We start from the raw sequence: 113,373 nt of genomic DNA, 5'->3' as shown, positions 1-113,373 counted from the left end.
TTGCGGGATATCGGAGTAAGTGCGGCCATGTCGATTATCCCAGCTTCACGTTATCAATGCCGACAATCTTGTCGTAGCACCAGTAGAGCAGCAGTACGACGCCCAGAAGGATCGTTCCCAATGCCGCGGCCAGCCCCCAGTTCAGCGAGGACGAGATGTGATAGGCAATCCGGTTCGAAATAAAGACACCCTTGGTGCCGCCAACGATTTCAGGCGTGATGTAGTAGCCGATCGCCAGAATGAACACGAGGATTGAGCCCGCGCCAATGCCAGGAATGGATTGCGGGAAGTAGATGCGCCAGAATGTCGTCCAGTTGGTCGCGCCCATGGATTTTGCGGCGCGGGTGTACGAGGGCGGTATGGTCTGCATCACCGAATACATTGGCAGGATCATGAACGGCAGCAGGATATGCGTCATAGCTATGATCGTGCCGATCTGGTTGTTGATGATCACCAGCCTGGCGTCGTCGGCGACCAGTCCCAGCCAGACCAATGTTTCATTGATCACGCCCTGTTGCTGCAACATCACCTTCCACGCCGAGGTTCGCACCAACAATGACGTCCAGAAGGGCAACAACACGAGGATCATCAGCAGGTTCGACACCCGCATCGGAAGTGTCGCCAGCAAATAACTGACCGGATAGGCCAGCAGGATACAGGACGCGGTGATCACCAGCGACATGAACAAAGTGCGCCCGAACAGCTTGATCAGGATCTGCTTGTCCTCGGGCTGCGCCTGCGCGCCCTCGGGCGTGCGGCGCATGTCCACAGCGTTCAGAAAATAGCCATTGGTGACAGCGGGCGAATGCGTCTTGATAACCGCCCAAGTCTGCGGTTCACCCCAGCCGTCGTGAATCTCGATGACCTGGTCTTTGAACGGCCCATCGGTTTCGGGGTCCAGCTTACCCATTTTCCGACCCGAGCGGCGGAACATCGAAGACATGCCTGTCTCTTCGTAGTTCAGACGCGAACCCAGCCGGGTGTGTGTCTTGTTATCGACGGCCACGACCATATCGCGGACAAAGGCGTCATAAACGGCTTCGTCGGGCAACTCGCCGCTGGTTTCATCCCAGCTTTGCAATGCTTCAACCGTCAGGGGCAGTGTCTCTTGTACGATGCTGTTTTCCACAGATCGGAACAGCATCGCCGCAATAGGCACGATGAACGAGAACATAACGAACAGCAGCAGTGGGGCGACCAGCATCAGGGCCCGCAGCTTTTGCCGTCGCAGAGACCGGGCCAGCGATTGCTTGAGTGGCGTGCCGTCCGCGGCCAGCATGGGACCAGTATTTTGGGTGGCGTCAGTCATCGGTACCCCTTGGGTATTTTTGGGGTCGGGGGCGATAGGCCGCCCCCGACAATCTCAGGAAATCAGACGCTTATTGCGCCAGCCAAGCCTGGAATTTGGCGTCGATATCGTCGCGGTAATCCGCCCAGAACTCGTAGTTATACAGGAACGTGTTCTTGGCGTTTTCCGGATCGGTCGGCATGTGTGGTGCCATGTCGATGCCCAGATCGGCGTGCTGACCCACCAGCGGTGCAGAGGAGGCACGAGCCGGGCCGTACGAGATGTACTTGGCCTGATCTGCCAGACGCTGCGTGTCAGTTGCGAACATGATGTAGTCCAGCGCGCGCTGTTGACGCTCTTCGCTCAGGCCAGCCGGAATGATCCAGCCATCAAGATCGAATACCTGAGCATCCCATAGCATCGCTACCGGCTGCTTTTGCTCTTCGATCACGCTGAACAGGCGACCGTTATAGGTCGAACCCATGACAACTTCACCATCAGCCAGCAATTGTGGCGTGTCGGCACCGGCAGACCACCAGACGACACTGTCCTTGATGGTATCCAGTTTGGCCAGTGCCTGGTCTTGACCTTCAGCAGTGGCCAGAACGTCGTAGACGTCGTCTTTTGCAACGCCGTCACACAGCAACGCCCATTCCATGTTGTTGATCGGGCGCTTTTCCAGCGAGCGCTTGCCGGGATAGGCTTCAAGATCGAATACTGCGCAGATGTCGGTTGGCGGAGTATCACCGACCAGATCTGTGCGATAACCGAAAGTGGTTGAATAGACGATCTGCGGGATAAAGCAGTCGCTGACCAGAAGGTCACCGAAATCTTCGGAGGCAGGCGTGCCATCGGGGGCAGGGGCCAGTTGAGTGTCGAAATCGATCTCAAGTGCCAGACCTTCGTCGCAGAGGCGGATCGCGTCCGCCGCAACCACATCAACCACGTCCCATGTGATGTTGCCCGCTTCGTTCATCGCGCGCAGTTTGGCGACGGCCTCGTTCGAGCTGTCATCATTCAGGATGGTGACGCCGGTCTTCTCCGAATAGGGCTCGTGATAAGCCTTGAGCTGCGATTTGGAATAGGCGCCGCCCCACGAGACGATGGTCATCTCTTCGGCGGAAACGCCGCCAGCCGCTGTCGCAATAGCAGCTGCTGTCAGCAGTGTTTTGGTAGTTTTCATGTGTTACTCCCAGTACTTCCCGTTTGTTGTTTGGTCAGCTGACGCACGGGTTTTCGCCAGCTGGTCCCTCGGTAAGCCACGTTTGTACCGCGCGGCTTGGTCTATGCGTCGAGCGCACGACAATCCTTTGCAAGCCAGCCGATCTCGATTTCCTGTCCGGGATTAAGACGGATGGCGTCGGGGGCATTCCGTGTTTTGACGATGAACTCGTCATTGCCCGCCACCGACATGCGGAAGCGGAACACGTCGCCCATATAGATGAATTCCTTGACCGTTGCTTTCAGCGTATGTGCATCGGCATGCAGTCGGTCTTTATTGAATTCTACGCGCTCGGGCCGGATCGAGACCTTGGTACGTTCGCCCGGATTGTGCACGTTGATCGGCACCGCATCGATTTCCGAGCCGTCATCCAATTGCACAAGGCAGGTATCTCCATCGATGGATTTAACAACACCTTCCAGGGTATTGTTTTCACCGATGAATTGCGCCACGAAACTGTTGTCGGGTTCTTCATACAGCTGATCCGGCGGGGCCAGTTGCTGAATGCGGCCATCGTCAAACACCGCAACACGGTCGGACATGGTCAATGCCTCGGTCTGGTCGTGGGTCACGTAGACGGTGGTAATGCCCAGTTCATGCGCCAGACGGGTGATTTCGAACTGCATATGCTCGCGTAGTTGTTTGTCCAACGCACCCAGCGGTTCGTCCATCAACACCAGTTCGGGCTCGAAAACCAGCGCACGTGCCAGTGCGATCCGTTGCTGCTGACCACCCGACAACTGCGCGGGGCGACGATTGCCGAAGGCACCCATTTGCACCATGTCCAGCGCGCGTTTGACTTTCTCCTCGCGCTCGGACTTGCCCAGCTTGCGGACTTCCAGCGGGAATGAAAGATTCTCGGCCACAGTCATATGCGGGAACAGAGCGTAGTTCTGGAACACCATCCCGATGCCACGTTTGTGCGGAGGGATATTATTGATGGGTTTTCCATCCAGAAGAATCTCGCCATGTGTGGCGGTTTCGAATCCGGCAAGCATCATCAGGCAGGTCGTCTTACCTGATCCGGACGGCCCGAGCATGGTCAGGAATTCGCCCTTTGGCATTGCCAGGTTGAGATCTTTGACGACGAGGTTCTCGCCATCATAAGACTTTTGAACGCGTTGAAATTCAACAAACGCGGCGTCGCTATTTGTGTCGGTCACAAGACCCCCTGTTGCGTCAAATGATTACCCGGTTGGTCCGGGCCTCATTGATCTTCTCGTGCATTGATGACGAGGCTAACAAATGGTCGCAAGCCCGTAAAGCAATTGGAGTCGCGTAAACGCCGCATTTGCCTAATTTTGCGACACGTTCAGTTGTTTCATATGCCAGGCCAAACTCTGGTTGCTTGACAGGACAGGCTTACCGATCTGCGCTTCGATCCTTGGGATAGCCGTCAGTGTCCGAAGGTTGGTACAACTAAGGAATACGGCGTCGACTGTTGAATCTCTTCCCAGTCGCACGGCGGCATTGACCACGGAATCGGTCGAGATGCGCACAACTTTGGCTTCTTCGGATTCGCCGAAAGTGCCAAACACATCCATCGCGATGCCTTGTTCTGCAAACGCGCGTCGCAACGGAGTGTTTACTTCTTCGATGTAGGGCGACAGCAGTGCAAATTTTGAGACGCCCAAATGTCTCGCGCAGGCGGAGGCTGCCCGCAACGGGTTGGTGACGGTCGCTGTATTACAGGTCTGCATGACCATCTGCTCAACCCGATCCGATCCGATTACCGAACTGGCTGATGTGCATCCATAGCCAACAACTCGATAGGGCCGCGCCTTTGGCAGCAGATCAGCCGCTGCAGGCAAGTCGGTCTCCATCTGCGCCAGCGTGTCAGTGTTGACCTCGGCCCCGCTGGGAATGCGGCTGACATAAAGCGGGCTTTTGTCATCGATAAAAAGGCTACGAAACTCAGGTTCGATTGTCTCGTCGGTCTGTAAAACGATCAGCCCCATTGGTACGGCCGAGGGATCGTCAGGATCCAGTGTGTACGGCAACGTGCTCATATCTCGGCAATCTCCGGTCCTATCCGGGGGCTGAGGAACTCGGGCGCGCCTTCGGTTATCAGGATGTTTTCTTCGTGCACGAGAATTTTGCCATCGACCGCAATACCCGGTTCAAGCGTCAAAACCATTCCCGGTTGCAGTTCAGTATGATCATCGGGAATAAGCGAAGGCCATTCGGTCAACGACATTCCTAACCCGTGGCCCAGTCTCCCGGCATCGGTACCCGCGCTGCCATCGGTAAGTATTGTGTTCATCGTATGAAAAAGCTGAGAAGCCGTCACGCCTGGGCGGGCTTGATCAAACGCTGCATCCGAAGCCTCGACCAATCTGGCATGTGCTTCGCGTACCGCCTTGCTCGCTGGGCCGACGGACCAATTGCGATCATAGTCGCAAAAATAGCCATCGTGGACGAGGCCGGTGTCGAGCATCAGCACATCGCCTATACGAAGCGGGGTCTGTGTCGCGGGTGAGATTACATCCGAGTACCCGCCTTGCTCGGCCCCTCCGGCCAGATAGGGCACCCAGTCGGCACCCTCTTCAAGGCAGAGTCTCTGAAAGTTTCGAAATATCTGATCCAGCGGTGTCCCTGCTGAGGCAATCTCGGGCACTCGTGCAAAGGCGTGGGCACCAATCTGACAGGCAGTTCGAATCTTTGCGATCTCGGCGTCAGATTTCACCATCCGCAGCGCCCGCAGGATGCCATGGTCACCCGTAATTTGGCGCGCTCCAATTGCGGATTCGAGATGCCTTAGATCGGCCAGTGGCATCCTTACATGGGTCTCATGCCCGTCGGGGCAGCCGATTGAGGCGTTTTCAGGCGTCAACCCTCTCAGTGTATCGGCCAGCAGGGATACCCCATCATCTTCAAGGTCGGGTGCACTCCAGGTTCGAATGTCGTCGATCCATGTCTGTGCCATCAATGCAGCACCGATGGATGGGATTACTGCAACCGGCTTGCCAGAAATCGGAACGATCAGAAACCAAGGCCGCGTTGGGCTTTCCCAGAAACGGGTCAGATAACCTGTGAAATAGCGAAGCTGGGGCTCATTCGTAAGCAACAGGGCCGATAGACCGGTTTCTTGCATCCGATGCTGGGCGCGCGCAACGCGGGTCGCGAATTCCTCTGGTGCGAAACCTCTCATGCAGGTTGCTCGCTCAAGATGCAGAGCACTTTGGAATTCGGTCCAATACCCAGTTCACTACGGATCGCGTCGTTCAGAACGGCCGCAATGCCTGCACCGCCCGAGGCGCTGGTTTCCAACCCGGCCTTCGCCATGGCCGGAAGCTGTGCTTCGACAGTGTCATCCTCGATTGTCACAAACAGATCGGCATCTCGGGCCAAGCCGTTCAAGGCGATCAGCGAGGGCTCTTTGCAATCCAGTCGCCCCATGATGCTGTCGGGCCCGTCAGCAAACACACAATGCCCCGCTTCGATACTGGCCTGCAGCGCCGGGGCAGAGGTTGGCTCGACAACAATGATCTGCGGAGCATCTCCCCAAACGACCCGCGCATAGGCAGCGACGGCTCCGGCCATGCCGCCAACGCCGGCTTGCAGAAGAACGTGCGTTGGTGCCTCAGTACATTGCTCGGCGGCTTCGACCGCCATTTGCAGATACCCTTCCATCAGCAAGTACGGTAGTTCAGTATACCCCTCCCAGGAACTGTCCGAGAGCAAAGTCCAGCCATTGTCCTGCGCCGCCTGACTGGCTGCTTCCATGCTGGCGGCGTAATCCGCACCCGCCCGGACCACTTGTGCGTTTTGAGCGCGCAGGCGATCTGCAAAGCTTTCTGGAACTGTTTCTGCGATGTAGACAACTGCATCAGCTCCGAAAGTGCGCGCGCCCGCGGCCATGCTCATCCCGTGATTGCCCGCGCTTGCTGTAACATAGGTGCGCCCTTTGAGCGTGTTACCATCTGGCGTGATCGAGATGTCATTCGCTTCGCAGGCGATCACATAAGCCGCACCCAGCGCTTTGAACGATCCCAGGCCCATACGGCTTCGCTCATCTTTAACCCAGAGATTCGCGACGGGTGCCAGCGCCGATGCATTCACAAGGGGCGTTTCGACAAAGTCAGGGCAGAAGAATCGATGCCGGCCCAACCCATCTGTCTCTACGGAGGGATAAGGGGCCTGATCCGAAAGCTTAGAACCACCTCGAAACGGGTTACTGACTAGTTTCATCGCTCGCTCCCTGATCTTGTGTTGCGCCGACGTGAACGAATTGGCCGAAGGCTGTCAAGCTCGGCCTCGATTCAGCAGGATTGTGTTCGTGTTCTGCCTGCATCCCTGGATCTGATGAATGAGTATCTTTTCAATCGTTTTGGTTGGTTGTAAGTGTCTGCACACGACATCGGCGCGGTGAGACAAAACTTCGACGATGATGTGCGGGCGTGATGGAATGGTAGACATATCGGACTTAAAATCCGAAGGCCTTAGTGCCGTGTGGGTTCGAGTCCCACCGCCCGCACCAGTACCATCTCAGACAGGGAAACCCATTTGGGTGATCAATTTCCAGATATCCCTGTTGGCATTCGAGAGCTGAGTGACAACATCCTCGATTTCTTTCATTGCTTTGTCGTCGACTGTGTCTTCACGACCAAGTTTGATGTCAGTCTTGCGATCAGCAATGCGCATCAGGATGGTCTTTGGATTTCCGCTTTCCTGATCGAAAGAATAGATGCAGTGATTGTACTTGTTTCGAATAGAGGACAGGCGCGACAACCGCTGGGTGTGTTCGAGAATCGGATCGCGGATTTCAGGGGGGCGACCCTCCATCTTGGCGAGACGTTCGACCAGATCGATACGGGCACGTGTGGTGTTAAGCGTCAGGAATATGATGACCGCAACATCTTTATTGGCCCCGGTCAGACCTGCGATCAGGTGGATCAGCAGGCTTTCCGTGTTCGTCCACATATAGTTGAGCCGACCCACCAACAGAATGAGCCGGTCGAACCGGGTTTCGAATGCCTCATCCAACGGGCGCGTTGCGCGCTTCGTTCGGCGCAACCTCAAAGTAAAAATGCGCAGCTTCAGTCCGGTTGCTCACATCGATCTTGCCCGAGACATTGTGCATATGCAGTTTGACGGTGTGTTCGGTGATGCCCAGATTCGACGCAATGGTCTTGTTGCTCTTGCCTTGCGATACCAGCCTCAGGACTTGCTTTTCGCGGCGCGTCAGCTTTGAGTATCGCAACAGTTTGTCGGGCGACCGGGTTCTGGTTGCAGGCTGTTTTTCGATAGGTGTGCCTGGCGCACTTTGTGTTGCGGTCATGCTGTCGGCCAGAAAGCAGGGCAGGTGCAGCTCTTCGTGCATCAGAAGGCGCAATATTGCGCGCCAAACATCCGGCGCCACGTTCATTGGCAAATACCCGACACTGCCGAAACGGGTACGATCCCAGCGTTCGAACAGAACCCGGGCCGGACTTTTCTTGCGATAGGCGAAGGCCAGACATCCTGTCTCGGCGAGCCGGGAGTAATCAGCGGGCCGCGCCAACAGATCTTCGAGCATCATCTGATCCACGACAATGATGCGCTCGGAGGGAACAGAGTTCCCACTCTCAGCCAGCAGGTCGTCAAGGCTTTCATATCTTGATGCACGAACGCCGAATTCGCTTTGAACACTTCTCAGGGTTTGGTTCGAGTAGAACAATTCCTTGCCGATAAAAATGATCGACAGCTCTTCGGGATATTCAATCTGATCACGGGCGTCTTCTTGCAATGAAATATTCATTGACTTTCCCCCCACTAATACAAACGCCGCCCTCTGAAACTTTAAATCGGGTACAGAGCTGGGTGGCGCGAACCATTAACTTTGAACTCAAATAGTACCTTATCATAGCTGAAAGTACGTATTTCAGCAACCAAAGGCGGGTTCTGCAATACCGCTTACTAGAACCTTTGATCAGGTTCTTCGCATCTGATTATAGCGTAACTCCATGAAATATCAGGGTTAATAATCCTATATGTTTGCGCATGATTGTTTCTGGGTAAAATCTGGCGCGAAATAAGCCGAATTTCAAAAAAATATATATTAAACAGTGATTTGCAGAAAATAATGCTTTCGGCCAGCTATGCATACCCCTTTATCGCTGCGACCATTCCTAGGCTTCTATTTGTGAAGTGAACTTGAACCTGACGTGTCTGCGGTCCGCGTATTTCAGCGAATTTCCCGTGGTCATGGAATCGGCTTAACCGAGAAAGGGGGGCAAACCAAACAGAAGACTTTCTCTGCCGCGCGAGTGTCCAGTTTGACACCTTGTGCGCGAACTCTGTTTTCAACCGCGCCTGTAGCCGCTTTGTAGATGAATGGCGGTCCGGTGCTTCAGTAAAAGTGGAAAATTTTATGAGACGCCAACCCAACCAAACAACAACCGTGACCACAATTGATGACGTCCAAATCGATAATCTGGACGCCGATTTCGAAACAGATATAGCGGTAGACGAAGCCTATATCGAAGCTGACATCAACGCTCAGAAGCAAAAGCAAGATCAGGACGTTGAAAACTCTGCGAACAACTCTGATTCACAAGGACAAGATCAGTCACAGCGTTCTAAAAATGATAACGACAATGACAACGCGCAAGATCAGGATCAAAATCAGAAGCAGCAGCAGCAAAACACCAATGGTGGTGAAGACAATAATGATAATGACAACTCTAACAATAATGCGGTCAACATTGACTTCGGTGGCGGCGAATGGATTCCCCGCGATGACGATCAGGTAGACTTGGATCTGGGCGACAACGCCAGCGTTGGTGATGTAATCACCGCCGGTCGCGACCTGAATTATGATCCCGGTGATGATCTGAACCTTGATATTTCGCTGGATGGTCCTGGCAACGATATGTCGTCGATCAACAATCAGCTGGCAAGCTTGGAAGACAACGATCAGTTGGATAATGCCGAAGTTGGTAACTACGGAGAATTCAAGCAAAACGGTGATGCCAATGGTGGCGAAGCCAACGCTGCGGAAGGTATTAGTTCCAATGCAAATGGTGCAGCTTCCGGAAAAGGCGGAACCAGTTATGGCGGTGAAGCTGTAGGCGGCAAGACCATTGGTAGCGACGCTTACGGTGAAGGCGGAGACACTGGTGACGCTGATGCCCATGCCAAAGGTGGTAGCGGTGGCGATTCAGGTAATGCTGACAATGCAAGCACCGGCAAAGCCAAATCCAATTCGAACGCTGATGGTGAGAGCATTGGCGGGTACGGTGGTGACAGCACCAGCGACTCGAATGCTGACAACAACACCGACAGCGATAACACGACTGATGGCGAAGGCGGAGATGGCGGCTATGCCGATTCCGAAGGTGTAGGCAAAGGCTATGGTAAGGCGTACAGCGAGTCCGATGCCGATGCTGACGGTGGTGATGCTGACTCAGAGTCCAGCGCCAAAGGCAAGGGTGTAGCGGATAACGACGCAGATGCATCTGGTGCAGATGGTGGCGACGGCGACTCGAATGCGGATGGCAACGCTGATAACGACAGCGACAACAACACCGACGCCAACGACAATGACGGCGGTGACAACACAGCTGACGGAACAGGAACTGGTACTACCGATAGCGACGCTTCAGGCGACGGCGGCGATGGCTCGGGTGGATTCTCGCGCCTAGTCGAAGAAGCAATCGCGCGTCTCCAGCAGGAAATCTCTGAAAGCGGCCGTGGTGATGCAGATGCCGACACCGGTAATTCCAGAGCTGATTCTGGCAGTGGTTCATCCACCGGTGGAGACGGAGACGGTGGAGACAACAACGGAAGTTCAGCAGCTGATGCCGATGTTCAAGGTTTAGGTGATCAAGACGCTGAAGGCCCAAGTGTCGATCAGACATCTGGTGATGTTGACGGTTCGGCTGCCAACGCAAGTGATGCGGACGCTGATGGTGGCGATGGTGGTTCGAACGCTGCCAACGGTTCCGGTGATGGCACGGGCACAGGTACTTCAACGGCTGATGGTGATGGTGGTGCAGGTGGAACTGGTTCTGCTGCATCGGATTCAAACGCCAGTGCTGCTGGATCTGGTGCTTCCGAGGCCACAGGTGGTCTGGGTGGTGCATCAGATGTATTCTCAGAGACCGACACGGATGGTTCTGCTGATAGCCTCGCTGAGGCGATTGCCGGATACGGCGGTGCATCTGCATCGGACAATGACTCGGATTCGTCCGCAACGGGCAATGCCACTGGTACCGCATACAGCGGTGATGGCGGTGCAGGTGCTGCTGGTACTGCAGCAGGTGGAACTAGCGGCGCGTCAATGGTTGACGTCATGTCTGGTGACACAATGGGCGGCAACACGACAGGCGGAAGCGCAGCCGGTGCCTATTCGGGTGACGGCGGTGCCGGAGGCCATGGCGGTGATTGGGGTTCGAATAACGGTGGCGATGGCATCGTGACCGGTGAATCCTACGCCTCGGCCGCTGCCGTAGTCGATACGAACGCCTTCAACCAATCGATCGTACAGGGTGCCAATGTGCTAGGTAACTCAGTCGATACGACCATGGTTGGTGGTTCGATGACCTCGTCCTACGCAAGCGACGACACTGACGTCTAAGACAAAAAATCGGGGGCCGCATTATCGGCCCCCGTTCAATGAAATCGCCGGGGCCACGCAATGTGGCCTCGGCCCAGAAAATCCCAAACCGGAAATTTTAGCTGGCAAGGGGGTAAGGGATCATCGAAATGTTATTCGATAGTGTTACCGAAAAGATTGCACACTTTATTGGATCTTTTGATCTTACGATTGAAAAAGCCCGGTTGAGGGATCAGTACGAAGAGTTCACCGCCATGCGGCGCAAGGCGGAACTGGACGAACTGGAAGAACCCGCAAAGATCCGGATCAAGGCAGATCTTGAATTGGACCCAGGCAAATATGGTCCGCTTTCCTATCGGTTTGACACCCCCCCCGCCACTCCTGAACTTCCACCCCCAACCGACGGCCCTGAATTTGAAACGGTCGTTGTACTTGAACCACCACTCTCAGACGGTCCGCCGTTACCCGAAGCGACAACCGGCCTAGGTGCAAAGTTTGTGTTCGAGCAGCAACTGGAGATTGTGACAGAGCTTATCGGGTCTGCTGTGACCTACACGTTCCAGACGATTTTCCTGCGTGACAATGACGTTGTCGGCGAGGGAGATTTCCGCGATGTCGATCAGTTGATCGCATTGGCCGAGGCGGCTGCGCAGGTCGCAGCATCGATGCACGCGTTTGCCGTGCCCTCGTTCTCGATCTCGGACTACTTGTCGGTTGAATACGTCGAGTCTTTGGCCGAAGCGATGTTGGCCCCGATCAATGTCGAAGTTGAAGGCGCAGTTGTTTATCAGTTCCACGGCGAAGACGCGATGGGCGTGATCGTCAATGGTGAGTATGTGGACGAAGCCCCGGAATGGGAAGATCTTCTGCCTGCGCATCATAGACCGGACGAGGAAGAAGAAGACGAAACGCCCGATATGATGCCCGCCGAATGGGATCAGGACGAGGAAGACGAATTTGCCGAAGGTCACACGGTGATCGCAGGCGGCAACCTTGCGATCAACGAGATGAACGCAACTGTGGCTTGGGTCGATGCGCCTTATATTGCGGTCGGTGGAAAAGCAATCGAACTGGCCATGGTGAGCCAGGTCGCCGTTGTATCTGACACCGACAAGGGCACGAATGGCGGCTCGGGCACCAATGTGGTGCACTCGTCGACGATCGAGGTCGAAGGCAACTCAGCCCCTTGGCTTAAGAAAGGCTCAAGTGGAGACGATGCCCCGGCATATGTGCATGTTGATTGGATTACGACCGATCTGATCGTAGCAAATTTTGTCAAGCAGGACATCGATGCAACGGATATCGATCATATTGATGCCGAGATTAGCGCGACGACCACGCTGTATGCGTTGGGTGACAACGAGTTGATTGATGTCACCAATATTCTTCAACTTGGCAGTTATTATGACCTGATCATGATCGAAGGCGACATGATATCGGTCGATGCGTTTGTCCAGACGCACGTATTATTGGATGACGATGTGGTGATGGGCGGATTGCCCGGACCCATCGATGGATCGGACGAAAACCTGGTTATGAACGAGGTTTCTCTCAAGAAAGAAGGCGAAGATACGTATCAGGCGATGCACGACTCCATGGCCGACGCCATGACCATGGGCGAGGACGACATGGCAGCGCTGGAAGAGGCGCTAATGAACGATCCGATGTTTGCTGGCATGGAGCAGATGCGGGTCCTCAAGATCGATGGATCGCTGGTTCAGGTCAACGTAGCCGAGCAATCGACGATGCTTGCCGATCAGGATGACGTATATCTGAATGGTCCCCACGCGGACGAGACCGAGGTTCTGGCAGGCAGCAATGCGATGCTGAACGCCGCCAATGTAACCAAGGCCGGCGTGGATTCGGTTGTTATGGCTCAGGATGGGGCATTTTCTGACCTGCTATTGCATCAGGCAAGCCTGCTTGACATGCCCACGAATGAGGACATCGCCGAGATGACCAACGAGGCAATCGCCGCCATCATGGAAGAGGCGGGTATGCCAGGTCACGACAATGGCATTGGACCTAACGGTAACGATCTCACGCCAAGCGAAATGGCGAATTCCTCTGATGGCCTGCAGACCATGCTGGCCTAATATTTCCTGATTTACGAGTGACCGGAAGGTTAGTTTATGTCGATCGTTTTTTCGTCGCGCCGCACCCGTTTTGCAAGTCCATTGGACCGGCACGGAGGCGGAGGCCCATTGACCCTGGAACCCCGAAATCGGGTAGCAAAACCAAATGAAAGTAAACTTGCAAAAACAGCGTCCCGCCTGCGTTTGACAAGTGATATGCAACTGGCGGAACCCGAAACCAAACCAGAGACCCCGGAAGCAAGTGACACCCCGGTTGCCGGGCCCGCGAAACGATCGCGGCAATTAGAAGCGCCTCAGGCGACGACACAACCGGATGATCCGGGGCAGACCCAGGCAGAGCAGTTGGATCAAACATCACAACCGCGCGCTGGTTCTCCCCTTCGGCGCGCGTCGTCGCGGCCCGCGCAAGATAAGGATCCTGCGGGTGGCGACACTGGGGTGGCCGATACCGAAGCCCCCGATTGTGAAACCGCCGACCAATCGACTGCACGCATGACCCCCTCTGCGCCGTCGGATGGTAAAGACCGCATGGGCACCACGATCGAGGCCAAGGCCAACCAACCCTTGCTGCGCCCGGGGACGGGTGGTGGCGATGGCAAGGGGCCACCCCAAACATTCCACAAACGCACGCCGCCTGAGGATTTCCAGAAGACGCTGCGTACCTCACTGCGCGCCATCTGGCGCAATCTGGCTTTTGTGCTGGTACTGACCTGCGCGACCAACGTCCTGATCCTAGCGATCCCGATCTACCTGTTTCAGATCAGTGACCGGGTTCTGACTAGTCGCTCGCTGGATACGTTGATCATGCTGACGGCAATCGTTGCCGGAGCAGTCATTTTTCAAGCCGCATTTGATGCCGTTCGTCGGTTCATGCTGATGCGTACAGCGGTCGAGGTCGCCGCCCGTCTTGGGGCGCCGGTTCTTAGCGCTGCGGCCCATGCCTCGCTGCACGGCAACGGACGCGAATATCAGACACTTGGGGATCTGCAACAGGTGCGGGGCTTTCTGGTCTCGGGCACTCTGATCTCATTTCTGGATGTACCATTTGCACCGCTGTTCATCCTGATGATCTTTCTGGTGCATCCGCAACTTGGGATGATTGTGGTGACGACCGCTGTGATCCTGATGATTATCGCGCTGATCAACCAGAAAATGACTGCCAAGCCCTTCGCCAAGGCCAACCAGGCGCAATCCCTGGCGAACCAGCATCTGGATTCAATGTCGCGCAACAGTCAGATCATCAACGCTTTGGCGATGATCCCCGAGGCAGTGCGCATCTGGGGGCGTGACACCGCACAATCGCTGACATGGCAGGTCAAGGCGCAGGATCGCAACGTGATCTTCGCGGCCATTTCGCGTGCCGTCCGTCTTTTGACGCAGATCGGCATTCTGGGCTGGGGCGCTTTTCTGGCCCTTCAAGGTGAAATTACCGGCGGTATGGTCATCGCCGCCTCGATCATCGCGGGGCGGGCTTTCGCGCCGATCGAAGGCTCGATTGAGGGTTGGAATACCTTCCTGCTGACGCGCGGCGCTTTTGGGCGGATCAAGGCTCTGCTGTCGAACTCGGCCCTGCAATATGAAAAACTGCGCCTACCACGGCCTGAGGGGCGGTTGGATGTCGAACGCCTGCTATATGTCCCAGGCGGCACCAAGCGGGTGGTTCTGAACGGAATCACCTTTGCGCTGAACCCGGGTGAAACTCTGGCGATCATCGGGAATTCAGGCGCAGGCAAAACGACACTTGGTAAAACGCTGGTGGGTTCGATCCTGCCGACCTCAGGCAGTGTGCGGCTGGACCTGATGGATATCCGTAATTGGGATCCCCGCCAGTTTGGCGAAAATATTGGCTATCTGCCGCAAGACGTACAGCTGTTCCCCGGCAGCATCAAAGACAATATTGGCCGGATGCGTGCCGATGCCACGGATGAGCAGATCCACGATGCCGCCGTTTTGGCCGACGTGCACAACATGATCGCAACGCTGCCGCAGGGGTATGAGACGGTTGTGGCCGCCGACGGCTCACCTCTCTCAGGTGGTCAGAAGCAGCGTATTGCTTTGGCGCGTGCCTTCTTCGGCAACCCACGTTTGGTTGTTCTGGATGAGCCGAACTCGAACCTCGACGTGGCGGGTGACAAGGCGCTTGCGCGCGCAATTCAGCAAGCAAAGGAAAGCAAGATCACCGTTGTGGTGATTACGCAAAAGCCGACTCTGTTGAATGTTGTCGACAAGATCATGCTGCTGACCGATGGGCGCGTGGCGCTGTTCGGGCAGCGCGAACAGGTGCTGGAACAGCTCAACGGGCCGCGCCAGCAACCGCCCGAAATACAGGGCAAGGGGGATTAAGCGATGAACGACGTGGCACGCACCGATGAAGGCGGTCTTTGGTACTCTGAGGTTCCGCGCTCGATCACCAAATTCATCGTGATTGGCTTTATCATGCTTATTGTCTGTTTTGGCGGCTTTGGCGTCTGGTCCTTCCGTGCACCTCTGGCCGCTGCAGTCATCGCGCAAGGCAGCTTTGTCGCGACCGGCCGCAACAAGATCGTGCAGCATTTGGAAGGCGGTATCATCGAGAACATTCTGGTCTCGGAAGGTGAATCTGTTCAAGCCGGACAGATCATGATGACTTTGGATCAGACCTCGGCCGAGGCGAGTGAACGCGAATTGTTCATTCGCAAACTTCGCCTTCAGGCCATGACCGAACGGTTGCTGGCTGAGCATAGCGAACAGGAAACCCTCGTGTTTTCGCCCGGATTGATCGAAGCATCGGACGACGTCGAGGTCATGACGATCCTCGACAATCAGAAACTCAGCTTTGATGTGTCGCGCAAGACACTGCTGAACGATATTGCTTTGCTGCAGCGCAACATGGAGGCGTTGAAAATTCGTGCGTCAGGATTTGAAGCACAATTGGTCAGCATGGAAAGGCGATCAGAGATTCTCGAGGAAGAATACGAGACCAAATATTCGTTGTTTGAAAAAGGATTAGTGCGCAAAGGTGATCTGAATACGATCCGCCGGGTGCAGGCCGAAGCCGAAGGTCAACTGGCGCGTCTGCGCGCAGAAACGGCTGAGGTAAACCAGATGCTGCTGAAGTATGAAGAGCAGATTCTGCGCACCCGCTCAGCCTACCGTGAGGCCGCGCTGGACGAGTTAGGCGTGATTGAAGCCGACCTTGAAAGTGTGCGTGAAAAAGCCCGCCAGGCCCGTAGCGTTCTGGCCCGTGCGGTTGTGCGTGCCCCGGTGACCGGCACAGTGGTGCGACTTCATCACCACACGCCGGGCGGGGTGATCGAAACTGGCGAACAGATTGCTGAGATTCTGCCCGCCGATGCTCCGCTAATCATCGAGGCGCAGATCCCGCGTACCGAGATCGACAGCGTGGTCACCGGGCAGATCGCGACGGTGCGCCTAGTCGCGCTCAATCAACGGACAACCCCAGTGCTTGAGGGCGAGGTCTATTACGTCTCGGCTGACTCGCTTGTCGAGGATTCTGCCGGTATGCCGCAAGAGGTCTATCTGGCGCGCATTTCTCTGACCACGGAAGAGATGGGTCGCGTGCGGGGCTTCGTGCCGACACCCGGAATGCCCGCCGAGATCATGATCCAGACCGAGGAACGCACCTTTGCGGCCTATATCGCCAAGCCGGTGGTTGACAGTATGTCGCGTGCTTTCCGCGAACATTAAGCGCCTGAATGTCTACACCTTCAATTTTCTGCATGTTAGCCTTTCACGGATTCATTTCCTGGAGGGGCGCAAATGCCATTGACGGTCAAAGACATGATGCAAGCTGCAAACGCGGTGGTTGAACGTATCGAAGCCAGCCGGGCGAAAGAACTGATCGGGCAGGGTGCCTTGTTGTTGGATATTCGCGATGCGCCTGAACTGGAAAGGACAGGGCGCGCGGTCGGCTCGCATCATATCCCGCGCGGGATGTTGGAGTTTCGGGCCGATCCCGAGCTGCCTTCCCATGACGCGGAACTGCGCAAGGACCGGGTGATCATCCTGCATTGTGCATCTGGTGGCAGGGCGGCGCTGGCTGGAAAACTGCTCAAGGATATGGGGTATTTACACGTCTATAATCTGGGCGGGTTTGCGGATTGGGTGAATGGCGGCGGCGAGGCGACCGGGCCCATGGATCGCGGGATGTAGCTACATATCTGACCCAAATCAAAGTCACACATATTCCGTTGCTGTAATGTAAAGGCCAGAAGCTTAAACACAGGATACTGGCCATGATACGCCTAGCAGCCACGCTTTATTCTTTGATCGCCACAGCCATCGCGGGTTCTGCCGTGATTGCGGTCCTAGCGGTTGGAATGGTGACCTGGATGGCCATCGTTTCCGCCGCAGCAGCAGGGGCGGTTGTTGCCGCGCCGGTGTCGTGGCTGGTGGCAAAACGCCTGTATCAAGGCGCTTGATTAAGCGTTCAAGAAGGTCCTGACTGCAGCTTCGAATTCGCGGGGTTTCTCGGCGTGCAGCCAGTGCCCCGCACCGGGAATTTTGGCGAAGCGAGCTGAAGGAAACAGGGTGCGAATTTGCTCTCGGTATTCGGGCTGAACATAATCTGATGCTGCGCCGGACAGGAACAGAGCGGGGCCGTCCCAATGGGTCGAAATCTCGGGGAAGCCCATGATCTTTGGCATTTCGCTGGCCAGTACATCTAGGTTCAGCCGCCACCGGCCTCCCTCAACATCCAAAGACTGCGTAAAAAAGCTCTGCAGCGCCTTTTCGACGCCCAGATCGGCCAGCTGTGCTTCGGCATCTGAACGACGCTGAACGCGGGACATATCGACCGCCCGCATTGCCTCGATGAATTGAATCTGGCTGTGGCTGTATGCCACTGGTGCGATGTCGGCGACGATCAGCTTGCGCACCAGATTGCCATATTCCAGCGCCAGCACCATCGAAGCTTTTCCACCCATGGAATGCCCGACGATATCGGCGATGCCGCCAACGCTGTCGATGACCTTGGCCAGATCATGCGCCAAATCTGTGTAGCCATGCTGAGCATCCCAAAAGCTGTAGGCGTGATTGCGCATATCGACGGCGATCACCTGTCTTTCGTTCGACAGTCGCCGTGCAATGACTCCCCAGTTGCGCGCCGAACCATAGAGGCCATGCGCTATCAGCAGGGGCGGATGATCGGTCGGGTCGCCATGGATGATCGTATTCAGCATGCTTCTGTGATACGCGTCACCGCGCGGAACAACCAGCCCCATTGTCGCCGGTGTGACGCGCGGCTAAATTGTCCCGTCAGGAGGCGCCAATGACGCAGGAAATCGATATCCAGACCCGGATCGCAGAGACCATTCGGTTGCTGCGTAAAAAGCTTGGCGTGAAAGACAAGACCCTGATTGCCTCGGTCCGGCGCGCAAAGCGGCGTTTGCCGCGCAAGGTCTATAAACAGGCCTTGGTTCTGGCAGAGGCCGAGCAGATGGCCGAGCATCCCAAACTGCGGATGGTTTTGGATATGCCTCGGCTCGAAAAAGCGTCGGACGAGGTGCAAGGCCACCTAAACGCGATCAATCTGGCAGATCGACGTTGGGGATGGTTCCTGAGCTTTCTTGGTTCGCTTGCGTTGGGCCTGATCGTGTTGGCGGCGTTGGCTGTGTTCGTACTACGATGGCGCGGGTATATCTGACCGCTGCACGCCTCAAAGAAAAACGGCGCCGATCAGGGCGCCGTTTTCTGTTCTAAGATCCGTATTGGATCAGAGATTCGGATAAAGCGGGTAGCGCGCGCAAAGTTCGGCGACTTCGGCTTTGACTTTGGCTTCGACCGCACCGTTTCCGTCTTCGCCATTTGCGGCCAGACCGTCGACCACTTCGATGATCCAGTCTGCGATTTGGCGGAACTCGGCCTCACCAAAACCGCGGGTGGTTCCGGCAGGCGAGCCCAGACGGATACCGCTGGTGATCGTCGGCTTTTCGGGGTCGAACGGCACACCGTTCTTGTTGCAGGTGATATGTGCCCGGCCCAAAGCTTTCTCGGTTGCGTTGCCTTTAACGCCTTTGGGGCGCAGGTCGACAAGAACCACATGGGTATCGGTGCCGTGGGTCACAGTGTCCAGGCCACCCTTGATAAGCTGATCTGAAAGGGCCTGCGCATTCACAACGACCTGCTTGATATAGTCCTTGAACTCAGGACGCAGTGCCTCGCCAAAGGCAACGGCCTTGCCAGCAATCACATGCATCAGCGGACCACCCTGAATGCCCGGGAAGATCGCCGAGTTTACCTTTTTGGCAATCGCTTCATCATTGGTCAGGATCATGCCGCCGCGCGGGCCGCGCAGGGTTTTATGCGTGGTGGTGGTGGCCACATGCGCATGCGGGAAGGGCGAAGGGTGCGCGCCTGCGGCAACCAGACCGGCGATATGGGCCATATCCACATGCAGATAGGCGCCGACCATATCGGCGATTTCACGCATGCGGGCAAAATCGATGACGCGCGGGATGGCCGAGCCTCCGGCGATGATCAGCTTGGGGTTATGTTCCTTTGCCAGCGCTTCGATCTGATCATAGTCGATCAGGTTGTCCTGCTTGCGCACGCCATAATGTACCGCGTTGAACCACTTGCCCGACTGGTTCGGCGCCGCACCATGGGTCAGGTGACCCCCTGCATCCAGCGACATTCCCAGAATGGTGTCACCGGGCTTGATCAGCGCCTGAAATACACCTTGGTTCGCCTGCGATCCCGAATTCGGTTGGACGTTGGCAAACTCACACCCAAACAACTGCTTGGCACGGTCGATAGCCAGGTTCTCGGCAATGTCGACGAACTGACAACCGCCATAGTACCGGCGGCCCGGATAACCTTCGGCATATTTGTTGGTCATGACCGAGCCCTGCGCCTCCATCACGGCGGCAGAGACGATGTTCTCCGAGGCGATCAGTTCGATCTCGTCGCGCTGGCGGCCCAATTCAGATGTGATCGAGCCGAACAGCTCGGGGTCACGATCCGCGAGGGACTGGGTGAAAAATCCGTTGTCACGAAGATTGGCGTTCATGTGCGCTCCGCATGGCTGGGGTGTATCTGGCGGATTTCCTATCGGAAACGACGTGTGTCAGAAAGGTTGTAAAGCGACGAAATGGCCCTCTATGGCGTCAACTCTGGCCTATTGCGGAAAGGTATGTTTGTTTCGGAACCAAATGTGCAGCACTGGAAACTATAAAACATGACAAAGAGAATCGCCTTTCTGGCCAGCGATGCCAAGGTTGCGCAGACCGCCCGGGATGCGCTTGTCGCGCGCTACGGAAATGCAGCGCCGAGAGACGCAGATGTTGTGGTGGCGCTGGGTGGTGATGGCTTCATGCTTCAGACGTTGCAGGGCGTCCAGCACTTGGACAAGCCGGTTTACGGAATGAATCGCGGTACCATCGGGTTTCTGATGAACGAATATGCCGAAGTTGATCTGATGGCCCGGCTAGCAGAAGCAGAGGAAGAAGTCATCAATCCACTGGCGATGACTGCAATGGACCAGGCGGGCCAAAAGCACCAAGCACTTGCAATCAACGAGATTTCGCTGCTTCGCGCAGGGCCGCAGGCAGCGCGGCTGCGGATCAGCGTGGATGGGCGGGTACGTATGGCCGAACTCGTGTGTGATGGTGCATTGCTTGCCACGCCGGCGGGTTCAACCGCATATAACTATTCCGCTCACGGACCCATTGTACCCATTGGCGCGGACGTTCTGGCATTGACGCCAATCGCCGCGTTTCGCCCCCGGCGGTGGCGTGGCGCCTTGCTGCCGAAAGTTGCGAAAGTCAGATTCGATGTGATCGAGGCTGACAAACGCCCGGTTATCGTTGCGGCCGATTCCATATCGTTTCCGGATATCGATTGGGTCGAGATCAGGTCTGAGATTGCGATCCAGCATCGTATTCTATTTGACCCTGGCCACGGCCTGGAAGAACGATTGATCTCCGAACAATTTACTTAAATCTCAGCGTGTTGATCATTTTTCCACCGCTTGTGTGAACCAGTTCACATGCAACGCGATAAGGGTTTGTTAACTTCAAGTTGCCCGGAGAACACGCCGAGGTGGAAGTGAGTGGCCATCTAAAGGTGTTTTCGAATGGTTGCGCAGTTTTCGCGCTGGCGAGGGTGGGTGGTGCTACGCTCGTCATCTTAATCCGGGCATATTTTAGTATGCGGACCCCGGGACAAAATCCCGGGGTCTATTTCATTTGTGAGGCCTGAGTGAAGATGTCTCAGGTTTGCGTGCTCATTCGATCCCACAGAATCGGAGCCATCTGCCCCACACGCGCTTCGATCGCGACCGCTGCATCCACCGCCATATCCTCACGCCAGCGTCGAGCAGCAATCTGAACATTGATCGGTTGCGGCCCATTCGGCAATTCGGCCAAGCGTGCGGGAACGCTGGCGGCGGGCAGCCCGAGGAAATTCATCGCATAAGAATAGACCGCGCATCCTAACACCTCATGAACGCCTTCGGCACCCTCGGTATCACGATCGGGTCTGAAGAACGGTTGCGGCAGGAAAGGAGATAGGACCAAAGGATATTCCTGCATGAATAGCGACCATTGGCGCGCATAATGGCTGCGTTGCGCCAACGCCTGAATCAGTTCGTCGCCTACGATCGGAGGAAACTCCTGAAAATAAACCTCGAAAATATCACGGATGGTTTGAGACCCGGCTGCCTCGATATCGTTTTTCATCAACGTCAGCACTTCACCCATCAGCGCGCGATAGCCGATGCGCCCGCATTCGAACACATCCGGCGGATCAATGTCTTCAACTATATATCCGGTATCTACCAGCGCCTCCCGAGCGGTACTTAGCGCTTTGTCCACTTCGGGGTGCAAAGCGTATTCGAACATATTTTTGGTGAACGCAACTTTGATTGGGACATCCGGCCCCGCGCCGCGCCAAGGCATTGGCACATGGAAGGGGTCGCGGGCGTCCGGGGCGATCAGGCTGGGCATCGAAAGGTGCAGGTCCTTTGCGCTTCTTGTGATCAAGCCCTGTACCGACATCGATTGTGCCAGCATCCCGCGTTCTGCATTCTGGCTGGGGTTCCAGGCCGGTACGCGGCCCAGCCCCGGTTTCACTGTAACCGCACCATTGGCTGCAGCAGGGAACCGCAAGCTACCTCCGATATCGTTGCCATGAGCCAGTGCGCCGATTCCCGCCATGACCGCAGCCCCCGCGCCCCCGGACGACCCACCGGGCGAGATATGGCGGCCCCAAGGATTGTGCGTGCGTCCATGAAGTGGATTATCCGTGTCAGCGCGGAACGAGAATTCGGGCGTATTGGTCCGCCCGATGACAATGGCCCCCGCCTTATGCAAGTTTGAAACCACCGGTGCGTCATCAGGGGCAATGACATCCTTCAAGGCAACCACACCATTTGTGGTGGCATGGTTCTTCTGGTCGACATTCACTTTGATGGTCACGGGTACCCCGTGCAGCGGTCCAACCGAGGCACCATTGCGGCGCGCCTGATCAAGCGCAGATGCACGTTCTAACGCTTCTGTGCCCAGATCGTCCACGACAGCATTCAGCGAGGGATTTACCTGATGCATCCGCTCCAATGCATCACTGATCACCTCTTCTGCGCTCAACTCGCCAGCTTGGGTTAGCGCAGCCAATTCTGTTGTATCAAAACGCCAGATATCGCCCTGTGTCATGCTCGTCCTCCTCACCTCAAACTGAGGTGAGGAGGACCCAATGACAAGCCCCGCAATCGCAAAACGGATCCAACCTTCATCTGGCCAAAAATATCTCGCAGCGCGAGGCAGAGCCTCGCACACGCGCGACAGCGCAAATCGATTGCGCCGTAAGGCGCTCCGCTTGATCGTACCGTGAAATTACTGCGCGTAGCCGATAGTTTGCAGGGCCACCGTGATCTCGTCCAGAATTGCTGGGTCATCGATTGTGGCAGGCATTTTATACGCCTTCCCATCCGCGATCGACACCATCGTACCACGCAGGATCTTGCCCGAGCGTGTCTTGGGCAGACGATCCACCACCACTGCTTTCTTGAACGCAGCGACTGGGCCGATTTTGTCACGAACCATCTGGACCACATCGGTTACCACCTCCGCGTGATTCCGGTCGGAACCGGCATTCAGGCACAGGAAACCGACAGGCATCTGACCCTTCAGTTGATCAGAAACCCCAATCACGGCGCATTCTGCCACATCGGGGTGAGCGGCCAACACCTCTTCCATCCCGCCCGTCGAAAGTCGGTGCCCGGCGACGTTGATCACGTCATCGGTACGGGCCATGATATAGAGATACCCATCTTCGTCGATCATGCCCGCATCACCGGTTTCGTAATAGCCGGGAAAATGCTCGAGATAGGATTTTCTGAAGCGCGCCTCGGCATTCCACAGGTTTGGCAATGTGCCTGGCGGAAGCGGGAGCTTGACTGCGATCGCGCCCAACTCGCCCGGTTTCATAGGATGGCCGCCTTCGTCCAGAATCTGAACGTCATAGCCCGGCATAGGCTTGGCAGGTGATCCCAGCTTGACCGGAAGCTCTTCGATTCCGAGCGGATTGCCAGCGATGGTCCAGCCAGTTTCGGTTTGCCACCAATGATCGATGACCGGAACTTTCAGCGCATCCTGCGCCCAGATGATCGTATCTGGATCAGCCCTCTCTCCTGCAAGATACAGAGCCTTAAGGCAGGATAGATCGTAATTCGCCATCAATTCTGCGTTTGGGTCTTCGCGTTTTACGGCACGAATGGCGGTTGGGGCGGTGAAGAAGCTTTTGACCTTGTGTTCGGATATCACGCGCCAGAAAGTTCCGGCGTCAGGTGTTCCGACGGGCTTGCCTTCAAAAACAATCGTCGTGTTGCCGTGGATCAGCGGGGCATAACAGATATAGGAATGGCCAACGACCCAGCCGACATCCGAAGCCGCCCAGAACACATCTCCCGGATCGACATTGTAGATGTTTTTCATCGTCCAGTTCAGCGCGACCAAATGGCCGGCAGTCGGGCGCACGACGCCTTTGGGCGCACCAGTGGTGCCGGATGTATAGAGGATATAGGCTGGATCATTGCCGCTGACTGGTACACATTCTGCGGGCTCCGTACCGTATTGGAAACCGTGCCAGTTGACGTCGCGCCCCTCGATTAGTTGTGCGACTTCCTGCTCGCGCTGGAATATTACGCAAAACTCGGGTTTGTGGGTGGCCAGATCGATCGCGCCATCCAGCAGAGGTTTGTAGTGCACAACGCGTCCCGGCTCCATCCCGCATGAGGCAGCGATGATCGCCTTGGGTTTCGCATCGTCGATACGTACGGCCAGTTCGTTGCTGGCAAAGCCGCCGAATACCACTGAATGCACTGCTCCTAGCCGGGCGCAAGCCAGCATTGCCTCCAGCGCTTCGGGGATCATAGGCATGTAGATGATGACGCGGTCACCTTTCTCAATACCTTTTGCACGGAGCGCGCCAGCCAGATTAGCAACCCGATTGCGTAACTCGACGTATGAGATTTCGCGTTTGGTATGAGTAATGGGGCTGTCATAGATGATCGCGGTTTGCTCACCACGACCATTTTCCACATGGCGATCAACTGCGTTCCAGCACGTATTTACCTTGGCATCACTGAACCATTCGTAAAGAGGCGCATTGTCGTCAAACAGAGCTTTGCTGGGCGCTTGAACCCAATCGATCCCCTTGGCTGCATCCATCCAGAATGCTTCGGGGTCGTTCTTCCAGCTCTCGTAGACGTCCTGATATGCCATGATGGCCTCCTCCCAAATTCCTTGAGCTATGTGTTAGGCATCGTGGATGTTTCGAGCAAGCGATGCGCATAACGGCGCGTCAGTTTATCGCAAAATCTTTGCAGAACCTTGCAGATTGGCTTGCAAATTTTTGCAAATCTTCTGATCTGAGCAGACTTCTGAGTGTCATATGTAAGGATTTGCAAATCTGCAAATTTATTACTGCAAATGTGCTGGCGCTAACAGAATCAAACCGGGCACCTAATCTGGTGCCCGGTCATGTATTCGTAATGATATAGGCGCTGGGCTTATCCGTAGTGCGCGACTGGCGTACCTGCGATGGCCGCCATGTTCAGCAGTCCCCTGGCCGTAATCGAGGGCGTTACGATATGCGCCTTGTTTCCCATTCCCATGAGGATTGGACCTACCTCAAGCCCGTCCGCTTTCATCTTCAGGATATTGCGCACACCGCTTGCCGCATCCGCATGGGCGAAGATCAGGACATTTGCAGAGCCTTCCAAACGCGAGTTCGGGAAGATACGTGCACGCAATTCAGGATCCAAAGCCAGATCAAGGTTCATCTCGCCTTCATAGCTGAAGTCGCGTGGCTCGGAATCGAGAATCTCAAGCGCAGCCCGCAGCCGCTTGCCTGATCCCTCGGCCTGATTGCCGAATTGCGATTGCGAACAAAATGCGATCTTGGGTTCCAACCCGAACCGCCGCACGTGACGAGCAGCTCCAATGGTGGATTCGGCAAGTTCTTCTGGTGTCGGCAATTGTCTTACATGCGTGTCTGCAATGAACAGAGGGCCATCTTCCAGAATCATCAGCGAAAGCGCGCCATGCGGGCGCAAATCGCCATCATCCAGAACCTGTTCGACATAGTTAAGATGCCAGCGATACTCACCAAAAGTGCCACAGATCATGCTGTCCGCCTCGCCGCGATGCACCATGATTGCTGCAATGGCGGTGTTGTTGGTGCGCATGATGGCCTTGGCCAGATCCGGAGTGACCCCCCGACGCTGCATTATTTGATGGTACGAATTCCAATAATCGTAGTAACGGGGATCGTCCTGAGGGTTCACGATTTGAAAATCCTGCCCCGGTCGTACTGTCAGGCCTAGCCTTTCGCACCGTGCGCTGATCACGTCCGGTCGCCCGATCAGGATCGGGGTTTCCGTGGTTTCTTCCAATATCGCTTGCGCAGCCCTTAAAACACGTTCGTCTTCGCCTTCTGCGAAGACAATTCTACGCGATGCAACGGCTGCGGCTTCGAACACTGGCCGCATCAGCAGCGCAGATTTGAACACGGTCTGGTTCAGGCGTTCTTTATAGGCTTCGAGGTCATCAATGGGTCGTTTTGCGACCCCGCTCTTCATAGCCGCCTGTGCTACCGATGAGGAAACGACCCCAACGAGGCGCGGGTCGAAGGGTTTTGGGATCAGGTAATCTGGACCAAAAGTCAGCTGCTCACCCTTATAGGCCGCCGCGGCTTCGGCGCTGGTCGTCGCGCGGGCCATGTCGGCGATGCCGTCGACGCAGGCGATCTGCATCTCGTCGTTGATTTCAGTCGCGCCCACGTCCAGGGCACCTCGGAAGATAAACGGGAAGCACAACACGTTGTTCACTTGGTTCGGAAAGTCGCTGCGACCGGTCGCAATGATCGCGTCAGGGGCAACTTCGCGCGCCGCCTGTGGCAGGATTTCCGGAGTTGGGTTGGCCAGCGCAAAGATGATCGGGGTCTTGGCCATCTTCTCGACCATCTCAGGCTTGAGCACATTTGGTCCGCTCAGCCCCAGAAACAGATCGGCACCTCCGATCACATCATCCAGAGTGCGCAGATCGGTTTTCTGCGCAAATTGATCCTTGTGCGGGTTCATATCCTCGGCGCGACCTTCATAGACCAACCCGTGAATGTCACAGAGCCAGATATTCTCGCGTTTGACGCCGAGCTTCACCAACATGCTGAGGCAGGCGATCCCGGCAGCACCGCCGCCGGTCGAAACTACTTTGATATCCTCGAAGCTCTTTCCTGCCACATACAGGGCGTTCTTAGCTGCGGCACCAACAACGATTGCCGTGCCGTGCTGATCGTCATGAAACACCGGGATGTTCATCCGTTCCCGGCACAGTTTTTCGACAATAAAACAATCCGGTGCCTTGATATCTTCAAGGTTGATCGCGCCAAAGGTAGGTTCCAGGGCGCAGACGATATCTGCCAGCTTTTCTGGGTCAGGCTGATCCACCTCGATATCAAAGCAATCGATGCCTGCGAACTTTTTGAACAGGACGGCCTTGCCTTCCATCACCGGTTTCGAGGCCAATGCGCCTATATTCCCAAGGCCCAGAACTGCGGTGCCGTTTGACACAACTGCAACAAGATTGCCGCGGGCCGTGTATCTCTCAGCATTGGCGGCGTTGTCCTTTATCTCAAGACTGGCTTCGGCGACGCCTGGCGAATATGCCCGCGCAAGGTCCCGACCATTTGCCATTGGTTTGGTTGCCTTGATCTCAAGCTTTCCGGGCTTTGGATGCGCATGATAGTCAAGCGCGGCCTGTCTCAGGTTCGGTGTGTCAGACATCGGTAATACAACTCCGTTCCAATATTCGTTTGATGGTTAAACTATTTCTCAGCGCTTGGCTATGTCGCCTCGGACCGCAGTCAGAGACAGGCCTCACGGATACGTTAACGAAACATTGGTTGAGAGTTGCTGCATCGTTTTTATGTACAGCCAATTCCGGGGAACCTGACGGACACCAGAAGCGGCGGACCTTATCATGCGTCATGAAGACAAAGCTTGTGCTAATGCGCAATTTGCCAACCCTTCAATCAGGATTGGTGCCAATCGGAATGTCTTCTTTGTTGTGCTTGTTTCGGCGGTTTCACTTCTTTGCGTAGTTGTGACTTGGCACCAACCGGCAGCAACTTTCATCCAAGAAGGCGGGTTGATTGAGACGATATCGGCCTCTGCGTTACTGGCTGCCGGTTTGGTCGCGTTGGTACGCTTCCGAGGCGTCTCGCGGCTTTACATCGCGGTGGTCTGCCTGCTGTTAGCCGAGCGCGAATTGGAGGCGGAGGTGTACACAGAAGGCAGCGCGCCTTTCGTGGTGCTAAACTGGGTTGATTTATTGCTTGATGTGACTGCAGTAAGGATCGTTTTGGCTGCGATCGTCATTGGTGGTTTGCTCTGGCATGGGATACCGAACGGAATTAAGGCACTGAAGATCCGCGCGCCTTTTTTGATGATTTTTTTCCTGGCCGGAAGTGTTGCGGTGCTGGCTCAGCTTCTTGAGGAAATCAGCGGATTGTTCGACGAATACCTTTCGGTTGCGATGGCTACACGTTTGTTCGTGATGGAAGAAACGCTGGAGATGTACTTTTCGATTGGCATTTTGGCTGCTGTTCTGATCGGATGGCCAAAACCAAAATCCGAAGAGAAACAGAATGACCAGCAATACCGGCGACTCCCACACGCGCGCTGAAATCCGACTGCCGACGCAGGAACTGCGCAACGATATCCCGTTTTATACCAAGGTACTGGGGATGCGGATGGATATGATCTATCCGGCAGATGACCCTCGGGTTGCCGTGTTCTCTGGTCACGGTCTGCGCTTGCGGATCGAGAAAGATGCAGCTGAAGCGGCGGGAACGTTGCGCATTCTGACATCCGATCCAGATGGTTTTGCAGACGGTCAACGAAGTCTTGTAGCCCCAAACGGCACCCGGATCGAGATTGACGAGTTGAACCCGCCGCTGGTCATGCCGGATACCGTCCACTCTTTTGTTGTTCGTAGGCTCAAGGATCAGGCGCCGTGGATCATTGGACGGGCAGGGATGCACTATCGCGATCTCGTGCCGGACCGGCTTGGCGGATCGATTATCGCCAGCCATATACGTATCCCAGATGGTGGTCCTGTGCCCGACATGGTGCATTTCCACAAAGTCGGATTTCAGCTGATCTTCTGCATCCACGGCTGGGTCGATGTGGTCTACGAAGATCAGGGCGACAAGATGCGCCTGACGGCAGGCGATTGCTTTATTCAGCCGCCTGAAATCCGCCACCGCGTGCTGGAAGCGTCAGACAACGTTCAGGTGATCGAGATTGGTGTCCCAGCCGAGCATGTCACGGAGATTGATCATGAGATGGAACTGCCCACCCCGCATTTCCGTCCGGATCGGGAATGGGATGGGCAGCGGTTCGTTTACAATCAAGCCAATGATGCCGACTGGGTGCCATTCCGCTTGCCCGGTTACATCTGCCGTGACACGACGATTGCCGAGAATACCAAAGGCGTGGCGGGCGTTCAGGTCGTGCGCCGGGGCGAGGGTAACCCTCAATGGGCCAGCCACGACACCGACATACACTTTACCTTCGTGATGACCGGCGAGGTGACTCTTGAGGGTGAAGGGCGCGAGCCCTATCGGTTGGAACAGGGCGATGCCTTCGTCATCCCGCCGGGAATGCGAACACGGCTGTCAGACCCCTCGCAGGATGTGGAACTGCTTGAGGTGACTTTGCCGGGGACCTTCAACACGACGTTGGGTTAGGGCCAAGAAGAAGTGGATAATGGCGTCAAGGGGGCTTCAATTCCCCCGTCGCTTTCCAGTAGGGTATGATATTCTGACCAGATGATCAAAAATTGGGATTCGCCATGTCTTTGAAAGATGCAGCTTTGGCCGTTCGGGAAAATGCCCACGCGCCTTATTCGAATTTCAAGGTCGGGGCGGCGATCCGGTCCAGTTCAGGTGTGATCTATTTTGGCTGCAATGTCGAAAATATTGCTTACCCCGAAGGTACGTGCGCCGAGGCCGGGGCAATCGCGGCAATGGTCGCCGCTGGTGAAAAAGAACTGACCGAGGTCTACGTGGTCGCCAGCAGCCCGCAGCCGGTGCCCCCATGTGGTGGATGCCGTCAGAAACTGGCCGAATTCGGAAACGGGGATGTGGTCGTTACGATGGCGACGGTTGATGGTCTGGAAACCAAAACCACGATTGCCGATCTATTGCCCGGTGCGTTCGACGCGTCGCATATGGAGGATGTCTGACTTCATGGATGCGCGCTCGATCATCGCCAAACTTCGCCGTCAGGAGGTGCCAACTCGTGACGAACTAATGTGGTTCGCGCAAGGCCTGGCCGATGGTGGCGTCAGTGACGCGCAGGCCGGGGCCTTTGCGATGGCTGTCTGTATGGGCGGTCTGGGGGCCAATGGGCGGGCTGATCTGACTGTTGCCATGCGCGACAGCGGCGAGGTGCTGACGTGGGATTTGGACGGGCCGGTGGTCGATAAGCATTCGACCGGTGGGGTCGGCGATTGCGTCAGCCTGCTGCTTGCCCCGGCTTTGGCGGAATGCGGGGCGTATGTGCCGATGATCTCGGGGCGTGGTCTGGGCCATACCGGGGGCACTCTGGACAAGCTCGAGGCCATACCGGGAGTGACCACTCAGATCGGGCAGGCGCGACTGACGCAAGTGCTGAAAGACACCGGGGCAGCCATCGTGGGGGCAACGGGCCAGATCGCCCCTGCGGACAAGCGGCTGTATGCGGTGCGCGATGTGACGGCGACGGTGGAGAGCCTTGACCTGATTACGGCATCAATCCTGTCCAAGAAGCTGGCGGCTAGCCCGGATGCGTTGGTTCTGGACGTTAAGGTGGGCAGCGGCGCGTTCATGAAGACGCTGGATGAGGCACGCAATTTGGCACAGGCCTTGACCGAAACGGCTAATGCCGCTGGTTGCCGGACTTCCGCCGTGATCACCGACATGAGTCAGCCCCTTGCGTCCGCGCTGGGCAACGCGCTGGAGGTGGCTGAGGTGATGAAGGCGCTAACCAGCGGGCAGGGATCGCCTTTGGCGGAAATCTCGGCCGAGTTGGGGGGCGTTCTCATGGCGGATGCCGGTATGTGCGCTACGGCAGAGGAAGGAAACGCCAGTATAGCCCAAGTGATCCGCGATGGTCGTGCAGCCGAACGGTTCGGACGCATGATGGCTGCCGTGGGTGGACCGGTGCATTTCGTTGACACATGGGATCGGTTTTTGCCGGAGGCCAATGTGATCCGGGAAGTTCATGCTCCGCATGGCGGATATGTCTCGTCTATTGATGGCGAGGCGCTGGGCCTCGCAGTCGTGGCCCTAGGCGGTGGGCGCCAGATCGAGAGCGATGAGATTGATCCGGCGGTTGGCTTGTCGGGCATTCTGAGGGTCGGAGATAAGGTGACCAAAGGCGCTCCGTTGGCGGTTGTTCATGCGGGGCGAGAAGATGCAGCGCAACGGGCTGCCGCGGTGGTGCTAGATGCCATCACGCTGAGTGACGAACCGGTAGCACAGCCGCCTCAAATCCATGAAAGGATCAGCGCATGAGCCGCGCTTTCCTTGTGGTAATGGACTCGGTTGGTATCGGCGGCGCGCCGGATGCCGATCAGTTTTACAACGGCACCAAACCCGATACAGGCGCGAATACAGTGGCCCACATAGCACAAGCTTGTGCCGAGGGGCGTGCGGAAGAAGGGCGGAGCGGACCGTTGCAACTGCCCAACCTGGATGCCATGGGGCTGGGGGCGGCGACCCGTCTGGCCTCGGGCGCACCGACGCCGGGCCTTGAGGCCGCGCCGACGGGCTTGTGGGGTTGCGCACGTGAATATTCTCCGGGAAAGGATACGCCATCAGGGCATTGGGAACTGGCGGGTTTACCTGTGCCATGGGACTGGCGTTATTTCCCGGATCGCCAGCCAGCGTTTCCCGAAACGCTAAGCAAGGCTGCCGCCGAGGCAGCGGGGACCGACGGAATATTAGGCGACTGCCATGCCTCGGGGACGACGATTATCTCGGAACTGGGGGCCGAGCATATACGTACCGGCTGGCCGATCTGCTACACGTCTGCCGATAGCGTATTCCAGATTGCCGCGCATGAAGACAGCTTTGGGCTCGACCGACTGCTGGATATGTGCCGCTCACTGGCGCCTCGATTGCACGAAATGAAAGTGGGCCGCGTTATCGCCCGACCGTTTGTCGGAACGCCCGAAAAGGGGTTCACCCGGACAACCAACCGCAAGGATTTTGCCATCGTTCCACCAGAACCCGTTCTGACGAATTGGGCACAGGATGCCGGTCGCCGTGTGCATGCGGTGGGCAAGATTGGCGATATATTTTCAATGCAGGGGATCGACACGCTGCGAAAGGGTTCGGACGCAGAGTTGATGCACCACCTTTCGGACCTCGTTGATGAGGCGGAAGAGGGTAGTCTGACATTTGCAAACTTTGTCGAGTTCGACAGTCTGTATGGCCATCGGCGTGATATCAGCGGCTATGCCCGCGCGCTGGAATGGTTCGATCGTGAAATCGGAGTGATTGCGCAAAAACTGCGCCCCGGTGATCTGATGCTATTGACCGCAGACCACGGCAACGACCCCAGTTGGAGTGGCACTGACCACACGCGTGAACAAGTGCCCGTGCTGATCGCAGGGCAGGGCACGGGCGAGATCGGTCCCGTGAACTTTGCCGATATCGCCGCCAGTATCGCGCACCACCTGAACATACCGGCGCAAGGGCCGGGAAGGACTTTTATATGACAGTCGCTGACCTGCCTAAGATCGAATTACATTTGCACCATGAAGGCGCCGCTCCGCCTAGCTTCATACGCCAACTGGCCCATGAGAAACGAGTGGACCTGAGCGGGATATTCAAACCCGACGGCTCTTATGATTTCCGCGACTTTGCCCATTTCCTTAGCGTTTATGAGGCTGCGTGCGAGGTGCTGAAAACACCTGAAGATTTCCGCCGCCTGACGCTGGCCATTCTGGAAGAGAGCGCCGCGAATGGTGTGGTGTATTCCGAAACATTCCTTAGCCCGGATTTCTGCGGCGGTGGCGATTTGCATGCATGGAAGGATTACCTGACTGCGATTCAGGACGCCGCAGACGAGGCCGAGCGCAAATTCGGGATCACCCTGCGTGGTGTCATCACTTGCGTGCGCCATTTCGGACCCGAGCAAGCCAAGGCCAGCGCCCATTGTGCGGCTGAAACTGCAGGTGACTGGATTACCGGATTTGGTATGGGCGGCAACGAATCCGTCGGTACGCAGGGCGATTTCAAATGGGCCTTTGATTGCGCGCGCGAGGCTGGGTTGCGATTGACGACCCATGCCGGTGAATTTGGCGGTCCAGAGAGTGTTCGGGATGCTGTCCGTGATTTGGGGGTCGAGCGCATAGGCCATGGCGTTCGCGCCATCGAAGACCCGGATCTTGTGTACGAGTTAGTTGACCGGGGCATAACGCTTGAGGTCTGCCCGGGTTCAAACGTGGTACTGGGCCTGTTTCCTGATTTTGCCGCCCATCCCATCGCGAAATTGCGTGATGCAGGCGTCAACGTCACGGTATCCACTGACGATCCGCCGTTTTTTCATACCACGATGCGGCGCGAGTATGAGATGCTGAATGCAGCGTTCGGCTGGCAAGCCGAAGATTTTGCTGCCCTGAATGAAACAGCCCTGAACGCGGCCTTTTGCGATGAAGAGACCCGCGCGCGGGTCAAGAAAAGACTGGAGACATCATGAGCGATCACCTGACCGTCGTCGACCACCCACTGGTGCAGCACAAATTGACGCTCATGCGGGACAAAGGCACCTCAACCGCTGTGTTCCGGCAGTTGCTGCGCGAGATCACGCTTTTGCTGGCTTATGAGGTCACCCGCGAGATGCCGCTGACCACCCGCCATATCGAAACCCCGATGGAAGAAATGGACGCACCCATTCTGGCGGGCAAGAAACTGGCGCTGGTATCGATCCTGCGGGCCGGAAACGGGATGCTGGACGGCGTGCTGGAGCTTATCCCCTCTGCCCGAGTGGGGTTCGTGGGGCTTTATCGGGATGAAGAGACGCTGAAGCCGGTCCAATACTATTTCAAAGCTCCCGAGGGTTTGACGGACCGTTTGGTCATTGCTGTTGATCCGATGCTGGCAACCGGCAACAGCTCGGCTGCGGCCATTGATTTGCTGAAAGAGCAGGGGGCGAAAGATATCCGCTTTCTATGCCTGCTGGCTGCCCCCGAGGGCGTCGCGCGCATGAAAGAGGCGCACCCGGATGTCAAAATCGTCACGGCCGCGCTGGATCGTGAGCTGAACTCAAAGGGTTACATTATGCCTGGACTAGGTGACGCTGGCGACCGGATGTTCGGGACCAAATAGGTGCTATTGCCCGCAGATATTCTGTAGCCGGACCCAATCGCGGTCGGGCAGTACCTGTTCCAAAGTACGACCCGCCATCGGATCGGCTTCTATCAATCCAAGAACGGACTCGCCTGTGATATCAAGCGCATAGGCGTATGGGGTCGAGGGCAGGGCGGTCTGTGCAAAAACCGCGAGCAGCACGTCATCGCTTAGCTGCGGCTGTGGACCAGATAGAACCTGCTCGGTGTAGGTGTCCACGATCTCGGGCGTCAATTCGCCGGTGGTCAGCAACCGAAATGCGGCACTCGGGCCTGTACGGTCCAACAGATCGTCCAGCGGTTCCTGCTGAGTTGCCCGCGCGCGCGCGGCTATGATGTATCCGGCGGCAACGGCTGGGTCTTCGTGATCTTCGACCAGTGCCCGGTTTAGCAGCACGGTTCCACCCGGCAGGCTCAGGCTGTCAGGCAGACCTGCTGGAAGGATCACGATTTGGCGGACACCGGTGCGGCGCGCCAGCTGATCCAGCGACGCTTGCGCATCAGGCGAAGAGCAAGCCTTGCCTGACACCCTTTCGATCCGCTGCAGGATTGCATCGCCGATTTCTTGTTGCTTGACCTCTGGCACTACCGAAACAACATGGCGCTGCAGTGCTCTGGGTAGCCAAAACAAAAGCACTGCCAAGACCGCCAGAACAACCCCTGCAACGCTGAGCCAACGCAGCCGTCCGGGATGTGGTCTGGCACGGTCGATGGCGCGCTGCAGCCGGTCAATTGCTTCGATCATTGTGGTTTCAGATTCTGCAAGCTCCAGTGTTTCGCCGGGATCGCCGTCGGGATTGAATATTGCAGGGTAGGTTCCGGGGTTTTGTCGCTCTAGCGCCGCCAGCGACCAATGGGTCAGCGCGCTGTCATTGAAGTCAGAAATCGTCAGAGTGGCTTCACCAATCGATACGACTACTTCGCGCCGTTGCTCATCGGGCGAGGGACGCCACAGACCGGTGGCTTCGATCCGCTGGTACTGTTTGAGTGCGGTCATCGGGTAATGCTGCTCGAATATTATTTTGCGCCAAGCTTAGCATGGCGAAAACCAGCGGCGCAAACCTGTTGCGCAGTGTTTGTGAAATGTGCTGAGTGTGCCGGGTAAGTTTCGGCCAGAACGGGCTGATTAAGGGCAGAGGCGCGGATGCAGTCACAACAACAAACCCATTCAATCATGGCGTCGTTGCTGATGGTTGCGGCCATGTCCATTATCGGCGTGATCGACAATTTCGTGATCCGCGTGGCCGATAGCGTGGGGCTTTGGCAGTTTCACCTAAGTCGCGCCTTACTGATGCTGCCGCTGATCGCGGTGTTGTCGATATTGGGTTTGGGCACCTTGAGGCCCCGGCGGATTGGTGTCGTCGCGGTGCGCAGCGTGTTGATCACGCTGGCGATGCTCTTCTATTTCAGCGCGCTGGCATTGATGCCCATCGCTCAGGCGCTTGCCGGGTTATTCACATCGCCGATATTCGTGCTGTTGATTTCGGCCCTTTTGTTGAAACAGCGCATAGGTCCCTGGCGGATCGTGGCTGTTTTATCGGGGTTTTCGGGAATTCTGTGCGTATTGCAACCGGACCCGACATCGTTTGATGTAAAGACGCTGCTGCCAGTCGCTGGTGGCTTCTTTTACGCACTCAGCGCTGTTGTAACGCGCACCCACTGTTCCGATGAAAGCACTGTTGCGCTGCTGGCGGCGATGGTTGTCACACTGGGGCTTGCGGGGGCGATCGGACTGATCTGGCTTGCCCTGTTTCCGGTTGGCGTGCCAGTCGGGCCGGATGGCTTCGCGATGCGCGGTTGGGTTTGGCCGATGCAAGACGCGTTGCCTTGGGTTGTGGTTCAGGCCGTGGGCTCAACAATTGCCGTTTTTATGCTGATCAAAGCCTATCAACTGGGTGAGCCATCATATGTCGCAGTCTTTGAATACTCGGTCATGATATTTGGCCCGCTCTTTGCCTGGGTGGCGTTTGGGCAGTCCGTCGGGCAGATGCAAATCATCGGCATTGGCATGATCGCCTCTGCCGGAGTGCTGCTTGGGTGGCGGGAGCGGCGGTTATCCTCGCTACAGCATGCGGCGCAGTAAGAACGGAATAGAATCGGCTTGTATCCCTCTTAGCATCGTTTCGAAATGCATATCAAAGCTCGCTCGGAATACTGATTTGTTTATTCAAAACCAGTAAATTGCGGCGAAACTGACCTAATTTGGCCTCAAATGTGGCAAAACTAAGTCCAATTGAGGCACAACTCTAAGACCTTCTGAGTTGTGTGAAGGTGCCAACAGGGGGACGGCACGTGTTAGAGTTAGTGAGTGTTTCGGGGTATTCGAAACGTGAAGTTAAAGGCCGACAGGCCTTTGTGGGACAGGCCGCATCAGCGCGTCGTGGAGGATTGCTGCACGGAACCAAAGTGTCCACAACAGGGGGCTGGAAACGGGTCGAAAGACTAGTTGCAGGCGATCTGGTGCGGACCCGGGACCATGGGTTCAAAGAACTGAGGCGCGTTTGCGTCGACCGGATCGTGGTGCCGGGAGACGAACGCAGGCCCGAGCATCTGCCGATCCTTGTGCCATCCCGAGTAGCTTATAATGGGCGCCCAGTCTGGCTGATGCCGGAACAAGGTATGGCGTTGGATCAAGGCAAGCTTGGCGTCGGAATCGAGGGGGTCTCGATCATTCCAGCTCGAACGCTCAGCGGGGTGGGGCGTATTGAGTCCAGCACGCCTGCGCAGTCATTCGATGTCACGTCATTATTCTTTGACGAGGATGAGCTGGTTTTTATCGAGGGCGGATTTCAGGCTTATTGCCCGTCCGGTCGCATGAATACCGGTTCAAGTCGAAACCCGGAGTTTTATGAAGTCGCAGATGCGGAACACGCCGATCTTCTGATCGAGGCTGTGACCGACAAAGGGGATATTTCGGCTTTGACCAACCCGTTGGCCGCGTTACCTGCACCCATTCCGCAAGAACCGATTTTCCCGATCCGGCCCGCTTTGGGAGTACGTCGACCCGGGCGACCGGGGCGGCCCAATATGCCTGCGCTGTTCCTGCGGCCTGAATGGCAGCTGCAATAGGGCGTGTATAAGAATAAAGCAGGCGCATGGGCTCATGCGCCTGCTGTCTTTGTTCAGGCAGCCTGTGCTTCTGGGTCGAAGCGGCCATAGAAGCTCTGACCTTTTTCCGCCATCTCGCGCAGCAACGGCGGGCAGGCAAAGCGCTCACCATAGGCTTCGGTAAGTTGATCGCAGCGTTCGGCGGCGTAGGGCGTACCAATGATGTCCAACCAGCTGAGCGGGCCACCGGACCACGGCGCAAAGCCCCAGCCAAGTATCGCACCCACGTCGCCCTCGCGGATGTCCTCCAGAACACCCTCTTCTAGCGCACGGACGGCTTCCAGAACCTGTGCGAACATCAGACGTTCCTGCACTTCGATCAGGTCGGGCTGGTTTGCGGCATGTGGGTATTTGTCCTGCAGGCCCTTCCAATACTCGACGCGTTTGCCCTTGTCGTCATAGTCGAAGAATCCTGCATTGGCCTTGCGACCCAGACGACCTTGTTCTTCCATCCAAAAGATCAGATCATCGCCCGGATTTTCCGGGTAAGCGTTGCCCATAGCTGCCTTAGTAGCGCGGGCGATCTTGGCCCCCAGGTCAATCGAGGTTTCGTCGTTCAGCTGAATGGGTCCTACGGGGAAGCCCAACTGACGCGCCGCATTGTCGATCAGAACAGGGCTGACGCCTTCGGTGATCATCCGCAGACCTTCGTTGATGTACGGAATAATGCAGCGGTTGGCGTAGAAGAAGCGCGCGTCATTGACCACGATCGGTGTCTTGCGGATTTGGCGCACATAGTCCAGCGCCTTGGCGACAGCACGATCACCGGTTTCCTTGCCTTTGATGATCTCGACCAGGAACATCTTCTCGACCGGTGAGAAGAAGTGGATGCCAATGAATTGCTCGGGCCGGACGCTGGCCCTGGCCAGATCTGTGATCGGTAGGGTCGAGGTGTTCGACGCAAAGATGCAATCCTCGGGGATGATCGCCTCGACCTTCTTGGTCATTTCAGCCTTGACGCCGGGGTCTTCGAACACGGCTTCGATGATCAGGTCGCAGCCTTTCAGGTGCTCCAGATCGGGCGTGGCGGTAATGCGGTCCAACAGGGCTTCTTTCTTCTCAGCCGTCGCTTTGCCGCGTTTGATGCCCTTATCCATATAGCTTGCGCTATAGGCTTTGCCCTTGTCGGCAGCCGCCTGATCGCGGTCGATCAGAACGACCTCCATCCCGGCCTGTGCCGAGACTAGCGCGATACCAGCCCCCATCATGCCGGCACCCAGAACGCCGATCTTCTTGACCCGCTGATCGGGCACGTCCTTGGGCCGCACTGCGCCTTTCTCCAGCGCCTCCTTGTTCAGAAACAGCGACCGGATCATCGCCGACGAGGACGGGTTCATGAGCACATTGGTGAACCAGCGCGCCTCAATCTTCAAGGCGGTGTCGAAGTCAACCAGCGCGCCTTCATATATCGAACTCAGTAGAGCCTTGGCTGCCGGGAAGGCACCTTGGGTCTTGCCGTTCACCATGGCGCTTGCGCCCACGAAGGTCATGAAACCGGCGGGGTGGTAGGGAGCGCCGCCGGGCATCTTGTAGCCCTTGGCATCCCACGGCTTTACCAGATTGGCTTCCTTGGCGTTCAGTACCCATTCCTTGGCTGCCGCAACCGGATCATCCGCCACCGCGTCGATCAATTGCGCGCCTTTGGCCTTCTTCGGGTCCATCATCTTGGCCTCAAGCAAGACGGGTGCCGCCGCCATTGCGCCGACCATACGGCTGTAGCGCATGGTGCCGCCTCCACCGGGGAAGATACCCAGCAGAATCTCAGGCAGGCCGATCTTGGATTTCGGATTGCTGGTCATCACACGGTGATGACAGGCCAATGCGATCTCGGTCCCGATCCCTGCGCAGGTGCCGTTGATGGCACAGGCGACCGGCTTGCCGCCTTTTTTGGACTTGGGGTCCATGCCTGCCAGTTCCAGCCGACGTAGGATGTTATGGCCACTCATGACGAAATCGAACAGTGCCTGCGCGGGTTCGTCGCCGGCCTCCTGTCGGATCGTGGCGAGCGTGCTCAAGTCCATGCCGCCTGCAAACGACCCTTCTTTTCCACTGGTGATAACGATGCCCTTGATCTCATCATCCGCCAGCGCCTGATCGATCAGATCACCGACCAGAGTGAAGGCCTCGCGCGACAAGACGTTCATGGATTTGCCGGGAACGTCCCAGGTGATGAAGGCGACGCCATCGGCGTCTTTGCTGAGGGTGAAATCAGTCATTGTCATCTCCAATCTGGTCAGCCGTCAGCGGGCTGCCATCCTTGCGAGTGAAAGAGAATCCGTTCTCATCATCTTTCACCATCATGTCTATATCGCTGTAATAGCCGGTCTCGGTCGGGGTCCGGGTGCCCACCACCAGAAAGGTTGCGGGCGCGTCGGTTTTGTTCACAAGGTGATGGCCATTGGTCTCACCTGCAGGCCAAGCGGCGCAGTCACCGGGCAGCATCTCATGCTCGCCATCATCATCGATCAGCATGCATTCGCCGCTGAGCATGATGGCAAATTCGTCCTGCTCCATGTGGTAATGGCGCAGCGAGGATAGCCCCGAGGGCTCCAAACGTACGATGTTGACCCCGTATTGGGTCAGCCCGCCTGCATCTCCGACGCGCTGGACAAAACGACCCGCGGTGGCCTCGGCTAGCTTACCGGGGTAAGATGAACCGCCTTTGAACGGTATCTGAGAAAGATCCAGTTTGGGCATCAGACGCGCTCGATAATTGTTGCCGCACCCATACCGGATGCGATGCAGAGTGTGGCCAGACCGGTTTCCTTGTCCTGACGCTCCAACTCGTCCAGCAGCGTACCGATAATCATCGCGCCGGTTGCACCCAGCGGGTGACCCATCGCGATCGAGCCGCCGTTGACGTTAACCAGCGCCGGATCAACATCGAACGCCTGCTGGAAGCGCAGCACGACCGAGGCGAAGGCTTCGTTCACTTCGAAAAGGTCAAGATCGCCGATTTTCATTCCGTTGTCGGCCAGAATTTTCTCAGTCACCGGAACCGGACCGGTCAGCATTATGGTCGGATCAGTGCCGATCTTGGCAGTTGCTTTGATGCGCGCGCGCGGCTTCAGGCCGTATTTCTCGCCGAACTCCTTATTACCGATCAGCACAGCGGCCGCACCGTCCACGATGCCCGAGCTGTTGCCCGCGTGGTGTATGTGGTTGATCCGCTCAAGATGCGGGTATTTGATCATCGCTACCTTGTCGAAGCCCGGCATCTGCTCACCCATCATTGCGAAAGACGGGTTCAGCGCGCCAAGCGACTGCATGTCTGTGCCGGGACGCATGTACTCGTCGCGGTCCAGAATGGTCAGACCGTTCTGATCTTTGATGGTGATCACCGACTTTTCAAACCGGTTGTCTTCCCAAGCCGCTGCTGCGCGTTTTTGGGATTCAACGGCCAGAGCATCGGCATCATCGCGGCTGAACCCATATTCGGTTGCGATGATGTCGGCCGAGATACCTTGCGGCACAAAATAGGTTTCCATCGCCAACGACGGGTCAACGGCAATCGCCGCACCATCGCTGCCCATGGCCACCCGGCCCATCATCTCGACACCGCCTGCGATATAGGCTTCACCCGCGCCGCCTTTGACCTGGTTTGCCGCCAAGTTCACAGCTTCCATGCCCGAGGCGCAGAAACGGTTGATCGCCAGACCGGGGATCGATTCATCTAGATCCGAAGCCAGAACTGCCGAGCGCGCCAGACAGCCACCTTGCTCCATCACCTGCGTGACGTTGCCCCAGATCACATCCTCGACGGCGTGACCTTCCAGATTATTGCGCTCTTTCATTGCGTTCAGGGTCAGGGCGGACAGGCGCACCGAGGTTACCTCGTGCAGGCTGCCATCCTTGCGGCCCTTGCCGCGCGGCGTGCGCAGGGCATCATAGATATAAGCTTCGGTCATGGGTCTTCTCCTTAAGCTCGATCCGACGGGTTGCCGGGCATCAGGTCGTAGGGGTGTTTCCAACCGGGCTGTTCGCTAAGGCGCGTCAACCAGGCATCGATGTTGGGCCAGTCGGCGCGATCAAAGCCAAATGGTTCGGGATAATAGAGGTAGCCGCAGCAACTGATATCAGCATTGGTCACGCCGCCACCAACGATCCAGTCGCGGCCTTCAAGATGGGCGTTCAGTGTCTGATAAGCAGCCTTGAGGCGACCCTGATTGAACGCGATAACATCCGGATTGCGGTGCTTTTCGGGCAGGAAGTTGATCAGAAAACGAGTCAGTCCGGCCATCGAGCTAAGCTTGTGGTTGTCCCAAAGAACCCATCTGAAAATCTCGTAATTTTCGTCACGATCCTTGCCGCCGAATTTTCCGGATTTCTCGGTGACATAGGCCTGAATTGCTCCGGACTGGCTGGTGCGAAAATCGCCATCTACCAGTACGGGTGCTTCGCCCATTTCGTTCACTTCGGCCCGGAATTCAGGGGTGCGCGTTGCGCCGTTGAAAAAGTCGACAAAGACCGTCTCCCACTCCAGACCCGACATCTCAAGCGCCAGAGCGGCTTTGTAGCTGTTTCCGCTTTCACCGAAGCAATGCAGTTTGATGGTCATTTGGGCGCCCCTCCCAAGGCGTATTGCGCGTTCAGCGCTTTCTTGCGTCCAGCTCGGAGTTGAAGATGCGCAATCTGTGCGTCAGGTTCTCGTGATCAATCACGCTATTGAAATTCTCAAACAGGAACGACAAAGCCTCACCTTCATCCAATCCCGCCTCTCGCGCGAAAAAGCGGAGTTTGCGATAGCCATCCTCGGTCATGGCGACGGGAAAGCGGCGGGTCAGGCGGAAGCGTTTTGGCATCTTGTCTCCTCCAAGGGTGGGTTCGGGCTACGACGCCCAAGCCCACACTGAGATCAGAAGTTCGCTGCGTCCAGCGCCATTACCGTGTCCGCTCCGGTTTGGATGCGCGCCAAATGCATGGCTGTCGCGGGCAGGCGACGGGCCATGTAGAAGCGACCGGTATTGATCTTGGTCTCGTAGAACTCTTTGTCCGAGGCGCCACCATCCAGCGCTTCGCGAGCGGCTTTCGCCATCTGAGCCCACATCAGGCCCAGGCAAACATGACCAAACATGTGCATGAAGTCATACGAACCGGACAGCGCGTTGTTAGGGTTCTTCATGCCTTCCTGCATGAAATACATGCCAGCGGCTTGCAGGTCCTTGGACGCGGCCTTCAGCGGTTCGATGAACGCTTTGTCATAAGCTTCATCCTTGCCGGCATTTTCCTTGCAGAAGGTTTTAACCATCTCAAAGAACGCCATGACATGCTTGCCGCCATCCTGCGCCAGCTTCCGGCCAACAAGATCCAACGCCTGAACGCCGTTTGCCCCTTCGTAGATCATCGCGATGCGGGCGTCGCGGGTGTATTGCGACATGCCCCATTCTTCGATGTAGCCATGGCCGCCATAGACCTGCTGCGCCTGAACGGTCATGTCGTAGCCTTCATCCGTCAGGAAGCCCTTGATGACCGGTGTCAGCAGCGAGATCAGCCCGTCCGCATCCTTGTCACCCGAGCGGTGCGCCTTGTCGATCATGGTTGCGCCCCACAGGATGAATGCGCGTGCGCCCTCGGTGAAGCTTTTCTGATCCATCAGGTTGCGGCGAATGTCGGGGTGTACGATCAGCGGATCGGCGGGGCCGTCCGGATTCTTCACACCTGTTACGTCGCGGCCCTGCAGGCGGTCTTTGGCGTATTCGACGGCGTTTTGATACGCTGCCTCGGCCTGAGACAGTCCTTGCATGCCCACACCCAGACGCGCTTCGTTCATCATCGTGAACATGGCGCGCATGCCTTTGTGTTCGTCGCCCAGCAGCCAGCCGGTGGCCTCGTCATAGTTCATGACGCAGGTCGAATTGCCGTGGATGCCCATCTTTTCCTCGATCTTGCCGACCGAAACACCGTTACGCTCACCCGGGGTGCCGTCTTCGTTCACGATGAACTTGGGCACGATGAACAGCGATACGCCCTTGATGCCGTTGGGGCCACCTGGGATTTTCGCCAGCACCAGGTGGATGATGTTGTCGGCCATGTCGTGATCACCAGCCGAGATGAAGATCTTCTGGCCCGAGATTTTGTAGCTGCCGTCGCCCTGCGGTTCAGCCTTGGTGCGCATCAGGCCCAGATCGGTACCGCAATGCGGTTCGGTCAGGTTCATGGTGCCGGTCCATTCGCAGCTGACCATGTTGGGCAGGTACGTGTTCTTTTGCTCATCCGAACCATGCGCGAGGATTGCCGAGGCTGCGCCGTGGGTCAGGCCCTGATACATCACAAACGCCTGGTTCGCGCCCGAGAACATTTCGCCTACCGCAGTACCCATCACATAAGGCATGTTCTGGCCGCCATACTCTTCCGGCATGTCGAGGCCAGTCCAGCCGCCTTCTTTCATCTGCTCGAAGGCATCTTTGAAACCTGTTGGGGTGTACACAATCCCGTTTTCCAACCGGCACCCTTCGATGTCCCCAACCACGTTCAGCGGGTGCAACACATTGGTGGCAACTTTGCCCGCTTCTTCCAGAACCGCGCCGGTAAACTCGGCCTCCAGTTCATCATAGCCGGGGATATCCGACTGCGAGACTTTCAGAACATCGTGCAGGATGAACTGCGTATCTTTGGTTGGCGCGTTATAGACGGGCATGTGAAGCTCCCTTAATTCATATGTCCGAAAGGCCGGGCTTATTCGGCGGCCTTCTTTTCCTGTTTCATCGAGGCGATAACCTTTTCGCCCCAGCGCAACTGCTCTTTCAGTTCGTCAATGGCCTGCGTCAGCTCTTCGCGGCGCGATTCCATGTCAGCAAGGCGTTCGCACGCGATTTCATAAGTGCGGGACATCTGGGTCAGCTGCTGGTCACCCACGTGGTACAGGTCCAGAAGCTGGCGGATCTCTTCGAGGCTGAAGCCAAAGCGCTTGCCGCGCAGGATCAGTTTCAGGCGTGCACGATCCCGTTTGGTGAACAAGCGCTTTTGGCCCTCGCGGATCGGAAACAAAAGCTCTTTGGCCTCGTAGAACCGCAATGTGCGGGGCGTGACATCATAGGTCTCGCACATTTCGCGGATGGTCAGCAGATCTTCGGTCATGGTTCAAACTCTCATCACTGGCGTCATGCAATCTGAGTTGCGCAGTCGATGAGCGTTTTACAACACACAAGTGACGTTTACGTAATGCGGACGCTGCGTCACAAAATAGTTGACGTAACATCCAGTCGCGTAAGCAGGGGTTTCGGCAATTTTCTTGCCGTAGGGGAAGGGGCTATTTCAGCAGGCCGACGGTCTGATCGCGCAATTGCTGAAGCGCATCCATTGCTTCATCCAACTGCGCGCGCTGCTGGCGCAGCTCTTCCATTTGACGATCGGCCATCTCGATAAAGGTCGCCATCTGCGCCTGATTGCCCTGATCTTCGTAGATCAGCAGCCACTGGCGAATCTCTTCCAATGGAAATCCAAACTTTCGACCACGCATGATCAGTTTCATCCGGGCGCATTCACGAGGCCCGTAAAACCGCGATCTGCCTTCACGATCAGGCTGCAGCAATTCGATGTATTCGTAATAGCGCAGGGTGCGTGGGGTCACGTCGAACTCGGCGCACATTTCTTTGAATGACAAACGGGTGTCGGACATTCCGGGTCTCCTTGGCAGCAACCTAGGGCGTCGTTGCGGCAAGCGCAACAGGTGGGCTTGCCCTTGGTGTAAACGCAGGCCCATAAAGGGGCAGGTACAAGGACAGGACCCAACCCCATGGTCGATAAGACAGTTTTAGCGCGCCAGTTCATCGAGGCGATTCCGCACGCCAAGGCCTTGGGGCTTGATCTGACCCACATCGGAGAGGGTGAGGCTGAAATCTCGATGCCCTATAACGAGCAACTGATCGGCGACCCTCGGACTGGCGTGATCCATGGCGGGGCTGTGTCGGCCATGCTGGATACCTGTTGCGGTGCCGCAGTGATGAGCCACCCCTCGGCCCCGGGAGGAACCGCCACCATCGATCTGCGTATTGATTACATGCGGGCCGCAACGCCGGGTCAAAGTATCCGGACCCGCGCGACCTGCTATCACATCACGCGCAACGTGGCTTTTGTGCGGGCGACGGCGACGGATGATGACAGCGACCGTCCCGTTGCCACCGCTTCAGGTGCCTTCACCGTGGAGGGTCGCTGAAATGGCAAGACCTCGCCCCGAACCCATGCAGGTGGTCAAGCAACGCCGTGATGCCGCTCTGACCGCGCTGGTCGAAGGTGTGCCGTATGTACAGTTCCTCAATATAACATTCGACCGGCGGGGGGACGAACTGACAGGCGTTCTGAATTTCGATGAGAAGTTGATCGGTAATCCTTTTCTGCCCGCTATCCACGGTGGGGTGACAGCGGCGTTTCTGGAAGTCACTGCCGTAATCACGCTGAGTTGGGAACATATGTTTCCCAGGATTGAAAGCGGTGAGATCGGTGCGGAAGACATCTTGACTGACGTGAATATCCGCTTTCCCAAAACCATCGACTTCACGGTCGACTACCTGCGGTCGGGCCTGCCGCGAGACGCCTATGCGCGCGCTTTCATCAACCGCTCGGGTCGACGTTATGCCTCTGTCCGGGTCGAAGCCTGGCAAGACAATCACGCCAAACTCTTTGCGCAAGGTACGGGGCACTTCCTGATGCCGCAATCTCCGACATCGAAAGACTAAAGATGGAGGACGCCTCAGCGCCCATTACCCATAGGCGCGTCCTGAAAATCGCGTTGCCGATCGTGCTGTCGAACGCGACCGTACCGATCCTCGGGGCAGTGGATACCGGCGTTGTCGGTCAGATGGGGCAGGCCGCCCCCATCGGGGCTGTGGGTATGGGTTCGGTGATCCTGTCGGCGATCTACTGGATATTCGGCTTTCTGCGGATGGGCACCACCGGGCTGGCGGCACAGGCGCGCGGTGCAGGTGACACTGCAGAAACCGGAGCGTTGCTCATGCGAGGCTTGCTGCTGGGCGGAACAGCAGGATTGGTCTTCATTGCCGCGCAGGTTTGGGTATTCCTTGGAGCTTTTGCACTGTCGCCCGCCAGCGCCGAAGTCGAGTCTCTGACGCGCGCCTATCTGGAGATTCGCATCTGGGGCGCTCCAGCCACGATTGCCCTTTATGCGGTGACAGGCTGGCTGATCGCAGTCGAACGCACGCGAGGTGTATTCATCCTGCAGATATGGATGAATGGGCTGAATATAGCGCTGGATCTATGGTTTGTGCTTGGCCTGGGCTGGGGTGTCGAGGGCGTTGCCATCGCGACACTGATTGCCGAGTGGACGGGTCTTGCCCTGGGTTTGTGGCTTTGTGGTGATGCGTTTGGCGGCAAGCAATGGCGGGATTGGCCGCGTATTTTTGATGCCGCACGGCTGCGCCGGATGATGCAGGTGAATGGCGATATCATGGTGCGCTCGGTTCTATTGACCGGGGCTTTCACCACGTTTTTGTTTGTCGGTTCCGATCTGGGCGACGTGAATTTGGCGGCCAATCAGGTGCTGTTGCAGTTTCTCGAAATCACAGCGTTCGCTTTGGACGGATTTGCTTTCTCGGCTGAAGCTCTTGTCGGAGGAGCCGTCGGTGCTCGCGACCGCCGGAAGGTCCGGCGCGCGTCGGTCATGGCTTCGCAATGGGGCGTTGGCGGGGCCATCGGGCTTGGGCTGGTGTTTTATCTGGCAGGGCCCGCGCTGATCGATCTGATGTCGACATCGCCTGATGTTCGGGCGACGGCACGCGAATATCTGATCTGGGCCGCTCTGGCACCGGTCATCGGAGTGGCAAGCTGGATGTTCGACGGCATCTATATCGGGGCCACCTGGACCCGCGATATGCGTAATGCGATGATCCAGTCGGTCGCGCTGTACGTGGTTGCGTTGTTCGTGCTGGTGCCGACGATGGGCAATCATGGTCTTTGGGCCGCGCTGATGGCGTTGAACATCGCACGGGGCCTTACGCTTGGTTGGCGCTATCCGCGACTTGAGGCACAGATCGCCTAAAGCAAGTCCAGCAGGTTCTCGGGCGGGCGTCCGATAGCGGCTTTGTCGCCCGCGATGGCCAGCGGACGTTCGATCAGGATCGGGTGTTCGGCCATGGCCTGAACAAGCTCCTCATCGGGCGAGGTCTTGGCCAGACCAAGCTCTTTGAACGTTTTCTCTCCGGTGCGCATCATGCTGATCGCCGGGATATTCAGCTTGGCCAGAACCGTCCGGATTTCATCGGCCGAGGGCGCGTCTTCGAGGTATTTGCGCACCTCAGGATCTGCGCCGTTTTCCTGCAGCAACGCCAACCCCGCGCGGGACTTGGAACAGCGCGGATTGTGCCAGTATTTGATCATAGCCAGTCCTCTCGTTTGCTGCCCACCGCTTGCGCGACCGAATCGAAGCCGTCCCTCTCCAGCAGCGTGTCCAACCCCTGTGCGATGTCAGCGGCCAGGGAAATCCCGCCATAGACCATCGCCGTGTAGAACTGCACTGCGGACGCTCCGGCGCAGATCTTGGCATAGGCCTGTTCTGCCGTACTGATGCCGCCGACCCCGATCAGCGGGATATCTGCGCCCGTCAACTGGCTGAGCTGCGCCAGCACCCGCGTCGATTTCTCGAATAACGGCGCGCCGGACAGGCCTCCGGCCTGATCCTTGTGCGCACTGCGCAGGCCATCGCGCGACAGCGTGGTGTTGGTGGCGATCACCGCGTCCACGCCGGTTTCACGGGCGACAGCGGCGATATCCTGCAATTCGTGCTCAGTTAGATCCGGGGCGATCTTCAGGAAGATCGGGATCGGGCGGGGCAGGGCGTTTCGGGTTTCGATCACACCGCTCAGCAACGCAGTTAGCGCCGCTTTGCCCTGCAAATCTCGCAGCTTTTCGGTATTGGGCGAGGACACGTTGACGGTGGCAAAGTCCAAATGCGCAGCGCAATGGGCAAGCACTTTTGCGAAGTCTCCGGGCCGATCATCACTGTCTTTGTTGGCCCCAAGGTTCAAACCGATCACCGCGTCCTTTGGACGCTGCGCCAGACGCGCGGCCATGACCTCCATTCCCTCGTTGTTGAAGCCAAAGCGGTTGATGGCGGCGCGATCTTCGGTCAGGCGGAACAAGCGCGGTTTAGGATTGCCGGGCTGCGGACGGGGTGTCACCGCCCCGACTTCGATAAACCCGAACCCGGCGCGTGAAAGCGGCAACAGTGCTTCGCCATTTTTGTCAAACCCTGCGGCCAGTCCGACGGGGTTGGGCAAATCCAGACCCGCGACTCGGGTCTTCAGCCGGTCCGATGTGACCGGCCCAGGCGTCGGTGCAAGCCCCGAGGTCAGGGCCTTGATCGAAAGCCCATGCGCGGTTTCCGGGTCAAGACGGTGCAGCGCAGCGAGCCCAAGTTTTTCGGTCAATTTCATCCGAAGGAATCTCCACCCTCTGTCGGCGCGCAACGTATCAGGCGCGAGGTTTCAACGGCGGCCTGCCGGTGTATCACCGCGGCGCGATAGGCAGGGTCGGTCACCATCTCAAGAAATGCGTGGGCGGTGGGGTAGCGGGCGATGAACACAGCATCCCAAGCCTCATTTTGTGGACCGATCAGCATAGTCTGAAATGCGCCGCGCCAAAGGATCGACGCTCCTATGCGGGCGACGATAGGCGCGGTTTCAGACCCGTATTTGCCATAGGCCTGTGCGCCGGTCAGATGTGCGCCGGCCAGTGCGTGATCGGACGGATACTGAGCTGTTTCGCGAAACTTCACCAGATTGAGCATCTCGATAGGATGGTCTCGATCGAGGGCCTTAAACGCCTCGAACTGTTCGCGTTCGGGATCGATGAAGCGTGTCATTCCATCTCCTGCGGGAACTGGTGCGCCCGACCGTCAAAGGGCAGATCGCGTGACCAGACCACATCCGACATTTGAATCTGGCGGTAGAGATGGGGGAACAATGCGCCACCACGCGAAACCTCCCATTTCAGATCATCGCCCATTGCTTGGCTATCACAGGCCAAGAGGGTTAGGCCCTCGACCCCAGCAAAATGCTTGGCAGCGGTTTCAGCGGCCTGTTCTGCGGTTGAGAAATGAACATATCCATCCGAAACATCAATCGGTGCACCATCCGAAGCCCCTTGTGCTTGCAGGTTTGCCCATTCATCGGCGCGGAAGATCTTGTAAATCAGCATGAAGTCCTGATGCCCCGCACGACGGGTAGAATCAAGCCGGATTTCCCCCTTTGACTCTTCGCCACGCAACGCGCACCATCGCGCAAAACAATCATAGGGAGTTTCACGATGTTCACCCGTTTTCTGGCTTCGGCTGCGGTATTGGCACTCAGCGCCGGTATGGCGGCTGCCGAATACAAGCTTACGATTCTGCATACAAACGATTTCCACTCGCGCTTTGAACCGATCAACAAGTACGACAGCGCCTGTGGCGACGAAGACAATGCCGAAGGCAAGTGCTTTGGTGGATCGGCGCGCCTTGTGACGGCAGTCGAAGAGGCCCGCGGACGGGCCGATAACTCGATCCTCGTTGATGGGGGCGACCAGTTCCAGGGCTCGCTGTTCTATACCTACTACAAGGGTAAGGTTGCGGCTGAGTTCATGAACAAGCTGGGCTATGACGCCATGACTGTGGGCAACCATGAATTCGACGATGGCCCTGAGGTGCTGCGCGGCTTCATCGACTCGGTCGATTTCCCGGTGCTGATGTCCAACGCCGATTATGCGGATGAGGAACTGCTGACCGACAAGATCAAGAAATCGGCTGTGATCGAAGTGGGCGGCGAAAAGATCGGTCTGATCGGACTGACGCCGGAAGACACGCACGATATCGCGTCACCCGGTCCAAACATCACCTTCTCTGATCCAGTTCCTGCCGTTCAGGCTGAGGTCGACAAGCTGACCGGCGAAGGTGTGAACAAGATCATCGTTCTCAGCCACTCAGGCTATGGCGTCGATCAGCGCGTGGCGCAGGAGACCACGGGCGTTGACGTGATCGTGGGTGGGCATTCGAACACATATCTTTCGAACACATCCGACAAGGCCGCCGGACCGTACCCTACCGTCGTAAACGGGGTGCAGATCGTTCAGGCCTATGCCTATGGCAAGTTTCTGGGTGAATTGAATGTGACATTCGATGATGACGGAAATGTTGTATCCGCAGAGGGTGAGCCGCTGATCATGGACAATGCGGTGACCGAGGATCAGGCCGCGCTGGACCGCATCGCCGAGCTGGCCGTTCCGCTGGATGAAATTCGCAACAAGGTTGTCGCGGAAGCGTCAGCTTCGATTGAAGGCGACCGTTCCGTTTGTCGCGTGCAGGAATGTGAAATGGGCAATCTTGTTGCGGATGCCATGTTGGCGCGGGTTGCCGATCAGGGCGCCCAGATTGCGATTGCGAACTCGGGTGGGCTGCGCGCCTCGATCGATCCGGGTGAGGTGACCATGGGTGAGGTGCTGACAGTACTGCCGTTCCAGAACACGCTCTCGACCTTCGAGATCAGCGGTCAGGGCGTGATTGATGCTCTTGAAAACGGGGTGAGCCAAGTTGAAGAGGTCAAAGGCCGCTTCCCTCAGGTGGCAGGAATGACATTTACCTGGGATCCATCGGTTGCCCCGAATGAAGGCCGGATTGTTGAGGTCATGGTCGCCAAGGATGGCGGTTTCGAAGCTATTGATCCAGCTGCGACATATCTGGTGGTGACAAACAACTATGTCCGCAATGGCGGCGATGGTTATTCTGTGTTCTCTGGTGATGACAAAAACGCCTATGATTTCGGGCCTGATCTGGCGGATGTTACGGCGGAGTATCTGGCCGAGAACGCCCCGTATCAGCCTTATCTGGACGGGCGCATCCAACAGAAGTGATGTGACCGGAGAAGCAAATAAAGGCCGTCTCTCGGGGCGGCCTTTTTTTGGTCAATCGAACCTGTATTCGGGCCACAACGCCTGATCCAGCCCATGCAACATCGGCTGAATTTGATCCGCAACCTCTTGCCAGCCACCAATTGACCCGGTTGAGATTTTCTTGCGCACCTGATCGGTGCTGGCGGTGCGGACTTTCCTAGTATTTTTCTCAGGGGTCATCATCCGCTCATCCCAGTCGATACCGCAGAAGGCGGCGACTTGCTGGATACAGGTTTTGGGGTCGACTACCAGGTCCTCATATCGAACCGTTAGAATACGATCACCGAACAGCTTTTCCCAATGAGAAAGATAGCACCGGTACAGGTTGGCTGAGTGGGCAATCGATTCAAGATTGGATGCATAGCGCATACCCGGTGAGTGAAAACGCCTGATCCATTTTGATAGCCCCACATCCCTTGGATCGCGCAACATGTTGATCACGCGGGCATTCGGGAACGCTGACATTATGAAGCCGAGCCGCTGATAGTTATGTGGCATCTTGTCAACGAATGCAGTCGAACTTTCAGGTAAGGGTGGCATCAGCCTGCGAAACTCTGCTGCACATTCAGCAGCTGCGTCTGCGTCAAATGGTTTGCCGCTCTCTCTGACCTTCTGGGATAATTCACCTGCAATCGTCAGCTCTCCGCAGCCGGCGATATCCGGTGCCGAACTAAGCATCATTTCCATCAGTGTTGTGCCTGATCGTGGCTGTCCGACTACGAATATCGGCTTGGGCCCATCGCTTACGCCTGCAGTCGCAGGAGGTACATTCAGGGGAAAAAACGTGCTGATTTCTTTGAACCGTTTCTCTTCTTGCGTGCTGTCATACGGATTCACGTTGTGTTGAATGGCATTGGCCCGCGCAAAGTGGGGGAGCGCCGAGAACAGCCCATCAAGTTTGGAGATCAAGTGCGCCTTTGCGAATTCAAGCACCGAGTTGGCGTGATCACTTTCTGAAATTGCGGTGTCGACAGCACGCGCAAGGCTCTCGGCATGGTCATTGTCCACCATTAGAGACATTTGGTAGAGCGCCGCCGCGCAAAACTTGTTTCTCTCAAGTACAGCGCGCAAAATGGTTTTTGAGCCCTCTTTGTCGCCCGATTGATACAAGTCTACGGCTTTTGACAATGCGATTTTTTCATTTTCAGGTGCGATCCCATAAGCGCGGGCAATGTCCTGAGAGCTGTGATCGGAGAATCCGACCTCTCCGTAGGCGCGGGCCCGCAACCAAAGCAAATCTGCATTGTTAGGGTCTTTTTCCAGTTTGTTCGTCGTATGGTCGATGATCAGGCGCCAATTCTGTCCCTTGAGCTGAATTTCATCAATGACGCGGACCAGTTCTTTGTTATTCGGGAAGCGTTCAAGTTTCTGCTCGGCATAAGACAGCGCACGCGGAATTTGACCTGTCTGCATTAACGCGTTGGCGAGGTTTTCGACAAATTGAGCATCGTCCGGTTTCATTCGCGATGCTTCAGCGAAGTGTGGAATGGACTGCTTGTACCGCTTCATCTCGGTCAGGACAAAGCCTGCGATTGCTTGGTAATCGGCATCCTTGGGGTGTTTCTTGATGCCAAGCTGCGCTTTTTTCAAGGCCTGCGGCAACTTCCCTGTCTCCAGATCGGCCAATGCTTTGCTCTTGAGGGAATTTGCGGTCTGCTGTGCCATATGTGCGCACGTCCCATGCCAATAAGAAACCAGTATCGATGGTTCATTACCCAAGCGAAGATGGTTTGCAATGGCTGTTCCGTATTATGGTCTGGTACCTTCAACAGCGGCTTGGGTTTTCTTCCGGCACCATGCGGGATAGACCGTTGATATGGTTTTGAAAGTCTCCAGCCTGCAGCAATTCTACAACCACACGTTTGATACGGTTATCGACGTGCGTAGCCCGGCTGAGTTCGCCGAAGACCATATGCAGGGCGCTATCAATCTGCCGGTTCTGAACAATGAAGAACGGGCACGGGTCGGTACTATCTACGTCCAGCAAAGCCCGTTTCTGGCCCGCAAGCTGGGTGCTGCGCTGGTGTTTCGCAACGCGGCAGGCCATATCGAGGATCACCTGAGCCATCATGAGGGCGACTGGAAACCGCTGGTCTATTGCTGGCGTGGCGGGCAGCGATCAGGATCATTTACCTGGATGTTGCAACAAATCGGCTGGCGCGCCGAGGTGGTTGAAGGCGGCTATCGCAGCTATCGCCGACTGGTAAAGCAGTTCCTCTATGATGAAGTGTTGCCATATCGATTGGTCGCGCTGGATGGTTATACCGGGACGGCCAAGACAGACCTGTTGGGCCATCTAAAGGCGCAAGGCGCGCAAGTGCTGGACCTTGAAGGGCTGGCCAATCACCGAGGTTCATTGCTGGGCGAAATGCCGGGCGGGCAACCCAGTCAGAAAGCCTTTGAATCCGCGCTCGCCGCTTCCTTGGGCGAGCTGGATGCAGCGCGTCCGGTGGTTGTTGAAGCAGAATCATCCAAGATCGGAAACCTGATCCTCCCGCCCAGCCTGTGGTCGGCCTTGTGTGCTGCACCTCGCATCCAGATCACAGCACCGATTGCTGCGCGCGCCGCGTATCTGGTGTCTGCCTACGATGACATTCTGTCGGATAGCGAACGGCTACGTGATCGATTGTCTCCACTGCGCATTCATCGCGGTCATGAGGTTGTGGATGGTTGGCTGGAATTGATCAATGCCGGCGACAAGCGTGGACTGACACAGGCATTGATGGAACAGCATTACGACCCGGCCTATGCCAAATCGCGTAAGGCGCAGCGTGCCGAAGTGATCGCGCAGATTGAGCCACCGTCACTTGATGATACCGGGCTGTCGGCGACGGTGGCTCGGATTAAGAATGTTCTGGATCAGCTTTGAACACGTAGGCCCGATGTCGCGTCGATGTGACCAATCAGGGCGGCAGGGTAACCGGCGGCGCGTAGTTCCGAGCACACTTGCTCGGCTTCGTTGGCATCGACGGCCGCCAAGAGACCTCCCGCAGTCTGAGGATCGAATAACAAATCCGCCTTGCCGCCGGTCGGAAGGCCTGGGGCGATGGCACGGTTGTCGGTGTAGATTGTAGATCGAATGCCCTGATCACTGAGCTCTGCCGCACCTTCCAGAGCTGGAATCGCGTCCAAAGACAGGGTTGCCCCGCAGCCAGACGCTTCGCATACCCCTTGCAGGTGACCCGCCAGACCAAAACCGGTGACATCCGTCATCGCATGGGCATTTTTCAGGATGCGGGACGCCTCACCCTGCGGCTGTATCATTTGCGCGAAAGCTGCCGCGACCCAGGCGCCTTCCGCCTTGCCCGCCATTTCGGCCGCCATCAAAACACCGCTGCCCAACGGCTTTGTCAGGATCAAAGCGTCATTAGGTTTTGCGCCACCCAGCGTGATCGGTTCAGCATCACAGAGCCCGGTCAGAGTGAACCCGATGGTCATTTCGTCACCCATTGAGCTATGGCCGCCGACGATCTCAGCCCCGGCTTGGTGCATGACGTCGCTGGCAATATGCATGATCTCAGCCATTGTGCGCTGCTGCAACTCAGCTGACATGCGCGGCAGGATGATCGTTGCTGTCGCAGCCTGCGGACGAGCGCCCATTGCCCAGATATCACCAAGCGCGTGGACAGCGGCGATACGCGTCATCAAGGCGGGATCGTTGGTGAAGCTGCGTAAGTGATCCGATGTCATAACCTGTCGCGTACCACCGGTTAGCAGCACCGCCGCATCGTCACCGGGCAGGGGTGTAATGTCGGGCCTGTCGAGCTGCGGCAACTCCTGCAATGCGGCCTGCAAAGCGCCTCGACCCACCTTTGCACCACACCCGCCGCACATTGGTTTTTCTCCCAACGCCTCTTGCAGCCCTGCTGCGTGATGACGGGGCAATGCGGTGGTGGGCATTTGGGGCAGTTCACGGAACCGGTACATGAACTTCTGATCGATATGGTTTTTCCATTGCCACATGAGCGGCCCGCTGAATGATGTTCCCAATCGCTCGGCCAGTGCGGATTTTCCACCCAGAGAGATGAGTTTCAGGTAATCCTTCTGCGGCACGTAACGCCGCATATTCCCAGACCCTAGCGCGGCGCGCAAATTGTCATACAATATTGGTGCCTCGCGCACTGCGTAGACCCCTGCCTTGGGGCGCGGGTTCTCGGACAGATGGGCGCAATCTCCCGCGGCGAAAATCGCCGGATCGCTGGATTGCAGGGACGCGTTCACTTTGATGAAACCGTCATGCAGCGCGAGGCCGGTATTGGATATCCACTCATAGGGCCGCGCGCCTGCAGCACCGGTGATGAAATCGGCCGGTATCTGGCGACCGTCCGTTAGCTCGATTTCGCCCGCAGAAATCTTCTGGATTGATGCGTTTTCCAGAACTTCGATCCCCAGGTGCGCCATCGCCTGCCGGATGGTAGCGGATGCCTTCGGGACAGTCGCTGTAAGGGCTGTTGCACTGTCGATCAACGTAACCTGCGCTTCACGTCCTTTGGAACGCAGTGCATGGGCCATCGCCATGACTAGCTCTACTCCCGCAACGCCACCACCGATCACCGCGACCGAGGCGCGGCCCGTCCCTGAAAGATAGCTTTGCCATTGCGCGGCGAAGAGGCCGAGCGGCTTGGCCGGAACGGCATGCTCGGCGAATCCCGGCAATGCTGGCATATCCGAGGTGATCCCGACATTGACCGAGGCCACGTCAAACGCCACCGGCGGGCGTCCGGGCACATGGATTTGGCGTGTGTCCGGGTCAATACCTTCAACTGCGCCCAGTATCACCCGCGCACCGGCAAAGCGGGCCAGACGCACCAAATCAATATCAAGCTCCCACCGCTGATAGTGACCAGCGACAAATCCTGGCAACATGCCCGAATAGGGTGCGGTGGGACCGGGGTTTATCAACGTAACCCGCGCGCCGGACAGCGGTTTCATGCCCCATTTGCGCAGCAGCAGCGCGTGCGTGTGTCCTCCGCCTATCAGAACCAGATCGCGGGTTAGGGGCAGCAGAGGTGTGTGCATGGGTCTCAGTTCGTACTGTGGTCCGGGACGTCCTCGACCTGTTCGACCGCGTGGGTGGCCCAAAGCTCATCCTCGCCTGCGTCTGGCAGATCGCTGGGCTTTTCATGGCGATGAATGTGCCATTTGGCAATGAAAAGGGCCGTGATCGGGGCCGTCAGGAACAGAAAGAGCGTGATCAACAACTCGTGCATCGACAGTTTGCCCTCAAGCAAAACCGAATGCGCGATCGAGGCCAGTAGGACGCCGCCCACGCCCAGCGTAGTTGCCTTGGTGGGTGCGTGCAGGCGGGACATGGGGTCTTTCAGCTTGATCATGCCGAATGATCCGACAAAGCCGAAAATGCCCGATACGATCAGGAAGAATGCGATGAGCAGTTCGAAGATAAAGGTCATGCCACGCTCATTCGATGATATTGCCACGCAGCATAAAGCGCGCATAAGCCACGGTTGAGACAAAGCCGAGCATGGCGATGATCATGGCGGATTCAAAGAAGATTTCGGTCTCGATACTCAAGCCGTAAAGGATAAGCAGAGCGATGGTGTTGATCACCATTGTATCTAGGGCCAGAACACGGGTACTGACACCGTCGGCTGTAATGATACGCCACAAGCACATCATGATCGCAGCGCCGAAGCAGGCAAAAGCAAAGTAGATCGCATAGGTGATCATTCGAAAATCTCCTTCAGGCGGCGCTCATAGCGTTGTTTGATCTGGTCGCGCACCTCTTCGGGGTTCGGTGCATCCAGACAATGAACCAGCAGGTAGTGCCCTTGTGCGGACAAATCGCAACTGACGGTGCCAGGGGTCATGGTGATGGTTCCGGCCAGAACTGTGATGGCCTCGGGCGTGCGCAGTTCCAGCGGGACGCTGACAAAGCTTGGCTGGCGGTCTGCATCGCGCTTGAACAGGATGATCCGGGCCACCGCGATATTGGCCATCACGATATCCCATAAGACTACCAACATGTATTCCGCCACCATCGGCCAATTGCGCAGTTTCGGGCGATCCGGCCAATAGGGCTGAGTGATAAACGGAATGATGATTCCCAATAGCAGGCCAAAGACCACCGAGTTCAAAGACCCGGTGTTTGCCAGAAACACCCATACCAGTGTAAGTAGCGCGGTCAGATGGGGATGCGGAAATATACGGTGCAGAAGCTTCATCATTCTTCCCCTCCCAGCACGGCCGAAATGTAATCTTCCGGCGCGAACAGTTGCACGGCCGTGTTGCTGGCATATTGCAACGCCGGACCTGCAAATAGCGTCAGCAGCACAAGTCCCAGAACCGCCCCGAACACCGAAGTAAAGGCGAGGCCCGGATAGGGCTCGGGCGCGGTTGGTAGGCCGGCTTCTTCGGTTGGCTCAGGCGTCACATTATGTTGGGCGTCGTGACTTTTCCAGAAGATCAGCGTTCCCGCGCGGGCCAGACCCACGATTGTGACGAACGACCCGATCAAGATCACGGCCCAGACCGCATTTGCATCGGGCGCGCCACGTGAGGCGTCCAGTACCAGCAGCTTGCCCACAAAGCCCGATAGTGGCGGCATGCCAGCCATCGCGATGGCGCCGACAAAGAACAGGGCTGAGATCAGACCGGATTGCGGCATCGGCGTCGAAGGGGCTATGGCTCCGCCACGGCGCTCCATTACCATGTCCGCGACAAGGAACAGCAGGGCCGTCGCCAGAGTCGAATGGAAGATATAGTAGAGCGCTGCCGCCGTCGCGGCCTCGCTAAACAACGAGATCGCAATCAGCAATGTGCCCATCGATGCGATGGCGCAAAAGGCCACCATTCGCGCGATATGTTGCGAGCCCAGAATGCCAATGGCGCCAACGGCCAATGTCAGCAGCGCTGCAGGTTGTAGCCAACTACCGACTAGCCCTTCGGTTGCGGCTACATCGGGCCCAAAGACCAGCGTATAGACCCGCAGGATCGAATAAGCACCGACTTTGGTCATGATCGCGAACAGCGCCGCAACGGGCAGCGGCGCATTTGCGTAGCTTGCAGGAAGCCAGAAATGCAGTGGCAACACTGCGGCCTTGATACAGAAAACCAGTAATAGCAAGACTGCTCCAACCCGCAGCAAGGCGGTGTCTTCGGGTGGGATATCGGCCACGCGAACGGCCAGATCAGCCATGTTGAGCGTGCCGGTCACAGCATAAATCGTACCCAATGCAAACAGGAACAAGGTCGAGCCGAGCAGGTTATAGGCGACGTACTGAACCCCGGCCTTCAACCGCACTGCGCCACCTGCATGCGTCATGAGGCCGTAAGAGGCAATCAGCAGGACCTCGAAAAACACAAAGAGGTTGAAGGCGTCGCCGGTGAGAAAAGCACCGCAGACACCCATTAGCTGAAAATGGAGTAGAGCATGGAAGTGTTTGCCTCTCTCATCCCAGCCAGAGCCGATGGCATAAAGGACAACCGGCAGGGCCAGCAGGGCCGTCAACAACACCATCATGGCCGAAAGTTTGTCCAACACCATTACGATGCCGAACGGTGCGGGCCAGTTGCCGAGCTCATAGACCTGAACCTCGCCACCCGATGCCTGGGCGGTAATGGTCAAGGCGATACCCAGCAATCCCACGACGCCGGCGACCGAGAAGATGCGTTGAAGGTCCAAATGATATCGCAACACCATAATGATAAACGGGGCCAGGATCGCGGGCAGGACGATCGGCGCGACGATCCAATGGTTCATGCGTCTTCTCCCGGTGCGTCCACGCTATCGCTTGCGCTCATATCGATATGGTCATCCTTCGAGGACAGATAGGCGGACAGCGAGATCATCACGATCACCGCCGTCATCCCGAATGAGATCACGATGGCCGTCAACACCAGCGCCTGCGGTAGCGGGTCGGTATAGGGGACATCTTCATATTTGTTCAGAACGGCAGGTGCGTTCAGCGCCAGCCGCCCGGTGGCGAATAGAAACACGTTCACCGCATAGGTGATCAGGGACAGGCCCAGAATGACTGGGAATGTACGACGGCGCAGGATCAGAAATATCCCGGCGGCGGTCATCACGCCGACTGCAGAGGCTACGAGCGCTTCCATCAGGCCTGCTCCTTCTCGTTATCTTCATCCTGAGGGCCATCCCGCAGCGGGTTGATATCCATCGGGAATTCTTGTGCCATTCCCGGCTGCCACGCGAAGCGCGACAGGCTGTCGAGCGCCAGCATCACAGCGCCCAGTACCGCAAGGAAGACGCCGGTATCGAACAGAATCGCGGTGGCCCATTCGAATTCTTCCAGCGGGGGCCAGTGGATATAACCGAAATCGCTGGTCAGGAACGGGCGTTCATTGAACCATGCACCCAGACCAGTGGCAGCGGCGATCAGAACGCCCCAACCGATGGTGCCGTGATAGTAGAACCGCTGCCGTTCAATCGCCCAGGTATAGCCGCTGGCCATATATTGCATCAGGAAGGCGATCGCGACGATGAGGCCTGCGATGAAGCCGCCGCCGGGCTGGTTGTGGCCTCGGAAGAAGATATAGGCCCCGACCATTAATGCGATGGGCATCATCACGCGGGTGACGACCACCATCATCAATGGGTGAGAGTCACCCGACTGCGGCCAATGTGGTTTACGGTTCAGCAGGTAACTGCGCACATTGGTGCTCAGCACTGCTTCGGTCAGGGCGTAGATGATCAGGGCTGCGATGCCCAGCACGATGATCTCGCCAAAGGTATCAAAACCCCGGAAGTCTACGAGGATCACGTTCACGACGTTGGTGCCACCGCCACCTTTGTACGAATTGGCCAGATGGAATTCCGAGATCGTTGGGAAAGCAAAATCCCGCATCATCAGCGCATAGATCAAAGCGCCTGAGCCGATCCCGGCAACCACCGAAATTGCCGCATCACGCCAACGCCGTGCCGCGCTGCTGTCCCAGGGTGTATCGGTCGGCAGAAAGTTCAGCGACAACAACAGCAGGATCATCGTCACCACTTCGACCGAAATCTGTGTCAGCGCCAGATCGGGGGCAGATAGGTAGTTGAATGCCATCGAAACGATCAGGCCAACCACCCCGATCAACACCAGCGACAGCAGGCGGTTGCGGTGGAACCACATGATCGCCAGCGTCGCACCCACCAGACAGATCCAGCCGATGATCGGGATGACCTGAGCCTCAAGCGGTACGCGTGTTTCAACGCCAATGGTGCCGGTGGTGTAGGCGTAGTAGCCAAGCCCAACGACAAAAGCCACGAAGATGATCGCATATCGGCTGAGCACACCATTATGCAGCTCGTCCGTAATCCAGCGGCTGAGACGGGTCAGCGCGTCGATGATTGCCTCGAAGATCGCCTTTGCCTCGGGCCGGGGCAGGGCGTTCCATATCTGGTCGCCGCGTTTGTGCAACGACAGCAGGAACAGGCCTCCCAGCGTCGCGACCACCGACATGTAAAGCGCAGGTGTAAAGCCGTGCCACAGTTTCAGCGAGTAATAAGGCAGCTTCTCGCCCCCGATCACGGCGCTGGAGACAACCGCGACAAGCGGGCCAACGATGGCAGCAGAATAGAGGCCGATTAGGACGACCAGCACCACAAGGAACGCCGGCGCCAACCAAAGACCGACAGGCGGGTCATGCGGATGCGCGGGGTAATCGTCCCGCTCGGGCCCAAGGAAGACATGGCTGACAAAGCGAAAGGAGTAGGCCGCTGAAAATAGCGCAGCCAGAAGCGCCAAGCCGGGTACCAAGTAAGGCGAGTTAAGCCAAGTCGTGTGGACTGTCTCTTCCAGCATCATCTCTTTCGAGAGGAAACCATTCAGCGGTGGCAGACCGGCCATCGACAGGGCAGCGATGGTGCCGATAGTAAACGTGATCGGCATCAGATGCCGCAAACCACCCAGCCGTTTGACATCGCGTGTGCCGGTCTCGTGGTCCACGATCCCGGCGGTCATGAACAAGGCCGCCTTGAACGTCGCGTGGTTGATGATGTGGAAGACGGCTGCAACAGCGGCGATCGTCGTGCCAAAGCCCAGTAGCATCGTCACGAGACCCAGATGGGACACCGTCGAAAACGCCAACAGCGCCTTTAGATCATCCTTGAACAGCGCAATCACGGCACCCAGCAGCATGGTGATCAAACCGGTAGTGGCGACGATGTAGAACCACGCATCCGTACCCGCCAGAACCGGCCACATCCGGGCCATCAGGAACAGGCCTGCCTTCACCATTGTGGCCGAGTGCAGATAGGCCGACACTGGCGTCGGAGCCGCCATCGCGTGCGGCAGCCAGAAATGGAACGGGAATTGCGCCGATTTGGTGAAACAGCCAAGCAAGATCAGGATCAGCGCAGGAAGGTAGTACGGCGAGGACTGGATCAGCTCTTTGTTCTGCAGAATGACACTCAGGTCATAAGATCCCACGATATTGCCGAGGATAAGCATCCCTGCGATCATCGCCAGCCCGCCCGAACCGGTCACGGCCAAAGCCATACGCGCGCCTTGACGACCCTCGGGCAGGTGCTTCCAATAACCAATCAGCAAGAATGAACTGAGCGACGTAAGTTCCCAGAATATTAGCAGAAGCAGGATATTGTCAGACAGAACAATTCCCACCATCGCGCCCTGAAACAGCAGCAGGTAGGTATAGAACTGCCCCATCGGATCCTCGCGCGACAAGTAGAATCGTGCGTAGAGGATGATCAGAAGACCGATGCCCAGGATCAGCAGGGCGAACAAAAAACCCAGGCCGTCCAGCATGAAGTTCGCGTTTAGTCCAAGCCCGGGTATCCAGTCGAACCGCGCGGTCACAACATCACCGCGCATGACGCTGGGAATGTGGATCAGCAATCCCATCAACGCGAGGAAGGTAGTCAACCCAGCCGCTGATGCTGCTGCGTTTCGTCCTGCCCGGATCAGGAGGGCCGGAAAGACAGCTCCGAGGAAGGGAAGGGCCGCGATAAGGAATAGGGACAAGTGCGATACTCCGGTCTGTGCGGTCAATATGACTGAATTACTAGGGATAATTTATTGACTGTCCGGAAATTGCAAGGTTCCGAAAGGTCCTAAAGCGCACATATTGGACGTGATCCACCTGTGTAACTATGACGCGAACTTGATCTGAGGGTTGGATTTCCTGAAAGCGTCGCGAATTGCCATATGATAATACCGATCTGACAATGCAGGAGAGTGCCGCATGGCGGAAGGGAAACGCCGAACCCGCAGATGGGTCCTATTGGGCGGAGGGGCCGCCATTGCAGCGGGTTTCGCAATCCGCGAATACCGGCTGATCCCGCAGGCCTATGCTGGTGGTCAGATTGCGGCGGCCACAGCCCATCAACAGGCTCTCGACGGCGCGATCCATCTTATCGATATCCGAACTCCACGCGAATGGCGGGCGACCGGGGTCGCCGAAGCGGCCCACCCGCTCGACATGCGCCGTGAGGATTTCGTGCAGGCCTTGGACCATCTGCTCGGGGGGGACCGATCTGCACCTGTCGCACTGATCTGTGCACGCGGGGTGCGCTCGGCCCGATTAAGCAATCGACTGACCGAGGCTGGATTTACCAATATCATCGACGTGCCCGAGGGCATGCTGGGTTCGGCGGCTGGGCCCGGTTGGGTGCGGGCTGGGTTGCCTGTCAACGCTTATGAAGAGGAAACGGGATGAGTGTCAGACACTGGTTGGCCGCGTGCTTTGTTTTTGCCGGGCAACCCGGCCTTGCGGCTTGTGGCGATACCGAGGGGATGTGCGAAACCGCATCAGGCGGATATCACATCGAACTGCCGAAAGCGGAGAACCCTCCGCTGGTTGTGTTCCTGCACGGCTATGGCGGCAGCGCCACCGGTACGCTCAAGAGCCGATCCATGGTCGAGCCACTGCTGGCGCGCGGCTACGCAGTGATGGCACCGGAAGGGTCCGAGAGAAACGGCCGAAAAAGCTGGAACTTCTTTCCCGGTTGGGAAGGTCGGGATGAACCCGCGTTTCTTCGTGAAGTAGTGCAGGACGCTGCCGACCGGTTTGATATCGACCCGGATCGCGTGGTGCTGGGCGGCTTCTCGGCTGGCGCGTTCATGGTTTATTACCTCGCCTGCGCTGCGCCGGATTCATTTTCTGCTTATGTCCCGGTTTCAGGCGGGTTCTGGCGGCCACATCCCGAAAGCTGTGATGGTCCGGTGCGCATGTTCCACACCCATGGTTGGACGGACAATGTGGTGCCGCTGGAGGGCCGCCTTTTGGGCGGAGGCCGTTTCCACCAGGGCGATATCTTTGCCGGATTGGAAATCTGGCGGGTCGCCAATGAGTGTGCCGATACCAAGCCCAGCGGGTTTTCTACCACGGGCCAGTTTATGCGTCGCAACTGGATGGGATGTGCCGAAGGTAGCGCCTTGGAATTTGCTCTGTTCCCGGGCGGCCATACGGTGCCAAACGGCTGGGCTGATATGATGGTGGACTGGTACGAGGGCTTGCCCGGCGGGTGATCATTCCGCCGGTGTGATCACGCCTTTGCCTTCGATCAATCGCTTCAACTCATCGCGATAGCGCCGGGCCGAGCGTGTAATTGCAGGCTCACTGACATCTTCGCGCATACCAACCATACGGCGCGCGGTGCCTGCCGATACGCCGCTGAGCGCAGACAGTGGGATCGCCAGTGCCAGGCTGATCGCAATCGGGGCCAGCCAGACCGAGACCAGACCGGCGAGGATGCCAACGCTAAGCGCGACGCCGATGATAGTCTCAAGGCTGTGGCACAGGATCAGCGTGCGCAGCCCGTAGCTGCCACCATCGCGCGCTTGCGGGGACCAGCCCTTTTGAATGCCCAACGCGGTGCGGAACACTGCAATCATCTGCTGCACCATAAGTATAGGGGCATAGAGGATCGACAGAATGACTTCGGACAGAAATGAAGTGAAGAATTTTCGCGTTCCGCCGAAATCGGAATAGCGCACACCGCTGAGGGGCAGGGCAGCGACGCCCAAAACCTTGGGCGCCAATAGCATCGCATACATCACCAGAATGATCAGCACATGGCGTGTTTCGGACATTTCTGGCCATTGCGGGAACAGCGGATTGTCCGGGCTGAAGTAATGCAGGACCGAGGCGTCCTTGCCCTGACCGATCAAGGCCCACATCACCAAAAGTGCGAACCATAGCGGCGACATCAGATATCCGACCGCACCGTGGAACATATGGAACCGCGAGACTGCGCGGAAGCCGGTCGAACCCAGCAGTTTCAGGTGCTGCAGGTTGCCCTGACACCAGCGGCGATCGCGCATTGCGTAGTCAATGAGGGTGGGGGGCGTTTCCTCATATGATCCGCGTATGCGCGGCAGAAAGCGCACGGCCCATCCTGCGCGGCGCAGCAATCCGGCCTCGACGAAATCGTGGCTCATGATCAGCTTGTCTTGTCCGTTTAGCGACCGCAACTTGGGTAGACCTGCGCTAGAAGCAAATGCACAGGTGCGAATGATGGCGTTGTGGCCCCAATAATTGCCTTCTTGCCCGCACCAGCGCGCGAGGCCTTCGGCAAAGGCGATACCATAGACGCCGTTGGCAAACTGCTGCATCCGGGCAAAGACCGATTGCGCGCCAATCAGCTGCGGATAGCTTTGGATCAGGCCTGCGCCGGGATCGCGCGCCAGCGCATCTGTCAGGCGCGAGATCGCGCGACCCGTCATCAGGCTGTCGGCATCCAGCACCAACATCGCATCCCAGTCCGCGCCCCAGCGGCTTACCCAATCGGCAATATTACCGACCTTGCGATCCGTATTCTGGGGGCGGCGGCGATAATAGAGTTCAAGCCCCGGTGCCAGCGTGGTCCTTAGCGCCTCGACACTGGCCTGTTCCTGCGCGGCGATCTCGGGGTCGCGCGTGTCGGATAAAATGAACATGGCATAGTGGTGCTGACCACCACGTTTCTGCAGGTCTTCCAGCATCGTGCGGGCGTTGCCGAGCACGTTCCACGGCACCTCGTTATAAACAGGCGTCAAAAGCGCCACGCGCAACGGTTGCGAGCGTCCTTCACGCTTTGGCTGCTCTTGCCGGGACAGTGAGACCATGCCCAGCAGTACGGTGCAGACCGTGAAGGAAATCCAGAAGAAATTGAACGAGATTAGCGTCAGCAGGATACCTTCGACCAGATTAATCCCTTCGGCGCTGAACCAGTCGGACATGACCCAGAGCAGACCCAAAGCCGCCGCCATGGCAGGTGAGAAGACCAGCGCGCGCCAAAACCCGACAGAGGGATTTCGACCCCCGGCAGGTACCTGCGCATCGCGGAATCCCTGCGCAAAGTTCTGCGCTGGCATCGCTAGAGGGGCCTCGGGCGGCATGATATGAAGATCGCGGTTCATATGGTCCAACGGTAAAGCCAGACTTCAGAGGCTGGTTGTTTGTCTTTCAGCAACTGCGCGCGCAGTTCCACGTGGTTGCGTTCGCCTGGTTCGAATGAGAACGCCAGCCGCAACCCGCCCGTGTCTGGGTTACGCTGCAGAACGCCTTCTGAAGTTTCGGCATGGGGCGAGTCGACAAACACCGTGATGGCCTCGGGATCGTCAAGCAGCTCACTGGCTTCGAAATCAATCACAGCCAAACGGCCCTCGCCGAACGTGTTGTCGCCCATCGCGGTGTTGATCACGCGGGCCATAGGGGTGTGCTGAGGTTCCTCGCCCCAGATCAGGCGATAGGACAGATCAATCTGGCTGCCTGCGGCGTAGGGTTCCATCGGGCGCCAATAGGCGACGATGTTGTCATAAATCTCCTGATCCGCCGGGATTTCAACTAGCGTGACGGTGCCTTTACCCCAGTCTTCGCTGGGTTCGACCCACAAGCTTGGGCGTTTGTGATAATTGGCTTCAAGATCCGCATAGTCCGAGAACTTGCGCTTGCGTTGCATCAGACCAAAGCCGCGGGGGTTTGTGTCGACAAAAGACGAGATCTGCAGGCGAGTCGGGTTCGCAAGCGGGCGCCACAGAACCTCTCCTGCGCCGTTGCGGATCATCAACCCGTCACTGTCGTGCACTGCGGGGCGAAAATCATCGAAACGGCTGTGATTGGTCTGATCGAACAGGAACATAGATGTGCCGGGCGCGATGCCGACATGGGGCAGTTCGGTACGTGGGAACAGGGTGGCTTCAATATCCATCACGCAATCTGAACCGGCGGTAACGTGGAAGCGGTAGGCCCCTGTAACGCTGGGGCTGTCCATGAGCGCATGAACGACCATGTTTCGTTGATCCGGTTCTGGACGCTCCAACCAGAAACGAATGAATTCGGGGAATTCCTCGCCATCTGGATCGCCGGTCTTCAAGGCGAGCCCTCTGGCCGAAAGGCCATAGACTTCGTGCAAACCGATGGCGCGGAAATAGCTGGCCCCTTGCCAAACGCAGAACTCGTCTGTCTCGCCAGGGCGGTGCATCTCAGTACGCAGGCGTAGACCTGAAAAGCCCAGCGTGTCGTCAATGGGAAGCTCAGGTACGTCTTCAGACTTATCGAACATGGCCAGATCAAAGGCGACCGGCTTGGTCATACCGTCCTCGACGGTCGATACTTTCACTGTGCGTGGAAAATACAGGCCCGGCGTGAAAAAATCGACGTTGAAGGGCGTCTCGGTCTCGTACCACAGCGCGCGATCCAGCCGGAACCGGATTGAACGGTATTGCTGATACGTCAGGTCCTGCCACTCCTGCGGAACCATCTCACGCTCGGCATAATCACGGCTGGCCAGGTCGCGGGCCATTGCGATGACGTCGTCTCGGCTGAACGGGGTCTCTCCACCTGTGGCATATGCCGCTGGGGCGAAGGCCAGAGCGGTTGATGAGGCGAGAAAAGCGCGACGTGTAAAGTTCATTTCTTTGATTTCCAAGGTTGTGACTTGAACCAGGCGGCCAGATAAGCCACGCCGATGATCATGGCAAAGCCAATCATGTTGGCGATGAACACACTGGCAACATCCCGCCCACTCAGGTCCAGTCCGACGCCGATAAGTCGTGCTGCTGCCATAGAAAATACGAACACCGCGAGCGATTGCTGACCCACTTTGGTGATGATGGTCAGCAGGAACTGCCAGACTTTTGCGGCTGCCCCATGACCGGTCGCTATCAGGCGACGGCCATGCTCACCGGCGATAACCCAACCCAGATAGGCAAGCGACAGAAAATGCAGATATCGGAATAGACCAAAGTCGGTCTTGTCGCGAAATTCTTTGGTCACTGGCCAGACCTTGCGAATCTCATCAGCCAGATCAGGGGCTGCTGCATTGATCCAAGTGAATACCTTCCACGAGCCGAACGGCATCGAGAAGATCAAAAACAATGCTGCCGCCCAGATCAGAGTTTTCGACACCGGCGGCGCTGGAATCCAACCTCGCATGAACGCAAAGCCGGTGAAGAACAGCAATTGCCACCCGAATGGGTTGAAGAACCACTGGCGCTCTGACCAGGGCTCGGCCGGCAGGTCAAGGTAGTCGAATTGTGCAACGAGCCAAATCGTGACCGAGGCCATGGCGACCGCCCAGAATCCGATACGATATAGCCCCATAAACAGGGGCATCATCGCCAGTACCACCAGATACATCGGTAGAATATCGAAGTAGTTCGGCACATAGGTCAGGGTGAACAGTCCGACGATCTGTGACGCCGGATCGTTGAAGAAATGCTGTAGATTGAGAGAGGAGATATAGTTTTTCTCGAACAGCCCACTCTGGTTCAGGGCCGCCATTGTCATCGCGACAAAGAAGAACAGGCAGATATGCGCCCAGTAGACCTGCCAGATGCGAAAGCTCACGCGTGCGGTGCCCATCCACCAGCCTTTGCGCATGAACGCCCCCCCAAAAGCAATTGCCGAAGCCATGCCTGAACAGAATACGAAGATCTCGGTTGCGTCCGAAAAGCCAAAGCGGGCAGGTATCCATTTGGCCCACGGATCGTTCGGAATATGGGCAATCAGGATGATGAACATCGCGATGCCGCGATAGAAATCCAACCGCGGATCGCGCATAGCGGCGGGGGCGGCGACCTGAGAGGCCACCGGAGCAAAATCAGAAGCGGGCGATGCGGTCGCCATACGGTTTCTGTCCTTCTTGGTCTTTTATTGTTGTTATTCGGCGGGGACGCTTTGTGCGTCGCCGCTGTCGCGTGCGGCCTCGATCAATTCTCGGCGGGCGAGGGCGTAATTGTCCTCTCCCCCGGCACGTTTGGCGCGGCGGTCGTCCAAGATGCGCTCGACAGCATCCAAGCGGCCAGCGCGCAGGCCGGAATCAATGGTGATGCGCTCGAATACATCACGTTGGGCGTGGCTACCACCCGCCAGTTGCATCCCACCCCGGGCATTTGAAAGAAAATCAAAGGCTTGGCCGTAAAGGCCTTCTCCAAAGGCCTCAAGCCCCTTGGCGGCGGCAATGCCCGGGTCGGACATGCGGATCGGCGTGTCACCCTGATTGCGCTGGGCGTCATTTTGAATACGCTGCAGCATATTTGCCGTAGCCTCCGAACGATTGTCCCCGGTCAATGCCAGCAAGTAGTGAAGATCGGCGAAGATCAAGCATCCGTCTTCGGTTCGGGCTGCGCTGAGATCGGCCAGTTCTTCCCAGCGGTTGCCAACATCAACGCCCTCAAGCTCTAGCCGGGACAGCAGCGAGGTTGCATTCGAGATATCGCGATAGTCGTCGGTTTTGTCCTGGCGGATGTGATGATCGTAAAGCGCCATCACTTGATCGACTTGCCCCAAATCCAGATGCATCAGCGCCTTGTGCCACCAGACATGATAGCGGAAATTGTTGCAATGCGCCCAAGCGTCCTCACGTCCCGCGAGCCAGTCCAGTCCCAGCTGCGCGTTGCCCGTCATCTCGTGCACGTGCGCTACAGCGTGCAATCCCCAGGCGTCGTCCGAAACCATCCACAAGGCCTGACGACCGGCGATCTCGGCTTTCTCGTAGGCGCCGGTTTCCTCCAGCGCGAACGAGTGGCATCCCAGCAAGTATCCACGTCCGGCATGGTCGGGTTCATACGCTGGCATCACCCGTTCGATCGACCGACGCATCCCCGCCGCATCGCCCAGAACGAAACGCGTCGCATGGCTGAGCTTCATGGCCAGAGTATCAGTTGGGTGCGCTCGCAGAATCTCTTCAAATTTCTGAACGGCCTGTGATGGAAGGTCGGCCATATACAAACCCAGCGCCTCGACATATAGCCTTTCCCGGACTGAAACTGGCTGACGCTCCATCGCTGCATTCGCGGCACTCAGCGCTTCGGCAGCGACCGCGATCATCTCGCGCCGGCCCAGCAGAACCATGAACAGACCCTTGACCGCATGGCCCAGCGCAAAGTCCGGCTCAAGCTCCAGAACCTTGCCCAGATGTTGCGGTGTGACAGCGGCATGCGCCATGAACCCAAGGAGAACACCATCCCATGCCTCGACGCTTACGGGCTGGTTCAGGGTGTTCATCTGTCCAAAGACGTCTTGTTTCATACTCGGGTCCAATCTGATTGCGACGTTCTACACTGTTCGATGTAACAGAGTGTGCAGCCGGGTCGTAACAGTATCGACCCTGCTCTCGAATTGGTGAAATCCCGTGTGTGAGAAACGCGAAAAAAACCGCCGATTCAAGGGCATGTTTCAGCAACTTGCCGCCTAAACGGGCAGAGTGTTTCAATCTTCGAAGGGGTTTTCCGCGTTCAGAACAGCCTGTGTGTCAGCCCCACAGACCGGTGGTGCGCTGCGATATGTTACAGGCGTGCGTGACAGGTTCAGGGGATTCCCGATCAGTTGCACCTCGCCAGGCTCAGCTTGCATCGAGATCTGCATCTGGCGGGCAGCGACCTGATCCGAGGCAAAAACCTGATCGAGCGTCCGCACCGGGCCAACAGGGACTTTCAGGTCTTCAAGCCCCGCGATAACGCTGCCTGTATCCAGCGCCTGAACTGCCGGGCGCAGGATCGCATTCAACGCATCCCTATTTTCAAGACGGGCCGGGTTGGTGGCAAATCGGGGATCGTCGGCTAGCTCTGGCTTTTCGATGAAGCTGCAAAATCTTTTGAACTGACTGTCATTTCCAACGGCCAGAATCACGTGCCCATCCGCCGTCTGATAGACCTCGTAAGGCACAATATTGGGATGCCCGTTGCCGCGCCGCTGAGGCACTTCGCCCGAGGTCAGATAATTCACGCCTTCATTGATCAGCCAAGCGATCTGTGCATCCACCAGTGCCAGATCGATCTGCTGACCCTCGCCGGTCATGTCGCGATGACGCAGCGCAGCCAGAATACCAACGCAGGCATACATACCACACATCACGTCAGCAATTCCGACGCCTACTTTCATCGGCGCGCCGTCGGCGTCTCCGGTCAGAGACATGATCCCGCCATATCCTTGCGCCATTAGATCATATCCGGGCTTCGATGAGTTTGGGCCTGTCTGCCCGTAGCCTGAGATCGAACAGTAGACGAGGTCAGGAAACTCATTGGACAAGGTTGCGTAGTCGAGCCCGTATTTTGCCAGTCCACCGGGCTTGAAATTCTCGATCAGAATATCAGCGTGCGAGGCTAGGCGTCGGACTTCTGCCTGTCCTTCGGGTGTTGCGATATCCAATGCGACCGATTTCTTGTTGCGGTTGGAGGACATGAAATATGCGCTCAGGTCTGAGCGGTTGCCATCCGCATCCTCGGCGTAAGGAGGGCCCCATTGCCGCGTATCATCACCACCGGTCGCCGGGTTTTCGATTTTGATGACGGTAGCGCCAAGGTCGCCCAACAACTGCGTACAAGTGGGTCCTGCCAGAATGCGAGACAGGTCCAGTACCTTGACGCCTTTCAGCGGTCCTTCAGATGCGGCCATCATATCCTCCACGGTCAATTTCCGCAGCAATGACAGTGAACTTGTCCGCTTTCAACGCCTGATCCAATGCAGCCCGCAAATCATCGCGGCTACGAACTGTGTGACCATAACCGCCGAATGCGCGGCCTAAAGCGGCAAAGTCATGGCGGTCAAAATCCACTCCGCGATTGCCCATCTGGCGCTGGCGTTGTTTCAGCTCGATCAGCGCAAGGCTGGCATCGACAAAGACCAAAAAGATTGGGTTGCCACCCAATTCGGCGGCAGTCGACAGCTCTCCGGCAACCATCAGAAACCCGGCATCGCCTGAAAAGCTGATCACGGGGCGATCCGACTCGGCCAATTTCAGACCGATCGCCATCGGAACGGCACACCCCATGGTGCAGAGCGCCGAGGACTGGATCAACCCGCGTGCCTCCGAACACTCCCACATCTGACTGAGCAGAATGCGATGCGCGCCGCTGTCGGCCGTGGCGAGGGTCTCGGGTGGCAGAACGGCACGAGTTTCTGCGATGATTGCCGCCGGTCCCCAGTCTTCATCTGACGGAAAAGCATTCGCCAGCGCCGCCTTGACCTGTTCAGGCTCACCATTCGGCCAGGTCTTGCCGGCAGGGTTGCCCTTGGCGATGGCCTCAAGCGTTGCGCCGGTGTCGGCGACCAGATTTAGCCCAGCCTGATGCATGTAATGATCGTTCACCACGGCTGATATGTCGATCACGCGCTTGGTTTCTGGGTCCCAGATCTCGCGCCAGCCGGGGCGCATCTCGATAGGGTCATATCCCAAACACAGTACCAGATCAGCCTGTTCCACCAGCGGGACTAGGTGCTTATCGGCCAGCGGAGACAAACCCGCCCCGCCCAGGCAGAGTGGATGATCCTCGGGCACCACCCCCTTGGCCTTGTAGGTGGTGACAAAGGGAATGTTGAAATGCTCTAAAAATGCTCGCACCACACAGCGCGAGTCGTCGTAAAGAACATCAAGACCGATGATCGCCAAAGGTCGCTCAGCCTCGGCCACCCATCGGCGGGCCTTTTCCAGACATTCCGCGCCAGGCGCGACAGGAGCAACTTTTGCCAGTCGACGACGTTTAACCCCTGATACGCGCGTATCGGCCACCGAGATAGGCACATCGATGTGTACCGGGCCGGGGCGCGCTTGGTTGGCAAGCGATACCGCCTTGTCGGCGATGATATCGGCCCCGTCGGCCGTTAGCATAAAGCTGCCTTTGGTGATCGAGCGATAGACTTGCGCGTGATCCATCACTTGATGGGTGTAGGTCAACGCCTCATCCGCGTCGACGCATCCGGTCAGCACGATCATCGGCACCCGATCCTGCAGGGCGTTGGCGACCACATTGATCCCGTTCATCGCTCCGGGCCCGAGTGTGGCCACGAGGATTGCAGGTGCACCATCGCGATGGTGGACCGCTTCGGCCATGAAACCTGCTGAGTTTTCGTGTTTTGCAAGGTGGAAAGCAATGCCCGCGCTTTCCAGCGCTTCCACCAATGTCAGAACCTCGCCGCCGGGCATTCCGAACGCATGGCGGCATCCGGCCTCGAAAAGGCGTTGTGCCAACAAATCCGCAGCGCGGGGAGACAGGTCCTGCATTAATCAAGCTCCGACAAAGTTATCTGTCAGCAGATTGCGGAGGACGCGTCCGGACGCAAGCAGGTTCACGTCAGTGTGACTATTTGACGGCGTTTTCCGCTACGGCCTGAAACTTTGCGTCCAATTCTATGGCAATCTCGCGCAGAGCGTCTCCGCCCTCGTCTGCGTAAGGGGCAAAGACGAAGCTTGGTGTCTTGTAAGAAAGGGTTGCAGTGCCGTCCTCGTTCTCGGTTACGTAGAAGCGGATGGGCGCTTCGATCATCGCGTTGGTCGAGGTTTCAAGAACACGAACCGCGTAATCGTTGTTGAATGCGCCAATCACCCGGTTGCCCGGAATGGTGATACCGCGCGAGGCCGCCGCTTTGGTCGGCCCGGCCTGTGTCACAACGATCAGGCCGTTTTCCTTTACCGCGGCCTTTGTGTCATCCACGAGGGTCTCATAGCTTTTTCCGCTGGAGTAAACCGCCCATCCAGTAAGAGGTTCGATGCCGTTGGCCCAAGCAGGCATCGCCAGCAGGCAGATCGCAGCCCAAAGCGCCCTCATGTTCTTTCCCTTCCTGTTGACTGGGGAATTGATGACAGAAAAGCGCTGAAACGGGGCTCACAATCCTGTGCGCGCGTCAGGCCGAACGTTTCTTCAGCAGATAGATATCCATGATCCAGCCGTGATCAGAACGGGCCTGCGCGCGGGTATCCAGAATGTCTTGCGCCACATCCGCCAATGGGCCTTTGATCAGAATCTCTTCTTTCATGCCCACATATGCCCCCCACCAGATGTCATAATCGGTCATCTTCAGGCTCTGGAACGAGCATTCGCCATCCAGCATTACGGCCACTTTCGACGCCGTTTCAGGCCACCCATCATCGCGGATGCGACGGCCTGTGGTCACGACATAGGGCGCGCCCAGATCATTGATCGGGATCGCATGGGCTGCAGTCAACGCCTGTAACGCTGTGATTCCCGGCATAACCAGGACTCGCGGTTGCGGGTCCAGCCGCGCTGCAATTCTTAGCGAACTGTCATACAGCGACGGATCACCCCAGATCAGCAACGCCACCTTCTGCGCGTCCGGGTAGGCTGAAATCGCCTCATGCCAGCGCAGGGCAATTGCGTCGTGCCATTCGTCGACGCCTCGGAGATAACCGTCATCTGCCCGGCGTTTGGGAACGTCGAAATAGGCGATCCGTGCAGGTTTGTCGGTGACCTGCGAGATGATGTCTTCTCGCAAACCGGCCAGATCGGCTTTATTCTCTCCTTTTCGCGGAATCAGGATCAGATCCGCTGATCTGATCGCCTTCGCCCCCTGAAAGGTCAGGTGGTCGGGATTACCCGTGCCGATTCCGATCAGAATCAGTTCAAACATCTTCGAACTCTGCCAGCGGGCCATACAGGATCAGGGCCGGGGCGGTTCCAACCTCGGATCGCAGCTTGTCGGACAGGTCTCCGATTGTGGAGCGATGCAAGGATTGCTCGGGAGTTGAAACAGATTCGGCCATCAATGCAGGCGTGTCCAACGGCAAGCCATGCGCGCTCAGGGCTTCGACCAGCAAGGGAAAAGTGCGCTTGCCCATAAATACGACCGTTGTCGCGGTAGCGTCAGCCAGGGCGGGAAGGTTCAGATCGGTCGGCAATTTGCCACTTACGTCATGCCCGGTGACGAATTGAACACGACGTGCAGTCAGGCGTCGGGTCAGAGGAATACCAGCGGCAGCTGCCGCCGCGACGGCAGAGGGGATGCCGGGAATGATCTCATATTTGATGCCGGCTGCCTGCAACGCGACCAGTTCTTCTTCCAGTCGACCGAACAATCCTCCGTCACCGGATTTCAGGCGTACCACCTGCTGACCGGTCTGCGCATACTCCACCAACAATCGGCTGACGTGATCCTGCTTGGGCGAAGGGCGACCGGCGCGTTTGCCAACACCAACCAGATCAGCATCGTCACGCGCATGGGTCAGGATCGGGCCGCTGCTGAGATCATCAAACAGCACCGCATCGGCCTTCTGCATCCGGTCTACGGCCTTGAGCGTTAGTAGCTCCGGATCACCCGGACCGGAGCCAATGAAAGAGACAAAACCGGTCATGCCGAGGCCTCTGCAATAAGATGGAAAAATGTGCCGGTGACATTGCCACGTCGCGATCCTGTCTGAGGGCCTTCGGCCCCCTCGGCATCGAAGACTCGCGCAAGAGGAGCGTCAGGTTGTTCGATGATCGAGGAATAGTGGAACTCATGTCCGCGCAAGGCTGTACCCTTGGCAAAGCCCGGCATCGACGCCAAAAGCTCAGCCCTGCGATAACCAAGGTTGAATTTGCGCTTTTGGTATGAGGTTTGCAGACCCAACAACCCCGCCATCTGATGTGGGGCGCCTTCCTTGTCGACCAGAACTTCCCCCAATGCCATGTACCCCCCGCATTCACCATGCACGGGCCGCGTTTCCGCGTGTTTCCGTAGGCCGGTCAAGAAGATATCTGCCGCGGCTAATGTTCCCGCATGCAGCTCAGGATATCCCCCGGGTAACCAGACCAGATCGGCATCTGCAGCTGGCGCTTCGTTTGCCAGAGGTGAAAAGGGCAGTATCTCTGCACCCGCGCTGCGCCACCCTTCCAGAAGATGCGGATAGGTAAATGAAAACGCTGCATCACGGGCCAGTGCGATCCTCTGCGCCGGGGGTCGCGGCAACGCGGCTGACGATGGTCCAGCAGGGCCTGAGGAGGCCGCCTGTTTGATCGCATCCAAATCGACATGTTCACGCAGGAATGCGGCGTATCCGGCGATTGCCGTTTCCAGATCCGGATGCTCAACCGCCTGGATCAGGCCTAGATGTCTTTCGGGCAGAGTCAGATCACCTCGGCGCGGAAGAACGCCCAGAACCGGCAATCCAGCCCGTTCCATGCCCAGCCGCGTCAGCCGCTCATGTCTTGGGCTGGCACAGCGGTTCAGGATCACCCCGGCAAAAGGTAGATCGGGGTTATACATCCGAAAGCCAAGCGCGGTCGCCGCCGCCGATTGCGCCTGTCCTCCGACATCCAGGACCAGAACGACCGGCCATCCCATGCGCAGCGCCGTTTCAGCGCTCGACCCATGCCCCAGCTCTCCGGGTTTGGCGACGCCATCAAACAAACCCATTGAGCCTTCGGCCACCACAATATCCGCGCCCGTGGCCTGCTTAGAGATCGCGCTTAACAGCGGCTCCCCCATCGCCCAGCTATCCAGATTGAACGAGGCTCGGCCCGCTGCAGCGCGGTGAAACGCCGGATCTATATAGTCCGGCCCGCTTTTGAACGGCTGCACGGTCAAGCCGTCCTCGGCCAAAGCCCGGAGCAATCCCAGCATGACAGTGGTCTTGCCTGTACCCGACGACGGAGCGGAAATCAGTATTCCGGGGGGGTTAGTCATCACCATGGCTCCAGCTCGACCACGGACTGTCGGCGCTTTGAGGGCGATAGCGGCGGTCATATGTCTTGGAATACAGACAGCTTTCGTCAAACCCTTCACCTGCAAGCGCCGGACCAACCATGATCAGTGCGGTGCGCGAGATGCTGTTGTCCAGTGCCTCCTTCAACGTGGCAAGCGTTGCGCGGATGATCTTCTCATCCGGCCAACTAGCGCGGTAGACCACGGCGACCGGGCAGTCTGCCCCATAGGCAGGTGTCAGGTCGGCGATGACGTTATCCAGATTTCCGATCGAAAGGTGGATAGCCAAAGTTGCACCTGTTTTAGCGAAGTTTTTCAGTGTCTCGCCTTCCGGCATCGAAGACGCACGCCCGGGCGTGCGGGTCAAGACCACTGATTGCGCCAGACCGGGCAGTGTCAGCTCGGTCCCGAGCGCTGCAGCCGCAGCCGCAAACGAGGGTACACCGGGCGTGACGCTGACCGGGACACCCATCTCTTTCAGACGTCTGATTTGCTCGCCCATCGCCGACCAGACCGAGAGGTCCCCGGAATGCAGCCGCGCCACGTCCTGTCCAGCTTTATGCGCTGCTTCGATTTCGGCCATGATCTGATCCAGATCCATGGGTGCGGTGTTTACGATCTTCGCGCCTTTGGGGCAGTGGCCCAGAATCTCCTCGGGTACCAATGAACCCGCATAGAGGCACACCGGGCAGGAGGCGATGATATCGCGCCCGCGCAGGGTCAGCAGGTCGGCGGCGCCCGGTCCGGCGCCGATGAAATGAACGGTCATGTCTGTCCTCCGATGGCGACGGCGCAGGTTGCAAGCCGGTCGTGCGAGATTTGTCTGGGTGAAATCAGCCGCGCGCCATGTCCGGCGGCAGCAAGAGCGGATGCTTCGGCCACGCTGCCGGTGCCATATGTGGCGCGACTGCGGGTTGAGCAAGTAAGTGTGCGTTGTTCGGCAAGATCATTTGCCGGAATGAAATGTATCGGCAGCTCAGTTGCTTCTGCAAGCGCGGCAAGTGCGGCGTGTCCGTCCTTGTCCGCAACGGTCGCAAGGGCCTCGACAGTTTTTCCTGTCGAGGCAAGCTCGAAAGCGGCACGAAGACTGGCCAGCGTAGCAGAGGATGAGAAACCTAACCCCGCGACGATCATAACGTGAGGCTCCACTGCACCACTGGGTAGGCAGATTTCCAGCCTCGCCGTGGTCCAAGCGCAGCTGCCTGCGCAAGTTCGATACGCAGCAGGTCTCCGCCCAGCTTGTCGTGCCATTCAGCTAGCAGCGCTTCGCTTTCGAGTGTCACCGCATTGGCGATCAGCCGCGTGCCGGCCTGAAGGTTCGCGTGTAGCCAGTTCAGCAGATCCGCACTCAGCCCGCCACCGATGAACACCACATCGGGCCGGTCCAGATCAGCCAACGACCCTGGCGCCGAGCCATGCACCACGCGTAGCCGATCCTGCCCCAGCGTATCGGCATTGCGGCGAATGCGTTCGGCCCGATCAGCACGCGGCTCGATCGTCGTTGCGGTTAGCGTCGGATCGCACATCAGCCATTCGATGCTGATCGAACCGGTGCCGCCGCCAATATCCCAAAGATGCTCACCCCTTTGCGGTGCAAGGGCCGACAGGGTCAGTGCGCGAATGGGCCGTTTGGTGATCTGGCCGTCGGTTTCAAAGATGTCATCGGGCTTTCCCGAGGCCTTGGGAAAGGCGCGCCCGGCACCCGCGACGTCCAACCCGACACAGACCGGGTGTTCGAATGTCCCCAGCAACGCTTCGGTCAGCGACACGCTGCGCGCCCGTTCACGGGGACCGCCAAGCGCTTCCATGACATGCAGGGTACAATCGGCAAAGCCGGTTTCACCCAGATAAGTTGCAAGCTCAGCCACCGCTTTTCCATCGCGCAGCAAGAGAATGGCACTGAGGCCCGGTGCCAGGTGGGGGCGCAAACGGGTCAGGGGCGCGGCGTGCAGTCCAAAGGTTAACGTGTTTTCAAGCGGCCAACCGAGCCTTGCAGCGGCTAGCGAAAAGGTCGATTGACCGGGTAGGGCGGTCCATTCGCTCGCATCGAAATTTCGCGCGATGACGGAACCGGCCCCGAACCAGAACGGATCACCCGAGGCCAGAACAACAGTTTGCCGACCGCGTAATCCGGTCAGAATTGGCAAGCCATCTGCAAAAGGGACTGGCCATTCAATCCGTTCTGCCGCGCTGTCTGGGATCAACGACAGATGGCGCGGCGGACCCATGACGACGTCGGCGCGATCCAGTACTTGACGGCTTGCGGGGGACAGGCCATCCAGTCCATCTTCGCCCAAACCCAAAACGGTCAGCCATGGAGATTCAGACATGCCCAACCTCCTGATTCTTGGTGGCACGACCGAGGCGAATGCTCTGGCAAAATCGGTTGCCGATCAAGGCATTCCCGCTACATATTCCTACGCTGGACGTGTCGATAACCCGCGCTCGCAACCCGTGCCGATGCGCGTGGGCGGGTTTGGTGGTGCAGCGGGACTGGCGCGGTACATTCACGAGCACGGCGTCAGCCATGTTGTCGATGCGACTCATCCCTTTGCCGCGCAGATGAGCCGGAATGCGGTGGAAGCCTGTGCGGGGGGCGCAACGCCCTTGGCCGCTTTGACGCGACCTGCTTGGGTCGCGCAAGACGGGGACAACTGGCAGCACGTACCGGATATTGAAGGTGCGGTTGAAGCTCTGGCCGGTCCAGCCCGCCGCGTCTTCCTGGCAGTTGGCCGCATGCATCTTCATGACTTCGCAGCCCAACCTCAGCATCACTATCTTTTGCGGCTTGTAGACGATCCGGACGCATTGCCGCTTCCGAAAAGCGATGTGATCGTTTCGCGGGGCCCGTTTTCTGTTGAAGAGGACCGGGCCTTGATGGAACGTCACCATACGCAATTGATTGTATCCAAGAATGCGGGTGGCACCGGCGCGCGGGCCAAACTGGATGCCGCCAGGGCGCTGGGCTTGCCGGTTCTGATGATAGACCGTCCGACCCTGCCGAAGCGGACCGAGTTGGCAAATGTCACGCAGGTCTTGGACTGGCTGGCGCATACTTAATCCTTGGCCAGCGTGAATCTCGGGGTGTAGACGATCGGGGCGCTGTTGCGCTCGACTATGCGGGTCAGGGACGAGCCGACGATGACGACAGTCTGCATGTCCGCCATATCTGCCGTGGCTTCTTCCAGAGTTGAAATCCGCAAAGCCTCATCCTCGCGGGATACAGCGCGTGCGAACAGGATCAGGCGTTCCGGCTCACATTCTTCCCGCAGGATTTCCAGCGTTTTTTCAAACCCTTCCGGTCGAGACTTCGAGCGAGGGTTATAGAACGCCATGGCGAAATCGCCCTGCGCGGCAAGTCGGAGGCGCTTTTCGATCAGTGGCCATGGCTTCAGGTTGTCGCTCAGGTTGATGGCGCAGAAATCATGCCCTAACGGTGCCCCAGCGCGGGCCGAAGCCGCCAGCATCGCAGTGATCCCCGGCAGCACGTCGATCTGTATGTCACGCCAGTCTTTCGGCCCGTTTTCAAGCGCTTCAAACACCGCAGCGGCCATTGCAAACACGCCGGGATCCCCTGACGAGACTACAACGACGCGCTTACCGTCGGCCGCCATTTGCAAAGCGTGCTGAGAGCGGTCGATCTCAACCCGGTTATCGCTGGCGTGCAGGGTCAACCCCTCTCGGTCGGCCACCCGAGCAACATAAGGTATGTAGCCAACCACGTCCGTCGCTTCTGCCAGCGCGGCAGTGACTTCGGGAGTGACCAGTGCTTCGTTTCCAGGCCCAAGGCCAGCGATCTTGACCCAACCGCTCATGGTCGGCGTCCCTGTCCATGAACCAGAATGATTGAGAAATAGGGCGTGATCCCTTCGCAATTGTCAGACAGTTTGCAGACCCGTTGGTTCGGCATCTGAGCGTATTCGACGATCCACGCGCGGTCATACAGCCCGGCTTGTCTCAGCGCGCGCTTTACCTTGTCGAAGTTCCGCCCGATCTTCATGACAACCAGCGCGTCGGTCTGGGTCATGCGTTCAGTCAGAGTATCCTCGGGCAAGGTTCCAACAAGAACCGTGAGGACATCGTCGCCCCAAGTTATCGGGTCACCGGTTGCGGTCCAAGCGCCGGACATGCCGGTTATGGCAGGTACGACTTCGACTTCAGATATGTCTCGTAATCGATTGTAAAGGTGCATAAATGATCCATAGAAGAACGGATCGCCTTCGCACAGGACCACTACATCCTCACCATTTTCGGTAAGCGATTTCAGATGTGCGGCACAGTCTTCGTAAAACACCGAAAGGAGTTCATTATACCTTGGATCCGTCACCGGGATTTCGGTTGTTACCGGGTACTCCATTGGAAACTCGATGGCGTCGCCGGGGATCATTCCATTGACGATCTTGCGGGCCTGACCTGTGCGGCCAGGTTTGCGAAAAAACGCCACATGGCGGGCATTGCGCAGCAGGCGGTCCGCACGGACACTCATCAGGTCCGGATCGCCGGGGCCGAGGCCCACGCCGTATATTTTACCCCCGCTCATTCGGTGCGGCTCGCGATAGCATTGATGGCAGCAACTGTGATCGCACTGCCTCCCAAACGGCCTTTGACGATACAGGATGGTACTGGCTGCGCTTCCCACAAGGCATCCTTGGACTCGACCGCTCCGACGAAGCCCACCGGGCAGCCGATAATGGCAGCGGGGCGTGGGCAGTCGGGATCTTCCAACATGTTCAGAAGGTGGAAAAGCGCGGTAGGGGCGTTACCGATCGCGACCAGTGCTCCTTCCAGATGCGGACGCCACAGCTCTAGCGCGGCGGCAGAGCGCGTGTTGCTCATTTCGGCAGCCAGAGGGCGAACACGCTCGTCATGCAGGGTGCAGATCACTTCGTTATCGGCGGGCAGGCGAAAGCGGGTGACGCCTTCGCTGACCATGCGGGCATCACACAGGATCGGCGCGCCATTTTCCAGCGCGGAACGCGCTGCCGAGACAAAACCGTCCGAGAAATGGACGAACTCTTCCAGTCCGACCATCCCTGCGGCGTGGATCATCCGAACGGCGACCTGTTCTTCATCGGCATCGAACCGGGCCAGATCAGCCTCGGATCGGATGGTGGCAAAGCTCTGCTTGTAGATCGCCGCGCCGTCGGTTTCGTATTCATAGGGCATCAGGTGAAGTCCATGGTCATGAGTGTTTCTTCGGTCAGGCCGCGTTGGCAGGGCTCATCCCCCGCACGGCCTTGTTTGACAAGGTCAAATCGTCCGGAATTACCAACCAAAGTGACATCGGCCGGACCCATTCGGGCGCATCCCTTGGCGCAGCCCGACACATGCAGGCTGCCTGCAACGCGCGCGGCCAGGGCGCACGCCACACCGCGGGTTTCGACCTGCGCCTGCGGGCAGTATGGCGCGCCGGGGCAGGCGTCGGTTGTTCTCAGCGGGTCGGTGCCATCTGTGACAAAGTCAGGGGCGGGTATCGCCGCCCCGCCTTCCAACAGGAACAGCCGCCATGGTGTGACCCGCAGGGCAGTGGCGTTGCTGTTTTCAACCAGCGAATGGAGTTGCCGCGCCGGTAGCTGCCCAAAGGCAGCGCCATAGAGTGTCCCCCGCGCGCAGGCTCCCGGTTGAAGAGGCACGCCAATGGGGCCGGGCGCGCTGCGTTGCCACTCGCTGGGCAAACCATATATGGCAACGGTCCGCGCCATGCGGCGGGTCTCGGTTGTGTGGGTTTGCGCAAACCACTTCGCCAACGCGATCACTTGGTCGATTGCTTGGGCTTCGCTCACCGCTCGCCCGGTTTCGGCCCCGTCCGCGCGCAGGATCAGGCTGCCCGAACCGAGTTCAAGCCGGATATCCGCCGAGTCATCGGCCAATAAACGCTCGGGACCTGTGTCGATGGCAAAGCCGAACTTGGCAGGTAAATCCGGAAGCTCGGCCAGACGCTGGATCAATTCCTGTGTCAGCCGAGCGGTCAGATCACCGGCTTCATAGAGTGGCGAGACCAGAATGTTGCGGCGAATTTCGATTCCGGGCTCGGCGTCCAGCAGCTTCAGCAAGGAAAGCGCGGCCAACAAGGATTGATGGTCGGTTTCCTTTACTCCACGCAGCTGAAGGTTGGCGCGGTTGGTAAGGTCGATCGTGCCATTGCCGAACCGTTCCGCCAATTCGCACAGCCCTATCGCCTGTTGGGCATCCAGGCGCGCCAGCCGAGGGCGCACACGCACGACCAGCCCATCACCGGACATCATCGGGCGATGGGCACCGGGGCACCAGCCTTGCACGATGGGCGCACTCATCCCAACCCCTCCAGGTCGGCGCGGATCGAGTTCCGGCGGGTATGCCATAGCCCTGCCTCCAGCAGTGCACGGAACCGATCCTGCATGGCCTGATGTGCTTGCGGGTTTGCCTGTTGCAGGAAGGCGTCGACCTCTTCATTGCCCAGCGTGGCGTCGTGGTACAGATCGAACAGATGCGGTGCGACTGTGCCGGACAGATGCGCGAAAGATGCCATATGATCCAGCGTCGCCGCGATTTCAGCGGCACCCCGAAACCCGTGCCGCTGCATTCCGGCAATCCAGCCCGGGTTGGCGGCGCGGGCATGAACGACGCGGCTGATTTCCTCGGGCAGGGTGCGGGCGCGCGGGTTGTCCGGGTTGGTATTGTCCAGATGATAAAGCTGTGCAGTACCGCCGGTGATTTTCTTGGCGGCAGCAAATCCGGCCTCGTGCGTGGCATAATCATTGGCCAGCAACAAGTCCGTCTCGGTCAGGTCCTGTAGGTGCACAAAGCTGTCGGCGTTGGCGACGCGTTGCGAGATACCGTCCTTATCCTGCGCGATGTGTTCACCTTCCAAAGCGAAGGAACTGGCATCAAGCCAAGCCTCACCCGCTTGCACGCGTGCCTCATCCGTATAGGTTTCGGACAGATGAGTCATGTTCAGACCATAGCTGCCGGGGGCTGGCCCATAGACCCGCGCCGCAGGCTCCTGACCGGCGTAAGGATTCCAGTCGGGTGCTTCATCTCGTTTGGTCAATGCGCGGACAGCCTGACCGTACAGCGCCGAAAGCGTCGGGAACACGTCCCGGAAAAGACCTGAGACGCGCAGTGTTACGTCCAGACGCGGGCGGCTGAGATCGGTGATCGGCAACACTTCGATGCCCGAGACCCGCTCAGACCCTTTATCCCAAACCGGCTTCACCCCCAGCAGATGCAGCGCCATGGCGAATTCCTCGCCCGCTGTGCGCATAGTGGCCGAACCCCATAGATCGACGATCAAGCCCTTGGGGTAGTCGCCTTCTTCCTGCAGATGCCGCCGAACCAGCTCTTCGGCGAGCTTGACGCCTTGTGTGTAGGCCGCGCGCGTGGGAACCGAGCGTGGGTCGGTCGTATATAGATTCCGCCCGGTCGGCAAAACATCCGTACGCCCGCGATAGGGGGATCCGGACGGCCCGGCCTCGATCCGTTTGCCCGCTAAAGCGTCAATCAGCGCAGAGCGTTCAGCTTGGGCTGAGGGGGCAGTGTCGAAATTGCCCGTCACATCGGGGACGCGCCCAAAGATATGCAGCCCATCACCGAACTGGCTTTCCTTGATGTCACAGACAAATCGGTCAATGCGCGTGATCGCCTCGGCGGTACAGGTGGCCTGATCGAGGCCAAGATCGCTTTCCAGCCCGATCGCCTGCGCCTCGTCCCGGATATCTTCCTGCAGGCGATCGCGGCGTTTGGGGTCTAGCCCGTCCGCGTTCGAGAACTCGTCCAACAGCGATTCCAGCCGCACCATGCGATCTGGTGTGCCGCTTTCCTTCATCGGGGGTGGGATATGGCCCAACGTAACCGCCCCGATCCGACGCTTGGCCTGCGCGGCCTCGCCGGGGTCGTTGACTATGAAGGGGTAGATCACCGGCAGATCGCCGATTAACGCCTCGGGCCAACATTCGTTGCACAAGGCGACTGATTTTCCCGGCAACCATTCCAGCGTGCCATGCGCGCCGATATGGATCAGCGCATCCGCGACCAATCCTTTGCGCAGCCACAAGTAAAAGGCGACGTAGGCGTGGCGCGGTGTGCGCGACAGATCGTGATAGTCGTCATCGCGCAGTTCGGGTGTGCCGCGCTCGGGCTGCAGCGCGATCAGAGCCTTTCCGCGACGCAGCGCAGTGAAGTGGAACGCGCCATTTGTGAAAGCAGGGTCGTCTTCGGGAGTGCCCCAAACCTTATTGAGATCGGCGCGGAGTGTTTCCGGCAGCGCCGCCAGCGCCGCCTGATAATCCTCTAGCGGCCATGAAATCCGGGCATCAAGAAGAGTTTCAGCAATCGGCTCGGCAGGCGCGGTGTCATACCCTTCGCCTTGCAGATCGAGCAACATTGCCTCAGCCGAGGCCAGCGCATCCAGACCCACTGCATGTGCCATCTGCCAGTCTTTGCCGGGATAGGTCGATAGTACCAGCGCCGGAACCTGCTCCGCTTTGGGTTTGTCGTGAAGGTTCAGCCAGCCGGAGATGCGGTTGATGATGGCTTCGATCCGTTCGGGTTCAGCCCGATGAGCGAAGCGAGAATACTCGAGATGCGGGTCGCGTTTGCCCGGCTCTTTGAAGGATACGATGCCCGCGTTGATCCGCCCGTCCACTTCCGGAAGGACCACATGCATGGCAAGATCAGCTGGTGAAAGGCCACGTTCCGCTTCGGCCCACGCTTTGCGGCGTGACGTGGCCAGCGCGACCTGAAAGACCGGCACCTCTGCCACATCGAGAGGTGAGGTGCCTGATGCGCCCTTGCCTGAGAATGAGGTGGCGTTGACGATCGCCGAAGGCTTCAGCGCCACAATAGTCTCGCGCAGCCAATCGGCGGCATTTGGTGCTTTGAGCGACGGGGCAAACAGGCCGACGGCCTCAAAACCTCGCGCGCGCAAGCTGCGGATCAGCGCTGCGATTGGGGCTGTGTCCGCCGAGGTCAGATAAGCACGATAGAAGGTTACGATGATACGTTTCGCATCACCGGGCAGAGCGTTTTCTGCAGGGATCACGCCGCGATCTGGGCACCAGGCACCGCATTCAGGGATGGTCTTCGCGCCCATGACCGGACCTGCATACAACCCCGCAGCCAGTGCCATCTGCGCCAGAGCGGCCTGCGCTGCGACCTCACCGCCGGTGTCGCACAGATGCGCCAGCCGCCGCAGGGTCGAGACAGGCAGGGTAGAGTAATCATCCAGCCGCGTATCCTCGCGACCGTCTGCGGGCAGCACGGCCAGTGCAATCCCTTTGGCCTGCGCCAGCGCCAGAACCTGCTGCAAGCCGTAGGCCCAATAGGGCACTCCACCGATCAGACGGATCAGGATGCCCTTTGCGCCCTCCAGTGTCTGCTCGACATATGTGTCGACTGAGAGGGGATGCTTCAGCGCCGTCAGATTGGCCAGCCGCATCGTTGGCATGCGTCCTTCAGGCCCACTTCCACGATGCCATCCCGCCGCGAAAGCGCCAAGGTCACTGTCGGAAAAGGACAGCACCACAAGGTCCGCCGGGCTCTGACCCAGATCGGTCGGGGTCTCGGTTTCTTCGAGCCCATGGCTTTCGCGGAAGACGACGTGCATAAGTCTTACTCGGCAGCCTCGGTTACACCCACGAGGATATCGCGGATCTCGGCCTCTTTGATATCGTCATGCTCGGCAATGACCACAAGGCGCGAGCGACGGTCTTCGCCGGGCTCCCACGGGCGGTCATATTGGTGACGCACGCGCGCACCGACGGCCTGAACCAGTAGGCGCATGGGCTTGCCCTGAACGGCGGCATAGCCTTTGACGCGCAGGATATTCAACTCGTTGGCCAATCGTTCAATCTTGGCGACCAGATCAATCGGATCGATTTGCTCGGGCAGTTCAACGATGATGCTTTCGAAATCGTCATGCTCGTGATCGTGATGGCCGTCGTGATGGCTGGGACGCGCGTCCATGTCATCCTCGGCCGCGGCTTCTAGACCCAGCACGACGCGGACGTCCACGGCACCCTCGGCCACTTCGACCACGGGCATGGGGCGGGGCGCTTCGGCGGCGATGATCTCTTTCGCTTTCGCAACGCCTTCCGGGCCAGCCAGATCGGGCTTGGTCAGCAGAATGATGTCGGCGCAGGAAATCTGATCCTCGAACACCTCGGACAAGGGAGTTTCATGATCAATCGAGTCATCTGCCATGCGTTGCGCATCCACCGCCTCGACATTCGGAGCGAACCGACCAGCGGCCACGGCCTCGGCATCGGCCAGAGCAATCACGCCATCGACGGTGATTTTCGAGCGGATATCGGGCCAGTCGAACGCCTTCAGCAGCGGTTTTGGCAGGGCAAGACCGGAGGTTTCGATCAGGATGTGATCGGGGCGCGGCTCTAGTGCCATCAGGGCTTCAATGGTCGGGATGAAATCATCGGCCACGGTGCAGCAGATGCAACCATTGGCCAGTTCCATGATGTTTTCCGCCGGGCAATCAGGAATGGCGCAGGACTTCAGGATATCGCCATCGACGCCGACATCGCCGAATTCGTTGACGACCACCGCCAGACGCTTGCCCTGCGGGTTCTGCATCAGATGGCGCACCAGTGTGGTTTTGCCCGAGCCCAAAAAGCCGGTGATCACAGTGACGGGGAGTTTCTCGAGATTGCTCATTTCAGGGCTCCAATCGGGGGAATGCGGGCCGCACAGTTTTTGCGGAAATGTTCGGGACGTTCGCGCCATTTGACCAAACCGTCCTCGGTGGCGAGGTATTTGGCTGCGCCTTCGACGATGGTTTCGACATGGTCGATCTCGTTCAGATGCTCATACACGAAAGTCCAGCGATCCGGTCCTCCGCGTAGCACGATCGAGCAGCCTTCATCGCAATTCGACAGGCATTCCACAGCTTTCAAGGTAATGCCTTCGGGCAGGCCCGCCTGTTCAAGCGCCTTGTGCAGCAACGTGCCGGGGCGCTGGGCGTCATCCTCGACAGGCAGCCCGCGACGGCAGGTAGTGCAAACCAGCAGTTCGACCGGTGCGGTCTCGGTCATGTCTCTCATCCCCCCAAATCCTCTTCGTGGGGGACGGGGTTTCATGCGGGCCGATCACAGCCCCACACCGGAACACCCCGTCCGGTTTCATCTTCGGGCGTTGGCAGGTCTCCCGGCTTGCGGATGTCAGAGGAGGCCTCTGTCGGATGTCCCGCCTTCCCGGCCATACTGCCAGTGGCTTTGGGCACCCTCTCCGGTCACGGTCGCGGGGGCGGCTGCGTTTGACGGCAAAAACCGCTGACGCATTCCCTTTTCATCTGCTCTCGCAGACACCAACGAAAGGGACATGCGGCAGGGCAGGGTTGCTTGTCAAGCGAGTCGCGCCGATCCGTGAAAAAGCGGATAAAAAGCGACCTGTCGGGGTCGCTGGGCGGCATGATACTTCTGCAACGACGTGCTGGCATGGCAGCAAGATGCGAACAGGAGGATACCGCGCATGAAGGTAGGGTTTATCGGGCTGGGGAATGTAGGGGGCAAGCTATCTGGATCGCTGCTACGAAACGGTATCGATCTGACGGTTCATGACCTGAACCCGGATCTGGTGACCGAATTCGTCGCCAAAGGTGCCAAAGCCGCCGAAAGTCCGGCGCAGCTGATGCGTGATTGCGATGCGGTGATAACCTGTTTGCCTTCTCCTGCGGCCTCGGATGCGGTGATGCAGGAAATGTTGCCAGAGGTCGGCCCTGGCAAAATCTGGATGGAAATGTCGACCACCGACGAAGCCGAAGTCAAACGCCTTGGCGCAATGGTCATCGAACGAGGCGGCGCAGCGGTGGATTGCCCGGTTTCGGGCGGATGTCACCGGGCAGCGACGGGTAATATCTCGATCTTCGCAGGCTGTGATCGTGAGACTTTTGAACGTATCCTGCCATTCCTGACCACCATGGGGCGGCGCATTTTGCACACGGGCGATCTGGGCTCGGCCTCTGTTCTGAAGGTGTTGACCAATTATCTGGCTACCGCCAACCTGATCACCTGCGCCGAGGCATTGGTGACAGCCAAGGCCGCCGGCATGGACCTTGGAACCACCTATGAGGCGATCAAGATATCGTCAGGCACATCCTTCGTGCACGAGACCGAAAGTCAGGTCATCCTGAACGGCTCGCGCGATATTTCCTTCACCATGGACCTGGTGAAAAAAGATATCGGTCTGTTTCAGGAGGTCGCCGACCGTGCCGGAGTTCCCCTTGAGATAAACCCATTGATGATCAAGATTTTCGAAGATGGCATCGCGCGATATGGTGAGCGTGAACTGTCCCCGAACATCATCAGGCGGCTAGAGGACGCGACCGGACTGGAGATCCAGGCGCCAGGGTTCCCAACCGAGATGCTGGACGACGAGCCAGAAGAACCGGGTTACGAGGTGATCCCGCAGAATCGGTAGATCAAATAATCGGCAAGCGTTGCGGCTGTCTGGCGACCTGGTTGGACAAAATTCTGGGGCTATTCTAAATAGGTCAACAGTAGTCCAACACCGGCACAGGCAAGAGAACAACTTATGACGAATGAGACCTTTCTCATCGTAACAACGATGAAAAACGAAGGGCCTTTCATGATCGATTGGGTGGCCTACAACCACGCAATCGGTTTTGATGACATTCTGATTTATACCAATGATTGCGCTGATGGTACCGATGCCATGGGTGACCGGTTGCAAGTGCTTGGCTGGGCTCACCACGAACGAAACAGACTGGGTCCGCGCGCCGCGCCGCAGGTTCGTGCATTTTCGCTTGCGCGGAATCACCCAAGCTATCTGTCATCGGATTGGATTCTCAGTTTGGATGTGGACGAGTATATCAATATCCGTTTGCCCAATAGTGATATAAGAAGCCTCGTTGAGGCCAGTGGCGTGGCGGACGCGATCTCGATCTGCTGGCGCATGTTCGGAAACGCGGGTCAGAACGATTTCGTTGATCGACCTGTACCTGAGACTTTCTTTCTGGCCGCCACCGAAGACGGCTATCCGCATCACCGGACCAAAGGGTTCAAAACGCTGTTCCGCAACAACGGAAAATTCAGCCGTTTTCGCGCCCATCGTCCCAGGATCAATCCAGAAGATGCACCGAACCCTGACGCGCCATACGAAGGCGTGTTGTGGCGGGATTCGGGCGGGAACCTGTACCCAGCAGACCAAGTGAAATGGAAAGCATGGCGTGGTTTCAGCCATGAATTCGCGCGCATTCATCATTATGCTGTGCGCAGCACTGATAGCTTTTTGGTCAAGCGCGACCGTGGGCGCACCAATCATGTGGGGCAGGATCAAGGGCTCAAGTACTGGCTCATGATGAACCACAATGATGTTGAGGATCGCTCAATTCTGGAACACATGCCGGCTATGCACGACATCAAATCTGAGATGATGGCAGATCCGCAATTGGCAGACCTCCATCACCAAGCATGTGAGTGGCACAGATCGAAAGCCGAAGAATTGAGAGCCAGACCGGACTGGGTTGATCTGGTTGAAGCGTTGCAAAATTCCTCTACCGGAGAAGACGTCTATGGGTGAAGCTGTATCTGCTGAGGATCGCCGCAAGAAGCAAGCTGAGCAGCGCGAGCGGAAGGATTCCCTGCGGCGCGAAATGCTCAAGACCATGCCGCATGGACGGCTGAGCGTTGAAATTGGCGTTTGGAAGGGCGAGTTTTCGCGGATTCTGCTGGAAGAGCTGCAGCCCTCGAAATTGTGCCTCATCGATCCCTGGCAAGTACAGCAAGACCCGGATGGCGGTGCTTCGCTTGCCGGAGCGCGCACGCAAAAGGATATGGATCGAATTTACGAGGCAGTGACGGGCAAATACAGCACCGAGATTGCCAAGGGGCAAATTTCGATCATTCGCGACTATTCGCGACCAGCGCTGAGTCTGTTTGAAGATCAAAGCATCGGGTTTGCCTATTTGGACGGCGACCATTCCTACGAGGGCGTAAAAACGGATCTGGATGCTTTGCTGCCCAAGATGATCGAAGGCGGCGTAATCATGCTTGACGATTATCACAGGCGAGGGTGGTGGAAAGATGACGTGATGCGTGCGTTCCACGAATTCCTCGGGGCACATTCTGCGGGGCTGCGGCTCAAGGCCATCATGGGGGCGCAGGTGGCCGTCGAGAAACTTTGAGCCGAGATCATTTTTCTGATTATAGATTCGTGCGACGTAATCTGGGCTGGCTGATGTCTTCCAGCGTCAACAGTGTTAAGCAACAAGTTCAGCGATGACGGATAGGGTTGTTGTCTAAGTCCGATCATTTTTGAATAGCGGCACTTTCCCAGGCAGACAGGAACTTTCTGCGCTTCAGCGTATCGAGGAACGTCAACAGCGCAGGGTCCAGCGCAATCGCTGCGCTTTCGGTCGTGGAGTCCTGCGTGTCCAGAAGTGGCAGTGCTGCCATTGATTCCGGATTCAGCGTGGTCAGGTGCCGGACAAAGGTTTCCGCTTCCTCCGGCAAGCGGCTTTTGCCAGTTACCATGGCGGTTCGCATCATCGTCGTCTGAAAATCCGAAGGCAGAATGATCTGAAGGGCATCCTTTCCTTCTGTTCGTACCGCCGCATAACTGCCAAGCACGTTGTAGGCCACCGCGATCGTACCATCCGCCAGGTCGTTAATCATGTCGCCCGAACAACAATACAGCCGCACGTCCAGGCCGCCCAAAACCTCCATCAAGCGCCAATAGGTTTCCGAGGCGCGGGCGTCCTGCGTCGCGAACAAATAGCCCAATCCCGACTGGCGCACGTCATAAGTGCCGACTTTGCCCCGAAAATCATCCGGGCGGGCGCGCAGCGCTTCGATCAGTTCCTGCCGCGTTTGCGGCATTGGTTGTCCTTCGAACGCGGTGCGGTTGACAACGATGGTTGCGGGTTCCGAAGTGAAGGCGAACAGGCTTTGATGCCATTGCGCCCAAGGGGGGTGTGGAAGATCGTTAAGCGCCAGCGCATATCCGTCATTCGCGAGCTTCAGTTGCAGGTCCATCGCGCTGGAAACGACAACGTCGAACGCTTCTGGCGTGGCTCGGACGCGTCGGTCGATATCGGCCGTGCCGGTCACCAGATATTCGACCGATATCGCTGGATTCTGGGCGACGAAATCCTCGATCAGCGGCGCAAACAGGGCGGTATCGGTGCTGGAAATGACCCGCAGTCGGGGGCCGTCGGCACTTTCGTTGAATATTTGTCGGTCTTCCCAATCCTGAGCCCCTGCGCCGCAGGCGAACAGGCATAGGATCAGAGTGACAAGATAACGCATGCGCCGCCCTCCGCTTTGTTTGACAGTACCAGCGTGCCACCATGGGCGACCGCGACGTCCTGGGCAATGGTTAGCCCGAGGCCCGATCCGATGGTTCCCGCCGCGTTCTGACCACGTTCGAAACGTCTTGTGAGCGTTTCGATTTCATCTGGCGGAAAGCCTGGCCCCTGGTCACTGACCGTGATCCGGGCTGTGGGTGACCCTGCGACATCGATGACTACGGTACTGTCCGCTGGCGCATATTTAAGCGCATTGTCTACCATGTTCCGCACCGCATTTTGGATGAGGATGGGGTCGCCCGAATACATGACCTGCGGATCGCCGCTCAAAGCAAGCGAAAGGTCTTTCATTTCAGCGATGGGCGTCAAGCGCTGGACAAGCTCTCGGATCAGAGTCACCAGATCGATATCCTCGCGCTCCAGATGGTCGGCGCGGAATGTGATCATGGCGTGATCCAGTAGTTGCCCCGCAGCCCGAGAGCTTTCGTCGATGGCGCGCATCATTGATCGTAACGCCTCGCGGTTGTCTTCTCTCTCGACCCGTTGCAGCGTCGCCTCGGCATAAGACCTGACCGTTGCCAGCGGGGTGCGGACCCTATGGGCGGCCTCGGCGATAAAGTCCTCGGATTGGCTGAGTGACTGGTCCAGGCGTCCCATCAGCGAATTCAGCGATGACACCAAAGGCGCCATTTCACGCGGTACTGGTTTTTTGAATGGGCTGAGATCTTGCGGTCCCCGACGGGTGACGGATGTCGTTAATCTGTCGAGCTGGCCGATGGTGGCCGAACTCACCCAGAAGGACAATACAGCCGCAAGCACAAAGAACCCCAATCCCAAAAGGCCAGCATTGCGTGAGATTTGATCCAGCGTCTCCGACAGCGCATCTTGGGTCTGTCCCAAGGCCACTTCGATTTCTGTCTGATTTCCCAGCCCAACCAGTGTACGGCTGGCACTGACCTGACGAACGTTTTCACCGCGCACTTCATCGAAGCGAAAGGTCCATTTTCCATCAGCGGGTCCTTGAGTCGGGGCCAGATCTTCGTAGCCGGACAAGAACTCGCCATCCTGAAAGATCGCATAAAACACCCGGTCGTCCGACGGCGTGCTCAGCATGGAAAAGGCAGCATAGGGGATATCGACTTCAAGCTCGCCTCCACGCAGCGCCGCGGCATCGAGGATCGAGGTGACTGAGGCACCCAGAATGTTGTCCTGACCTTGCTGGGCAACCTGAACTGCATAGTCGCGGACAGCAAAGAACAGCACGAGGGCCAGAATCGCGGCACCGCCGATTAGCGTTAGCGCAAGACGGTTTCGCAGTGATCCGGAAACATTTGGATTAATTGCCATGATCCAGCCTGTAGCCCAAACCGCGCAACGTTGTGATCCTGAGGTCCGATTTTTCCAGATGCTTACGCAGTCGTCCAACATACACCTCGATGGCATTGTCCGAAACATTGTCGTCGTAGGAGAACAACCGGTCCGCCAGCTTCTGCTTAGAAAACACCTGACCGGGGGCGTTGATCAGCAGTTCCAACAAGCGCAGTTCGCGGTTGCGAAGCGAGACGATGTCGTCGCCCACCGTCAAATAACCCGCAACCGGATCAAAGACGACGCCGCCAATTTCAATCGTCGTTTTGGTCTTGCCGGATTTGCGTCTCAGCACTGCGCGGCAGCGCGCCTCAAGTTCGGCATGGTCGAAGGGCTTGGTGACATAATCGTCCGCCCCAAGATCGAGTGAGCCGATTCGATCCGACACTTGACTGCGGGCGGTCAGAACGATGACAGGTGTGTCCAGATGGCTGGCGCGATGCCGTTTGAGGAAATCGCGCCCGTCCCCGTCGGGAAGCATGATGTCCAGCAGGATCAGGTCATACTCATCGATTTCAACAAAGGCCACAGCATCTTCTATTTTCTCTGCGTGATCAACCACATGCCCGTCCAGTCGCATGCGCGAACTTATGGCATTGGCGAGGTCCAGATTGTCTTCGACCAAGAGGAATTTCATCGGGATCCAATAGTAATTTCACCCATGACAGGTTGATGTCAGGTTGATGTGTTTAGGTTTCGAATAATCTGAGCCGCACTGCGGCCGGTTGTCAAACGGGAGGAATTCATGACGACAATCAAACTGGGCCGTCGCGCCCTGATCGCGGCTGTGACCGCTATTGGTCTGGCTGGACCGACTTTCGCTGAAGAGGTCGTAGATAGCATCCACTTTCTGATCCCCGGTGGCGCAGGAGGCGGCTGGGACGGCACGGCCCGTGGCACTGGTGAGGCGCTGACGAATGCGGGTCTCGTGGGAACTGCATCCTACGAAAACATGTCGGGCGGCGGCGGTGGTAAAGCCATTGGATATCTGATCGAAAACGCCGACAGCAACCACGGCACGCTTATGGTCAACTCGACCCCGATCGTGATCCGCTCTCTGACCGGAGTGTTCCCGCACAATTTCCGCGACCTGACACTGGTCTCGGGCACGATCGGCGATTACGCCGCGATTGTTGTGGGCAAAGACAGCCCCATCAATTCAATGGCGGACCTGCTAGCCGCGTATGACGCCGATCCAAGTACAACGGCCATCGGCGGCGGTTCTGTGCCGGGTGGGATGGACCATCTGGTCGCGGCGATGGTTATGGAAGCGGCAGGCAAGGACGCTTTGGGCGTGAAGTACATCCCCTATGATGCAGGTGGCAAAGCGATGGCCGCGCTTCTGTCCGGTGAGATTGCCGCGCTGTCGACCGGTTTCTCGGAGGCTGTCGATCTGGCGAATGCGGGTGAGGTGAAGATCATTGGCGTCACCGCAGAAGAGCGCGTGGATGCAGCCCCTGATGCGCAGACCATGAAAGAGCAGGGCATCGACACAACTTTCGTGAACTGGCGTGGGTTCTTTGCTGCTCCTGGTCTGCCCGAGGATAAGCTGGTCGCTTATCAAGAAGCCATCGCCAAGATGTATGACACACCTGAATGGGAAGAGGTCCGCGCCCGTAACGGTTGGGTGAACATCCACAACTCGGGTGCTGATTTCCAATCGTTCCTGGAACAGCAGGAAAAGCAGATCGGCGATCTGATGAAAAAGTTGGGTTTCCTGTAAGGATACCTCGGGCAGAGCGGGCAACCGCTCTGCCTCAACCAACAATAAATCAAAGGAGGGGGAAACATGGCGCTGGATCGCTGGATCGCGCTCGTTTTGCTGGGCATATGCCTGACATATGGCTACACTGCTTGGTTCACGATGGATGGCAGTCTGCCCCCCTTCATGCAGCGCAACCCCATTTGGCCGAGCACCTTTCCCAAGGTGCTGTCGATTTTGGGGATAATTGCCACAACGATTATTCTGTTGGGCTTTGAAAAGGCTGAGCCCAAAGAGGCTGATATCGATTATCGGAGGCTGGGCGAATATCACTTGGGCCAGGCGCTGCTGTTGCTGGCTTTGATGGTTGCCTATGCGCTGTGCCTGCGTCCGGTTGGATTTCTGATCTCGACATCCGGGTTCCTGATCCTCGGTTCTTTCATTCTGGGCGAACGCAAATGGCACGTCATGCTGCCGGTTGCCGTAATCGCTACAGGTTCAGTCTGGTACCTCGTGCAAGAGGTTCTTGGCATCTACATGCGACCCTTGCCGGGCGTTTTCGGAGGCTGACATGCTTGAAGGATTGTTGATCGGCCTACAAACGGCATTCTCCATCCAAAACCTGTTGATGGTCATAGCGGGCTGTCTGATTGGTACATTCATCGGCATGCTGCCCGGTCTTGGGCCGATGTCGATCATCGCCATTATGATTCCGGTCGCCATTTCGATGGGCGATCCGTCCGCCGCATTGATCCTGCTTGCCGGTGTCTATTACGGCGCGATCTTTGGTGGCTCGACATCTTCCATTCTTCTGAACGCGCCGGGGGTCGCGGGAACCGTGGCCTCAAGCTTCGACGGCTATCCGATGGCTCGTCAGGGCAAAGCCGGGAAGGCGCTCACAGTTGCCGCTATCGCCAGTTTCGCCGGGGGTACGATAGGCGCGCTGCTACTGATGGTCTTTGCGCCTGCATTATCCTCGGTCGCACTGCTGTTCCACTCGGCTGAGTACTTTGCCTTGATGGTAGTGGGTCTGTCCGCCATCGCCGCTTTTGCGGGAACCGGACAGGTGGCCAAGGCAATTGTCATGACCATTCTCGGGCTGATCATGGCCACCGTCGGCGAGGGCGCGCTGTTCAACTTGCCGCGTTTCACGATGGGGATCATGGATCTGCAGTCCGGCTTTGGTTTCATCACGCTTGCAATGGCGATGTTTGCCCTGCCCGAAGCGCTGTTTCTGGTTCTCAAACCCAAGGACCTGCAAGGCGACGAAGGCGAAATCAAGGACCTGCGCATCACAGGATCCGAGGCAAAGGCCATCGCTCCGGTGGTTGGTCGCCAATCTGTGCAGGGTTTCTTTATCGGTGTGCTTCCGGGGGCAGGGGCAACGATTGCCAGTTTCCTTGGCTATGCGGTTGAACGCAATATTGCCCCGAAAGAAGAGCAGGAGGAGTTCGGCAAAGGCTCGATCAAAGGTCTGGCAGCACCCGAGACAGCTAACAATGCTGCCTGTACCGGTTCCTTTGTTCCGTTGCTGACGCTCGGCATTCCAGGTTCCGGAACTACGGCCATTTTGTTGGGCGCCCTGATCGCGCTGAATGTGACACCGGGTCCGCGCCTGATGATCGACGAGCCACAGGTATTCTGGGCTGTCATCATGTCGATGTTCATTGGCAATCTGGTGCTGCTGATCCTGAACCTGCCGTTGATCCCCTATATCGCCAAGGTGCTTGCAGTACCGCGCAACTATCTGATCCCGTTCATTTTGTTCTTCACCCTCATGGGGGCCTATATCGGGCAGAACAATGCCACGGAACTGCTGATATTGGTCGGCTTCGGCGTCTGCGCCACAGCACTGAAATTTGCCGATTACCCTCTGGCACCGCTGCTGATCGGTTTCATCCTTGGCGGCATGATGGAGGATAACTTCGCCCGTTCCATGCAGCTGTATGACGGCATCGCCTTTATCTGGGAACGTCCGATGACGCTGGGCCTGTTGGTGATTGCCCTCCTTCTGGTGCTGTTGCCCAGTTACCGCGCACGTCGCGCCAAGGCGCGAGCGGCAGGCGTGGCCGATGGCGACTGAGCCACTTTCAGGCATCCGGGTTCTTGACCTGACTAATGTCCTGGCCGGGCCGTATTGTTGCTACCAACTGGCCCTGATGGGGGCCGAAGTGATCAAGGTCGAACGCCCCGGCAGCGGAGATCTGGCCCGTGTGCTGGGGGCGGATCCTGATCGGAACAAGGCCGGCATGGGCATCAGCTTTCTGGCGCAGAATGCAGACAAGAAATCCGTGACTTTGGATATGAAGGCTGATCGGGGAAAGGCTCTGCTCAAGCGGCTGGTCAAGACTGCCGATGTGCTGGTCGAGAACTTCCGGCCCGGCGTGATGGACCGGCTTGGGCTGGGGTATCAGGTTCTGCGCGCCGAGAACCCCAGACTGATTTATTGTGCCATCAGCGGGTTTGGTCAGGATGGACCACGCCGGGATGACCCGGCCTATGACCAGATCGTGCAGGGGATCAGCGGTGTCATGTCAATCACAGGTGCGTCGGATACCGCGCCTTACCGGGTCGGCTATCCTCTGGCAGATACCGTCGGCGGGATGACGGCGGCCTTTGCCATAAGCGCGGCCTTGAATGCCAACCCGCGCGGGGCATTCCTTGATGTCGCAATGAACGAGGCGGTGGTTTCGACCATGGGGTGGGTGGTGTCCAACTATCTGGTCGGTGGCGTGACTCCTGCGCCGCATGGGAACGAAAACACAACCTCGGCCCCGTCCGGAACTTTTGCCACATCCGACAACCCTATTAATATCGCCGCCAATCGCGACGAACAATGGCATGCGCTCGCCCAACATCTGGGCCGCGCCGACCTTTTGACGCATCCGGACTACCTAACCCGCGAGGATCGCAAGACCAACCGGCATGAATTGCGTCAAGAGCTGGAACGCACGCTTTCTACCCGTCCATCCAGTGATTGGGTCCAAGAGTTGAATGCGTTGGGTGTACCGGCCGGGCCGGTTATGACGGTGCCGCAGGCTTTGTCCGACGATCAACTCTCAGGTCGCGGGCTGATTGGAACTCTGTCGGCGCACGGAGAGAGGTTACGCCTTGCGGGCAGCCCAGTGGTCATTGATGGCGCACGCCGCATGCCACGATCCGCGCCACCGGATCTTGGGGCCGACAACCTCTCGATTTGGGCCGAGCTTGGACTGTCGGACGCAGAGATCGAAACGTTGCGACATGAGAGGGTGATATGAGCGATGTTGCCGATTGGTGGCGCACCGCCATCATCGATATGGAGCCCGGGCGCATTGAACTGCGTGGCCAGCCGATTCAAGACCTGATCGGCAATCTGGGTTTCGCTGAAATGATCTGGTTTATGGTGCGGGGTGACAGACCGACACCTGCGCAGGCTCGATTGTTCGAGGCCGCTTTGGTCGCCGCCGTGGATCACGGCCCGCAAGCCCCCTCGATCGCGGCTGCACGAATGGCGGTGACCTGCGGGCTGTCTCTTAACAACGCGATGGCGAGTGCTGTTAACATGCTGGGTGACATCCATGGTGGTGCCGGCGAGCAGGCGATGGAGCTTTATCACTTTGTAGACGCCCATGCCGAAGGCCCAGAACAGGCATTGGACGACTGGATCGCCGAACGCGGGAAGATACTGCCGGGTTTCGGGCATCGGTTCCATACACCGACGGACCCGCGCGCACCCCGGCTGATGGCCCTGGTTGCTGATGCAGTCGAACAGGACGCCTGCGAAGGTCGGTTCATGAAAGTCGGGCAAGCCGTGGAAACCGACCTGATGCGCCGGAAAGGCAAGCCGGTGCCGATGAATATCGATGGTGTCACGGCAGTGATCTATGCAGAGCTAGGCTTTGCCCCGCCATTGGCACGAGGCTTGTTTTGCCTTTCGCGGTCGGTCGGCATTCTGGCCCATGCCTGGGAGCAGACTCAGCAAGGCGGACGCAACAAAGGCCCTACGCCACCCCACTACCGCTGGACTTATCTAGGCGATTGAAGTTGAGGTATGCCGCCTGTCGTTCCTCATGGCTTCAGGTGCCTTTTATCCAGATTCTGAAACACGGCGACATAGTTTGTCGCCAGCGCCTTCGCTTTGCAGCCAACACCGTCTAGAACTGCGTAGTACAGGAGCCGGAGAATTTTGGTGAAGTGCCGAAACAGCTGGCGCAGGTGGGACTGGCGTAGCGTGTTGTCGTTTTCCAGGAAAATGCGCACAAGGCGGACAACGTAATCGCCCTAAGTCAATGATCTAGAGTGAATTGGAGGCGAGTACCGGAATCGAACCGGTGTACACGGATTTGCAATCCGCTGCGTCACCACTCCGCCAACTCGCCTTTTTAAGCAATATCAATAACTTGCCGTGGTGTGATGGGCGTTCTATCAGCTTTCAGGATGAACGTCCATAGCCTTGAGTGCGATTATTTCTGTCTTGTTTGGAAATTTGACAATACCCCAATGGTACGTTTTTGCCGCGCCCGGAAATGCAATCTGGCCCGTTGCTGCAGGCAGGCGGATGTGGCAAAAGCCAGATAACAGTCTGATAAGGAATGAGCGATCACATGACAGATTTCGCAGCCCGGCGCCTTACGATGGTTGATACTCAGGTCAGGCCCTCGGATGTGACCAAATTCCCTATCATTGATGCGATGCTGAGCGTTGCGCGCGAAAATTTCGTGCCGGATGCGCAACGTGAGGCAGCCTATGTTGGTGATCTGGTCGAGTTGGGTGATGGACGTTGTCTGCTTGAGCCCAGGACGCTGGCTAAGATGTTGGACGCAGTCAACATTTCCAATGATGAAGTGGTGCTGGATATTGCGCCGGGGCTGGGTTACTCAACCGCAATTGCCGCGCGAATGGCAGAGTTGGTTGTGGCAGTCGAGTCCGACCCGGCATTGGCGGCTGAAGCTCAGACGCTTCTGATGGAAGCTGATGTAGACAACGCCATTGTTCATGAAGGACCGCTTGAACAAGGCGCGGTTGAGCATGGACCCTACGATGTGATCATGATTCAGGGTGGGGTCGAGCAGCTTTCAGACACTTTGCTGGATCAACTCAAGGATGGGGGCCGGATCATTTGCCTGTTCATGGAGGGTGATCTTGGCACGGTTCGTATGGGTCTCAAGTCCTCAGGCCGTGTCTCGTGGCGATTTGTATTCAATGCTAGCGCACCGATTTTGCCCGCATTTTGCGCTGAGTGTGCATTTTCGCTATAGTTGGTAATAGAAGTATTTTGATGCCTTGATTACTTGAAAACACCGGCGCAAACTGCGCTGGTGGTTGCGTAATTTCGATTTGAGAGGACTTAGTTATGCGCGGGACGACGACAGGAAAGCTGGTCAAAGGCCTGACCTTGGCTGCTGGTGTTGCATTAAGTGTGATGCCCGGAAGGTCGGTTTGGGCAGATAATCTGACCGATGCATTCATCGGCGCGTATAACACCAGCGGCCTGCTTGAGCAGAACCGTGCCTTGTTACGCGCAGCGGATGAAGATGTCGCCATTGCGCTCTCGGCGCTGCGTCCGATCATCAACTGGACCGTGCGGGTGAGCCGGGATTACACGCGCACCAATACGAGCAGCTTGATCACGACGCGCGAGCCTTCGAGCTTTTTTTCCGGTCTCACGCTGAGCCAGTTGATCTATGACGGTGGCGCTTCCATCCTTGGCAAGCAATCGGCGCAGGAAACTGTGCTATCCACCCGTCAGTCTCTTATTGATATTGAACAACAAATCCTGATCAGAGCCGCGAACGCCTATCTAGGTGTTCTGCTGCAGGAAGAGACGGTTGCGATCCGCCAGAACAACGTGGAAGTGTCGGCGGAAGAACTGCGCGCATCACAGGATCGCTTTGAAGTAGGTGAGGTTACACGTACCGACGTTGCCCTGTCCGAGGCACAATTGGCCAGCTCTCAGGCCGATTTGGCGGTCGCACGTGGTAACCTGAGCATTGCGCAGGCTGAATACGTAAACGCCGTTGGCAAGACACCTGGGCGGACGGCTGGTCAGCCAAGGCTGCCCAACCTGCCGCGTTCAGAGGCGGATGCGGTGAATTTGGCTCAGCGTAACCACCCTGCGATTCTTTCCGCACAGCATCAGGTGCGTGCGCTGGACCTGATCGTGCAGCAGCAGCGTGCAAATCTGGGTCCGAATGTCAGCCTGAATGCGGATGCGGGCATTACCGAGAGCTACGACAATGACGATTACATCAACGATGCGACGATCTCACTGAACTTCAATCAGCCGATCTATTCCGGTGGCGGTCTGGCGGCAGCGGTGCGTCGTGCGATGGCAACTCGTGATGCGTCGCGTGCCAACCTTCTGAACGTTCAGAAAGACATCACACAAGGTGTTGCCGATCGCTATGCTGCGTTTCAGGCGGCAACTGCAAGCCTGCGGGCGTCAACGGAACGGGTTCGTGCTTCGCAGGTGGCGTTTGACGGTATTCGTGAAGAAGCAACGTTGGGTGCACGGACGACCTTGGACGTCCTGAATGCCCAGCAGGATTTGCTGGACGCGCAATTGGCCGAGGTAGCATCCCGAACCGAGCGGTCGCGGGCTGCATATGAACTGCTGCAAGCCCAGGGGCTGTTGACGGCAGAGCGTTTGGGTCTTGCAGTGCAGATCTATGATCCGACCCTGTATTACAACCTTGTGAAAAAGGCGCCGTCGCAGGTCAGTAAGCAAAGCCGCGATCTGGATCGAGTGCTCAAGGCATTGCGCCGCGACTAAAGGGCATCGCTACCTGTTGTGGCGCTGGCTCAGATTGGCTACAATCGGGCCTAGGTTAGAGCGGTAGAAAATAATGTCAGATCGTGTTGTAAGCGCCAATATTCAGGACGTTCTTTCGTCGGTTAAGCGAATGGTCGACGAGGACGCGCATGACGAATCAGAATTCATATTTGTTCCGACGGCCCCGGCTGCCAAGCCGGGCCGGTTGGTTTTAACGGATGCGCTGCGCGTCAGCAATGAACCGCTGATCGCCAAGAAGGCCGCGCCCTTGAAACTGATGCCCCAGCATAGCGCGGGTGACAGTACCGCAAAGCAGGCCGCAAATGCGCCAAGCAACCCTGCCGAACCGATGCGGCTGCAACCCAGCGATATTGTGCGCGCTGGTGATGTCGACGCCAAGGCAGACGCACCAAAGCGCGACCTAGCGGGAAGCCTCAGCGCCAAGATTGAAGCTTTGGAAGCTGCTATCGCGCGCACCGAGGATCAGTGGGAGCCTGATGGCGAGAGCGATGATGACTACTCTGGCACCAAGACGCAGGCTGTTGAATGGCCAGTAGACAGGGCTTTTGCGCAGTCCCAGGCGGCTGAACCAAAATCCGAAGCCACATTTATTCGCGACCCGGAGGTGGTGGAAGATATGGCACAGAAGCCGACCGATGTTACAATCGGAGAAGAGGAATTGCGCGAACTCGTCGCCCAGATCGTCCGGGAAGAGCTGCAGGGCGCGCTGGGCGAACGGATCACGAAAAACCTGCGCAAGATGGTTCGGCGTGAGATCACGCGGGCGATCGCCGCAGCGGATGTTGACTGAGGTCTAACTGGTGCGTGGCGTCTGCGCCATCGCGAGAAGCAGATCCAGATCCATATGCTGTTCCAGATGGTCGGCAAGGTCGTCCAGCACTTGTTCGACGCCGTCTTCGTAAGCTGTTTCCGATGTCACGCCAAGTTCTGCCAGATAGCTGGCGCGAAACGTGTCCGAGGTGAAAATCCCATGCAGATAGCTGCCGCGTATGCGCCCATTGGCGCTGGCGGCACCTTCCGGGCGACCTTCGATCTGCAGCCAGGCCCGAGCGCAATCCGGGCCATCAGTACGGCCCATGTGGATCTCATATCCGCTGACGGGTTCATGACCGGGCAGGGCGGTTGCTGAGCGCAGGATAACCTGCTTTTCTCCGGCCATTGTCGTGCTGACATCCAGCAATCCCAGCCCTTCGACCCGACCGGGGCGTCCATCGACGCCATCGGGGTCCGAGATGGTTTTGCCCAGCATCTGATAACCCCCGCACAGGCCCAGAACATGACCCCCGCGGCGGACATGGGCATAAAGGTCGATATCCCAACCCTGCGCCCGGAAATAGGCCAGATCGCCGATTGTAGACTTACTGCCCGGCAACAGCGCCAGATCGGCATCTCCGGGCAGGGGGCGGCCTGCTGGGATGATCTCGACCGTAACGCCTGGTTCGGCGGAAAGCGGGTCGAGATCGTCGAAATTGGCCATCCGCTCAAGCTGAGGCACAGCGATCTTGCATGCCCCCCCGGTATGAGAGCGGATGTCCATCATGTCTTCTGCCGGCAGCTTCCATGCATCATGGAACCAGGGCACCACGCCCAGGCAGGGCCAGCCGGTCCGGGATGCGATATCGTCGCGCCCTTCATCGAACAGGGAGACATCGCCCTTGAAGCGGTTAATCGCAAAGCCCCGGATCATCGCAAGGTCCCCGGCCTCCAAGACGGCTTGCGTCCCCATGATCTGAGCGATCACGCCACCCCGATGAATGTCGCCCACCAGAACCACCGGAACCTGTGCGGCACAAGCAAATCCCATATTGGCGATGTCACCCTTGCGCAGGTTAGTTTCTGCCGGACTACCCGCGCCTTCGATCAACACCAGATCAGCGTCGCTGCAAAGCCTTTCAAAGCTTTCCAGAGCCGCCCCCAGCAGCTTAGACTTGTCCTTGCGATAATCGCCCGCCTTCATTGTACCTGCGCGCTGGCCCTGAAGAATGATCTGCGCGCCGGTATCAGTTTCGGGTTTGAGCAGGATTGGGTTCATATCCGTATGCGTCGGTCGTTTGGCCGCCCGCGCCTGCAGGGCTTGCGCGCGCCCGATTTCGCCGCCGTTTTCCGTAACAGCGGCATTGTTCGACATGTTCTGCGGCTTGAACGGAGCCACGCGCAACCCGCGTCGCGTATAGGCACGGGCCAACCCGGCCACCAAAACCGATTTGCCGACATTGCTGCCGGTGCCTTGAATCATGATGGACCGCGCCATGGCCTGTCTCCTATGCTCGGGCGCAGATGACCTGATTTAAGGCCAAAGGAAAAGCCCCATATGAATACGCCTGCGCATCTTTTGATCGGTGCTGCTGTTTTTGCCCGCCCGGCCCGGGGCGCGACGCTATGGGCAGCTCTGTTTGGGTCCTTGTTGCCGGATTTGTCGCTATACTTGATGGCCGGCGTTTCGCTGCACATCCTGAACATCCCGGCACAGGTGGTGTTTGATCAGCTTTACTTTTCACCCGCGTGGCAAACCGTATTCGCCATCGATAACTCGTTCATTTTGTGGGGAGTGGCACTTGCACTCGGGCTGTGGCGCGGCTGGCACCTGCTGACCATTGGCGCATCCGCAGGGATACTTCATTTGGTGATGGATTTCCTATTGCACGCAGGCGATGGCCGACCGCAGTTCTGGCCGATCAGTTCATGGGTCTTTCACAGTCCGATCAGCTATTGGGACAGCACACATCATGCAGCTTGGATCGCGCCGATCTCAGTGACGATTTGCATTGCCGCCTATGTGGTGCTTTGGCAGCGCGGCCTGTCGGTTTCGGCAAAACTGTTCTTTGCGCTGTTACTGGCGGCCGAGCTTTGGGTGGCGTGGCAATGGATCATGTATTTTTGATCTGACCAATCAGCCCAAAGAAAAACGCGCCCCGATGTCAGGGCGCGTTTTTTCAATCGGATGCGGGGAACAATCAGGCAGCTTCGGCCTGCTGAGCCGCATTCCGGCGTTCGCTTTCTTCGCGGGACAGGGCGACGGACGTCCGTACGCCGCGACCAACAAATTCCATCAGCCCGCCTACAACCCGCTCATTGGGGTCGATGCCGGCGCACGATAGTACTTCGCGCCCATCGCGCGAACGTGCCCAACGGGCAATTTGTTCCGGTCCGTTGCCATACTTCTTGTCGTCGGCGATGGCATCATCCAGAGCAGCCAGTACAACGGCTGCGAAAAGTTTGCGTGCACGATTGCCTTGTTCGTTGTTAAAGGCAGTGCCGTCAACGAAATCTCTCATCTCGTCTTTCCTGTTTTTCTTGCTCTTGCAATTTTCGGCGTGACGGTCCTTATGACCTATTACATGCGATTCGGATACACCTAAAATGCATAGTTGCGTTGCGTCATTTGCATGGCTCGCTGCAGGTGCAGCACTAGGTTTCGTTGTCTTGTCAGGTGTGGTCACGCCAGATATAGGGACGAGAACTGACGCATCAACCGTTTGTGAAGGATTTAAGTCATGCCCAAGATAAATGGGAACGAAATTCGCCCCGGCAATGTGCTTGAGCATAATGACGGACTGTGGGCGGCGGTCAAAGTGGATCACGTAAAGCCCGGCAAAGGCGGAGCTTTTGCCCAGGTCGAGCTGCGCAACCTGCGCAATGGCTCAAAGCTGAACGAACGCTTCCGTTCGGCCGACAAAGTCGAACGCGTGCGCCTTGAGCAGAAGGATCAGCAGTTCCTGTACGAATCCGATGGCATGCTGGTGTTCATGGATTCCGAGACCTACGAGCAGATCGAACTGCCTTCGGAACTGCTGGGTGAGCGCCGCCCGTTTCTGCAGGACGGCATGACCATCGTAGTGGAGTTTTATGAAAGCGAGGCGCTGAACGCCACGCTGCCCCAAAAAGTGACCTGCAAGATCGTCGAGACCGAGCCGGTTGTGAAGGGTCAGACTGCGGCGAACTCGTTTAAGCCAGCGGTTCTGGACAATGGCGTCAAGGTCATGGTGCCACCTTTTATCGGGCAGGATGAGATGATCGTAGTGAATACCGAGACCATGGAGTATTCCGAACGCGCGTAAGCGGACGATAGTTCGGTGCAAAAGGGTCGCTCTGCGGCCCTTTTTTAGCTCCGAATGCGATAGCGCTCGGGATGATCTCCAAACAGCTCCAGCATCAGTTCGTACTTGATGCGATTGGCGCTGACCTGTCGGTAGAACGCGATCAAGAAAGCGGTCGGGCCTTGAATGCGTCCGAGACCGCTTATCGCGGCCACGACGGTGCCGACATCGGTTTTACCCTGCAACACCAGCCAGCCGCCCAGCATCAGAATCCCAACAGTCCCTGCGCCATTGATGACACTCAGCAGGAACTTGGCCGAGAGTTTCCAGATGAACATCTTGCGGCGGGTCTCGAATATCTCGTCGAACTGTTTCTCAATCGCTCGCGATGTCGCCTCGATATCCTCGTGCGTCAAGCGGTCGGTCGCGCTGCGCAGGATTCGAACACGCTCGGCCACGAAGATGTTCACTTTTCGCTGAGAGGCCAGAACGATAATGATCTGCGGAACGATCATGGAAAGTGCGATCAAGCCCAGCCCCGGTTGGGTGGAAGAGATGTAGCCGATTACGCTGATCAATGTGCCGATTTGCACCACGGGGTCAGAAAATGCACCGCCTGCGAACTTACCCAGCTCTTCCGCCTCAGCGGATACGGCCGTTGTCATCGTGCCCGAACGAAGGTCTTGCCCCTCTTCGCTGAGATCGATTGATCGGGCAAGCAACCGTCCCCGGATCAGTCGGATGATGTCCTCGCCCAGCGTTCCAGAGCGATACCCGAGCACCCATTTCAACGTAAGGCTCAACAGGATGACGCCCATCATCCCAGCGCCCAGCAACAGCAGGCGATCCACTTCGATGCTATCAGATGTCAGGTGATTGACGATGTCGCGCTGGAACTCAAGCGGAGCAGCCGCCAGCGCAGCCACCGCCAATGACAGCAGAATAAGGATGATTTGCCGTCCGGCGCTGACACGCCATATCGCGGTATAGAGGCGAAACATGCACGTATCCCGTTAGGCCAATTGCAGTCAGTGATAGCGCGCGGCCCGGCCGCGTCAAATACGCAAACAGTTTCAAAAGAATGGGCGTGCCGGTTCAGCAACAAAATCAACCTGGCAGTTTTATCGTCGCGCCACCTGCCTGCATCTCGTCCCCCGCGCGATCCAGCCGAAGGTATGCGATCGCCTTTCCGCCAGACTGTGTAAACAACACCCCGGCGGGTTTACCACTGGAGTGAATCTCGGTCCCGACCGGAGCGGTGCCCGCGATCTCGACAACGCGCAGACCTTTGCGCAACTCAGTCTTGTGCTTCATGCGCGCGGTGACCTCTTGTCCGACATAGCAGCCCTTCTTGAAGTCCAAGCCATTCAGCGCCTCGAACCCGGACTCAAGAATATAGCTGTCTGGCGTCAGTTCGATGCTGGTTTCGGGGATACAGTGACGGACGCGGATCGCATCCCAGTCCGTACCGTCATCACTTTCCAGAGCGGTAGAATAAGCGCGCCATCCCAGATCAGGATGCCGCGGGTCGGGTAGGGCGCCCTCGGGCGCGGGGCCGGTGCCGCGTTGTACGTTCAGGTCGGTCTGGTCGATGGTCACATCTGCACGCAGCTTGTACATCGTCAGTCGTTTGGCAAGCCCGTCGGCCAGCACTTCGGCCACATCCAGCAGCACCGACTCACCGTCTCGTTTGAGAAAGAAGTCAGCCAGGTACTTGCCCTGCGGGGTCAGAAGGGCGGCGTAGACCAGCCCGTCGTCCAGCCGCTGCACGTCATTTGTGATCAGCCCCTGCAGAAAGCTATCAGTATCGTTGCCGGTCAGGCGCAGAATGCGGCGATTGGACATGGGTTGATCCTCGTCAATTCGTCTGGCTTCGTGATATAGGAAATCGCGCCGCCATGACCAGAGGGTTTCAGACGTGTCCGCCCCGATCAGCATCGTGATTCCGACCCTGAATTCGGGGCATTCCCTGCCGGGAACGCTGCAGGCTTTGATGGAAGGGCTTCATTCAGGCCTGATCCGAGAGTTAATCGTGACCGATGGCGGCTCAGATGACCCAACACTTGAGATGGCGGATGAAGCCGGAGCCATGATCGTAACAGGTCCGGCGTCAAGGGGAGGGCAGTTGCAAAGGGGGTGTGCCAAAGCATCTGGCGACTGGCTGCTGATCCTGCATGCCGACACCGAGTTGCAGTCAGGCTGGAGCGCCATCGTGGCAGAGCATCTGCGTTCGCACAGGCCAGCAGCCTTCCGATTGCGGTTTCGCGTCAGCGGGATTGGTGCCCGCTGGGTTGCTGGTTGGGCCAACCTGCGTAGCAGAGTGTTTGGTATGCCCTACGGCGATCAGGGGCTGTTGGTACGCCGCAGGGATTATGACTCTGTCGGAGGATTCCCAGATCAGCCACTGATGGAGGATGTCGCCTTGATCCGCGCTTTGCCGCGCCCGGTGCTGTTGAAAGCAGACGCGGTTACGAGTGCGGAACGCTATATCCGTCAGGGTTGGTTTCGGCGGGGCGCGCGGAACCTTTGGACTCTGGCGCGGTACTTTCTGGGGGCTGATCCGCATCTGCTGGCGCAGTCGTATCGGCGTTGAAGGCTGTGCGTAGCTCAACGATGGATTTGCCCAGACGAAACGGTGCAGCAAAACTTACCAGACATAGGGCAATGATCTGTAGTACCAAAATATGCGCATTCGCCTGCAGATATTCCCATTCATCCTTGAGCTTGCCGACCTGTTCGATCAGATCGTCATAGCTTTGGGCCAGGATCAGATAATCACCGGCAATCGCAGGCACCTTGCGCCGCATGTTGTCAATTGCGGTTTGTGTATCATCGTCCAGAGATGTGAAGACGAGAAATTGATCGATGCTGAAGGCATCCGCTTTCGCGGCCATCTCGCGGGCCTCATCCATGTCATCACTCGACGTGCGGCCGAATAGAAAATGCAGGCCTTGAAGCGGGGCTACTTCGTTCGTGACCGCGATGAACAACGGTAAATCGGCATTGCTTGCGGTTGAGGCGGACAGAAACTCTACCTTTTCGCACAAAACAGCTGTATCCGGGTCGTAAGCGGGGTCACAGAACCTCAGCCGAAACCGCGCGGCATCACGGTCGAATGCAAGCGTGGCGGCATAAGCAACGTCGATCTGCCGGTCCAGCCGCGAACTGTCCGAGGTGTAAAGCCCGGCCAACACGGCGACCAGCGCACCGATCCCACCCAATACGACCCAGACCAGATCCGCCAGTTTCCACGCCCGATGCCCTGCAGGTTTGCGGAACAGAAATCCTGTGCCAAACAGGCCGATCATAAAGGCCAGTATCAGCAGAGGTAATTGGTTTTCAGCGATGAATGTCATACGCCGGAGTGTACGGTCTGCGCAGCGTCTGACAACAGGGCTCACGCGCAGTTGTACCTTATGAAACGTCGCTACCTGACGTCAGGACCCCGAGCTTTGGCCGAACTTGCGAAACAGCTTCGTCCGGTCAAAGGCCTGCTCTAACTCGTCCGTGCGCTGCTTGACACTGTCCCAGAGACGTTCCTGCATTTCGGCAATGGCGCATTCCAATAGCACCATTAGCGAAGTCATGGAATCCCATGCCGAAGGCACTGCGATCCTTACCGCAAAGGTGTGTTTCGCCAGCCGGTGGATGGGGGATCGCCATTGATCCGTCAGCAGGACAACCTCGGCCCCGCGTTCATGGCAAAGCTGCCCGATCAACAAAGTAGTGTTCTCATAACGCCGCACATCCAAGGCCACCAGCACGTCGCCTTCGCGCACTTCGAGCAGATCGTGAGTCCACGACGCTGCATCTGACAGCAGCTTCACATCAGGACGGATCATCTGCAGGTGGAGGTAGAGATATTGCGCCAGGGTCCCGGTTATGCGTCCGCCGGTGATGAAAACACGCCGTTTGGGATCGCAAAGCATACGGCAGAAACTGTCAAACTCATCCGGGTCGACCTCATCAATCGAACGCCGCTGGTTCTCAAGCGCTTGGCGGGAGTAGCGGTTGAGAATGTGTTCTTCAGGTAAGTCATTCTGCCAGACATCCCGTTTGGCGACGGGCCCCGAGATCATCTCTTTCACTTCGCTACGTATCGCGGACTGAAACTGCGGATAGCCATCAAAGCCGGTTTTCTGAAGCATCCGCGCAACCGTGGCGGTGGAAACCGAGGCGATACTGGCCAGCTCGGTAATGCTGCCAAGCCCTGCCATGGGGTAATCATCCAGCAGCACGTTGACCAACTGCCGCTCGGTCGGTGTCATCATTTCGCGATGCGCAAGGAGCCTTTCTGTCACTCGCACGGAATACTCCTTTCCCTTTCTACCCATGTTTATGTGGAAAATTTGACAATGCAATCTGACTTGGGGAATTTTATACAGGAAATTTATTGACAGGTTAAGAACCTCTGTGGAATTTTTTCCAAATGGAATCACGTAGCGCCACTCTCACCTCTGCTCAGCCTGATTTCGGTCCCGTCGTTCACATCGACGACGCGCCGGAAGAGCCTTCGGTTGTGGTGGTGTGCGAACACGCCTCGCATCGTATCCCGGACGGACTGGGGGACATGGGGCTAAGTGCCGAGGCACTGCGCAGCCATATCGCGTGGGACCCGGGCGCGCTGCCGGTTGCACAGGCACTGGCCCAGCAGTTGAACGGCGTGCTGGTGCATGGCGGGGTGTCGAGGCTGGTTTATGACTGCAACCGCCCTCCCGAAGCCCCCGATGCTATGCCGGAATGCAGTGAAGACACACCGATCCCGGCGAACCTTGAACTGAGCGCCAATGCGCGTCAGCAGCGGATTGAAGGCGTATACGTGCCGTTTTGCCAAGGGCTAGAGGATGTTCTGATCCGTCATCACCGCACGCTAAAACTCATGGTGACGGTTCATAGTTTCACGCCGATATACCGCGGAACACCGCGCGATGTTGAGCTTGGTTTGCTGCATGGCCAGGACGCCCGCTTTGCCAAGGCGATGTTGGCCAGCGCCGCGCACGAGCTGCCCCTGGTTACTCGATTGAACGAACCCTATTCGGCGGCAGACGGGGTGGCGCACACTTTGGATCTTCACGCAGCGCCCAACGGATTGTTAAACGTCATGATCGAGATCCGGAATGATCTGATTCAGACAGCCGAGCAGCAGCGGGTCATGGCCGATTGTCTGGCCCCGTGGATCAATCGTACCATTGCTCCGTTCTGTAGCGGGGTGGGCGAATGATCAAGGCAATGTCAGCATATGTGCGTGTAGTCGATGCGGTGAACTACCGGATCGGGCGGGTCATGATGTGGGGCCTGTTCGTGATGATGGGCATCCTGCTGTGGTCCTCGATCTCGAAGACCTTCTTTCTGCCTTCGCTCTGGACGCTAGAAATGGCGCAGTTTGCGATGGTGACTTATTACATCATGGGGGGGCCGTATTCGATCCAACTGGGTTCGAACGTGCGAATGGATCTGTTTTACCATAATTGGAGCCATCGCCGGAAAGCCTGGTTCGATGCCTTCACGGTGCTGCTGCTTATCCTTTATCTGGGTGTACTGTTCTACGGTGGGCTTGGATCCACGGCGTACAGCCTGGGCTATTGGGGTGATGAGCCTGTCGCCTATTTCACAGGCCTTCTGACCGGCAGCGAAGAGGTCGGACGGCTTGAACGATCCTCCACCGCGTGGCGGCCATACATCTGGCCGGTCAAGGCGATCATGGTCTTCGGCTTCTTCCTGATGCTGCTGCAGGCGATATCAGAATTTTTCAAAGACATTGCGCGGATCAACGGGCAAGAGATCGGGGCAGCGCGGGCATGAGCCAGGAATTTATCGCAATCTTCATGTTCGCTTCGATGATGCTGATGCTGTTCACCGGGCAGCGCGTCTTTGGTGCCATTGGTGCCGTCGCAGCCATTGCGGCACTGGCGCTCTGGGGGACAGGCGGGCAGGACATTCCGTTTTCGGCGGCGATGAAGCTGATGAAATGGTACCCGCTGCTGACCCTGCCGATGTTCATCTTCATGGGCTATGTCCTGAGCGAAAGTCGTCTGGCCGATGACCTCTATCGCATGTTCCACGTCTGGATGGGGCCGGTGAACGGTGGGCTTGCCATCGGCACCATCGGTCTGATGGTGCTGGTCTCGGCCATGAACGGGCTTAGCGTGGCCGGTATGGCCATCGGGGCGACGATTGCGCTGCCTGAACTGCTGCGGCGCGGATACGACAAGACCATGGTGACGGGGGTCATTCAGGCCGGGTCGAGCTTGGGCATCCTTGTGCCGCCCTCGGTAGTTCTGGTGCTTTATGCCATGATCGCGCGGCAACCCGTCGGTCAACTTTGGCTGGCAGGCATTGTGCCGGGGCTGCTGATGGCGTCTTTGTTCATCCTCTACATCTGGATTCGTTGCCGGCTTCAGCCGCATCTGGGACCAGCGATGGAAGACGCGCACGAGGTCCCAAGGTCCGAGAAACTCCGTCTGCTCTGGGCCGGGGCACTGCCATTGATGATTTTCGCTGCGATGATGCTGCCGTTCGTGAACGGTTGGACCTCATTGGTAGAAAGTTCGGCCATCGGAGCGTTGGCGGCGCTTGTGGCGTCAGTCCTCAAACGTCGGATGACGTGGAAGATTTTCGAGGACTGTACCAAGCAAACCTTGGCCATCTCGTGCATGTTCATGTGGATCATCCTTGCGGCGCTAGGCTTCGGCGCGGTGTTTGACGGGCTGGGCGCGGTCAAGGCCATCGAGAACCTGTTCACCGAGCAGTTGGGGCTGTCACCGTGGCTGATCCTGATCCTGATGCAGCTCAGCTTTATCATCATGGGCACGTTCCTGGACGACACCGCAATGCTCGTCATCGTGGCGCCGCTCTATGTGCCGCTCGTGGGGGCGCTTGGCTTCGATCTGATCTGGTACGGTGTACTTTACACCATCACCACCCAGATCGCGTATATGACGCCGCCATTCGGCTACAACCTGTTCCTGATGCGCGCAATGGCTCCGCCAGAAATCAGCCTGCGGGACATTTACCGCTCAATCGTGCCCTTTGTCGGGGTGATGATCCTGGCGCTCGCAATAATCATGATATTTCCCGAGATCGCCTTGTGGCTGCCCGGGTATGTTTACGGAAATTAACCAGAAGGCCCGACACACGGGCACCCAAACTTAAACGGAGAGGAAATTGACATGACGACAAGACGTAAGTTTCTGAAAACTGCGGGGATAGGGGTTGCGGCGGCACCTTTGGCAACGCCTGCACTGGCGCAAAGCACGATCACATGGCGGATGCAGACATATGCCGGTCCTGCACTGGCCGAGCATGTGATCGACCCGGCTATCAAGATGTTCAACCAGATCGCCGGTGACCGTATGCAGATCGAGCTGTTCTACGCCGATCAACTGGTCCCGACCGGAGAGCTGTTCCGCGCTATGCAGAAGGGAACCATCGACGCGGTTCAATCGGATGATGACTCGATGGCTTCGCCCACCGAAGTCACTGTTTTCGGCGGCTACTTCCCGTTCGCTTCGCGCTATTCGCTGGACGTACCGGTGCTGTTCAACCAGTGGGGCTTGAACGAAATCTGGGACGAAGAGTATTCGAAGGTTGGCGTTAAACACATCAGCGCCGGCGCGTGGGACCCGTGTCACTTTGCGACCAAGGATCCGATCAATTCGCTGGAGGATATGAAGGGCAAACGCATCTTCACCTTCCCGACAGCAGGCCGGTTCCTCAGCCAGTTTGGCGTGGTACCCGTCACACTGCCGTGGGAAGACATCGAAGTTGCAGTTCAAACCGGCGAGTTGGACGGTATTGCCTGGTCGGGCATCACCGAAGACTACACCGTGGGTTGGGCGGATGTGACTAACTACTTCCTAACCAACAACATTTCGGGGGCCTGGGCCGGCCACTTCTTTGCCAATATGGATCGCTGGAACGAGCTGCCGGAAGATCTGCAAACTCTGTTCAAGGTCTGCTGTGACCAGTCGCACTACTACCGCCAGTGGTGGTATTGGGGTGGCGAGGCCAACCTGCGGGTTAACGGCACCAAGATGCAATTGACGACCATCCCGGATGAAGAGTGGGCGACGGTTGAAGAAGCTGCTGTTAAGTTCTGGGACGAAATTGCTGCGGAATCCGAGACCAAGGCAAAGGTCGTGGATATCTTCAAGCGCTACAACGCTGAAATGCTCAAGGCCGGGCGGCCCTATCGTTACGGATAAAATACTTGACCGGCCCGTTCTTTCGCGGGCCGGTCGTTACAGGGACAAAGAATTTTCGTCGAAAATTCTCGCATATCACAGAGGTATTGCATGCTGACATTTGAGCATTTGAAGGCTGAGGTTTCGTCTGGCGAGATTGATACGGTATTGGTTTGTCTGGTTGACATGCAGGGCCGTTTGATGG

106 protein-coding genes, 2 tRNA genes and 1 riboswitch (1 of these 109 only partly in view) are annotated in these 113,373 nt (G+C 57.6%); of the genes, 44 read left to right on the top strand and 64 right to left on the bottom strand.

Annotated features, from left to right (window positions below; all coding sequences use genetic code 11):
• From ACR0MJ_RS12070 to ACR0MJ_RS12040, 7 genes are all read right to left on the bottom strand, one after another.
• Positions 1-29 carry the beginning of an ABC transporter permease gene (locus ACR0MJ_RS12070; protein ID WP_170392003.1) on the bottom strand. Its footprint begins 1,183 nt before the window's first position, so 29 of the gene's 1,212 nt are visible here — the first part of the coding sequence; its start codon is at positions 27-29; the stop codon falls past the left edge of the window.
• Positions 30-34: 5 nt separating this feature from the next.
• Positions 35-1,309: an ABC transporter permease gene (locus tag ACR0MJ_RS12065; RefSeq protein WP_170392001.1), complete on the bottom strand. Its 1,275-nt coding sequence runs from the start codon at positions 1,307-1,309 to the stop codon at positions 35-37.
• A 70-nt stretch (positions 1,310-1,379) separates the two neighbouring features.
• Positions 1,380-2,471 (bottom strand): extracellular solute-binding protein, encoded by a 1,092-nt coding sequence (locus ACR0MJ_RS12060; RefSeq protein WP_170391999.1) that lies wholly within the window; start codon positions 2,469-2,471, stop codon positions 1,380-1,382.
• Between the two features lie 101 nt (positions 2,472-2,572).
• Positions 2,573-3,673: an ABC transporter ATP-binding protein gene (locus ACR0MJ_RS12055; RefSeq protein ID WP_170401347.1), complete on the bottom strand. Its 1,101-nt coding sequence runs from the start codon at positions 3,671-3,673 to the stop codon at positions 2,573-2,575.
• A gap of 132 nt (positions 3,674-3,805) precedes the next feature.
• A complete protein-coding gene (locus ACR0MJ_RS12050) occupies positions 3,806-4,519 on the bottom strand; it encodes a maleate cis-trans isomerase family protein (protein ID WP_480761133.1) in 714 nt (237 codons plus the stop codon).
• The gene (locus tag ACR0MJ_RS12045) at positions 4,516-5,661 is read right to left on the bottom strand and encodes a M24 family metallopeptidase (protein WP_480761132.1); all 1,146 of its coding nucleotides are present in this window, start codon (positions 5,659-5,661) and stop codon (positions 4,516-4,518) included. The genes ACR0MJ_RS12050 and ACR0MJ_RS12045 overlap by 4 nt, the downstream gene beginning before the upstream one ends.
• Positions 5,658-6,701, bottom strand: coding sequence for a pyridoxal-phosphate dependent enzyme (locus tag ACR0MJ_RS12040; RefSeq protein ID WP_480761131.1), 1,044 nt, complete (start codon positions 6,699-6,701; stop codon positions 5,658-5,660). The genes ACR0MJ_RS12045 and ACR0MJ_RS12040 overlap by 4 nt, the downstream gene beginning before the upstream one ends.
• Before the next feature lie 203 nt (positions 6,702-6,904).
• On the opposite strand from ACR0MJ_RS12040, the gene ACR0MJ_RS12035 reads away from it, so the two are divergent.
• Positions 6,905-6,990 (top strand) — tRNA-Leu (locus tag ACR0MJ_RS12035).
• An 8-nt stretch (positions 6,991-6,998) separates the two neighbouring features.
• Here the strand turns inward: ACR0MJ_RS12035 and ACR0MJ_RS12030 are convergent.
• Positions 6,999-7,496: a hypothetical protein gene (locus ACR0MJ_RS12030; RefSeq protein WP_480761130.1), complete on the bottom strand. Its 498-nt coding sequence runs from the start codon at positions 7,494-7,496 to the stop codon at positions 6,999-7,001.
• The gene (locus ACR0MJ_RS12025) at positions 7,489-8,250 is read right to left on the bottom strand and encodes a helix-turn-helix transcriptional regulator (protein ID WP_170401338.1); all 762 of its coding nucleotides are present in this window, start codon (positions 8,248-8,250) and stop codon (positions 7,489-7,491) included. Before ACR0MJ_RS12025 ends, ACR0MJ_RS12030 begins: the two co-directional genes overlap by 8 nt.
• A gap of 612 nt (positions 8,251-8,862) precedes the next feature.
• On the opposite strand from ACR0MJ_RS12025, the gene ACR0MJ_RS12020 reads away from it, so the two are divergent.
• The 6 genes from ACR0MJ_RS12020 (at position 8,863) to ACR0MJ_RS11995 (ending at position 17,566) form a co-directional block, all read left to right on the top strand.
• Entirely contained in the window at positions 8,863-11,070 is a 2,208-nt protein-coding gene (locus tag ACR0MJ_RS12020) for an MSCRAMM family adhesin (protein WP_170401336.1), read from the top strand.
• Positions 11,071-11,198: 128 nt separating this feature from the next.
• Positions 11,199-13,145 carry a type I secretion protein gene (locus ACR0MJ_RS12015; RefSeq protein WP_480761128.1) on the top strand — a complete coding sequence of 649 codons (1,947 nt, stop codon included), beginning with the start codon at positions 11,199-11,201 and terminating at the stop codon, positions 13,143-13,145.
• Between the two features lie 36 nt (positions 13,146-13,181).
• Positions 13,182-15,488, top strand: coding sequence for a type I secretion system permease/ATPase (locus ACR0MJ_RS12010; RefSeq protein ID WP_480761126.1), 2,307 nt, complete (start codon positions 13,182-13,184; stop codon positions 15,486-15,488).
• Between the two features lie 3 nt (positions 15,489-15,491).
• The gene (locus tag ACR0MJ_RS12005) at positions 15,492-16,832 is read left to right on the top strand and encodes an HlyD family type I secretion periplasmic adaptor subunit (RefSeq protein WP_170391969.1); all 1,341 of its coding nucleotides are present in this window, start codon (positions 15,492-15,494) and stop codon (positions 16,830-16,832) included.
• 72 nt (positions 16,833-16,904) lie between these two features.
• Positions 16,905-17,297, top strand: a complete 393-nt coding sequence (locus ACR0MJ_RS12000; RefSeq protein ID WP_480761125.1) for a rhodanese-like domain-containing protein — start codon at positions 16,905-16,907, stop codon at positions 17,295-17,297.
• Positions 17,298-17,380: 83 nt separating this feature from the next.
• Positions 17,381-17,566 carry a hypothetical protein gene (locus ACR0MJ_RS11995; protein WP_170391965.1) on the top strand — a complete coding sequence of 62 codons (186 nt, stop codon included), beginning with the start codon at positions 17,381-17,383 and terminating at the stop codon, positions 17,564-17,566.
• On the opposite strand, the gene ACR0MJ_RS11990 is transcribed toward ACR0MJ_RS11995, so the two are convergent.
• Positions 17,567-18,325, bottom strand: a complete 759-nt coding sequence (locus ACR0MJ_RS11990) for an alpha/beta fold hydrolase (RefSeq protein ID WP_170512263.1) — start codon at positions 18,323-18,325, stop codon at positions 17,567-17,569.
• 89 nt (positions 18,326-18,414) lie between these two features.
• Between ACR0MJ_RS11990 and ACR0MJ_RS11985 the strand changes: the two genes are divergently transcribed.
• Entirely contained in the window at positions 18,415-18,789 is a 375-nt protein-coding gene (locus ACR0MJ_RS11985; RefSeq protein WP_170391953.1) for a hypothetical protein, read from the top strand.
• Positions 18,790-18,858: 69 nt separating this feature from the next.
• Here the strand turns inward: ACR0MJ_RS11985 and glyA are convergent, their stop codons facing one another.
• Positions 18,859-20,154: a serine hydroxymethyltransferase gene (gene glyA / locus ACR0MJ_RS11980; RefSeq protein WP_170391950.1), complete on the bottom strand. Its 1,296-nt coding sequence runs from the start codon at positions 20,152-20,154 to the stop codon at positions 18,859-18,861.
• Positions 20,155-20,322: 168 nt separating this feature from the next.
• Here glyA and ACR0MJ_RS11975 point away from each other — a divergent pair, with 168 nt between their 5' ends.
• Positions 20,323-21,084 carry an NAD kinase gene (locus ACR0MJ_RS11975; RefSeq protein ID WP_170391948.1) on the top strand — a complete coding sequence of 254 codons (762 nt, stop codon included), beginning with the start codon at positions 20,323-20,325 and terminating at the stop codon, positions 21,082-21,084.
• Between the two features lie 271 nt (positions 21,085-21,355).
• Here ACR0MJ_RS11975 and ACR0MJ_RS11970 read toward each other — a convergent pair whose 3' ends face one another.
• From ACR0MJ_RS11970 to ACR0MJ_RS11960, 3 genes are all read right to left on the bottom strand, one after another.
• Positions 21,356-22,795: an amidase family protein gene (locus ACR0MJ_RS11970; RefSeq protein ID WP_480761123.1), complete on the bottom strand. Its 1,440-nt coding sequence runs from the start codon at positions 22,793-22,795 to the stop codon at positions 21,356-21,358.
• A 180-nt stretch (positions 22,796-22,975) separates the two neighbouring features.
• Positions 22,976-24,865: a propionate-CoA ligase PrpE gene (gene prpE, locus ACR0MJ_RS11965; RefSeq protein ID WP_170512254.1), complete on the bottom strand. Its 1,890-nt coding sequence runs from the start codon at positions 24,863-24,865 to the stop codon at positions 22,976-22,978.
• Between the two features lie 287 nt (positions 24,866-25,152).
• A complete protein-coding gene (locus ACR0MJ_RS11960) occupies positions 25,153-27,426 on the bottom strand; it encodes an NADP-dependent malic enzyme (protein ID WP_480761122.1) in 2,274 nt (757 codons plus the stop codon).
• Positions 27,427-27,622: 196 nt separating this feature from the next.
• On the opposite strand from ACR0MJ_RS11960, the gene ACR0MJ_RS11955 reads away from it, so the two are divergent.
• From ACR0MJ_RS11955 to upp, 7 genes are all read left to right on the top strand, one after another.
• Entirely contained in the window at positions 27,623-28,327 is a 705-nt protein-coding gene (locus ACR0MJ_RS11955; RefSeq protein WP_480761120.1) for a hypothetical protein, read from the top strand.
• Positions 28,290-29,393: a cupin domain-containing protein gene (locus ACR0MJ_RS11950; protein WP_480761118.1), complete on the top strand. Its 1,104-nt coding sequence runs from the start codon at positions 28,290-28,292 to the stop codon at positions 29,391-29,393. The genes ACR0MJ_RS11955 and ACR0MJ_RS11950 overlap by 38 nt, the downstream gene beginning before the upstream one ends.
• A gap of 104 nt (positions 29,394-29,497) precedes the next feature.
• Complete coding sequence (locus ACR0MJ_RS11945) at positions 29,498-29,890, top strand: cytidine deaminase (RefSeq protein ID WP_170391936.1); 393 nt, start codon at positions 29,498-29,500, stop codon at positions 29,888-29,890.
• Between the two features lie 4 nt (positions 29,891-29,894).
• Positions 29,895-31,202 carry a thymidine phosphorylase gene (locus tag ACR0MJ_RS11940; protein WP_480761345.1) on the top strand — a complete coding sequence of 436 codons (1,308 nt, stop codon included), beginning with the start codon at positions 29,895-29,897 and terminating at the stop codon, positions 31,200-31,202.
• Positions 31,199-32,410 carry a phosphopentomutase gene (locus tag ACR0MJ_RS11935; RefSeq protein ID WP_480761116.1) on the top strand — a complete coding sequence of 404 codons (1,212 nt, stop codon included), beginning with the start codon at positions 31,199-31,201 and terminating at the stop codon, positions 32,408-32,410. The genes ACR0MJ_RS11940 and ACR0MJ_RS11935 overlap by 4 nt, the downstream gene beginning before the upstream one ends.
• Positions 32,407-33,393, top strand: a complete 987-nt coding sequence (locus ACR0MJ_RS11930) for an adenosine deaminase (RefSeq protein ID WP_170401310.1) — start codon at positions 32,407-32,409, stop codon at positions 33,391-33,393. The genes ACR0MJ_RS11935 and ACR0MJ_RS11930 overlap by 4 nt, the downstream gene beginning before the upstream one ends.
• Positions 33,390-34,022, top strand: coding sequence for a uracil phosphoribosyltransferase (gene upp, locus ACR0MJ_RS11925; RefSeq protein ID WP_170391930.1), 633 nt, complete (start codon positions 33,390-33,392; stop codon positions 34,020-34,022). Before ACR0MJ_RS11930 ends, upp begins: the two co-directional genes overlap by 4 nt.
• Positions 34,023-34,025: 3 nt before the next feature.
• Here upp and ACR0MJ_RS11920 read toward each other — a convergent pair whose 3' ends face one another.
• Positions 34,026-35,039 carry a hypothetical protein gene (locus tag ACR0MJ_RS11920; protein WP_170401308.1) on the bottom strand — a complete coding sequence of 338 codons (1,014 nt, stop codon included), beginning with the start codon at positions 35,037-35,039 and terminating at the stop codon, positions 34,026-34,028.
• Positions 35,040-35,186: 147 nt separating this feature from the next.
• Here ACR0MJ_RS11920 and ACR0MJ_RS11915 point away from each other — a divergent pair, with 147 nt between their 5' ends.
• Together ACR0MJ_RS11915 and ACR0MJ_RS11910 are read left to right on the top strand one after the other, a co-directional pair.
• Positions 35,187-36,125 carry a DMT family transporter gene (locus ACR0MJ_RS11915; RefSeq protein ID WP_480761114.1) on the top strand — a complete coding sequence of 313 codons (939 nt, stop codon included), beginning with the start codon at positions 35,187-35,189 and terminating at the stop codon, positions 36,123-36,125.
• Between the two features lie 209 nt (positions 36,126-36,334).
• The gene (locus tag ACR0MJ_RS11910) at positions 36,335-37,111 is read left to right on the top strand and encodes a Hint domain-containing protein (protein ID WP_480761113.1); all 777 of its coding nucleotides are present in this window, start codon (positions 36,335-36,337) and stop codon (positions 37,109-37,111) included.
• 53 nt (positions 37,112-37,164) lie between these two features.
• Here ACR0MJ_RS11910 and ACR0MJ_RS11905 read toward each other — a convergent pair whose 3' ends face one another.
• The 8 genes from ACR0MJ_RS11905 to ACR0MJ_RS11870 form a co-directional block, all read right to left on the bottom strand.
• Positions 37,165-39,366 (bottom strand): 3-hydroxyacyl-CoA dehydrogenase NAD-binding domain-containing protein, encoded by a 2,202-nt coding sequence (locus ACR0MJ_RS11905; protein WP_480761112.1) that lies wholly within the window; start codon positions 39,364-39,366, stop codon positions 37,165-37,167.
• On the bottom strand, positions 39,359-39,847 hold the full coding sequence (locus tag ACR0MJ_RS11900) for a cupin domain-containing protein (RefSeq protein ID WP_480761111.1): 489 nt from the start codon (positions 39,845-39,847) through the stop codon (positions 39,359-39,361). The genes ACR0MJ_RS11905 and ACR0MJ_RS11900 overlap by 8 nt, the downstream gene beginning before the upstream one ends.
• The gene (locus ACR0MJ_RS11895) at positions 39,847-41,058 is read right to left on the bottom strand and encodes an acetyl-CoA C-acetyltransferase (RefSeq protein WP_170420896.1); all 1,212 of its coding nucleotides are present in this window, start codon (positions 41,056-41,058) and stop codon (positions 39,847-39,849) included. The genes ACR0MJ_RS11900 and ACR0MJ_RS11895 overlap by 1 nt, the downstream gene beginning before the upstream one ends.
• A gap of 11 nt (positions 41,059-41,069) precedes the next feature.
• Positions 41,070-41,708, bottom strand: a complete 639-nt coding sequence (locus tag ACR0MJ_RS11890; RefSeq protein WP_480761107.1) for a glutathione S-transferase family protein — start codon at positions 41,706-41,708, stop codon at positions 41,070-41,072.
• 31 nt (positions 41,709-41,739) lie between these two features.
• Positions 41,740-41,952, bottom strand: coding sequence for a hypothetical protein (locus ACR0MJ_RS11885; protein WP_480761104.1), 213 nt, complete (start codon positions 41,950-41,952; stop codon positions 41,740-41,742).
• 53 nt (positions 41,953-42,005) lie between these two features.
• Positions 42,006-43,787, bottom strand: coding sequence for an acyl-CoA dehydrogenase C-terminal domain-containing protein (locus ACR0MJ_RS11880; protein WP_480761102.1), 1,782 nt, complete (start codon positions 43,785-43,787; stop codon positions 42,006-42,008).
• 38 nt (positions 43,788-43,825) lie between these two features.
• Positions 43,826-44,227, bottom strand: coding sequence for a MerR family transcriptional regulator (locus ACR0MJ_RS11875; protein ID WP_039536426.1), 402 nt, complete (start codon positions 44,225-44,227; stop codon positions 43,826-43,828).
• 172 nt (positions 44,228-44,399) lie between these two features.
• Positions 44,400-44,768 carry a MerR family transcriptional regulator gene (locus ACR0MJ_RS11870; RefSeq protein WP_170391912.1) on the bottom strand — a complete coding sequence of 123 codons (369 nt, stop codon included), beginning with the start codon at positions 44,766-44,768 and terminating at the stop codon, positions 44,400-44,402.
• A 117-nt stretch (positions 44,769-44,885) separates the two neighbouring features.
• Here ACR0MJ_RS11870 and ACR0MJ_RS11865 point away from each other — a divergent pair, with 117 nt between their 5' ends.
• From ACR0MJ_RS11865 to ACR0MJ_RS11855, 3 genes are read left to right on the top strand one after another with little or no spacing between them, the layout of a single operon-like run.
• Positions 44,886-45,305, top strand: a complete 420-nt coding sequence (locus ACR0MJ_RS11865) for a PaaI family thioesterase (RefSeq protein WP_010438901.1) — start codon at positions 44,886-44,888, stop codon at positions 45,303-45,305.
• A 1-nt stretch (position 45,306) separates the two neighbouring features.
• A complete protein-coding gene (locus ACR0MJ_RS11860) occupies positions 45,307-45,825 on the top strand; it encodes a PaaI family thioesterase (protein WP_170401296.1) in 519 nt (172 codons plus the stop codon).
• A 2-nt stretch (positions 45,826-45,827) separates the two neighbouring features.
• Positions 45,828-47,144, top strand: a complete 1,317-nt coding sequence (locus tag ACR0MJ_RS11855) for an MATE family efflux transporter (protein WP_480761100.1) — start codon at positions 45,828-45,830, stop codon at positions 47,142-47,144.
• Here the strand turns inward: ACR0MJ_RS11855 and arsC are convergent.
• Genes arsC through ACR0MJ_RS11835 form a run of 4 tightly spaced genes read right to left on the bottom strand, consistent with a single transcriptional unit; the run spans position 47,141 to position 49,300 of the window.
• Positions 47,141-47,482 (bottom strand): arsenate reductase (glutaredoxin), encoded by a 342-nt coding sequence (arsC, locus tag ACR0MJ_RS11850; protein ID WP_170662049.1) that lies wholly within the window; start codon positions 47,480-47,482, stop codon positions 47,141-47,143. The genes ACR0MJ_RS11855 and arsC overlap by 4 nt on opposite strands.
• Positions 47,479-48,537 carry a quinone-dependent dihydroorotate dehydrogenase gene (locus ACR0MJ_RS11845; protein ID WP_480761099.1) on the bottom strand — a complete coding sequence of 353 codons (1,059 nt, stop codon included), beginning with the start codon at positions 48,535-48,537 and terminating at the stop codon, positions 47,479-47,481. The genes arsC and ACR0MJ_RS11845 overlap by 4 nt, the downstream gene beginning before the upstream one ends.
• Positions 48,534-48,965 carry a DUF1330 domain-containing protein gene (locus ACR0MJ_RS11840; protein WP_170420906.1) on the bottom strand — a complete coding sequence of 144 codons (432 nt, stop codon included), beginning with the start codon at positions 48,963-48,965 and terminating at the stop codon, positions 48,534-48,536. The genes ACR0MJ_RS11845 and ACR0MJ_RS11840 overlap by 4 nt, the downstream gene beginning before the upstream one ends.
• The gene (locus ACR0MJ_RS11835; RefSeq protein WP_480761098.1) at positions 48,962-49,300 is read right to left on the bottom strand and encodes a DUF952 domain-containing protein; all 339 of its coding nucleotides are present in this window, start codon (positions 49,298-49,300) and stop codon (positions 48,962-48,964) included. The genes ACR0MJ_RS11840 and ACR0MJ_RS11835 overlap by 4 nt, the downstream gene beginning before the upstream one ends.
• Before the next feature lie 108 nt (positions 49,301-49,408).
• Here ACR0MJ_RS11835 and ACR0MJ_RS11830 point away from each other — a divergent pair, with 108 nt between their 5' ends.
• Positions 49,409-50,986 carry a bifunctional metallophosphatase/5'-nucleotidase gene (locus ACR0MJ_RS11830; RefSeq protein WP_480586554.1) on the top strand — a complete coding sequence of 526 codons (1,578 nt, stop codon included), beginning with the start codon at positions 49,409-49,411 and terminating at the stop codon, positions 50,984-50,986.
• A gap of 51 nt (positions 50,987-51,037) precedes the next feature.
• Here ACR0MJ_RS11830 and ACR0MJ_RS11825 read toward each other — a convergent pair whose 3' ends face one another.
• A complete protein-coding gene (locus ACR0MJ_RS11825) occupies positions 51,038-52,690 on the bottom strand; it encodes a tetratricopeptide repeat-containing sulfotransferase family protein (RefSeq protein WP_480761095.1) in 1,653 nt (550 codons plus the stop codon).
• Between the two features lie 151 nt (positions 52,691-52,841).
• Between ACR0MJ_RS11825 and mnmH the strand changes: the two genes are divergently transcribed.
• Positions 52,842-53,894, top strand: coding sequence for a tRNA 2-selenouridine(34) synthase MnmH (gene mnmH / locus ACR0MJ_RS11820; RefSeq protein WP_480586548.1), 1,053 nt, complete (start codon positions 52,842-52,844; stop codon positions 53,892-53,894).
• Here the strand turns inward: mnmH and selD are convergent.
• The 7 genes from selD to ACR0MJ_RS11785 are packed head-to-tail and all read right to left on the bottom strand — an operon-like array spanning position 53,885 to position 61,971.
• Positions 53,885-56,044 (bottom strand): selenide, water dikinase SelD, encoded by a 2,160-nt coding sequence (gene selD, locus ACR0MJ_RS11815; protein WP_480761093.1) that lies wholly within the window; start codon positions 56,042-56,044, stop codon positions 53,885-53,887. The two genes, mnmH and selD, sit on opposite strands and share 10 nt — an antisense overlap.
• A 5-nt stretch (positions 56,045-56,049) precedes the next feature.
• The gene (locus ACR0MJ_RS11810) at positions 56,050-56,436 is read right to left on the bottom strand and encodes a Na+/H+ antiporter subunit G (RefSeq protein WP_170401276.1); all 387 of its coding nucleotides are present in this window, start codon (positions 56,434-56,436) and stop codon (positions 56,050-56,052) included.
• Positions 56,437-56,443: 7 nt separating this feature from the next.
• A complete protein-coding gene (locus ACR0MJ_RS11805) occupies positions 56,444-56,713 on the bottom strand; it encodes a K+/H+ antiporter subunit F (RefSeq protein WP_170563653.1) in 270 nt (89 codons plus the stop codon).
• Positions 56,710-57,207 carry a Na+/H+ antiporter subunit E gene (locus ACR0MJ_RS11800; protein ID WP_170392908.1) on the bottom strand — a complete coding sequence of 166 codons (498 nt, stop codon included), beginning with the start codon at positions 57,205-57,207 and terminating at the stop codon, positions 56,710-56,712. The genes ACR0MJ_RS11805 and ACR0MJ_RS11800 overlap by 4 nt, the downstream gene beginning before the upstream one ends.
• The gene (locus tag ACR0MJ_RS11795; RefSeq protein WP_480761092.1) at positions 57,207-58,745 is read right to left on the bottom strand and encodes a monovalent cation/H+ antiporter subunit D; all 1,539 of its coding nucleotides are present in this window, start codon (positions 58,743-58,745) and stop codon (positions 57,207-57,209) included. The genes ACR0MJ_RS11800 and ACR0MJ_RS11795 overlap by 1 nt, the downstream gene beginning before the upstream one ends.
• On the bottom strand, positions 58,742-59,101 hold the full coding sequence (locus ACR0MJ_RS11790) for a Na+/H+ antiporter subunit C (RefSeq protein ID WP_170391885.1): 360 nt from the start codon (positions 59,099-59,101) through the stop codon (positions 58,742-58,744). The genes ACR0MJ_RS11795 and ACR0MJ_RS11790 overlap by 4 nt, the downstream gene beginning before the upstream one ends.
• Entirely contained in the window at positions 59,101-61,971 is a 2,871-nt protein-coding gene (locus ACR0MJ_RS11785) for a monovalent cation/H+ antiporter subunit A (protein WP_480761091.1), read from the bottom strand. The genes ACR0MJ_RS11790 and ACR0MJ_RS11785 overlap by 1 nt, the downstream gene beginning before the upstream one ends.
• Positions 61,972-62,191: 220 nt before the next feature.
• Here ACR0MJ_RS11785 and ACR0MJ_RS11780 point away from each other — a divergent pair, with 220 nt between their 5' ends.
• Together ACR0MJ_RS11780 and ACR0MJ_RS11775 are read left to right on the top strand one after the other, a co-directional pair.
• A complete protein-coding gene (locus ACR0MJ_RS11780) occupies positions 62,192-62,665 on the top strand; it encodes a rhodanese-like domain-containing protein (protein ID WP_170662067.1) in 474 nt (157 codons plus the stop codon).
• Positions 62,662-63,477 carry a PHB depolymerase family esterase gene (locus ACR0MJ_RS11775; protein ID WP_170801849.1) on the top strand — a complete coding sequence of 272 codons (816 nt, stop codon included), beginning with the start codon at positions 62,662-62,664 and terminating at the stop codon, positions 63,475-63,477. Before ACR0MJ_RS11780 ends, ACR0MJ_RS11775 begins: the two co-directional genes overlap by 4 nt.
• Here the strand turns inward: ACR0MJ_RS11775 and mdoH are convergent, their stop codons facing one another.
• From mdoH to cbiE, 13 genes are all read right to left on the bottom strand, one after another.
• Entirely contained in the window at positions 63,478-65,349 is a 1,872-nt protein-coding gene (mdoH, locus tag ACR0MJ_RS11770; protein ID WP_480761089.1) for a glucans biosynthesis glucosyltransferase MdoH, read from the bottom strand.
• Positions 65,346-66,845 carry a glucan biosynthesis protein G gene (locus ACR0MJ_RS11765; protein ID WP_170401267.1) on the bottom strand — a complete coding sequence of 500 codons (1,500 nt, stop codon included), beginning with the start codon at positions 66,843-66,845 and terminating at the stop codon, positions 65,346-65,348. The genes mdoH and ACR0MJ_RS11765 overlap by 4 nt, the downstream gene beginning before the upstream one ends.
• A complete protein-coding gene (locus tag ACR0MJ_RS11760; protein WP_170512206.1) occupies positions 66,842-68,059 on the bottom strand; it encodes an OpgC domain-containing protein in 1,218 nt (405 codons plus the stop codon). Before ACR0MJ_RS11760 ends, ACR0MJ_RS11765 begins: the two co-directional genes overlap by 4 nt.
• A gap of 33 nt (positions 68,060-68,092) precedes the next feature.
• Positions 68,093-69,463 (bottom strand): tetratricopeptide repeat protein, encoded by a 1,371-nt coding sequence (locus ACR0MJ_RS11755; RefSeq protein WP_480761087.1) that lies wholly within the window; start codon positions 69,461-69,463, stop codon positions 68,093-68,095.
• 180 nt (positions 69,464-69,643) lie between these two features.
• Entirely contained in the window at positions 69,644-70,828 is a 1,185-nt protein-coding gene (locus ACR0MJ_RS11750) for a CaiB/BaiF CoA transferase family protein (RefSeq protein ID WP_480752487.1), read from the bottom strand.
• Positions 70,815-72,434 carry a thiamine pyrophosphate-binding protein gene (locus tag ACR0MJ_RS11745; protein ID WP_480761084.1) on the bottom strand — a complete coding sequence of 540 codons (1,620 nt, stop codon included), beginning with the start codon at positions 72,432-72,434 and terminating at the stop codon, positions 70,815-70,817. Before ACR0MJ_RS11745 ends, ACR0MJ_RS11750 begins: the two co-directional genes overlap by 14 nt.
• Before the next feature lie 79 nt (positions 72,435-72,513).
• Positions 72,514-72,978 carry a DUF302 domain-containing protein gene (locus ACR0MJ_RS11740; protein WP_170594872.1) on the bottom strand — a complete coding sequence of 155 codons (465 nt, stop codon included), beginning with the start codon at positions 72,976-72,978 and terminating at the stop codon, positions 72,514-72,516.
• A gap of 76 nt (positions 72,979-73,054) precedes the next feature.
• Entirely contained in the window at positions 73,055-73,798 is a 744-nt protein-coding gene (gene cobF, locus ACR0MJ_RS11735) for a precorrin-6A synthase (deacetylating) (RefSeq protein ID WP_480761083.1), read from the bottom strand.
• A complete protein-coding gene (gene cobA, locus ACR0MJ_RS11730; RefSeq protein ID WP_480591754.1) occupies positions 73,791-74,519 on the bottom strand; it encodes a uroporphyrinogen-III C-methyltransferase in 729 nt (242 codons plus the stop codon). Before cobA ends, cobF begins: the two co-directional genes overlap by 8 nt.
• Entirely contained in the window at positions 74,516-75,838 is a 1,323-nt protein-coding gene (locus ACR0MJ_RS11725) for a cobyrinic acid a,c-diamide synthase CobB (protein ID WP_480761081.1), read from the bottom strand. The genes cobA and ACR0MJ_RS11725 overlap by 4 nt, the downstream gene beginning before the upstream one ends.
• On the bottom strand, positions 75,825-76,619 hold the full coding sequence (cobM, locus tag ACR0MJ_RS11720) for a precorrin-4 C(11)-methyltransferase (protein ID WP_170401250.1): 795 nt from the start codon (positions 76,617-76,619) through the stop codon (positions 75,825-75,827). The genes ACR0MJ_RS11725 and cobM overlap by 14 nt, the downstream gene beginning before the upstream one ends.
• Complete coding sequence (locus tag ACR0MJ_RS11715; RefSeq protein ID WP_170563610.1) at positions 76,616-76,984, bottom strand: cobalamin biosynthesis protein; 369 nt, start codon at positions 76,982-76,984, stop codon at positions 76,616-76,618. The genes cobM and ACR0MJ_RS11715 overlap by 4 nt, the downstream gene beginning before the upstream one ends.
• Entirely contained in the window at positions 76,981-78,180 is a 1,200-nt protein-coding gene (gene cbiE / locus ACR0MJ_RS11710) for a precorrin-6y C5,15-methyltransferase (decarboxylating) subunit CbiE (protein WP_480761079.1), read from the bottom strand. Before cbiE ends, ACR0MJ_RS11715 begins: the two co-directional genes overlap by 4 nt.
• Between cbiE and ACR0MJ_RS11705 the strand changes: the two genes are divergently transcribed.
• Entirely contained in the window at positions 78,179-78,910 is a 732-nt protein-coding gene (locus tag ACR0MJ_RS11705; protein WP_170391851.1) for a cobalt-precorrin-6A reductase, read from the top strand. The genes cbiE and ACR0MJ_RS11705 overlap by 2 nt on opposite strands.
• Here the strand turns inward: ACR0MJ_RS11705 and cobJ are convergent.
• From cobJ to ACR0MJ_RS11670, 7 genes are read right to left on the bottom strand one after another with little or no spacing between them, the layout of a single operon-like run.
• Entirely contained in the window at positions 78,907-79,665 is a 759-nt protein-coding gene (cobJ, locus tag ACR0MJ_RS11700; protein ID WP_480761077.1) for a precorrin-3B C(17)-methyltransferase, read from the bottom strand. The genes ACR0MJ_RS11705 and cobJ overlap by 4 nt on opposite strands.
• Positions 79,662-80,390: a precorrin-2 C(20)-methyltransferase gene (locus tag ACR0MJ_RS11695; protein WP_170420941.1), complete on the bottom strand. Its 729-nt coding sequence runs from the start codon at positions 80,388-80,390 to the stop codon at positions 79,662-79,664. The genes cobJ and ACR0MJ_RS11695 overlap by 4 nt, the downstream gene beginning before the upstream one ends.
• Positions 80,387-81,016: a precorrin-8X methylmutase gene (locus ACR0MJ_RS11690; protein ID WP_170391845.1), complete on the bottom strand. Its 630-nt coding sequence runs from the start codon at positions 81,014-81,016 to the stop codon at positions 80,387-80,389. Before ACR0MJ_RS11690 ends, ACR0MJ_RS11695 begins: the two co-directional genes overlap by 4 nt.
• Positions 81,016-82,143 carry a cobalamin biosynthesis protein CobG gene (locus ACR0MJ_RS11685; RefSeq protein WP_480761074.1) on the bottom strand — a complete coding sequence of 376 codons (1,128 nt, stop codon included), beginning with the start codon at positions 82,141-82,143 and terminating at the stop codon, positions 81,016-81,018. The genes ACR0MJ_RS11690 and ACR0MJ_RS11685 overlap by 1 nt, the downstream gene beginning before the upstream one ends.
• Positions 82,140-85,433, bottom strand: coding sequence for a cobaltochelatase subunit CobN (gene cobN / locus ACR0MJ_RS11680; protein ID WP_480761072.1), 3,294 nt, complete (start codon positions 85,431-85,433; stop codon positions 82,140-82,142). Before cobN ends, ACR0MJ_RS11685 begins: the two co-directional genes overlap by 4 nt.
• 5 nt (positions 85,434-85,438) lie before the next feature.
• Positions 85,439-86,494 carry a cobalamin biosynthesis protein CobW gene (gene cobW / locus ACR0MJ_RS11675; protein ID WP_480761070.1) on the bottom strand — a complete coding sequence of 352 codons (1,056 nt, stop codon included), beginning with the start codon at positions 86,492-86,494 and terminating at the stop codon, positions 85,439-85,441.
• Positions 86,491-86,871, bottom strand: a complete 381-nt coding sequence (locus ACR0MJ_RS11670) for a DUF1636 family protein (RefSeq protein ID WP_170391837.1) — start codon at positions 86,869-86,871, stop codon at positions 86,491-86,493. Before ACR0MJ_RS11670 ends, cobW begins: the two co-directional genes overlap by 4 nt.
• An 85-nt stretch (positions 86,872-86,956) precedes the next feature.
• Positions 86,957-87,163, bottom strand: a riboswitch (cobalamin riboswitch).
• 105 nt (positions 87,164-87,268) lie between these two features.
• Between ACR0MJ_RS11670 and ACR0MJ_RS11665 the strand changes: the two genes are divergently transcribed.
• The 3 genes from ACR0MJ_RS11665 to ACR0MJ_RS11655 all read left to right on the top strand — a co-directional run bounded on the left by ACR0MJ_RS11665 (position 87,269) and on the right by ACR0MJ_RS11655 (position 89,981).
• Positions 87,269-88,255, top strand: a complete 987-nt coding sequence (locus tag ACR0MJ_RS11665; protein ID WP_480761343.1) for an NAD(P)-dependent oxidoreductase — start codon at positions 87,269-87,271, stop codon at positions 88,253-88,255.
• A gap of 114 nt (positions 88,256-88,369) precedes the next feature.
• Positions 88,370-89,377: a glycosyltransferase family 2 protein gene (locus ACR0MJ_RS11660; RefSeq protein ID WP_480761068.1), complete on the top strand. Its 1,008-nt coding sequence runs from the start codon at positions 88,370-88,372 to the stop codon at positions 89,375-89,377.
• A complete protein-coding gene (locus tag ACR0MJ_RS11655; RefSeq protein WP_170563592.1) occupies positions 89,370-89,981 on the top strand; it encodes a class I SAM-dependent methyltransferase in 612 nt (203 codons plus the stop codon). Before ACR0MJ_RS11660 ends, ACR0MJ_RS11655 begins: the two co-directional genes overlap by 8 nt.
• A gap of 124 nt (positions 89,982-90,105) precedes the next feature.
• Here ACR0MJ_RS11655 and ACR0MJ_RS11650 read toward each other — a convergent pair whose 3' ends face one another.
• From ACR0MJ_RS11650 to ACR0MJ_RS11640, 3 genes are read right to left on the bottom strand one after another with little or no spacing between them, the layout of a single operon-like run.
• Positions 90,106-91,104: an ABC transporter substrate-binding protein gene (locus ACR0MJ_RS11650; RefSeq protein WP_480761066.1), complete on the bottom strand. Its 999-nt coding sequence runs from the start codon at positions 91,102-91,104 to the stop codon at positions 90,106-90,108.
• Complete coding sequence (locus ACR0MJ_RS11645; protein WP_480761065.1) at positions 91,083-92,450, bottom strand: sensor histidine kinase; 1,368 nt, start codon at positions 92,448-92,450, stop codon at positions 91,083-91,085. The genes ACR0MJ_RS11650 and ACR0MJ_RS11645 overlap by 22 nt, the downstream gene beginning before the upstream one ends.
• Positions 92,440-93,108, bottom strand: a complete 669-nt coding sequence (locus ACR0MJ_RS11640; RefSeq protein ID WP_480761063.1) for a response regulator transcription factor — start codon at positions 93,106-93,108, stop codon at positions 92,440-92,442. Before ACR0MJ_RS11640 ends, ACR0MJ_RS11645 begins: the two co-directional genes overlap by 11 nt.
• 108 nt (positions 93,109-93,216) lie before the next feature.
• Between ACR0MJ_RS11640 and ACR0MJ_RS11635 the strand changes: the two genes are divergently transcribed.
• The 5 genes from ACR0MJ_RS11635 to ACR0MJ_RS11615 all read left to right on the top strand — a co-directional run bounded on the left by ACR0MJ_RS11635 (position 93,217) and on the right by ACR0MJ_RS11615 (position 98,197).
• Positions 93,217-94,194: a tripartite tricarboxylate transporter substrate-binding protein gene (locus ACR0MJ_RS11635; RefSeq protein ID WP_170391824.1), complete on the top strand. Its 978-nt coding sequence runs from the start codon at positions 93,217-93,219 to the stop codon at positions 94,192-94,194.
• 66 nt (positions 94,195-94,260) lie between these two features.
• Positions 94,261-94,743, top strand: a complete 483-nt coding sequence (locus ACR0MJ_RS11630) for a tripartite tricarboxylate transporter TctB family protein (RefSeq protein WP_170401217.1) — start codon at positions 94,261-94,263, stop codon at positions 94,741-94,743.
• Position 94,744: 1 nt separating this feature from the next.
• Entirely contained in the window at positions 94,745-96,256 is a 1,512-nt protein-coding gene (locus ACR0MJ_RS11625) for a tripartite tricarboxylate transporter permease (RefSeq protein ID WP_170391820.1), read from the top strand.
• Positions 96,246-97,433 (top strand): CoA transferase, encoded by a 1,188-nt coding sequence (locus ACR0MJ_RS11620; protein WP_170401215.1) that lies wholly within the window; start codon positions 96,246-96,248, stop codon positions 97,431-97,433. Before ACR0MJ_RS11625 ends, ACR0MJ_RS11620 begins: the two co-directional genes overlap by 11 nt.
• Positions 97,430-98,197: a citryl-CoA lyase gene (locus tag ACR0MJ_RS11615; RefSeq protein WP_480706619.1), complete on the top strand. Its 768-nt coding sequence runs from the start codon at positions 97,430-97,432 to the stop codon at positions 98,195-98,197. The genes ACR0MJ_RS11620 and ACR0MJ_RS11615 overlap by 4 nt, the downstream gene beginning before the upstream one ends.
• Positions 98,198-98,460: 263 nt before the next feature.
• Here ACR0MJ_RS11615 and ACR0MJ_RS11610 read toward each other — a convergent pair.
• Positions 98,461-98,534: transfer RNA gene (locus tag ACR0MJ_RS11610), tRNA-Cys, on the bottom strand.
• 225 nt (positions 98,535-98,759) lie between these two features.
• Here ACR0MJ_RS11610 and ACR0MJ_RS11605 point away from each other — a divergent pair.
• The 3 genes from ACR0MJ_RS11605 to ACR0MJ_RS11595 all read left to right on the top strand — a co-directional run bounded on the left by ACR0MJ_RS11605 (position 98,760) and on the right by ACR0MJ_RS11595 (position 101,738).
• Positions 98,760-99,413, top strand: a complete 654-nt coding sequence (locus ACR0MJ_RS11605; RefSeq protein ID WP_170512169.1) for a protein-L-isoaspartate O-methyltransferase family protein — start codon at positions 98,760-98,762, stop codon at positions 99,411-99,413.
• Between the two features lie 95 nt (positions 99,414-99,508).
• Complete coding sequence (locus ACR0MJ_RS11600; RefSeq protein WP_170391809.1) at positions 99,509-100,927, top strand: TolC family outer membrane protein; 1,419 nt, start codon at positions 99,509-99,511, stop codon at positions 100,925-100,927.
• Positions 100,928-101,000: 73 nt separating this feature from the next.
• Entirely contained in the window at positions 101,001-101,738 is a 738-nt protein-coding gene (locus ACR0MJ_RS11595) for a hypothetical protein (RefSeq protein WP_170420962.1), read from the top strand.
• A gap of 3 nt (positions 101,739-101,741) precedes the next feature.
• Here ACR0MJ_RS11595 and ACR0MJ_RS11590 read toward each other — a convergent pair whose 3' ends face one another.
• Positions 101,742-103,199 carry a cobyric acid synthase gene (locus tag ACR0MJ_RS11590; protein ID WP_480761060.1) on the bottom strand — a complete coding sequence of 486 codons (1,458 nt, stop codon included), beginning with the start codon at positions 103,197-103,199 and terminating at the stop codon, positions 101,742-101,744.
• A 60-nt stretch (positions 103,200-103,259) separates the two neighbouring features.
• Here ACR0MJ_RS11590 and ACR0MJ_RS11585 point away from each other — a divergent pair, with 60 nt between their 5' ends.
• On the top strand, positions 103,260-103,829 hold the full coding sequence (locus ACR0MJ_RS11585; protein ID WP_170391803.1) for a cobalamin biosynthesis protein CobQ: 570 nt from the start codon (positions 103,260-103,262) through the stop codon (positions 103,827-103,829).
• Positions 103,830-103,902: 73 nt separating this feature from the next.
• Here ACR0MJ_RS11585 and ACR0MJ_RS11580 read toward each other — a convergent pair whose 3' ends face one another.
• Complete coding sequence (locus ACR0MJ_RS11580) at positions 103,903-104,223, bottom strand: DUF6280 family protein (protein ID WP_008757056.1); 321 nt, start codon at positions 104,221-104,223, stop codon at positions 103,903-103,905.
• 219 nt (positions 104,224-104,442) lie between these two features.
• Here ACR0MJ_RS11580 and efp point away from each other — a divergent pair, with 219 nt between their 5' ends.
• A complete protein-coding gene (efp, locus tag ACR0MJ_RS11575) occupies positions 104,443-105,006 on the top strand; it encodes an elongation factor P (RefSeq protein ID WP_170391801.1) in 564 nt (187 codons plus the stop codon).
• A 44-nt stretch (positions 105,007-105,050) separates the two neighbouring features.
• Here the strand turns inward: efp and ACR0MJ_RS11570 are convergent, their stop codons facing one another.
• Complete coding sequence (locus tag ACR0MJ_RS11570) at positions 105,051-105,986, bottom strand: ABC transporter transmembrane domain-containing protein (protein ID WP_480761058.1); 936 nt, start codon at positions 105,984-105,986, stop codon at positions 105,051-105,053.
• 106 nt (positions 105,987-106,092) lie between these two features.
• A complete protein-coding gene (gene ygfZ / locus ACR0MJ_RS11565; protein ID WP_480761056.1) occupies positions 106,093-106,830 on the bottom strand; it encodes a CAF17-like 4Fe-4S cluster assembly/insertion protein YgfZ in 738 nt (245 codons plus the stop codon).
• Positions 106,831-106,903: 73 nt separating this feature from the next.
• Here ygfZ and ACR0MJ_RS11560 point away from each other — a divergent pair, with 73 nt between their 5' ends.
• Entirely contained in the window at positions 106,904-107,578 is a 675-nt protein-coding gene (locus ACR0MJ_RS11560) for a TIGR04283 family arsenosugar biosynthesis glycosyltransferase (RefSeq protein ID WP_170391795.1), read from the top strand.
• A gap of 844 nt (positions 107,579-108,422) precedes the next feature.
• On the opposite strand, the gene ACR0MJ_RS11555 is transcribed toward ACR0MJ_RS11560, so the two are convergent.
• A complete protein-coding gene (locus ACR0MJ_RS11555) occupies positions 108,423-109,292 on the bottom strand; it encodes a MurR/RpiR family transcriptional regulator (RefSeq protein ID WP_170391793.1) in 870 nt (289 codons plus the stop codon).
• Between the two features lie 122 nt (positions 109,293-109,414).
• Between ACR0MJ_RS11555 and ACR0MJ_RS11550 the strand changes: the two genes are divergently transcribed.
• Genes ACR0MJ_RS11550 through ACR0MJ_RS11535 form a run of 4 tightly spaced genes read left to right on the top strand, consistent with a single transcriptional unit; the run spans position 109,415 to position 113,189 of the window.
• Positions 109,415-110,206, top strand: a complete 792-nt coding sequence (locus tag ACR0MJ_RS11550) for an N-formylglutamate amidohydrolase (protein ID WP_170420971.1) — start codon at positions 109,415-109,417, stop codon at positions 110,204-110,206.
• On the top strand, positions 110,203-110,787 hold the full coding sequence (locus ACR0MJ_RS11545; RefSeq protein ID WP_170420973.1) for a TRAP transporter small permease subunit: 585 nt from the start codon (positions 110,203-110,205) through the stop codon (positions 110,785-110,787). The genes ACR0MJ_RS11550 and ACR0MJ_RS11545 overlap by 4 nt, the downstream gene beginning before the upstream one ends.
• Positions 110,784-112,103 (top strand): TRAP transporter large permease, encoded by a 1,320-nt coding sequence (locus ACR0MJ_RS11540; RefSeq protein ID WP_170391787.1) that lies wholly within the window; start codon positions 110,784-110,786, stop codon positions 112,101-112,103. Before ACR0MJ_RS11545 ends, ACR0MJ_RS11540 begins: the two co-directional genes overlap by 4 nt.
• Positions 112,104-112,154: 51 nt before the next feature.
• The gene (locus ACR0MJ_RS11535; protein ID WP_170512155.1) at positions 112,155-113,189 is read left to right on the top strand and encodes a TRAP transporter substrate-binding protein; all 1,035 of its coding nucleotides are present in this window, start codon (positions 112,155-112,157) and stop codon (positions 113,187-113,189) included.
• Positions 113,190-113,373: the final 184 nt, after the last annotated feature.

It is taken from the genome of Ruegeria sp. C6 (genome assembly GCF_056537625.1).
Note: the sequence above shows the minus strand (reverse complement) of the source record. Positions and strands in the feature narration are given on the sequence as shown.

Excerpts from the sequence above, each read along its gene's own strand:
- ACR0MJ_RS12065 (WP_170392001.1), bottom strand. The coding sequence starts at position 1,309 with ATGACTGACGCCACCCAAAATACTGGTCCCATGCTGGCCGCGGACGGC.
- ACR0MJ_RS12060 (WP_170391999.1), bottom strand. The coding sequence starts at position 2,471 with ATGAAAACTACCAAAACACTGCTGACAGCAGCTGCTATTGCGACAGCG.
- ACR0MJ_RS12050 (WP_480761133.1), bottom strand. The coding sequence starts at position 4,519 with ATGAGCACGTTGCCGTACACACTGGATCCTGACGATCCCTCGGCCGTA.
- ACR0MJ_RS12045 (WP_480761132.1), bottom strand. The coding sequence starts at position 5,661 with ATGAGAGGTTTCGCACCAGAGGAATTCGCGACCCGCGTTGCGCGCGCC.
- ACR0MJ_RS12040 (WP_480761131.1), bottom strand. The coding sequence starts at position 6,701 with ATGAAACTAGTCAGTAACCCGTTTCGAGGTGGTTCTAAGCTTTCGGAT.
- ACR0MJ_RS12025 (WP_170401338.1), bottom strand. The coding sequence starts at position 8,250 with ATGAATATTTCATTGCAAGAAGACGCCCGTGATCAGATTGAATATCCC.
- ACR0MJ_RS12020 (WP_170401336.1), top strand. The coding sequence starts at position 8,863 with ATGAGACGCCAACCCAACCAAACAACAACCGTGACCACAATTGATGAC.
- ACR0MJ_RS12015 (WP_480761128.1), top strand. The coding sequence starts at position 11,199 with ATGTTATTCGATAGTGTTACCGAAAAGATTGCACACTTTATTGGATCT.
- ACR0MJ_RS12010 (WP_480761126.1), top strand. The coding sequence starts at position 13,182 with ATGTCGATCGTTTTTTCGTCGCGCCGCACCCGTTTTGCAAGTCCATTG.
- ACR0MJ_RS12005 (WP_170391969.1), top strand. The coding sequence starts at position 15,492 with ATGAACGACGTGGCACGCACCGATGAAGGCGGTCTTTGGTACTCTGAG.
- ACR0MJ_RS12000 (WP_480761125.1), top strand. The coding sequence starts at position 16,905 with ATGCCATTGACGGTCAAAGACATGATGCAAGCTGCAAACGCGGTGGTT.
- ACR0MJ_RS11995 (WP_170391965.1), top strand. The coding sequence starts at position 17,381 with ATGATACGCCTAGCAGCCACGCTTTATTCTTTGATCGCCACAGCCATC.
- ACR0MJ_RS11990 (WP_170512263.1), bottom strand. The coding sequence starts at position 18,325 with ATGCTGAATACGATCATCCATGGCGACCCGACCGATCATCCGCCCCTG.
- ACR0MJ_RS11985 (WP_170391953.1), top strand. The coding sequence starts at position 18,415 with ATGACGCAGGAAATCGATATCCAGACCCGGATCGCAGAGACCATTCGG.
- glyA (WP_170391950.1), bottom strand. The coding sequence starts at position 20,154 with ATGAACGCCAATCTTCGTGACAACGGATTTTTCACCCAGTCCCTCGCG.
- ACR0MJ_RS11975 (WP_170391948.1), top strand. The coding sequence starts at position 20,323 with ATGACAAAGAGAATCGCCTTTCTGGCCAGCGATGCCAAGGTTGCGCAG.
- ACR0MJ_RS11970 (WP_480761123.1), bottom strand. The coding sequence starts at position 22,795 with ATGACACAGGGCGATATCTGGCGTTTTGATACAACAGAATTGGCTGCG.
- prpE (WP_170512254.1), bottom strand. The coding sequence starts at position 24,865 with ATGGCATATCAGGACGTCTACGAGAGCTGGAAGAACGACCCCGAAGCA.
- ACR0MJ_RS11960 (WP_480761122.1), bottom strand. The coding sequence starts at position 27,426 with ATGTCTGACACACCGAACCTGAGACAGGCCGCGCTTGACTATCATGCG.
- ACR0MJ_RS11955 (WP_480761120.1), top strand. The coding sequence starts at position 27,623 with ATGCGTCATGAAGACAAAGCTTGTGCTAATGCGCAATTTGCCAACCCT.
- ACR0MJ_RS11950 (WP_480761118.1), top strand. The coding sequence starts at position 28,290 with ATGACCAGCAATACCGGCGACTCCCACACGCGCGCTGAAATCCGACTG.
- ACR0MJ_RS11945 (WP_170391936.1), top strand. The coding sequence starts at position 29,498 with ATGTCTTTGAAAGATGCAGCTTTGGCCGTTCGGGAAAATGCCCACGCG.
- ACR0MJ_RS11940 (WP_480761345.1), top strand. The coding sequence starts at position 29,895 with ATGGATGCGCGCTCGATCATCGCCAAACTTCGCCGTCAGGAGGTGCCA.
- ACR0MJ_RS11935 (WP_480761116.1), top strand. The coding sequence starts at position 31,199 with ATGAGCCGCGCTTTCCTTGTGGTAATGGACTCGGTTGGTATCGGCGGC.
- ACR0MJ_RS11930 (WP_170401310.1), top strand. The coding sequence starts at position 32,407 with ATGACAGTCGCTGACCTGCCTAAGATCGAATTACATTTGCACCATGAA.
- upp (WP_170391930.1), top strand. The coding sequence starts at position 33,390 with ATGAGCGATCACCTGACCGTCGTCGACCACCCACTGGTGCAGCACAAA.
- ACR0MJ_RS11920 (WP_170401308.1), bottom strand. The coding sequence starts at position 35,039 with ATGACCGCACTCAAACAGTACCAGCGGATCGAAGCCACCGGTCTGTGG.
- ACR0MJ_RS11915 (WP_480761114.1), top strand. The coding sequence starts at position 35,187 with ATGCAGTCACAACAACAAACCCATTCAATCATGGCGTCGTTGCTGATG.
- ACR0MJ_RS11905 (WP_480761112.1), bottom strand. The coding sequence starts at position 39,366 with ATGACTGATTTCACCCTCAGCAAAGACGCCGATGGCGTCGCCTTCATC.
- ACR0MJ_RS11900 (WP_480761111.1), bottom strand. The coding sequence starts at position 39,847 with ATGCCCAAACTGGATCTTTCTCAGATACCGTTCAAAGGCGGTTCATCT.
- ACR0MJ_RS11895 (WP_170420896.1), bottom strand. The coding sequence starts at position 41,058 with ATGACCGAAGCTTATATCTATGATGCCCTGCGCACGCCGCGCGGCAAG.
- ACR0MJ_RS11890 (WP_480761107.1), bottom strand. The coding sequence starts at position 41,708 with ATGACCATCAAACTGCATTGCTTCGGTGAAAGCGGAAACAGCTACAAA.
- ACR0MJ_RS11885 (WP_480761104.1), bottom strand. The coding sequence starts at position 41,952 with ATGCCAAAACGCTTCCGCCTGACCCGCCGCTTTCCCGTCGCCATGACC.
- ACR0MJ_RS11880 (WP_480761102.1), bottom strand. The coding sequence starts at position 43,787 with ATGCCCGTCTATAACGCGCCAACCAAAGATACGCAGTTCATCCTGCAC.
- ACR0MJ_RS11875 (WP_039536426.1), bottom strand. The coding sequence starts at position 44,227 with ATGACCGAAGATCTGCTGACCATCCGCGAAATGTGCGAGACCTATGAT.
- ACR0MJ_RS11870 (WP_170391912.1), bottom strand. The coding sequence starts at position 44,768 with ATGTCCGACACCCGTTTGTCATTCAAAGAAATGTGCGCCGAGTTCGAC.
- ACR0MJ_RS11865 (WP_010438901.1), top strand. The coding sequence starts at position 44,886 with ATGGTCGATAAGACAGTTTTAGCGCGCCAGTTCATCGAGGCGATTCCG.
- ACR0MJ_RS11860 (WP_170401296.1), top strand. The coding sequence starts at position 45,307 with ATGGCAAGACCTCGCCCCGAACCCATGCAGGTGGTCAAGCAACGCCGT.
- ACR0MJ_RS11855 (WP_480761100.1), top strand. The coding sequence starts at position 45,828 with ATGGAGGACGCCTCAGCGCCCATTACCCATAGGCGCGTCCTGAAAATC.
- arsC (WP_170662049.1), bottom strand. The coding sequence starts at position 47,482 with ATGATCAAATACTGGCACAATCCGCGCTGTTCCAAGTCCCGCGCGGGG.
- ACR0MJ_RS11845 (WP_480761099.1), bottom strand. The coding sequence starts at position 48,537 with ATGAAATTGACCGAAAAACTTGGGCTCGCTGCGCTGCACCGTCTTGAC.
- ACR0MJ_RS11840 (WP_170420906.1), bottom strand. The coding sequence starts at position 48,965 with ATGACACGCTTCATCGATCCCGAACGCGAACAGTTCGAGGCGTTTAAG.
- ACR0MJ_RS11835 (WP_480761098.1), bottom strand. The coding sequence starts at position 49,300 with ATGCTGATTTACAAGATCTTCCGCGCCGATGAATGGGCAAACCTGCAA.
- ACR0MJ_RS11830 (WP_480586554.1), top strand. The coding sequence starts at position 49,409 with ATGTTCACCCGTTTTCTGGCTTCGGCTGCGGTATTGGCACTCAGCGCC.
- ACR0MJ_RS11825 (WP_480761095.1), bottom strand. The coding sequence starts at position 52,690 with ATGGCACAGCAGACCGCAAATTCCCTCAAGAGCAAAGCATTGGCCGAT.
- mnmH (WP_480586548.1), top strand. The coding sequence starts at position 52,842 with ATGGTTTTGAAAGTCTCCAGCCTGCAGCAATTCTACAACCACACGTTT.
- selD (WP_480761093.1), bottom strand. The coding sequence starts at position 56,044 with ATGCACACACCTCTGCTGCCCCTAACCCGCGATCTGGTTCTGATAGGC.
- ACR0MJ_RS11810 (WP_170401276.1), bottom strand. The coding sequence starts at position 56,436 with ATGACCTTTATCTTCGAACTGCTCATCGCATTCTTCCTGATCGTATCG.
- ACR0MJ_RS11805 (WP_170563653.1), bottom strand. The coding sequence starts at position 56,713 with ATGATCACCTATGCGATCTACTTTGCTTTTGCCTGCTTCGGCGCTGCG.
- ACR0MJ_RS11800 (WP_170392908.1), bottom strand. The coding sequence starts at position 57,207 with ATGAAGCTTCTGCACCGTATATTTCCGCATCCCCATCTGACCGCGCTA.
- ACR0MJ_RS11795 (WP_480761092.1), bottom strand. The coding sequence starts at position 58,745 with ATGAACCATTGGATCGTCGCGCCGATCGTCCTGCCCGCGATCCTGGCC.
- ACR0MJ_RS11790 (WP_170391885.1), bottom strand. The coding sequence starts at position 59,101 with ATGGAAGCGCTCGTAGCCTCTGCAGTCGGCGTGATGACCGCCGCCGGG.
- ACR0MJ_RS11780 (WP_170662067.1), top strand. The coding sequence starts at position 62,192 with ATGGCGGAAGGGAAACGCCGAACCCGCAGATGGGTCCTATTGGGCGGA.
- ACR0MJ_RS11775 (WP_170801849.1), top strand. The coding sequence starts at position 62,662 with ATGAGTGTCAGACACTGGTTGGCCGCGTGCTTTGTTTTTGCCGGGCAA.
- mdoH (WP_480761089.1), bottom strand. The coding sequence starts at position 65,349 with ATGAACCGCGATCTTCATATCATGCCGCCCGAGGCCCCTCTAGCGATG.
- ACR0MJ_RS11765 (WP_170401267.1), bottom strand. The coding sequence starts at position 66,845 with ATGAACTTTACACGTCGCGCTTTTCTCGCCTCATCAACCGCTCTGGCC.
- ACR0MJ_RS11760 (WP_170512206.1), bottom strand. The coding sequence starts at position 68,059 with ATGGCGACCGCATCGCCCGCTTCTGATTTTGCTCCGGTGGCCTCTCAG.
- ACR0MJ_RS11755 (WP_480761087.1), bottom strand. The coding sequence starts at position 69,463 with ATGAAACAAGACGTCTTTGGACAGATGAACACCCTGAACCAGCCCGTA.
- ACR0MJ_RS11750 (WP_480752487.1), bottom strand. The coding sequence starts at position 70,828 with ATGGCCGCATCTGAAGGACCGCTGAAAGGCGTCAAGGTACTGGACCTG.
- ACR0MJ_RS11745 (WP_480761084.1), bottom strand. The coding sequence starts at position 72,434 with ATGCAGGACCTGTCTCCCCGCGCTGCGGATTTGTTGGCACAACGCCTT.
- ACR0MJ_RS11740 (WP_170594872.1), bottom strand. The coding sequence starts at position 72,978 with ATGAGGGCGCTTTGGGCTGCGATCTGCCTGCTGGCGATGCCTGCTTGG.
- cobF (WP_480761083.1), bottom strand. The coding sequence starts at position 73,798 with ATGTTTGAACTGATTCTGATCGGAATCGGCACGGGTAATCCCGACCAC.
- cobA (WP_480591754.1), bottom strand. The coding sequence starts at position 74,519 with ATGACCGGTTTTGTCTCTTTCATTGGCTCCGGTCCGGGTGATCCGGAG.
- ACR0MJ_RS11725 (WP_480761081.1), bottom strand. The coding sequence starts at position 75,838 with ATGGTGATGACTAACCCCCCCGGAATACTGATTTCCGCTCCGTCGTCG.
- cobM (WP_170401250.1), bottom strand. The coding sequence starts at position 76,619 with ATGACCGTTCATTTCATCGGCGCCGGACCGGGCGCCGCCGACCTGCTG.
- ACR0MJ_RS11715 (WP_170563610.1), bottom strand. The coding sequence starts at position 76,984 with ATGATCGTCGCGGGGTTAGGTTTCTCATCCTCTGCTACGCTGGCCAGT.
- ACR0MJ_RS11705 (WP_170391851.1), top strand. The coding sequence starts at position 78,179 with ATGCCCAACCTCCTGATTCTTGGTGGCACGACCGAGGCGAATGCTCTG.
- cbiE (WP_480761079.1), bottom strand. The coding sequence starts at position 78,180 with ATGTCTGAATCTCCATGGCTGACCGTTTTGGGTTTGGGCGAAGATGGA.
- cobJ (WP_480761077.1), bottom strand. The coding sequence starts at position 79,665 with ATGAGCGGTTGGGTCAAGATCGCTGGCCTTGGGCCTGGAAACGAAGCA.
- ACR0MJ_RS11695 (WP_170420941.1), bottom strand. The coding sequence starts at position 80,390 with ATGAGCGGGGGTAAAATATACGGCGTGGGCCTCGGCCCCGGCGATCCG.
- ACR0MJ_RS11690 (WP_170391845.1), bottom strand. The coding sequence starts at position 81,016 with ATGCCCTATGAATACGAAACCGACGGCGCGGCGATCTACAAGCAGAGC.
- ACR0MJ_RS11685 (WP_480761074.1), bottom strand. The coding sequence starts at position 82,143 with ATGAGTGCGCCCATCGTGCAAGGCTGGTGCCCCGGTGCCCATCGCCCG.
- cobN (WP_480761072.1), bottom strand. The coding sequence starts at position 85,433 with ATGCACGTCGTCTTCCGCGAAAGCCATGGGCTCGAAGAAACCGAGACC.
- cobW (WP_480761070.1), bottom strand. The coding sequence starts at position 86,494 with ATGAGCAATCTCGAGAAACTCCCCGTCACTGTGATCACCGGCTTTTTG.
- ACR0MJ_RS11670 (WP_170391837.1), bottom strand. The coding sequence starts at position 86,871 with ATGACCGAGACCGCACCGGTCGAACTGCTGGTTTGCACTACCTGCCGT.
- ACR0MJ_RS11660 (WP_480761068.1), top strand. The coding sequence starts at position 88,370 with ATGACGAATGAGACCTTTCTCATCGTAACAACGATGAAAAACGAAGGG.
- ACR0MJ_RS11655 (WP_170563592.1), top strand. The coding sequence starts at position 89,370 with ATGGGTGAAGCTGTATCTGCTGAGGATCGCCGCAAGAAGCAAGCTGAG.
- ACR0MJ_RS11650 (WP_480761066.1), bottom strand. The coding sequence starts at position 91,104 with ATGCGTTATCTTGTCACTCTGATCCTATGCCTGTTCGCCTGCGGCGCA.
- ACR0MJ_RS11645 (WP_480761065.1), bottom strand. The coding sequence starts at position 92,450 with ATGGCAATTAATCCAAATGTTTCCGGATCACTGCGAAACCGTCTTGCG.
- ACR0MJ_RS11640 (WP_480761063.1), bottom strand. The coding sequence starts at position 93,108 with ATGAAATTCCTCTTGGTCGAAGACAATCTGGACCTCGCCAATGCCATA.
- ACR0MJ_RS11635 (WP_170391824.1), top strand. The coding sequence starts at position 93,217 with ATGACGACAATCAAACTGGGCCGTCGCGCCCTGATCGCGGCTGTGACC.
- ACR0MJ_RS11630 (WP_170401217.1), top strand. The coding sequence starts at position 94,261 with ATGGCGCTGGATCGCTGGATCGCGCTCGTTTTGCTGGGCATATGCCTG.
- ACR0MJ_RS11625 (WP_170391820.1), top strand. The coding sequence starts at position 94,745 with ATGCTTGAAGGATTGTTGATCGGCCTACAAACGGCATTCTCCATCCAA.
- ACR0MJ_RS11620 (WP_170401215.1), top strand. The coding sequence starts at position 96,246 with ATGGCGACTGAGCCACTTTCAGGCATCCGGGTTCTTGACCTGACTAAT.
- ACR0MJ_RS11615 (WP_480706619.1), top strand. The coding sequence starts at position 97,430 with ATGAGCGATGTTGCCGATTGGTGGCGCACCGCCATCATCGATATGGAG.
- ACR0MJ_RS11605 (WP_170512169.1), top strand. The coding sequence starts at position 98,760 with ATGACAGATTTCGCAGCCCGGCGCCTTACGATGGTTGATACTCAGGTC.
- ACR0MJ_RS11600 (WP_170391809.1), top strand. The coding sequence starts at position 99,509 with ATGCGCGGGACGACGACAGGAAAGCTGGTCAAAGGCCTGACCTTGGCT.
- ACR0MJ_RS11595 (WP_170420962.1), top strand. The coding sequence starts at position 101,001 with ATGTCAGATCGTGTTGTAAGCGCCAATATTCAGGACGTTCTTTCGTCG.
- ACR0MJ_RS11590 (WP_480761060.1), bottom strand. The coding sequence starts at position 103,199 with ATGGCGCGGTCCATCATGATTCAAGGCACCGGCAGCAATGTCGGCAAA.
- ACR0MJ_RS11585 (WP_170391803.1), top strand. The coding sequence starts at position 103,260 with ATGAATACGCCTGCGCATCTTTTGATCGGTGCTGCTGTTTTTGCCCGC.
- ACR0MJ_RS11580 (WP_008757056.1), bottom strand. The coding sequence starts at position 104,223 with ATGAGAGATTTCGTTGACGGCACTGCCTTTAACAACGAACAAGGCAAT.
- efp (WP_170391801.1), top strand. The coding sequence starts at position 104,443 with ATGCCCAAGATAAATGGGAACGAAATTCGCCCCGGCAATGTGCTTGAG.
- ACR0MJ_RS11570 (WP_480761058.1), bottom strand. The coding sequence starts at position 105,986 with ATGTTTCGCCTCTATACCGCGATATGGCGTGTCAGCGCCGGACGGCAA.
- ygfZ (WP_480761056.1), bottom strand. The coding sequence starts at position 106,830 with ATGTCCAATCGCCGCATTCTGCGCCTGACCGGCAACGATACTGATAGC.
- ACR0MJ_RS11550 (WP_170420971.1), top strand. The coding sequence starts at position 109,415 with ATGGAATCACGTAGCGCCACTCTCACCTCTGCTCAGCCTGATTTCGGT.
- ACR0MJ_RS11545 (WP_170420973.1), top strand. The coding sequence starts at position 110,203 with ATGATCAAGGCAATGTCAGCATATGTGCGTGTAGTCGATGCGGTGAAC.
- ACR0MJ_RS11540 (WP_170391787.1), top strand. The coding sequence starts at position 110,784 with ATGAGCCAGGAATTTATCGCAATCTTCATGTTCGCTTCGATGATGCTG.
- ACR0MJ_RS11535 (WP_170512155.1), top strand. The coding sequence starts at position 112,155 with ATGACGACAAGACGTAAGTTTCTGAAAACTGCGGGGATAGGGGTTGCG.